Annotated in this window: 108 protein-coding genes and 4 pseudogenes; 74 read left to right on the top strand and 38 right to left on the bottom strand. The window is 69.9% G+C overall.

The window, feature by feature from the left end; genetic code table 11:
* Together hsdR and A5643_RS17920 are read left to right on the top strand one after the other, a co-directional pair.
* On the top strand, positions 1 to 2,258 hold a 2,258-nt coding region (gene hsdR, locus A5643_RS17445), incomplete at its 5' end, for an EcoAI/FtnUII family type I restriction enzme subunit R (protein WP_197497765.1).
* Positions 2,259 to 2,267: 9 nt separating this feature from the next.
* Positions 2,268 to 4,490 (top strand): N-6 DNA methylase, encoded by a 2,223-nt coding sequence (locus A5643_RS17920; protein WP_156628867.1) that lies wholly within the window; start codon positions 2,268 to 2,270, stop codon positions 4,488 to 4,490.
* Positions 4,491 to 4,993: 503 nt separating this feature from the next.
* Here A5643_RS17920 and A5643_RS18330 read toward each other — a convergent pair.
* Complete coding sequence (locus A5643_RS18330; protein ID WP_156628866.1) at positions 4,994 to 6,091, bottom strand: hypothetical protein; 1,098 nt, start codon at positions 6,089 to 6,091, stop codon at positions 4,994 to 4,996.
* A gap of 593 nt (positions 6,092 to 6,684) precedes the next feature.
* Here A5643_RS18330 and A5643_RS17435 point away from each other — a divergent pair.
* Complete coding sequence (locus A5643_RS17435; protein WP_231995670.1) at positions 6,685 to 8,235, top strand: flavin monoamine oxidase family protein; 1,551 nt, start codon at positions 6,685 to 6,687, stop codon at positions 8,233 to 8,235.
* A gap of 175 nt (positions 8,236 to 8,410) precedes the next feature.
* A complete protein-coding gene (locus A5643_RS17430) occupies positions 8,411 to 8,770 on the top strand; it encodes an MmcQ/YjbR family DNA-binding protein (protein ID WP_231995668.1) in 360 nt (119 codons plus the stop codon).
* Here the strand turns inward: A5643_RS17430 and A5643_RS17425 are convergent.
* Entirely contained in the window at positions 8,767 to 9,288 is a 522-nt protein-coding gene (locus A5643_RS17425) for a glyoxalase superfamily protein (protein ID WP_066858630.1), read from the bottom strand. The genes A5643_RS17430 and A5643_RS17425 overlap by 4 nt on opposite strands.
* A gap of 203 nt (positions 9,289 to 9,491) precedes the next feature.
* On the opposite strand from A5643_RS17425, the gene A5643_RS17420 reads away from it, so the two are divergent.
* From A5643_RS17420 to A5643_RS17410, 3 genes are all read left to right on the top strand, one after another.
* Positions 9,492 to 9,977 carry a VOC family protein gene (locus tag A5643_RS17420; protein ID WP_066858580.1) on the top strand — a complete coding sequence of 162 codons (486 nt, stop codon included), beginning with the start codon at positions 9,492 to 9,494 and terminating at the stop codon, positions 9,975 to 9,977.
* Between the two features lie 11 nt (positions 9,978 to 9,988).
* On the top strand, positions 9,989 to 10,567 hold the full coding sequence (locus tag A5643_RS17415; RefSeq protein ID WP_066858577.1) for a dihydrofolate reductase family protein: 579 nt from the start codon (positions 9,989 to 9,991) through the stop codon (positions 10,565 to 10,567).
* 78 nt (positions 10,568 to 10,645) lie between these two features.
* Positions 10,646 to 11,596: a carbon-nitrogen hydrolase family protein gene (locus A5643_RS17410; RefSeq protein WP_066858574.1), complete on the top strand. Its 951-nt coding sequence runs from the start codon at positions 10,646 to 10,648 to the stop codon at positions 11,594 to 11,596.
* Between the two features lie 40 nt (positions 11,597 to 11,636).
* Here the strand turns inward: A5643_RS17410 and A5643_RS17405 are convergent, their stop codons facing one another.
* The 3 genes from A5643_RS17405 to A5643_RS17395 form a co-directional block, all read right to left on the bottom strand.
* Complete coding sequence (locus A5643_RS17405; protein ID WP_066858571.1) at positions 11,637 to 12,386, bottom strand: DUF1906 domain-containing protein; 750 nt, start codon at positions 12,384 to 12,386, stop codon at positions 11,637 to 11,639.
* 152 nt (positions 12,387 to 12,538) lie between these two features.
* Positions 12,539 to 13,315, bottom strand: a complete 777-nt coding sequence (locus tag A5643_RS17400; protein ID WP_066858567.1) for an SDR family NAD(P)-dependent oxidoreductase — start codon at positions 13,313 to 13,315, stop codon at positions 12,539 to 12,541.
* Between the two features lie 48 nt (positions 13,316 to 13,363).
* Complete coding sequence (locus A5643_RS17395; protein WP_066858564.1) at positions 13,364 to 14,038, bottom strand: HAD family hydrolase; 675 nt, start codon at positions 14,036 to 14,038, stop codon at positions 13,364 to 13,366.
* 108 nt (positions 14,039 to 14,146) lie between these two features.
* Here A5643_RS17395 and A5643_RS17390 point away from each other — a divergent pair, with 108 nt between their 5' ends.
* Positions 14,147 to 15,640, top strand: coding sequence for an FAD-dependent oxidoreductase (locus A5643_RS17390; RefSeq protein ID WP_066858561.1), 1,494 nt, complete (start codon positions 14,147 to 14,149; stop codon positions 15,638 to 15,640).
* Positions 15,641 to 15,656: 16 nt separating this feature from the next.
* Here the strand turns inward: A5643_RS17390 and A5643_RS17385 are convergent, their stop codons facing one another.
* Genes A5643_RS17385 through A5643_RS17370 form a run of 4 tightly spaced genes read right to left on the bottom strand, consistent with a single transcriptional unit; the run spans position 15,657 to position 18,596 of the window.
* Positions 15,657 to 16,589 carry a M56 family metallopeptidase gene (locus A5643_RS17385; protein WP_066858559.1) on the bottom strand — a complete coding sequence of 311 codons (933 nt, stop codon included), beginning with the start codon at positions 16,587 to 16,589 and terminating at the stop codon, positions 15,657 to 15,659.
* Positions 16,586 to 16,960 (bottom strand): BlaI/MecI/CopY family transcriptional regulator, encoded by a 375-nt coding sequence (locus tag A5643_RS17380; protein WP_066858556.1) that lies wholly within the window; start codon positions 16,958 to 16,960, stop codon positions 16,586 to 16,588. Before A5643_RS17380 ends, A5643_RS17385 begins: the two co-directional genes overlap by 4 nt.
* 59 nt (positions 16,961 to 17,019) lie before the next feature.
* Entirely contained in the window at positions 17,020 to 17,901 is an 882-nt protein-coding gene (locus tag A5643_RS17375) for a cytochrome c biogenesis CcdA family protein (protein ID WP_066858553.1), read from the bottom strand.
* Positions 17,898 to 18,596, bottom strand: a complete 699-nt coding sequence (locus tag A5643_RS17370; protein WP_066858550.1) for a DsbA family protein — start codon at positions 18,594 to 18,596, stop codon at positions 17,898 to 17,900. Before A5643_RS17370 ends, A5643_RS17375 begins: the two co-directional genes overlap by 4 nt.
* A gap of 137 nt (positions 18,597 to 18,733) precedes the next feature.
* On the opposite strand from A5643_RS17370, the gene A5643_RS17365 reads away from it, so the two are divergent.
* Positions 18,734 to 19,792 carry a L,D-transpeptidase gene (locus tag A5643_RS17365; RefSeq protein WP_082949041.1) on the top strand — a complete coding sequence of 353 codons (1,059 nt, stop codon included), beginning with the start codon at positions 18,734 to 18,736 and terminating at the stop codon, positions 19,790 to 19,792.
* 14 nt (positions 19,793 to 19,806) lie between these two features.
* On the opposite strand, the gene ripB is transcribed toward A5643_RS17365, so the two are convergent.
* The gene (gene ripB, locus A5643_RS17360) at positions 19,807 to 20,502 is read right to left on the bottom strand and encodes an NlpC/P60 family peptidoglycan endopeptidase RipB (protein ID WP_066858547.1); all 696 of its coding nucleotides are present in this window, start codon (positions 20,500 to 20,502) and stop codon (positions 19,807 to 19,809) included.
* A 138-nt stretch (positions 20,503 to 20,640) separates the two neighbouring features.
* On the bottom strand, positions 20,641 to 21,666 hold the full coding sequence (locus A5643_RS17355; protein WP_066858544.1) for a fused (3R)-hydroxyacyl-ACP dehydratase subunits HadA/HadB: 1,026 nt from the start codon (positions 21,664 to 21,666) through the stop codon (positions 20,641 to 20,643).
* Positions 21,667 to 21,950: 284 nt separating this feature from the next.
* Here A5643_RS17355 and A5643_RS17350 point away from each other — a divergent pair, with 284 nt between their 5' ends.
* Together A5643_RS17350 and A5643_RS17345 are read left to right on the top strand one after the other, a co-directional pair.
* A complete protein-coding gene (locus tag A5643_RS17350) occupies positions 21,951 to 22,916 on the top strand; it encodes a DoxX family membrane protein (RefSeq protein ID WP_066858540.1) in 966 nt (321 codons plus the stop codon).
* A gap of 201 nt (positions 22,917 to 23,117) precedes the next feature.
* Positions 23,118 to 23,501 (top strand): hypothetical protein, encoded by a 384-nt coding sequence (locus tag A5643_RS17345; protein WP_066858537.1) that lies wholly within the window; start codon positions 23,118 to 23,120, stop codon positions 23,499 to 23,501.
* A 125-nt stretch (positions 23,502 to 23,626) separates the two neighbouring features.
* Here the strand turns inward: A5643_RS17345 and A5643_RS17340 are convergent, their stop codons facing one another.
* Complete coding sequence (locus A5643_RS17340) at positions 23,627 to 24,382, bottom strand: GNAT family N-acetyltransferase (protein ID WP_231995666.1); 756 nt, start codon at positions 24,380 to 24,382, stop codon at positions 23,627 to 23,629.
* Between the two features lie 144 nt (positions 24,383 to 24,526).
* Here A5643_RS17340 and A5643_RS17335 point away from each other — a divergent pair, with 144 nt between their 5' ends.
* From A5643_RS17335 to A5643_RS17280, 12 genes and pseudogenes are all read left to right on the top strand, one after another.
* Entirely contained in the window at positions 24,527 to 25,198 is a 672-nt protein-coding gene (locus A5643_RS17335; protein ID WP_066858532.1) for a GNAT family N-acetyltransferase, read from the top strand.
* Between the two features lie 126 nt (positions 25,199 to 25,324).
* Positions 25,325 to 25,627 carry a PE domain-containing protein gene (locus tag A5643_RS17330; protein ID WP_066858529.1) on the top strand — a complete coding sequence of 101 codons (303 nt, stop codon included), beginning with the start codon at positions 25,325 to 25,327 and terminating at the stop codon, positions 25,625 to 25,627.
* Positions 25,628 to 25,642: 15 nt separating this feature from the next.
* Positions 25,643 to 26,827, top strand: coding sequence for a PPE domain-containing protein (locus tag A5643_RS17325; protein ID WP_066858526.1), 1,185 nt, complete (start codon positions 25,643 to 25,645; stop codon positions 26,825 to 26,827).
* Between the two features lie 188 nt (positions 26,828 to 27,015).
* Positions 27,016 to 27,351 (top strand): hypothetical protein, encoded by a 336-nt coding sequence (locus tag A5643_RS17320; RefSeq protein ID WP_066858524.1) that lies wholly within the window; start codon positions 27,016 to 27,018, stop codon positions 27,349 to 27,351.
* 39 nt (positions 27,352 to 27,390) lie between these two features.
* On the top strand, positions 27,391 to 27,681 hold the full coding sequence (locus A5643_RS17315; protein ID WP_066858521.1) for a WXG100 family type VII secretion target: 291 nt from the start codon (positions 27,391 to 27,393) through the stop codon (positions 27,679 to 27,681).
* A gap of 50 nt (positions 27,682 to 27,731) precedes the next feature.
* Complete coding sequence (locus tag A5643_RS17310; RefSeq protein ID WP_066858518.1) at positions 27,732 to 28,562, top strand: ESX secretion-associated protein EspG; 831 nt, start codon at positions 27,732 to 27,734, stop codon at positions 28,560 to 28,562.
* A 30-nt stretch (positions 28,563 to 28,592) separates the two neighbouring features.
* Complete coding sequence (locus A5643_RS17305; protein ID WP_082949039.1) at positions 28,593 to 29,597, top strand: MinD/ParA family ATP-binding protein; 1,005 nt, start codon at positions 28,593 to 28,595, stop codon at positions 29,595 to 29,597.
* Entirely contained in the window at positions 29,597 to 31,087 is a 1,491-nt protein-coding gene (eccD, locus tag A5643_RS17300) for a type VII secretion integral membrane protein EccD (RefSeq protein WP_082949038.1), read from the top strand. The genes A5643_RS17305 and eccD overlap by 1 nt, the downstream gene beginning before the upstream one ends.
* Positions 31,084 to 32,688 (top strand): annotated as a pseudogene (locus tag A5643_RS18810) (S8 family serine peptidase). Before eccD ends, A5643_RS18810 begins: the two are co-directional and overlap by 4 nt.
* Positions 32,685 to 34,208: a type VII secretion protein EccE gene (gene eccE, locus A5643_RS17290; protein ID WP_066858512.1), complete on the top strand. Its 1,524-nt coding sequence runs from the start codon at positions 32,685 to 32,687 to the stop codon at positions 34,206 to 34,208. Before A5643_RS18810 ends, eccE begins: the two are co-directional and overlap by 4 nt.
* Positions 34,209 to 34,221: 13 nt before the next feature.
* A complete protein-coding gene (gene eccA, locus A5643_RS17285; RefSeq protein WP_197497764.1) occupies positions 34,222 to 36,111 on the top strand; it encodes a type VII secretion AAA-ATPase EccA in 1,890 nt (629 codons plus the stop codon).
* An 82-nt stretch (positions 36,112 to 36,193) separates the two neighbouring features.
* Positions 36,194 to 37,729, top strand: a complete 1,536-nt coding sequence (locus A5643_RS17280; RefSeq protein ID WP_066858624.1) for a PPE family protein — start codon at positions 36,194 to 36,196, stop codon at positions 37,727 to 37,729.
* Here A5643_RS17280 and A5643_RS17275 read toward each other — a convergent pair.
* Positions 37,726 to 38,523, bottom strand: coding sequence for a HugZ family pyridoxamine 5'-phosphate oxidase (locus tag A5643_RS17275; RefSeq protein ID WP_066858509.1), 798 nt, complete (start codon positions 38,521 to 38,523; stop codon positions 37,726 to 37,728). The genes A5643_RS17280 and A5643_RS17275 overlap by 4 nt on opposite strands.
* A 26-nt stretch (positions 38,524 to 38,549) precedes the next feature.
* Positions 38,550 to 38,957 (bottom strand): TIGR03668 family PPOX class F420-dependent oxidoreductase, encoded by a 408-nt coding sequence (locus A5643_RS17270; protein ID WP_066858506.1) that lies wholly within the window; start codon positions 38,955 to 38,957, stop codon positions 38,550 to 38,552.
* A 79-nt stretch (positions 38,958 to 39,036) separates the two neighbouring features.
* Between A5643_RS17270 and A5643_RS17265 the strand changes: the two genes are divergently transcribed.
* Genes A5643_RS17265 through A5643_RS17250 form a run of 4 tightly spaced genes read left to right on the top strand, consistent with a single transcriptional unit; the run spans position 39,037 to position 44,202 of the window.
* A complete protein-coding gene (locus tag A5643_RS17265; protein WP_066858503.1) occupies positions 39,037 to 40,086 on the top strand; it encodes a S1C family serine protease in 1,050 nt (349 codons plus the stop codon).
* 10 nt (positions 40,087 to 40,096) lie between these two features.
* Positions 40,097 to 41,860, top strand: coding sequence for a maltose alpha-D-glucosyltransferase (gene treS / locus A5643_RS17260; protein WP_066858500.1), 1,764 nt, complete (start codon positions 40,097 to 40,099; stop codon positions 41,858 to 41,860).
* Complete coding sequence (locus A5643_RS17255) at positions 41,860 to 43,188, top strand: maltokinase N-terminal cap-like domain-containing protein (RefSeq protein ID WP_066858497.1); 1,329 nt, start codon at positions 41,860 to 41,862, stop codon at positions 43,186 to 43,188. The genes treS and A5643_RS17255 overlap by 1 nt, the downstream gene beginning before the upstream one ends.
* Before the next feature lie 39 nt (positions 43,189 to 43,227).
* Positions 43,228 to 44,202: an NADPH:quinone oxidoreductase family protein gene (locus A5643_RS17250; RefSeq protein WP_066858494.1), complete on the top strand. Its 975-nt coding sequence runs from the start codon at positions 43,228 to 43,230 to the stop codon at positions 44,200 to 44,202.
* A gap of 59 nt (positions 44,203 to 44,261) precedes the next feature.
* Here the strand turns inward: A5643_RS17250 and A5643_RS17245 are convergent, their stop codons facing one another.
* Complete coding sequence (locus tag A5643_RS17245) at positions 44,262 to 45,251, bottom strand: esterase family protein (RefSeq protein ID WP_066858491.1); 990 nt, start codon at positions 45,249 to 45,251, stop codon at positions 44,262 to 44,264.
* Positions 45,252 to 45,439: 188 nt separating this feature from the next.
* Between A5643_RS17245 and A5643_RS17240 the strand changes: the two genes are divergently transcribed.
* From A5643_RS17240 to A5643_RS18805, 13 genes and pseudogenes are all read left to right on the top strand, one after another.
* Complete coding sequence (locus A5643_RS17240) at positions 45,440 to 46,657, top strand: CoA transferase (RefSeq protein ID WP_066858488.1); 1,218 nt, start codon at positions 45,440 to 45,442, stop codon at positions 46,655 to 46,657.
* On the top strand, positions 46,654 to 47,475 hold the full coding sequence (locus A5643_RS17235; protein WP_066858485.1) for an acyl-CoA thioesterase: 822 nt from the start codon (positions 46,654 to 46,656) through the stop codon (positions 47,473 to 47,475). The genes A5643_RS17240 and A5643_RS17235 overlap by 4 nt, the downstream gene beginning before the upstream one ends.
* Before the next feature lie 2 nt (positions 47,476 to 47,477).
* Positions 47,478 to 47,930 carry a MaoC family dehydratase gene (locus A5643_RS17230; protein ID WP_066858482.1) on the top strand — a complete coding sequence of 151 codons (453 nt, stop codon included), beginning with the start codon at positions 47,478 to 47,480 and terminating at the stop codon, positions 47,928 to 47,930.
* Positions 47,931 to 48,020: 90 nt separating this feature from the next.
* Positions 48,021 to 49,421, top strand: a complete 1,401-nt coding sequence (locus A5643_RS17225; protein ID WP_066858479.1) for an HNH endonuclease signature motif containing protein — start codon at positions 48,021 to 48,023, stop codon at positions 49,419 to 49,421.
* 25 nt (positions 49,422 to 49,446) lie between these two features.
* Positions 49,447 to 49,731 carry a DivIVA domain-containing protein gene (locus tag A5643_RS17220; RefSeq protein ID WP_231995663.1) on the top strand — a complete coding sequence of 95 codons (285 nt, stop codon included), beginning with the start codon at positions 49,447 to 49,449 and terminating at the stop codon, positions 49,729 to 49,731.
* A 94-nt stretch (positions 49,732 to 49,825) separates the two neighbouring features.
* Positions 49,826 to 50,986 (top strand): enolase C-terminal domain-like protein, encoded by a 1,161-nt coding sequence (locus A5643_RS17215; protein WP_066858473.1) that lies wholly within the window; start codon positions 49,826 to 49,828, stop codon positions 50,984 to 50,986.
* Positions 50,983 to 51,903: a ketopantoate reductase family protein gene (locus A5643_RS17210; protein ID WP_066858470.1), complete on the top strand. Its 921-nt coding sequence runs from the start codon at positions 50,983 to 50,985 to the stop codon at positions 51,901 to 51,903. The genes A5643_RS17215 and A5643_RS17210 overlap by 4 nt, the downstream gene beginning before the upstream one ends.
* Before the next feature lie 10 nt (positions 51,904 to 51,913).
* Entirely contained in the window at positions 51,914 to 52,519 is a 606-nt protein-coding gene (locus tag A5643_RS17205; protein ID WP_066858618.1) for a GNAT family N-acetyltransferase, read from the top strand.
* On the top strand, positions 52,516 to 53,310 hold the full coding sequence (locus A5643_RS17200) for an SDR family NAD(P)-dependent oxidoreductase (protein WP_066858621.1): 795 nt from the start codon (positions 52,516 to 52,518) through the stop codon (positions 53,308 to 53,310). The genes A5643_RS17205 and A5643_RS17200 overlap by 4 nt, the downstream gene beginning before the upstream one ends.
* On the top strand, positions 53,311 to 54,177 hold the full coding sequence (locus A5643_RS17195) for a TIGR03619 family F420-dependent LLM class oxidoreductase (protein WP_066858466.1): 867 nt from the start codon (positions 53,311 to 53,313) through the stop codon (positions 54,175 to 54,177).
* Complete coding sequence (locus A5643_RS17190; RefSeq protein ID WP_231995659.1) at positions 54,174 to 54,665, top strand: nuclear transport factor 2 family protein; 492 nt, start codon at positions 54,174 to 54,176, stop codon at positions 54,663 to 54,665. Before A5643_RS17195 ends, A5643_RS17190 begins: the two co-directional genes overlap by 4 nt.
* A 7-nt stretch (positions 54,666 to 54,672) precedes the next feature.
* On the top strand, positions 54,673 to 55,425 hold the full coding sequence (locus tag A5643_RS17185) for an SDR family NAD(P)-dependent oxidoreductase (RefSeq protein WP_066858463.1): 753 nt from the start codon (positions 54,673 to 54,675) through the stop codon (positions 55,423 to 55,425).
* Between the two features lie 171 nt (positions 55,426 to 55,596).
* Positions 55,597 to 55,965: pseudogene (locus tag A5643_RS18805) on the top strand (zinc-binding dehydrogenase); the annotation flags it as partial.
* 83 nt (positions 55,966 to 56,048) lie between these two features.
* Here A5643_RS18805 and A5643_RS18800 read toward each other — a convergent pair.
* Positions 56,049 to 56,897 (bottom strand): annotated as a pseudogene (locus A5643_RS18800) (alcohol dehydrogenase catalytic domain-containing protein); the annotation flags it as partial.
* A 49-nt stretch (positions 56,898 to 56,946) separates the two neighbouring features.
* Entirely contained in the window at positions 56,947 to 57,606 is a 660-nt protein-coding gene (locus A5643_RS17175) for a TetR family transcriptional regulator (protein WP_066858460.1), read from the bottom strand.
* A 70-nt stretch (positions 57,607 to 57,676) separates the two neighbouring features.
* Between A5643_RS17175 and A5643_RS17170 the strand changes: the two genes are divergently transcribed.
* The 4 genes from A5643_RS17170 to A5643_RS17155 are packed head-to-tail and all read left to right on the top strand — an operon-like array spanning position 57,677 to position 61,521.
* The gene (locus tag A5643_RS17170; protein WP_066858456.1) at positions 57,677 to 58,759 is read left to right on the top strand and encodes a ferredoxin reductase; all 1,083 of its coding nucleotides are present in this window, start codon (positions 57,677 to 57,679) and stop codon (positions 58,757 to 58,759) included.
* 31 nt (positions 58,760 to 58,790) lie between these two features.
* The gene (locus tag A5643_RS17165; protein WP_066858453.1) at positions 58,791 to 59,900 is read left to right on the top strand and encodes a fatty acid desaturase family protein; all 1,110 of its coding nucleotides are present in this window, start codon (positions 58,791 to 58,793) and stop codon (positions 59,898 to 59,900) included.
* Positions 59,901 to 59,944: 44 nt separating this feature from the next.
* Positions 59,945 to 60,460 (top strand): SRPBCC family protein, encoded by a 516-nt coding sequence (locus A5643_RS17160; protein ID WP_066858450.1) that lies wholly within the window; start codon positions 59,945 to 59,947, stop codon positions 60,458 to 60,460.
* The gene (locus A5643_RS17155; RefSeq protein ID WP_066858447.1) at positions 60,460 to 61,521 is read left to right on the top strand and encodes an LLM class flavin-dependent oxidoreductase; all 1,062 of its coding nucleotides are present in this window, start codon (positions 60,460 to 60,462) and stop codon (positions 61,519 to 61,521) included. The genes A5643_RS17160 and A5643_RS17155 overlap by 1 nt, the downstream gene beginning before the upstream one ends.
* Positions 61,522 to 61,551: 30 nt before the next feature.
* Here A5643_RS17155 and A5643_RS17150 read toward each other — a convergent pair whose 3' ends face one another.
* Positions 61,552 to 61,764, bottom strand: a complete 213-nt coding sequence (locus tag A5643_RS17150) for a TOBE domain-containing protein (protein WP_066858443.1) — start codon at positions 61,762 to 61,764, stop codon at positions 61,552 to 61,554.
* A gap of 75 nt (positions 61,765 to 61,839) precedes the next feature.
* Positions 61,840 to 62,454: a TetR/AcrR family transcriptional regulator gene (locus A5643_RS17145; RefSeq protein WP_066858441.1), complete on the bottom strand. Its 615-nt coding sequence runs from the start codon at positions 62,452 to 62,454 to the stop codon at positions 61,840 to 61,842.
* 103 nt (positions 62,455 to 62,557) lie between these two features.
* Here A5643_RS17145 and A5643_RS17140 point away from each other — a divergent pair, with 103 nt between their 5' ends.
* A complete protein-coding gene (locus A5643_RS17140) occupies positions 62,558 to 63,871 on the top strand; it encodes a cytochrome P450 (RefSeq protein WP_066858438.1) in 1,314 nt (437 codons plus the stop codon).
* A 10-nt stretch (positions 63,872 to 63,881) separates the two neighbouring features.
* Complete coding sequence (locus A5643_RS17135) at positions 63,882 to 64,337, top strand: PaaI family thioesterase (RefSeq protein ID WP_066858612.1); 456 nt, start codon at positions 63,882 to 63,884, stop codon at positions 64,335 to 64,337.
* Between the two features lies 1 nt (position 64,338).
* On the opposite strand, the gene msrA is transcribed toward A5643_RS17135, so the two are convergent.
* Positions 64,339 to 64,800: a peptide-methionine (S)-S-oxide reductase MsrA gene (gene msrA, locus A5643_RS17130; protein ID WP_502686253.1), complete on the bottom strand. Its 462-nt coding sequence runs from the start codon at positions 64,798 to 64,800 to the stop codon at positions 64,339 to 64,341.
* Between the two features lie 182 nt (positions 64,801 to 64,982).
* Here msrA and A5643_RS17125 point away from each other — a divergent pair, with 182 nt between their 5' ends.
* From A5643_RS17125 to A5643_RS17110, 4 genes are read left to right on the top strand one after another with little or no spacing between them, the layout of a single operon-like run.
* Positions 64,983 to 65,459 (top strand): SRPBCC family protein, encoded by a 477-nt coding sequence (locus tag A5643_RS17125; RefSeq protein ID WP_066858432.1) that lies wholly within the window; start codon positions 64,983 to 64,985, stop codon positions 65,457 to 65,459.
* A 16-nt stretch (positions 65,460 to 65,475) separates the two neighbouring features.
* On the top strand, positions 65,476 to 66,006 hold the full coding sequence (locus A5643_RS17120) for a nuclear transport factor 2 family protein (protein ID WP_156628865.1): 531 nt from the start codon (positions 65,476 to 65,478) through the stop codon (positions 66,004 to 66,006).
* Entirely contained in the window at positions 66,003 to 67,043 is a 1,041-nt protein-coding gene (locus A5643_RS17115; protein WP_066858426.1) for an NAD-dependent epimerase/dehydratase family protein, read from the top strand. The genes A5643_RS17120 and A5643_RS17115 overlap by 4 nt, the downstream gene beginning before the upstream one ends.
* A gap of 21 nt (positions 67,044 to 67,064) precedes the next feature.
* Positions 67,065 to 67,454: a DUF427 domain-containing protein gene (locus A5643_RS17110; RefSeq protein WP_066858423.1), complete on the top strand. Its 390-nt coding sequence runs from the start codon at positions 67,065 to 67,067 to the stop codon at positions 67,452 to 67,454.
* On the opposite strand, the gene A5643_RS17105 is transcribed toward A5643_RS17110, so the two are convergent.
* The gene (locus A5643_RS17105) at positions 67,451 to 67,855 is read right to left on the bottom strand and encodes a nuclear transport factor 2 family protein (RefSeq protein ID WP_066858609.1); all 405 of its coding nucleotides are present in this window, start codon (positions 67,853 to 67,855) and stop codon (positions 67,451 to 67,453) included. The two genes, A5643_RS17110 and A5643_RS17105, sit on opposite strands and share 4 nt — an antisense overlap.
* Positions 67,856 to 68,110: 255 nt before the next feature.
* Entirely contained in the window at positions 68,111 to 68,674 is a 564-nt protein-coding gene (locus A5643_RS17100) for a TetR/AcrR family transcriptional regulator (protein WP_066858420.1), read from the bottom strand.
* Positions 68,675 to 68,764: 90 nt separating this feature from the next.
* On the opposite strand from A5643_RS17100, the gene A5643_RS17095 reads away from it, so the two are divergent.
* The 3 genes from A5643_RS17095 to A5643_RS17085 all read left to right on the top strand — a co-directional run bounded on the left by A5643_RS17095 (position 68,765) and on the right by A5643_RS17085 (position 71,385).
* Entirely contained in the window at positions 68,765 to 69,400 is a 636-nt protein-coding gene (locus A5643_RS17095) for a TetR/AcrR family transcriptional regulator (RefSeq protein WP_066858417.1), read from the top strand.
* Positions 69,401 to 69,476: 76 nt separating this feature from the next.
* Entirely contained in the window at positions 69,477 to 70,418 is a 942-nt protein-coding gene (locus A5643_RS17090; RefSeq protein WP_066858414.1) for a class I SAM-dependent methyltransferase, read from the top strand.
* A 25-nt stretch (positions 70,419 to 70,443) separates the two neighbouring features.
* Complete coding sequence (locus A5643_RS17085; protein WP_066858411.1) at positions 70,444 to 71,385, top strand: SAM-dependent methyltransferase; 942 nt, start codon at positions 70,444 to 70,446, stop codon at positions 71,383 to 71,385.
* 54 nt (positions 71,386 to 71,439) lie between these two features.
* Here the strand turns inward: A5643_RS17085 and A5643_RS17080 are convergent, their stop codons facing one another.
* A complete protein-coding gene (locus A5643_RS17080; protein WP_066858408.1) occupies positions 71,440 to 71,841 on the bottom strand; it encodes a group I truncated hemoglobin in 402 nt (133 codons plus the stop codon).
* Between the two features lie 270 nt (positions 71,842 to 72,111).
* Here A5643_RS17080 and A5643_RS17075 point away from each other — a divergent pair, with 270 nt between their 5' ends.
* A complete protein-coding gene (locus A5643_RS17075; protein ID WP_066858405.1) occupies positions 72,112 to 72,972 on the top strand; it encodes an SDR family oxidoreductase in 861 nt (286 codons plus the stop codon).
* A gap of 247 nt (positions 72,973 to 73,219) precedes the next feature.
* On the opposite strand, the gene A5643_RS17070 is transcribed toward A5643_RS17075, so the two are convergent.
* The 4 genes from A5643_RS17070 to A5643_RS17055 all read right to left on the bottom strand — a co-directional run bounded on the left by A5643_RS17070 (position 73,220) and on the right by A5643_RS17055 (position 78,113).
* Entirely contained in the window at positions 73,220 to 74,758 is a 1,539-nt protein-coding gene (locus A5643_RS17070; RefSeq protein WP_066858402.1) for a PE-PPE domain-containing protein, read from the bottom strand.
* Positions 74,759 to 74,884: 126 nt separating this feature from the next.
* Positions 74,885 to 75,700, bottom strand: coding sequence for a tyrosine-protein phosphatase (locus A5643_RS17065; protein ID WP_066858398.1), 816 nt, complete (start codon positions 75,698 to 75,700; stop codon positions 74,885 to 74,887).
* A 1-nt stretch (position 75,701) separates the two neighbouring features.
* The gene (locus tag A5643_RS17060) at positions 75,702 to 76,931 is read right to left on the bottom strand and encodes an acyl-CoA dehydrogenase family protein (protein ID WP_066858606.1); all 1,230 of its coding nucleotides are present in this window, start codon (positions 76,929 to 76,931) and stop codon (positions 75,702 to 75,704) included.
* A 39-nt stretch (positions 76,932 to 76,970) separates the two neighbouring features.
* Positions 76,971 to 78,113: an acyl-CoA dehydrogenase family protein gene (locus A5643_RS17055; RefSeq protein WP_066858395.1), complete on the bottom strand. Its 1,143-nt coding sequence runs from the start codon at positions 78,111 to 78,113 to the stop codon at positions 76,971 to 76,973.
* A gap of 124 nt (positions 78,114 to 78,237) precedes the next feature.
* Here A5643_RS17055 and A5643_RS17050 point away from each other — a divergent pair, with 124 nt between their 5' ends.
* From A5643_RS17050 to A5643_RS17040, 3 genes are read left to right on the top strand one after another with little or no spacing between them, the layout of a single operon-like run.
* Positions 78,238 to 79,335, top strand: a complete 1,098-nt coding sequence (locus A5643_RS17050; protein WP_066858392.1) for a Re/Si-specific NAD(P)(+) transhydrogenase subunit alpha — start codon at positions 78,238 to 78,240, stop codon at positions 79,333 to 79,335.
* Positions 79,336 to 79,665, top strand: a complete 330-nt coding sequence (locus A5643_RS17045) for an NAD(P) transhydrogenase subunit alpha part 2 (RefSeq protein WP_066858389.1) — start codon at positions 79,336 to 79,338, stop codon at positions 79,663 to 79,665. It begins immediately after the preceding gene.
* Complete coding sequence (locus A5643_RS17040) at positions 79,662 to 81,074, top strand: NAD(P)(+) transhydrogenase (Re/Si-specific) subunit beta (protein ID WP_066858387.1); 1,413 nt, start codon at positions 79,662 to 79,664, stop codon at positions 81,072 to 81,074. The genes A5643_RS17045 and A5643_RS17040 overlap by 4 nt, the downstream gene beginning before the upstream one ends.
* Positions 81,075 to 81,125: 51 nt before the next feature.
* Here A5643_RS17040 and A5643_RS18795 read toward each other — a convergent pair whose 3' ends face one another.
* Positions 81,126 to 81,254 carry a hypothetical protein gene (locus A5643_RS18795; protein WP_109562092.1) on the bottom strand — a complete coding sequence of 43 codons (129 nt, stop codon included), beginning with the start codon at positions 81,252 to 81,254 and terminating at the stop codon, positions 81,126 to 81,128.
* A 141-nt stretch (positions 81,255 to 81,395) separates the two neighbouring features.
* Here A5643_RS18795 and A5643_RS17035 point away from each other — a divergent pair, with 141 nt between their 5' ends.
* Both A5643_RS17035 and A5643_RS17030 read left to right on the top strand, forming a co-directional pair.
* Positions 81,396 to 82,055 carry a TetR/AcrR family transcriptional regulator gene (locus tag A5643_RS17035; protein ID WP_066858384.1) on the top strand — a complete coding sequence of 220 codons (660 nt, stop codon included), beginning with the start codon at positions 81,396 to 81,398 and terminating at the stop codon, positions 82,053 to 82,055.
* Positions 82,052 to 82,825, top strand: a complete 774-nt coding sequence (locus A5643_RS17030) for an SDR family oxidoreductase (protein WP_066858381.1) — start codon at positions 82,052 to 82,054, stop codon at positions 82,823 to 82,825. The genes A5643_RS17035 and A5643_RS17030 overlap by 4 nt, the downstream gene beginning before the upstream one ends.
* Before the next feature lie 9 nt (positions 82,826 to 82,834).
* Here A5643_RS17030 and A5643_RS17025 read toward each other — a convergent pair whose 3' ends face one another.
* Together A5643_RS17025 and A5643_RS17020 are read right to left on the bottom strand one after the other, a co-directional pair.
* Complete coding sequence (locus tag A5643_RS17025; RefSeq protein WP_066858379.1) at positions 82,835 to 83,725, bottom strand: alpha/beta hydrolase; 891 nt, start codon at positions 83,723 to 83,725, stop codon at positions 82,835 to 82,837.
* Positions 83,726 to 83,814: 89 nt separating this feature from the next.
* Positions 83,815 to 84,924 carry an alcohol dehydrogenase catalytic domain-containing protein gene (locus A5643_RS17020; RefSeq protein ID WP_066858603.1) on the bottom strand — a complete coding sequence of 370 codons (1,110 nt, stop codon included), beginning with the start codon at positions 84,922 to 84,924 and terminating at the stop codon, positions 83,815 to 83,817.
* 14 nt (positions 84,925 to 84,938) lie between these two features.
* Between A5643_RS17020 and A5643_RS17015 the strand changes: the two genes are divergently transcribed.
* From A5643_RS17015 to A5643_RS16945, 15 genes are all read left to right on the top strand, one after another.
* The gene (locus tag A5643_RS17015) at positions 84,939 to 85,409 is read left to right on the top strand and encodes an acyl-CoA thioesterase (RefSeq protein ID WP_066858376.1); all 471 of its coding nucleotides are present in this window, start codon (positions 84,939 to 84,941) and stop codon (positions 85,407 to 85,409) included.
* 31 nt (positions 85,410 to 85,440) lie between these two features.
* Positions 85,441 to 85,881, top strand: coding sequence for an SRPBCC family protein (locus tag A5643_RS17010; protein WP_066858373.1), 441 nt, complete (start codon positions 85,441 to 85,443; stop codon positions 85,879 to 85,881).
* A 43-nt stretch (positions 85,882 to 85,924) separates the two neighbouring features.
* Positions 85,925 to 87,520 carry a fatty-acid--CoA ligase FadD5 gene (fadD5, locus tag A5643_RS17005; RefSeq protein WP_066858601.1) on the top strand — a complete coding sequence of 532 codons (1,596 nt, stop codon included), beginning with the start codon at positions 85,925 to 85,927 and terminating at the stop codon, positions 87,518 to 87,520.
* Between the two features lie 308 nt (positions 87,521 to 87,828).
* Positions 87,829 to 88,545, top strand: a complete 717-nt coding sequence (locus A5643_RS17000) for an MlaE family ABC transporter permease (RefSeq protein ID WP_082949044.1) — start codon at positions 87,829 to 87,831, stop codon at positions 88,543 to 88,545.
* Between the two features lies 1 nt (position 88,546).
* Positions 88,547 to 89,419 carry an ABC transporter permease gene (locus A5643_RS16995; protein WP_066858366.1) on the top strand — a complete coding sequence of 291 codons (873 nt, stop codon included), beginning with the start codon at positions 88,547 to 88,549 and terminating at the stop codon, positions 89,417 to 89,419.
* A gap of 4 nt (positions 89,420 to 89,423) precedes the next feature.
* Positions 89,424 to 90,653, top strand: a complete 1,230-nt coding sequence (locus A5643_RS16990; protein ID WP_066858363.1) for an MCE family protein — start codon at positions 89,424 to 89,426, stop codon at positions 90,651 to 90,653.
* Complete coding sequence (locus A5643_RS16985; RefSeq protein ID WP_066858360.1) at positions 90,650 to 91,690, top strand: virulence factor Mce family protein; 1,041 nt, start codon at positions 90,650 to 90,652, stop codon at positions 91,688 to 91,690. The genes A5643_RS16990 and A5643_RS16985 overlap by 4 nt, the downstream gene beginning before the upstream one ends.
* A complete protein-coding gene (locus tag A5643_RS16980; protein ID WP_066858357.1) occupies positions 91,687 to 93,231 on the top strand; it encodes a virulence factor Mce family protein in 1,545 nt (514 codons plus the stop codon). The genes A5643_RS16985 and A5643_RS16980 overlap by 4 nt, the downstream gene beginning before the upstream one ends.
* A complete protein-coding gene (locus A5643_RS16975; RefSeq protein WP_066858355.1) occupies positions 93,228 to 94,823 on the top strand; it encodes a virulence factor Mce family protein in 1,596 nt (531 codons plus the stop codon). The genes A5643_RS16980 and A5643_RS16975 overlap by 4 nt, the downstream gene beginning before the upstream one ends.
* Positions 94,820 to 95,980, top strand: a complete 1,161-nt coding sequence (locus A5643_RS16970; protein ID WP_066858352.1) for a virulence factor Mce family protein — start codon at positions 94,820 to 94,822, stop codon at positions 95,978 to 95,980. Before A5643_RS16975 ends, A5643_RS16970 begins: the two co-directional genes overlap by 4 nt.
* 6 nt (positions 95,981 to 95,986) lie before the next feature.
* Complete coding sequence (locus A5643_RS16965) at positions 95,987 to 97,552, top strand: MCE family protein (protein WP_066858598.1); 1,566 nt, start codon at positions 95,987 to 95,989, stop codon at positions 97,550 to 97,552.
* On the top strand, positions 97,522 to 98,184 hold the full coding sequence (locus tag A5643_RS16960; RefSeq protein WP_066858349.1) for an Rv1363c family protein: 663 nt from the start codon (positions 97,522 to 97,524) through the stop codon (positions 98,182 to 98,184). Before A5643_RS16965 ends, A5643_RS16960 begins: the two co-directional genes overlap by 31 nt.
* Positions 98,181 to 99,125 (top strand): RDD family protein, encoded by a 945-nt coding sequence (locus A5643_RS16955; protein ID WP_066858345.1) that lies wholly within the window; start codon positions 98,181 to 98,183, stop codon positions 99,123 to 99,125. The genes A5643_RS16960 and A5643_RS16955 overlap by 4 nt, the downstream gene beginning before the upstream one ends.
* Complete coding sequence (locus A5643_RS16950; protein WP_082949034.1) at positions 99,122 to 99,739, top strand: Rv1363c family protein; 618 nt, start codon at positions 99,122 to 99,124, stop codon at positions 99,737 to 99,739. Before A5643_RS16955 ends, A5643_RS16950 begins: the two co-directional genes overlap by 4 nt.
* Positions 99,706 to 100,452, top strand: coding sequence for a hypothetical protein (locus A5643_RS16945; RefSeq protein WP_066858342.1), 747 nt, complete (start codon positions 99,706 to 99,708; stop codon positions 100,450 to 100,452). Before A5643_RS16950 ends, A5643_RS16945 begins: the two co-directional genes overlap by 34 nt.
* Before the next feature lie 16 nt (positions 100,453 to 100,468).
* On the opposite strand, the gene A5643_RS16940 is transcribed toward A5643_RS16945, so the two are convergent.
* The 8 genes and pseudogenes from A5643_RS16940 to A5643_RS16905 all read right to left on the bottom strand — a co-directional run.
* Positions 100,469 to 101,254 carry a DUF3298 domain-containing protein gene (locus A5643_RS16940; RefSeq protein WP_066858339.1) on the bottom strand — a complete coding sequence of 262 codons (786 nt, stop codon included), beginning with the start codon at positions 101,252 to 101,254 and terminating at the stop codon, positions 100,469 to 100,471.
* 11 nt (positions 101,255 to 101,265) lie between these two features.
* On the bottom strand, positions 101,266 to 101,949 hold the full coding sequence (locus A5643_RS16935) for an Rv1363c family protein (RefSeq protein WP_231995658.1): 684 nt from the start codon (positions 101,947 to 101,949) through the stop codon (positions 101,266 to 101,268).
* Between the two features lie 21 nt (positions 101,950 to 101,970).
* The gene (locus tag A5643_RS16930) at positions 101,971 to 103,224 is read right to left on the bottom strand and encodes an MlaD family protein (protein WP_066858336.1); all 1,254 of its coding nucleotides are present in this window, start codon (positions 103,222 to 103,224) and stop codon (positions 101,971 to 101,973) included.
* A gap of 9 nt (positions 103,225 to 103,233) precedes the next feature.
* The gene (locus A5643_RS16925; protein WP_066858333.1) at positions 103,234 to 104,448 is read right to left on the bottom strand and encodes an MlaD family protein; all 1,215 of its coding nucleotides are present in this window, start codon (positions 104,446 to 104,448) and stop codon (positions 103,234 to 103,236) included.
* 23 nt (positions 104,449 to 104,471) lie between these two features.
* Positions 104,472 to 105,587: an MCE family protein gene (locus A5643_RS16920; RefSeq protein ID WP_066858330.1), complete on the bottom strand. Its 1,116-nt coding sequence runs from the start codon at positions 105,585 to 105,587 to the stop codon at positions 104,472 to 104,474.
* Positions 105,584 to 106,681 (bottom strand): MCE family protein, encoded by a 1,098-nt coding sequence (locus A5643_RS16915; RefSeq protein ID WP_082949033.1) that lies wholly within the window; start codon positions 106,679 to 106,681, stop codon positions 105,584 to 105,586. The genes A5643_RS16920 and A5643_RS16915 overlap by 4 nt, the downstream gene beginning before the upstream one ends.
* Positions 106,674 to 107,753 (bottom strand): MlaD family protein, encoded by a 1,080-nt coding sequence (locus A5643_RS16910; protein ID WP_066858327.1) that lies wholly within the window; start codon positions 107,751 to 107,753, stop codon positions 106,674 to 106,676. Before A5643_RS16910 ends, A5643_RS16915 begins: the two co-directional genes overlap by 8 nt.
* Positions 107,750 to 107,949: pseudogene (locus A5643_RS16905) on the bottom strand (mammalian cell entry protein); the annotation flags it as partial. The pseudogene A5643_RS16905 and the gene A5643_RS16910, both read right to left, overlap by 4 nt.

Raw genomic sequence — 107,949 nt, 5'->3', positions numbered from 1 at the left:
AGATCACCCATCCAATCTGGTCGGGTGGCCTACTTTTCGACCGGCGCGACTGGCCTAGTTTTCAACCGGCGTCAACAAAGTCGGCTGACTACGTCTTGTTCCTGAAGCCGGGCCTGCCCTTGGCGGTCGTAGAGGCGAAGGACAACAAGCACAGTCTGGGTGCCGGTATGCAGCAAGCACAGGGCTACGCCGAATGCTTGGACGTGCCATTCATATTCAGCTCTAACGGCGACGGATTTCTTTTCCATGACCGTACGGTGACCTCAGGTGCTATCGAGAAACAGCTGACTCTCGATGAGTTTCCATCGCCGGCGGAGTTGCATCGGAAGTGGCTTGCCTGGAAGGGCGTTGAACCAGACACGCGCGAGACCAAGATCATCGAGCAGGACTACTATTTCCAGGGCAAGGAGCTCCGTTATTACCAACTCCAGGCGGTGAACCGCACGGTTGAGACGGTCGCTCGTGGCGAGAATCGCGTCCTCCTCGTGATGGCAACAGGTACAGGCAAGACGTTCACCGCGTTCCAGATCATTTGGCGGCTTTGGCGCTCGAAGAGAGCCAAGCGCGTGCTATTCCTTGCCGACCGCAACATCCTCGTAGACCAGACCCGGGTCAATGATTTCAAGCCGTTCGGCAACGCGATGACGAAGATCACCAACCGCACAGCTGACCCGGCCTTCGAGATTTTTCTCGCCATCTATCAGGCCATCACGGGGACCGAAGACGCGCAGAACATCTACAAGCAGTTCACGCCCGACTTCTTTGACCTGATCGTAGTCGACGAGTGTCATCGAGGGAGTGCTCGCGAAGACGCTCAGTGGCGCGAAGTACTGGACTACTTCACCGGTGCGGTCCAGATCGGCCTGACGGCGACGCCGAAGGAAACGGCGGACACGTCGAACATCACTTACTTCGGCGAGCCGGTCTTCACCTACTCCCTTAAGCAGGGAATCGACGATGGCTACCTGGCGCCCTACAAGGTCGTGCGGATCGACATCGACAAGGATTTGGTTGGCTGGCGTCCTGAAGAGGGCAAAACCGACAAGCACGGGGAGGTTATCGAGGACCGGATCTACAACCAGTCCGACTTCGATCGTGGGCTCGTGTTGGAGCAGCGCACCAGACTTGTGGCTCGGAAGGTCACCCAGTACCTCAAGGAGTCGGGTGATCGGTACGCCAAGACGATCGTCTTCTGTGAAGACATTGATCATGCCGAGCGGATGCGCTCTGCCCTGGCAAACGAGAACGCCGAGCTAGTGGCCGAAAATCGCAAGTACGTCATGAAAATCACTGGCGACGACGCCGAGGGCAAGGCCGAGCTCGACAACTTCATCGACCCGGAGTCGAGATATCCGGTAATTGCTACGACGAGTGAGTTGATGTCCACTGGAGTGGACGCCCAGACCTGCAAGCTAATCGTTCTGGATCAGACGATCCGTTCCATGACGAAGTTCAAGCAGATCATCGGGCGCGGGACGCGCATCAACGAGGAGCACGGAAAGTTCTACTTCACGATCATGGACTTTCGCCGAGCGACCGAGCTGTTCGCTGATCCTGACTTTGATGGTGCGCCCGTAGTTGTCTATCAGCCCGGCCCGAATGACCCAGTTGATCCTCCGACCGACCCAGTTGATCCCACGAGACCTGGCGACCCTATCCCGGCCGATCCGCCGCCAGATCCACCTGGCCGGCGCGCCAAGTACGTTGTCGATGATGTTCCCGTGGAGCTGGTTGCAGAGCGCGTCCAATACCTAGGGCCTGACGGGAAACTCATCACGGAAAGCCTTACTGACTACACGCGCAAGCGTGTTCACGATCGGTATCCGACGCTTGAGGCCTTCCTGACTCGTTGGAACCAGGCCGATAGCAAGCACGCCATCGTCGAGGAGCTCAGAGAGCAAGGTGTCTTCTTCGAAGCGTTGGCTGAGGAGGTGGGCAAGGACTTCAGCCCTTTCGACCTTGTATGCCACGTGGCGTTCGGGCAGCCGCCATTGACGCGACGCCAGCGAGCCGACAACGTTCGTGCAACTGGCTATTGGGCCAAGTACACAAGCAAGGTTCAGGCGACCTTGGAAGCCTTGCTCGACAAGTATGCCGACGAGGGCGTCGAGCCCGACCACGACGCGAGAGTCCTCCAGATCAGACCTTTCATCGATATCGGTACTCCGATGGAGATCGTCAACGAGTTCGGCGGCAAGAGCGAATTCGACACCGCCATCGACGAACTGGAACAACACCTCTACGAGTCAGTACAGTAAGGGACTTTCTTGAGCAACATCAGCGCAACCGTTAAATCGATTCAGGACATCATGCGTCAGGACGCTGGCATCGACGGGGACGCGCAACGAATCGGACAGCTCACGTGGCTGTTATTCCTCAAGATATTCGATGACCGTGAGTTCGAGGCCGAGCTGTTAGATGCGGGGTACCGTTCGCCGATCCCAGATGAACTTCGTTGGCGTAGATGGGCTAAGCCTGAGGAAGGCATCACGGGCGACGAGTTGCTCGACTTTGTCAACAACCAACTCTTTCCGACCCTCAAAGTGTTCGCCGAGTCTGCGACGCCGGGTCGCGCAACTGTGATTGGGAATGTCTTCCAGGACGCTTTCAACTACATGAAGAATGGCACCCTAATCCGGCAGGTCCTCAACAAGATCAACAAGATCGACTTCAATCGCTCAGAAGACCGCCACCTGTTCGCCGACATCTATGAGCAAATCTTGAAGGATCTCCAGAGTGCAGGCAACAGTGGCGAGTACTACACCCCGCGTGCTGTGACACAGTTCATGGTTGACATGGTGAACCCGAAGCTGGGTGAGGCGGTACTCGATCCCGCTTGTGGCACAGGGGGGTTCCTTACGTGCGCCATCGAGCATATTCGCTCCAACGATGTGAAGACTCCGGCCGATGAGGCGACGTTGCAGTCATCTGTCCGTGGCGTCGAGAAGAAGCAACTGCCGCACCTGCTATGCACGACCAACATGTTGCTGCACGGTGTTGACGTGCCGACGAACATCGCCCACGACAACACGCTGGCGCGGCCACTGCGCGACTATGCCAGCAAGGATCGTGTCGATGTGATCATCACAAACCCACCGTTCGGCGGCACCGAGGAGCCGGGTATTGAGAACAACTTCCCGCAGGCCTACCGCACTAGGGAGACGGCCGACCTCTTCCTTGTGTTGATCGAGCACCTACTGGTGGACGGCGGCCGAGCAGCAGTAGTTCTGCCCGACGGCACACTGTTTGGCGACGGGGTGAAGGCCCGCATCAAGGAGAAGTTGCTCACCACCTGCAACCTGCACACTGTGGTGAGATTGCCGAAAGGCGTCTTCAATCCCTACACGGGTATTTCCACGAACGTGCTGTTCTTCACGAAAGGAGAGCCTACGACGGATATTTGGTACTACGAACACCAGTACCCGACGGGCTACAAGAACTACTCCAAGACAAAACCCATTCGGATTGAAGAGTTTGACGCCGAGAAAGCGTGGTGGACCAACAGGATCGAGTCTGAGTTCTCGTGGAAGACTTCCCTTGACGAAGTCCGAGCAAACGGTTGGAACCTCGACAGAGCCAACCCGAACAAGGTGGGCCCGGAGTACCGGGATCCTGCTGTTCTGCTTAAGGAATGCGAAACGCTCGACCACGACATCGACACGACGCGCACATGTCTTCGCGATACGCTTGTTGTCGCGATCGATGATGGACTCAAAGCGAATCGCGAAGCGTTCCGAAAGTCCTTCAGCCACGTAACCGAGGCGGCGGGCGGGATCGATACACTCCGTCGTCTCATTCGCGGCCTTGCTGTGCGGGGGAAGCTCGCCCTACAAGACTCGGCCGACGAGCCTGCTTCGGAATTGCTGAAGCGGATCGCTAACGAACGTGCCGACCTTGTGAAGGCCCGCGAAATTCGGAAGCCGAAGGCGCTGGCCCCTGTTCTTCAGTCGGACATCCCGTACTCGGTGCCCTCAGGGTGGCAGTGGACGAGGATCGGCACCATTTTTAGCATGCAGGCCGGAACAGGCGTTGCGGCCGGGACTATTCGCGAGTCGGGGATGTACCCATGCTACGGAGGCAACGGGATTCGTGGATATGTCGAATTCTTCAATCGGGATGGCGATTATCCTATAATCGGCAGGCAAGGCGCACTTTGCGGCAATATCAAGATCGCTCACGGAAAATTCTACGCCACTGAGCACGCGGTTGTCGTTCGTTGTATCGCAGATACGTCGGTTTCTTGGGCAGCTTTAGCGCTAGAAGCACTGAATCTGAACCAATACGCTACTGCCACTGCTCAGCCCGGGTTGTCAGTCGAGCGCATTTCTAGTGTGCTGATTCCGGTTCCCCCAGTCGAGGAGCAGCACCGCATTGTTGAGCGAGTCGATGATCTTCTGGGCTTGTGCGATCAACTCGAGGCTCAGCAAGCAGCGCAGGCGGCGGTCCGCGTCACGTTGATGTCTGCCACACTGCACCAGCTCTTGAATTGATTGGTTCATGCCAGGCAGGTCTGGGCGGACATGCGGCGGCCGCGTGTTGACAGTTGGCCGGCGAAACCGAAGTTGCCGGGACATCAAGGCCCTAGGTTGCGATCACGCATTGTTCTGGCTTCGTGACCGATCTTGGCGGTATCTTGACACTCGGAAACTGGCTGTAAGGAAAGCAGCGTTTGGGATCGACGACGCCGATGTGCGGCTCGTGGAACTGAATCGGAGCCGATCAGTGGATCGTTCCGGCGCAGCCGGACATGAGAACTTACACCACGCTGTGTGAGTTCTGAACTCTAACAGTGTTTCTCAGGCTTACATGCACCCATCGCAGGCCTTTTGCAGTGAATTTGAGACCCGCAGGCCGCATAGTCCTCGGCCGTCACGAGTGGTGCAGAACCAGGGGCAGTCGGTCCACTGACACTCCACGATCTATATTCGAAGTCCGGGCAGATTCGTTGCATTTCTGCTGTCGGGCAGTCGCTTCCCAGGGTTCCGTTGTCAGTCTAATCGCGGTTCGACCGGTGCCGTAGGTGGCGTCGAGGCGATGTTTCCGTTGTGTACGCATCCGCTAGTTGTGCGAGTGGACCCAGGTTTGAATCGCTTCGGCGCTGCAGTACGTGCTGCTTGGTTCGGTCAACTGCGAATTCCCAAAACTGTGGATCCACCCCGTCTGGTGGCGAAAACTGCTGCTCGGGGGGCTTTGGAGCTCCTATCTCTCGTGGTCTGATCATCGGCACAGGAAACTTGATGCTCCCCTGGTCGATGACGAGGCCGTGATCGGTGCTGAACAACCCTTTATCGGTGACTACCCAGCCCTCCGCTAACCATTCGTACGTCGCTCCGGTAAATCCCGATCCGGACGAATCTGTGCGGACACGTGCTGCCAAGGACAGTGCGCGGGCGAGGTTCACAAAAAGTGCGTCAGGCGAAAATGCCTGCGCCAGAGGGGCGTTCCCGGAGCAGTTCAGCCCGTTCACCAACTCTTCGAGGACCACGATTGGGGGTTTATCGTCAGGCCACTCAACGTCGACATGTGTCTGGTCAACCCCGTCAACGCTAAGGAACAGTAGCGACCCACTCTCGTCGCCGCTTCCGCGATAGCCGCTTTCGGCGAGGGGTGCCCAGCGCAGGAAGACGCGTGGTGCGTCTAGACCGGACCCTGCTGGGACAACAATCGAGCCGGTCGCGAGAGCCCCGACGTCGTTGGCAGCCTCTAGTGCTGAGGTAACAGTGTCGAACGAAACATCCTCGGCAACAGTCGCGAACCTGTCAGCACGGTCGGCATCCTTCTCGGCGAGCCGACCGTCGAGCGCTTCCTGGAGCTCTGCCACGCGTGTCGCTAGATCCTCAGTCTGACGTCGAAGTTCGCGTGTTCGGTCATCGACAATTTCGGTGGCCCTGTGCTCCGCCGCTTGTTCAACGTGCATTAGCCATTTGTCGACCACGATCAGGGCCGCAGCGAGCATGAGCGTTGTCCCGATATTGATCAGAACTGTTGCCAACAGCGAGTGAAAATTGTCGTATCCCGCACCGAATATGGCCGGGAAGAAACAGGCAGCGACCACGAGCAGTAGGCCCACCACGGTGATCGTGATGGCCACGCCAGGTCTTATCCGACGAGGTGGATCGTGTTGCACCGTGTGATTGGACCTCTCGCTCGAACTACTCGAAACTCAGATCAGATACGCCTTACCATAGGGCGTTTTGGCAGTCTGCTGCTTTACACAGTTACATGGCGATGCGCGTCGTGGGCCGTCATGTGCACGGCGTCGGTGTGGGCGTGCAGCGGTGGTGCGAGCCGCCCTGCTTCGAGCTTGCCTTGGGTTGATATCCGCCGGCGTACGACCGAAAAGATCTCGCTACTTGTCGGGCGCGACTTCTACCCTTGACGGTATGCGCCTCCGCAAAGACATCGACGCCCCGTCGGGGCGTCTCGTCGCTGCGCACGGGCTCATCCGCAAGCACGGCGGCGATCCGTCGACAAGCCGGACCGACGAGCCGCTCGACGAGAGAGGTACCGCCACCGATGGGTAAAGGGGCCCGAAACCGTAAGAGGCGCGAGCAAGAGCGCGAGCGGCTAGCCGCCCGTTCGGGGAGCGGCGGCGGCTTATTCGGCCTGCAGCCGCAGGGAGGGCCGTTTGGCGCCGCGCCGCCGTGGAAGCCGCCGCGCACACCCGAAGAGGCTATCGCCCAGTTGCGACAGTTCATGGAATCGATGCCGCGACTGATTGTTTGCGGGCGCCTAGGCCTGAAGCCGCTGACGGAGACGCAACGACGCGAGCTGCTCGCCGGTGCCGACCTGTACGACGCCGTCGGAACCGTCGCCCGCCTCCAGGGGCGCTGGGACGTCGCCTTCACCACCACGCAGCGCCCAGACATCATCGAGGCGGAGTTCCTCGCGGTCGGTAGCGGTGACGCATGCAAGCGGGCCCGTAAGCGAGTGACACAGCATCACGATCTGCTCGTTTCGCCCCGACGCCTACTCAATGCCGAGTTACCCGGCGGCGCACAGATAGAGGTCGGCGGCCAGTGGGTCGGTCCGACCCAACACCAAGTACTCGCGCTGATCGACGAACTGGGGCTCAAAACCTACCCGTCGCACGCGACGGGCCGGCACATCGCCGAGGTTTGCGGTAAGCGTTCGGACTACACCGGCCGCATCCCGCGCCTGAACCCGATAGCCCTTGCCGACATCGGGCAGACGCAGTGGCGGCTGGACCGGTTGGCGCGCCGGGTAGCACGCACCGAGCCGTGGCTGGCGGCGCAGGCGCGATCGTTGGACGGCCAAACCTTTGAGACCTGGTTGCGGCGCACCGCTCGCACCCGGCAGGGGCGTGTTGTCTTCCGACTGATCACCGAAGCGGTGTTCTCCGCCGGTCCGGAGGACTTGTCCGCACTGTGGGCAGGCTTCTACGTCGGGGCTGCCGGCGGGGTCGACGCACTGATCAACGTGATCGGCGGCGCCCAACAGGATCGGATTGTCGGTGGCGCCCAGGGCATCGCGCTGGCGATGGCACGTGAACTGGGCGACCGGGTCGTGTTGAACCGCCCGGTCACCGAGATCGGCTGGGGCGACGCGGGTGTGGTGGTTCAAGCCGGCGGGTCGACGGTGCGAGCCCGTCGTGCGGTGATCGCCGTACCGCCACCGTTGACTGCCCGGATCCGGTTCAGCCCGGGCTTGCCCGGCGACCGGGACCAATTGGTACAGCGCATGCCGATGGGGCGCGTCATCAAGATCAACGTGGCCTACGACGAACCGTTCTGGCGTGCCGACGGATGGAGCGGACAGGCCAACAGCGACGCGCGTCCGCTGGGCACCGTCTTCGACAACAACCCGCAGACGGGCGGACCCGGCGGCCTGGTGGGATTCCTCGAAGGCCGCCACGCGGATGCCGGCGCCCGTCTCGACCCCGCCGAACGGCGCGCCCGTGTCCTCGAGGATCTGGCCGGCTACTTCGGTGCGCGGGCTCGCAACCCGATCGACTACATCGAACGCGACTGGGCGGAAGAGGAATACAGTCGCGGCTGCTATGGCGCTTTCACCACGCCGGGCACGCTCACCCGTTTCGGGCCTGCGCTGCGACACCCGATCGGCCCGCCGCACTGGGCCGGCACCGAGACCGCCACCCGGTGGGCCGGCTACATCGACGGCGCCATCCAATCCGGCCACCGTGTCGCGGACGAGGTCAGCGCAGATTTGCACATCCTTCGGGCTCACCGCGGGTTGCCTGGAGCCCTGGCGTGACGGCCGAGCCGTACCTGGTGAGTTGTTCGCCGGGGGCCAGTCGACCAGGTTGCATCCCAGCGGCGACGGCTACCGCCCGCCGCGCGAACTCGGTGGAGTCAGCAGCATTCGGTCCGCCGGTGGACCAGCCCTACGGTGTGCGCGAGTATGGTGCCCGCGATCTGGAGGGGCACCTTTGGTTTTTCCACGGGCCGCTCCGCTGAGCATGGTCACCGAGACTGTCGCCCGGCAGCTGGCGCTGGCCCTGCCCGAGGTGATCGAACAGGACCACCACGGGTTCCCGTCGTTTCGGGTGGCCGGGCGAATTTTCGCCACGCTGCCCGGCGCCGGCCGCCTGCGCGTCATGCTCGACGACCACGGCATCCGCTCCGCGGCGGCGACCTGGCCGCAATCATGCCGCGAGTTCTACTGGGGCAAGCGTCTCTCATGTGTCGAGATCGACCTGGCCCACGCCGACGAGTCGCTCGTCCGCACCCTCCTCGCCGAGGCCTGGGACCACAAGAATCCCGGTCACCGGACGTCGGCGAGCCGCTAAGGGCAGGTCTGGCAGAACCGGATCGTGTTGGAGAAGGGGTCGATGACTTCCATCGTGGGTCCGCTTGGCGTGTCGGCCACGATGCCGGGGTCCATGCCCGGGTAGCCGGTGGCGGCGAGTTCTTGTTGTAGCGTCCTGACGTCGGCGACCGGCACCCACACGGTAGCGCCGGGGGTGCCGTCTCCGTGATGTTCGGACAGGTCGAGGACAAACCGGTCGCGGCGCAGGCGCATATACAGGGGTGCGTTGCGGTCGAAGCGGTGTTCCCACTCGACGCTGAAATGCAGGTAGTCGAGGTAGAACTCGCGTGTCAGGGTCTCGTCAAAGCTGCGGAGGACCGGCACGGGGGCGCTCATGCCGTCGCGGCGCGGCAGGCGGGCTGATGCCCCCTGCCAGTCGGGAAACCCCAACTGCCGAGCCACGATATCCAGTGCCTCGGAGTGGGAGAGGCCGGCGGCGGGTAGTTCCTCGCGAAGCGTGCGCGCCGCGTGTTCGGCGTCGTCGACGGTCAAGTCCACCGCCTCACCTTGCCGCACCGCTCGAACCCTTGACCACCCTGGAAACAAAGTATACGGTGTCCACATTCGAATGTGTACGCCGTCTACATCAAGGGAGTGCTCACTGTGCCTGACCTGCCTCCGAACATCCGACCGTCGCGGCGTCATGCTCCGCGCGGCATCGCCCGGACCTTCCTCAGCCGAACGTGGAACGAGGTCGCGTGATGGCAGCCATCGCCCCTTGCCTGTGGTTTGATGACAAGCTGGAAGAGGCCGCCGCGTTCTACACGTCGGTGTTCCCGAACTCCCGGGTGGAAGGTCTTCATCGCACCACCGAGGCCGGCCCGGGGGAGCCGGGCCGGCCGTTGTTCGCCACGTTCGAGCTCGGCGGGCACCGGTTCGTCGGCCTCAACGGCGGACCGGACTTCCGGTTCACCGAAGCCGTGTCGTTCATGATCCACTGCGCCGACCAAAACGAAGTGGACCACTACTGGTCCCGGTTGGCCGAGGGCGGCGAAGAGGGGCAGTGCGGGTGGCTCAAGGACCGGTTCGGCCTGAGCTGGCAGGTGACCCCATTACGGCTCTTCGAGCTGTTGGCTGATCCCGACCCGCGCCGCGCCGCGGCGGCGACCCGTGCGATGCATGGCATGAGCAAGATCGTCATCGCCGACTTGGACGCGGCGGCCGACGCCGTAGTGAGCCCGCGGTGACGGGAGGACTGGTGGTCGCTTCCTACACCGTCGACGTCTTCTCCAGCCTCGACGGCTTCGGCGGCGTCAGCGGCGGGGACTGGGGTGGCTACTGGGGCAAACAGGGTCCCGACCTGCTCGAGCACCGCCTCGCCCAGTATCAGCCGGAGCAGCGAATGATCTTCGGAGCCAACACCTACCGGCTCTTCGCCCAGATGCTGGCCGCGGGCACCGAAAAAGAGGTGTATGACCCGTGGGTCACCCGAATGCTCAGCCAGCCGACGACGGTGGTATCGACGAGCCTGGCGGGTCCCCTCGAAACCTCGACGGCAACCGTCGTGTCCGGAGATGCCGTCGAGGTCGTCGCCCGGCTCAAGCGGGAGTCGCCGGTACCGCTGCGCTCGCACGGCAGCCTGTCGATGAACCGGGCGCTGATGGCCGCCGGCCTTGTGGACCGCCTGCAGGTGACGCTCTTCCCGGTGATCACCGGAAAGACCGGCGACGCTCCGATCTTCGAGGGCGCGGCGGACTTTGATCTCGAGTTGATCGAGGGTCGGACGTTGGACGGCAACATCCAAGAACTCGGCTATCGCCCCACCGTGCACTGCTAGCTACCGCGCACGGCCGCTTGTTCACAGGTGGCCAGCGAGGTGCCGGCCAATCCCCACCGCCGGCATCCGGACCCCGATATGTTGATTGCCGTGACACGTGTTGCGGCAGTCCAGCTGGAGGTCGTACTCGGAGACGTCGCCGCGAACCTGGCGGCCTGCGAGCGGTTGGGCACCGCCGCCGCCGAAGCCGGCGCCGAGATCATCGTTCTGCCCGAATTTTTCACCACCGGGATCGGCTTCCTGCCCGAGCTCAGGGATTGTGCGCTCCCGCCCGACGGAGCCGCGACGGACTTGTTGACGACGCTTGCGCGACGGCACCAGGCGATCGTCGGCGGATCCTTCTTGTGCCGTGACGCCGATGGCCATACCCGGAACGCGTTTCTCCTGGCCACCCCGGCGGGCATCGTCGGGCGCCATGACAAAGACCTCCCCACAGCCTGGGAGAACTGCTTCTACATCGGCGGCGCCGATGACGGGGTTCTGGCCGCCGTCGGACCGGCGGGCTTCACCGCCGGAGCTGCCCTCTGTTGGGAACTCATGCGGACGCAGACCGTAAACCGCCTGCGCGGCCGGGTCGACGTGGTGCTCGGCGGTTCATGCTGGTCGGGTGTGCCGTCCTGGATGCCGCGGCGAGTCGACCGACACAATGCCGCCACGGCCGCCAAGATCGCACCGGCATTCGCGCGCCTGGTCGGCGCACCGGTCGTGCACGCTGCACACTGCGGCGACATCACCACTCGGATGCCTACGGTGCCGTTGCCCTACCGCAGTGTGTTTTTGGGCGGGGCGATGATCGTTGCGGCTGACGGCGAGACGCTGGCCAGTCGTACTCGCGACCAGGGTCCGGGTTTCGTCCTCGCCGACCTCGCGATCGGCCGGGTGGCGCCGCTCGACGAACCGCCGGAGCGGTACTGGCTGCACCGGCGCGGCCTTTTCTCGGCGTCGGCGTGGACCTACCTGAATTGGCATGGCCGCCGTTGGTACGACCGTAATCGGCGGAGCGCCCGCGACACGGCCAGGTCGGCCTGACCGACACGTTGCCGGAGCGCGGCCTCGACTAACCCCAGCCCTACGGGTGCAGATTCCACTGACCGCAGTCGGCGGCAAGCACGTCGTTGACGTCGACCTCGATGCCCCCGACGATCGGGCCGGGGTTCGACGCGGTCGCCACGATGCGCTGGTAGAGCACCGCGCCGGGATAGATCTGGCCGTTCGACCAGGACCGGGTCTGCCAGGCCCAGCGGCGTCCGGGCGTCTTGGAATTGCCGATCACGCCGGACTCGGCCGCCCACTGGCAGGCCTTGATGCCCCCGTAGATGCCGGTGCGCTGCACCCCGAGCACCGAGTTGATCCCCCGAAACCACTGCAGCGCCACCGTGTCCCAGGTGTGTCGATCGATGTCGTCGTCGACGCTGAAGAAGATCGGGGCGCTCTGCCCGCCGCCGGCGGCGGTGTGGATCTGCCAGCCGGTACGTGCATCGGAGACCCCGCCGGCGAATCCGCGGGTGAAATCCGACGGCGCCGTGCCGCCCGGCTTGCCGTACTGGTAGTTGCTGACGATCACCAATCCCGCGGCGGTCAGCGATTGGGCGTAGGGCCGGGTGATCGGCTTGGCGCCGAAGTTCGATCCCGGCCGCGACGTCGACACGTAGTTGATCACCCCGGCATGGCCCGCGGCCCGAATCGCCTGAGCGGGGATCTGGCGCATGGCGTAGTCGATCAGCGTGGGCGCGGCGGCCGCGGCCGGCGGCGCCGCCCGACCCGCACCGACCGCGCCCAGCCCGGCCAGCGCCGAGGCGGCGGAGGTGTACCGCAGCATGTCGCGGCGGGTAATCGAGCGAGATCGCCGAAGGCGGGGAGGCTCCGGGCAGTCAGGCACCGCCCGATGTTACCAATGAGACAGGTGTTAACGGTTGAGGCCCGCCGGGGCTGACCGGCGGGCCTCAACAGCGACTCGAGTGTGCGACGCGGCTACTTCGGGGGCATCCGGATGCCGCCGTCGACCCGGACGACCTCGGCGTTCATGTAGGAGTTGGTGACCAGCTCCAGCACCATCGAGGCAAGCTCGTCGGGCTGGCCGAGCCGGCGCGGGAACAGCACCGACTCGCCGAGCTTGGCCTTGAACGCCTCGGAGTCGGGTCCCTCGCCGTAGATCGGGGTGTCGATCAGGCCCGGCGCGACGGTGTTGACCCGGATGCCGACCGCCGACAGGTCCCGGGCGACCGGCAGGGTCAGCCCCACGACCCCGCCCTTGGACGAGGAGTAGGCGGCCTGGCCGATCTGGCCGTCGAAAGCCGCGACGCTGGTCATGTTGACGATGGCGCCGCGCTCGCCGGTCTCGGTCGGCTCGTTGCGGCTCATCGCGGTGGCCGCGATGCGGATGCAGTCGAAGGTGCCGACCAGGTTGATGTCGAGCACCTTCTTGTACAGGTCCAGGTTGTGCGCCGAGTCGAACTCGCCGTCCTTGCCGATGGTGCGCTGGGCCCAGCCGATCCCGGCCGAGTTCACCAGCACGCGCAGCGGCCCGAGCTCGGCGGCGGCATTGACCGCGGCGATGATCTGGTCGGTGTCGGTGACGTCGACGCTGGCGAAACTGCCGCCGATCTCCTTCGCCAGGGCCTCGCCCTTCTCCGCCTGCAGGTCGGCTACGACGACCTTGGCGCCCTTGGCGGCCAGCTGCCGGGCAGTGGCCGCACCGATTCCTGATGCGCCACCGGTGACGATCGCGCTTGCTCCGTTGATGTCCACGCCGACAGACTACGGTGTCGCCGATCACACGGCGCAGGCCCATCGGGACTATCGCCCGGCCAGTGCCGCGATCGGCGTCTCGGGCAGGTGCGCCAGTAGATCGTCGGGATTCTCGAACACCACGGCCGCCCCCGCCGCGCGAAGCTCCTGCCGCGACACCCCGCCGCTGAGCAACCCGATGCTTTCCAGCCCGGCGCGTCGGCAGGCCTCGGCGTCCCACACCGCATCGCCGACGAAGACCGCTCGGTCCGCGCCGACCCCGGCCCGCTCCAGCGCGACCGCCAGGATGTCCGGCTCCGGCTTGGCCATGTCGACATCGGACGCCGACGTCACCGCCGACACCACCGCATCCCGGTCCAGCACGCGGCGCAGCATGGCCAACTCGTCTTCGGGCGCCGACGTCGCCAACACCACCTGCAGCCCCAGGTCGGCCACCGCCTCGAGCAGGCGCTGCGCCCCGGGCAGCGGCCGCAAACGGTCGCAGGCGTCCCCGTAGTACCGCGAGTGCAGTTCTTTGAGCTTCTCCTGGGTCTGCTCGGGTGCGTCGTCGGACAGCGACCGCACCAGCGTCGAGCCGTCCATGCCGATCGACCGGTGGATCCGCCAGCTCTCCACCGCCACGTCGAGCTCGACGAACGCGCGCTGCCACGCCGCGACATGCAGATAGTTGGAGTCGACCAGGGTGCCGTCGACATCGAACAGGACAGCGGGGTGGGCGGACACGTTCCCTCCTCGGTCGGGGTTCTCCGCGCCGAATACCCGCTTGGGCCGGGCTTACCCGAACCGGGCGGGTCGCGGTTACCGTCCGCGCCGGCCGGGTATGCGAAGACGATGACCTCACTGTGGCTTGCCGACCGGAACCGACCGTCATCGAACACCGACCTGTCCACGGAGGCGGGTAGCTCAGCCGACGTGGTGGTCGTCGGCGCGGGGATCGTCGGGTTGATCACCGCCGTGCAACTGGCCCGGGCCGGCATCGACGTCCTGGTGTTGGAGGCGCGCCACATCGGTGCGGTCACCACCGGCAACACGACCGGCAAGATCAGCCTGCTGCAGGGGACCACGTTGTCGAAGATCGCCGGCCGCCACGGCTCGCAGATCCTTCGGGACTATGTGCGCGGCAACCGGGCCGGGCAGGACTGGCTGCTGGATTACTGTGCGGCCAACGATATTCCGGTCCAGCGCGAGGACGCCTACACCTACGCCCAATCCGCCGAGGAGGTCCCCGCGGCGCGTCGCGAACTCGAGGTCTGCCGACGGGCCGGGCTCCCGGTCGAATGGCGCCCGACCGCCGACGTGCCGTTCCCGTACCACGGCGGTGTCGCCCTGGACCAGCAAGCCCAGTTCGATCCGATGCCGCTGTTGGACCGCTTGGTCGCCGAGCTCACCGACCTCGGGGGACGGGTGGTCGAACGCGCACGCGTCCTGCGCGTCCGGCACCGGCACGCCCGACTCGAACTGACCGTCCGCAGCGGCGACGAGGAAACCGACGTCAAGGCGGGCCGGTGCGTGCTGGCCACCGGGATCCCGATCCTGGACCGGGGCGGCTTCTTCGCCCGGGTGAAACCCAACCGCTCCTACGGCCTGGCGTTCGCGGTCCCCGGCGAGATCACCCGCCCCATGCTGATCTCGGCCGGATCCCCGACCCGCTCCATCCGCTACGCCCCGACCGCCGACGGTGAGCGGCTCGTCGTCAGCGGAGCCGACCACACCGTCGGACGCCAGGACGCCGCCGAGGACGTCGACGAGCTGATCGCGTGGACGCAGTCCCATTTCCCGGGCGCGGTGCTCACCGACCGCTGGTCGGCGCAGGACTACACCCCGGTCGACTACACCCCCTACGTCGGGCCGATCCTGCCCGGCGACAACAACATCTTCATGGCCACCGGCTTCAACAAATGGGGCCTGGCCGCCGGGACCGCCGCCGCCATGCTCATCACCGGCAGCATCCTCGGACAGCACCTGCCGTGGGCGCACGCGTTCGCCTCCTGGAGTCCGCGGGAGGTCTCCGGGATCCCCACCGCGCTGCGCGCCAACGCCGAGGTGGCCGTCGAGCTGGCCCGGGGATGGGCGGCGCCGGTGGTGCGGCGACGCTCCCCGGGCGAGGACGACGGCGTCGTCGCCGGTCCGCCGTGGCACCTGCAGGCGCACTGCGTCGTCGACGGCGTCGAGCACCGCGTCTCGCCGGTCTGCCCGCACCTGGGCGGCATCGTCAACTGGAACAGCGTGGACAAGTCCTGGGACTGCCCCCTGCACGGCTCGCGGTTCGCACCCGACGGCACCCTGTTGGAAGGGCCGGCCACTCGCGGCCTGACCGCGGGTTGAGCCCAGGCCGGGCGGCTCAGAACGCGCACAGCGTCAGGGCGACACCGGGCCCGGCGAGGATCGCCGCGACCCCGAGTGCCGCCCACCCGGCCCGCGGGTGCCACCCGGATGGGTGCGCCGGCTCCATCAGCCGCAGCACCCGCTCGGCCACGGCGGTGCCCGCGGCGGCCAGTGCGCCGTCGGGCAGCGGGCGGCGGGTGCTGAGCGTGACCAGGCTGGCCAGCAAGGGGCCGCGGCCGTGCTGGCGGGCGGCGACATCATCGGCGCACATCTCCAGCAGCGGGGGGACGCGACGTGCGGCCTCGCGCATCAACGGCAGCCGCGGCAGCGCCGCGGTCAGGGCGGTCAGGATCGCGATGATGTGATGGTGGCGCCCGCGCAGGTGCGCCCGTTCGTGGGCGAGGACCGCCGCCAAACCGGCGGGCGCCAGCAACTTCAGGGCCGCGGTGGTGACGACGATCGCGCTGCGCCCACCGCCGGCGACACAGTAGGCGGTGGGACGCTCGGCGCCGAGGGCGACGACGCCGGAATGGCCGGTGGGACGACCCACGAGCCGCACCGCCTCGGCGTGGTCCCGGTTGCGGCAGCGAGTCCGGAGCAAGGTGCCGATGACTCGCCGTGCGGTGTGGGCCGCGACTGTGGTCGTGACGATCAGCAATGCGACGACCACGACCGTGCTGACCGCGGGGGGCAACGCCGCCGCGCCGGTGAGGCCCAGCGTCTTCACGCAGAACGTCAACGCGGTATGGGTGAGCAGGCTGCGGGCCGCACCCACGATCAGGATCACCAGCGCGGAGACCCACGCGGACAGTGCGGACAGCACCGCCGCCAGCCAGCCGGCCACCGACAGCCGGGGCGGAATCTCCGCCGCCGCGGCGCCGGTGAGCACGCTCGGGGCCAGCCAGCTCACCGCCACCGCGTAGAGCAGCAGGAAGGTGACCGCGTTCACGGCGCCCCCTCCTCGGTCAGCCGCCGTATCGCCTGCTGGAACTTCGCCGCGTCGTCGTCGGGGATCTGCTCGAGAAAGAAGTTGAGGATCAGCTCGCTGTCCCCGCCGGATTCGAACACCGTGCGCATCAGCTGAGCGGAGTGTTCCTCCCGACTCATGACCGGGCGGTAGTGGTATGCCAAGCCGACCTTCTCCCGTTGCAGCCAGCCCTTGCGGAAGAGGTTGTCCATGGTCGACATCACCGTGGTGTAGGCGATCTGGCGCCGGGTGACCAGTTCATCGTGCAGGCTGCGGACCGTCGACGGCCCGTCGCGCGACCACAGCAGGTCCATCACGACGGCTTCGAGTTCGCCGAATCCCCTGATCGCCATGCCCCTAACCGTTCGTCGCGGTACGTCGTGCGTCGAGCCCACGAAAGCTACCGGGAAACCTACGTAGCGCCATAGTAGCTGGGCTCGTGTTCCGCCGGATCGTCGGTCGTGTCGGCCATCGCCCGGGCGCGGCGACGCCACAGCCGGTAGGCCCGCCAGCCGATGAGCACCGCCACGACGACCAGCAGCACCACGGGGCCGTTGATGCTCGCCGACACTCGGCTCAGCCAGAGCTGCAGGTCGTATTCGGCGTCGACGGACAAGACGCCGCCGAGGTTGGCGGTGCCCTCGCTGAGGAGGAACAGCCCGCCGATGCCGATCATGACCAGGCCGGTGATCAACGATGTGGTGTGAGTCTGCAGCGGGCCGAGACGCACCGGACGCCCGCGCAACCACCGCCGGCCGGTGAGGTCGAAGCGCTCCCACAACCCGGCCAGCAGGAACAGCGGCGCCGCCATCCCGAGTGCGTAGAGTGCCATCAGCACCGCGCCGTAACCGGGGTCGGCGCCCATCGCCGACACCGTCAGCACCGCACCCAGCAGCGGGCCCGCGCAGAAGCCGGCCAGTCCGTAGACCGCGCCGAGCGCCAGCACCGACACCGTCGTCGAGATCCGGATCCGGCCGGTCAGGCGTTGTGCGCCGGGCAGACCGGCACCCCGGCCGAAGACCGTCAGGACACCGAACCCGATCAGCACCAGGCCCCCGATCAGGGTGACTTCGCTGCGGTAGCGGGTGACCGCCTCGCCCGCGGCCCCCACCCCGGCCCCGAGCGGCACCAACACCGCGCACAGGCCGATCCAGAACACCACGGTCCGCCGGATCAGCAACTCCACCCGGTCGAATGCGTAGGCGAAGAACGACGGGAGCAGCAGCGCCGAACAGGGGCTGAGCAGTGCCGCCAGCCCGGCGAGGAAGGCGCCGACCATGCCGATGCTGCTCATCGCGGATCCACCGCCGCGTCGACGGCACGGACGAACTCCTCGGTCGGCTGCGCCCCGAGCAACGGCACCCCGTCGATCAGGAACGCCGGGGTGCTGGGCACGCCGATGCTGTTGCCCTGCGCCAGGTCAGCGGCGATCGAGTCATCGAACGCGCTGCCCCGCATGCCCGCGGTGAAGGCGTCGATGTCGGGCACCCCGGCCTGCGTGGCGAAGTCGATGAGGCTCTGTTCGGTGAAGTCGGCCTTTTGCCGGTCCGGCGCCGCCGCGTACACCGCCCGGTTGAACTCCCAGAACCGGCCCTGCTCGCCGGCGGCCCGGCCGGCGCGCGCGGCCAGCATCGACTGGTCGCCGAAGATCGGGAAATCGCGCCATTCGATGCGCAACGCGCCGGTGTCGACGAACCGCTCGATGAGCACCGGTCCGGTCTCACGACTGAACTTGGCGCAGAACGGGCAGCGGTAATCGGAGAAGACCACCATCGCCACCGGCGCGTCCGGATCGCCCAGCGCCAACGGGTCGTCGGCGTCGCGGCGCTCCATCGGGGCGCCGCCGTCGCCGGCAGCGGTGTCGCCCGGGGTTTGCGCCGCGGCGGGGAGGTCCCCGCCGGTCGCGGGAGCGGGGTCCCGGCCCGCGTCGATGACCAGATAGGCGATCAGCGCTACGGCGATCACCACCAATACGCCGATGAACGCCATGTCCTTGCGGACGCTGTCGCGACCGAGATCGCTCACCCTCACCTCCGTGCTAGCGTCTAATACGTACTTACGGCGTAGCTACGTAGGTTTGTTTGTAGCACACCGCCGGTCGGTGGTGACCAGACGGGAGGCAGGACGTGTCGGTCGGTTCGGCCCAACGAAGACGCAGGGGCAGGCGGGCGGCAGCGACGACGCTGGCCGGGTTGGCGCTGGTCGCCGCCCTCGTCGTCACCGCCAGCCGCACACCCGCCCGAGTGTCGGCGGTGGACGCCGCGGCAATCCCCGCCACCCCGGCTGCCTCCGCCACCTCGGCGCCGCCGGCGGTCCCGGCGACCCAGGCCTCGGCCCTCGCGACCGCCAACCCCGGCCGGGCGAGCCGGGTCGGCTTCGCCACCACCTCCGGCGCCGATCTCGTCGACGGCGGCACCTACGGCGTCGGGACGGTGATCGTGGCCGCTTTCGACGAACCCGTGACCGACCGGCGCGCCGCGGAGAGCAGGCTCTCGGTCGCCACCGACCCGCCCGTTGCCGGGTCCTGGTACTGGATGGACGGTCAGCACGCGCACTGGCGTCCGCAGGAGTATTACCGGCCCGGCACCCGCATCGTGGCCAACGCCGACAGCTACGGCAACGACCTGGCAGGCGGCACCTACGGCGATCGCGACAGCAGCGTCGCCTTCCGCATCGGCGACTCCCACATCTCTATCGCCGACGACGCGACGAAACAGATCGAGGTCTACGACAACGGTGAGCTCGTTCGGACCATCCCCACCTCGATGGGAATGGGCGGAACCGAAACCTTCGGCGGCACCACGATTTCCTTCTGGACCCAACCGGGTGTCTACACCGTGATGGACAAGTCCGAGAGCGTCGTCATGGACTCGTCGACCTATGGGCTGCCAATCGATTCGCCGTCCGGTTACCAGGAAACGGTCAACAACGCGGTGCGGTTGACCAACAGCGGAATCTACGTCCACCAACTCGACAGCACGATCTGGGCGCAGGGGAACACCAACGTGTCGCACGGCTGCCTCAACGTCAACGGTGATCACGCGCGATGGTTCTACGAGTTCTCCCGGCCCGGAGACGTTTTCGAGGTACGCAATACCGGTGGCAACCCGTTGCCGGTGTGGCAGAACGGTGACTGGAGCGTGCCCTGGGACGAATGGCTCGCCGGAAGCGCGCTGGCCGGATAACCCCCGGTCGACGGTCAGGTCTCGATGATGCGGGTGGCGTAGGGCGTCATCCCCGAGAGGCGCACCGCGGAAACCTTCACCGGCACACCGGTCTGCTGCGCCTCGACCATCCGGCCACCGCCGAGGTAGAGGGCTTCGTGCTGGCCGCCGCCAGGGCCCCAGAACAGCAGATCGCCACGTTTGGCCTGTGAGCGCGGGACATGACGACCCGCGGTGTACTGGTCGCCGGACCAGCGGGGCAACAGCACGCCGACCCCGGCGAACGCGTAGCGGGTTAATCCGGAGCAGTCGAACCCGACGGTGCCCGCGCCGGAGTCGACGCCGGCGCTGGGTCCGGTCAGGCTGCCGCCGCCCCAGGAGTAGGGCACTCCGAGCTGGGTTCCGGCGCGGCGGATCACGTACTCGATGGCCTGCGGGCCGTCGGCCCGGCCGAATGCGGCGGGCGAGCCGGGTGAGGGTGCCGTGCCCGAAAGGCCGAAGCGGGAGAAGAATTCGCGGGCCAGCCGCAGCGTGGTGTCGGTGGCGTCGCGGGTGGCTTGCAACGACGCGTTGGCGATCGCCACCGGATCGCCGGGGGCTCCGGCGCTGACCCGGCGGGGCAGCGTGGGATCCCAGGCCTCGCCGTCGGCTCCGGCGGGGGCGGGCGGCAGGCCCAGCAGTGCCGGGGCGAGGGCGAGGGCACCGATCCGGAGTACTTCCCGGCGACGCATGGCAGACCTCCACGGCAGGACGCGAATCCTTGCTACGCAATTGGTACGTACGTAGCTAGACCGTAGGCAGTGGGTGTGCCCGACGCCAGGCTTACGGCGTCTCGATTCGGTAACCGTTGCGGCGGCCGCGTCCGCGACTCAGGCGAAACGGACGTTCAGCGTGGCCAACCCGAAGATCTTGCGGCCGCCGGACTTCGCGGTGACGATGACCACGCCGCTGCGGGTGTCCGGGTCCAGCGACTTGACCCGACCGCCGAACTCGATGTCGGCGCCTTCGGTGGCCGACACGACGGCGGGTTGGGACAGCCGCACCGCGTAGCGGGTCACCGCGCCGGGGTCACCGGTCCACGCCGAGGCGAACCCGACCCCGAGGCCCATAGTCAGCATGCCGTGGGCGATCACGTCGGGCAGCCCGGCCAGCTTGGCGATCTCCTCATCCCAGTGAATGGGGTTGGCGTCGCCGGCGACGCCGGCGTAGTTGACCAGGTCGCCGCGGGAGAGCCGGGTGTGGTGCACCGGCAGCTCGTCGCCGACCTTGATGTCCTCGAAGCGCGCCGTGCCGGGCGTGCGGGTGAGCGTCCCGTCGGCGACGTGGATGTCCCCGTCCGGGCGCACCGTCTTGCGGTAGCCGCCGGATTCGTCGTCGGCGAACAGGTTGACGTCGTGCATCATGGCGTTCTGCACCGCGGTTCGGATCGCCGGGTCGACGTCCTCGGCGGTGACCCCGACGACGGTGGTGTGCAGGGTGTGCACCCGCTCCCCGGCGGTGTCGGTGAAGGTGTTGGTCACCGTGATCAGGTCCCGACCGGCGATGCTGCGCGCCGAGGTCAGCTCGACGTCGGTACGCAGCTCCTCGCCGGCGACGATCGGGCGGTGCTGCTCGAAGACCTCCTCGGTCTGCAGGTAGGTGTCGTAGCCCACGACCACCGACTCGAACATGTACCGGTTGGTCGCCATCGCCGGGATGGAGGTGAAGGCCAGCGGCGCCACGAGGTCGGAGTAGCCCAGCTTGGCCGCGGCCTCGACGTCCCAGTGCGCGGGGTGATAGTCCTGGACCGCGCGGGCGTACTCGCGGATCTTCTCGCGCCCGACCTGGTACGGGTCGTCCATCTGGTAGTAGTGGCCGACCCGGGATTCGAGCGTCGACGCCTCTGCTGTGGTCATGGATTGCTCAACATTTCTCTCGGCTAGTTGGCTGTTGCCGACCCCAGCACACTAACGCCTGAGCCGGTGATCACGACATTCGCTCGTCGCGCCGGCGTCGATCGGGTGACCTGCGCAGAACCGCCGCCGGGTTTACCGCCCGCGGGTTCCGGGCATTCTCGGCGGAACCGACGACCGGTATCTAGCATGAGGACGTTCGGTTCACCCGAGGGTTTAAAAGCGCCGCCCGCGGCGCGGGGAGGATGTGGAACAGATGACGCGACTGCCAGAGAACGGGAGCGGCCATGTTGCTTCGTAGGATCGCCCGGCCCCTGCTCTCCGCTGCCTTCATCGGGCAGGGCGTGGAGGCCCTGCGCAACCCCGACGCGGCCGCGGAAGCCGCTCGCCCCGCCACGGAGTATCTGCGGGGGACTTCGGCGGCGACCGACGGCAGTGTTCTGGAGGACCCCAAGCGGTTCGCTCGGATCACCGCGGCCGTGCAGATCGGGGCCGGGCTGCTGCTTGCGACCGGCAAGTTGCCGCGGACCTCGTCGGCGGTGCTGGCGGCGACCGTGATTCCGGCCAACCTGGGCGCGCACATGTTCTGGACCGAAACCGACCCGGTCCGCAAGCTGGAGAAGCGCCGGGCCTTCCTCACCGACGTGAGCTTGCTCGGCGGGCTCATGATCGCGTCCGCGGACACCGCGGGACGCCCGTCGCTGGGTTGGCGCGGCCAGCGCGCGGCCAAGCGCTTCACCGAATCGGTGTCCTCGACGTTCGGCGACAACTCGTCGTCCTGGCTGGAGGACAGTGAACTGGGGGAGCGGTTGTCCCATGGCCTGCAGTCCGGCCTCGAGCATGGCCGCGAGCTGGCCAGCACGGCCGGGGAGAAGAGCGCACCGCTGTTGGAGGCGGCGCGCAAACGCGGCAGCGAGCTGGCCGAGACGGCCCTGGAGCGCGGCGCGCACTTCGCCGAGCGGGCCCGCGAGCGCGGCGCCGACTTCGCCGAGGTCGCCCGGGAGCGGGGTGCTGATCTGGCGGAGACGGCGCGCGAGCGGGGCGCGGACTTCGCCGAGGTCGCGCGGGAGCGGGGCGCGGACTTCGCCGACACGGCCCGGGACCGCGGAATCGACTGGGCCGAAACCGCCCGTGCGCGTGGTGTGGACCTGGCCGAGACAGCCCGCGAGCGCGGCGTCGAACTCGCCGAGAACGCCCGCAAGGAGCGGCGCAAGAAGAAGCGCCTGGCCGCCCTGGTGCCCGGCCGGCGCTAGCCCCGCTGAGCGGGCCGGCGGCGCCGCCCACGGTATGATGCGGCTGACCGGAGCGTTGCACGCTCCGCGGCAGAAGCGAACACGCGTTGACCTTGCAACGCGAGCCCAGTTCGCTGACGAGTTCACCGCTGACCTGCGCCGATGCGTGCTGCGTCAGCGCACGCCACAGTCATCCGTCCCGGATGAGAAGGAAGGTTTACGTTGACCAGGCTCACCCAGGCGATCGGTGCGATCCTCGTGGTTACCGGTGTGGTCGCCTACATCGCCACGTCGGCGGCCAGCGTGACGGCGCTCATTCCCGCGTTCGTCGGGGCCGCCCTACTGGCAGCGGGTCTCATCGCGCGCAAGCCCGCGGCACATCGCCACGCGATCCACGCCGCGCTCGTCGTGGCGCTGATCGGTGCGCTCGGCTCGTTGATGCAGGTCGCCAAGATCGGTGCCCTGTTCGACGGCACCGCGGAGCGCCCCGCCGCCATCATCGTCAGCACCGTGATGTTCGTGCTGCTGGTCGGCTACCTGGTGGCCGGCGTGCGCTCGTTCATCGCCGCCCGCCAGGCCCAGCCGGAGTCCGACCCGGCCGCGTAACGGTCCGGTGTCCCGCCGAGCGTGACGCTGGGTTCACGTTCGGCGTCGAATGTGCGCCTGGGTTCACGCTCGGCGGTGGGGGCGCGGCGTGCGGCGCGGCCGTTTCCCACCTTCGGGGCCGCCTGCTACCCGGGCCCGGCGGAGTCGGCGACCCGCCGGGTGAGCCGAGTCCGCACCGCGGGCCAATCCTCGGCGATCACCGAGAACAGCACCGAGTCGCGCACGGTGCCGTCCTCGCGACGAAACTGTCGGCGCAACGTTCCCTCGTAGTGGGCGCCGAGGCGGGCGATCGCCTGCTGCGACCGATGATTGCGGATGTCGGTCTTGAGCTGTACCCGACCCGCCCGCAGCGTGTCGAACGCGTAGCCGAGCAGCAGCAGCTTCGCCTCGGGGTTGACCGCCGAGCGCCACACCGTCGGGGCATAGAGGGTGAAGCCGATCTCCAACCACGCATCACGTGGGTGCGCATCGAGGTAGGACGACGTACCGACGATTGCTCCGGCCGGTACGCCGCCGACGGACCGTCGGAGACGCAGTACCCACGGCTGCCAGTCCGGCTGAGCGCACCGCTCTCGCAAAATCTGCTGGAAGTGCTCGACATCTCGTGGTCGGCCTGGGACGTGTTCCCACACTTCGTCGTGGTCGAGCGCCCGCAGCAAGCCGCCGGCGTCGGGTTCGGGGTCGAGCGGGGACAGCTGCACCGCCTCACCGGTAAGGACGGTGCCGCGCGGAACCGGCCAGCGCATCTCCGGCCAAACGGTATCGGCCGCCCGAGGGTCGGGGCGGGGCCTGAAGCGGTCGAGCTCACCGGTCGTCACCGCACGGACGATAACGACCTCGCGTGCGGCGCGGCCAACTATTTTCCGGCCGACCTCGCGCAAAACCGCTCGAGCGTGAACCAGTGCGCACGTTCGGCCTCGAACGCGCGCCTGGGTTCCCGCTCGGTGGCCGGGCCGCCGGCCCGCAGCTGCACAGATGCCGAAAGCCCCCGGCAGATCCCGCGCGGCTGTTCTACGCTCGATGGCATGACTGACCTCGACCAGACGGCCGCCCGCCGTGAGATTGCCGACGCCCTGCTCAGTGCGCTCAACCGTCGTCACGAAGTGCTCGACGTGATCGTCGAAGCCGAGGACCGCGCCGCCGCCGTCGAGGCGGTCGGGAAACTGCTCGGCACCTCGCGAGCGGGCAGCGAAGCGGTGATCGGGCTGTCCTTCGACCGGATCACCAAGGACGCCCGCAAGCGGATCGCCGCGGAGTTGGACGACCTGAACAGCCAGCTCAGCTTCACCCTCGCGGACCGGCCGGCCAGCTCGGGCGACACCCTGGAACTGCGGCCGTTCGCCGGCAAGTCCGACCGGGACATCTTCGAGGAGCGCACCGCCGACGTCGGCGCCGCCGGTGACGGTTCGGGTGGCCCGCCCACCGAGATCGACGAAGAGATCCGCGCGGCCATGGCCCGCGGCAACGACGAGGAATCCGCCTGGTTTGTCGCCGTGGAAGGGGACCAGAAGGTCGGGATGGTGTTCGGCGAGCTCACCGGCGGTGAGGTCAACGTCCGCATCTGGATCCGACCCGAGATGCGCAAACGCGGCTACGGAACCGCCGCCCTGCGCAAGTCACGGTCGGAGATGGCGGCCTACTTCCCGGCGGTGCCGATGGTGGTGCGCGCCCCGGGCGCCGACCCCAACGCCGAGTGACGCTCGGCGACACCGGATAACGTCCCGAATAACTTCCCGCGCGGTATCGACAGCGCCGCCCGGGCGGTCCTAAACTCAGAGGGTTCCGCGGGTCCGCACGACGGACGCGATCTGGGGAGGCGGACCATGTCGCTACTGGATGTGAACACCGCCGCTGTCGGCGGATCGGCCCTCGTCGAAGCGGTCATCAGCGGCGAGATGGCCGCCACCACCGCAGGCGGCGCCGCGGCGCTGGTGGCGGTGGCCCCGTTGGCCGCCGACGCGGATTCCGCCGCCTTCGCCGCCGCGCTCAGCGCCGCCGGCGGCGCCTACCTGGGGGTAGCCGCCGAACACGTCGGCCAGCGGTACGCCTTCTCGGGCGCCCAGAACCTGGCCGCCGCCACCTATCTGGTGGGCGAACTCGCCAGCGCCGCCCGCCTCACCCTCTAACGCCGGACGCCCGCCGTGCTCGACCCGCGGTGGCTGGGACCGCCCGAGATCATCGCGGCCACCTTCGAGGTGGGGCCCGGACCGGCGGCGACCTTGGCCAACCAGGTCGTGTGGCTCACCGAAGCCGTCAACCACGAGCTGATGACGGGGGTATCCGCGGCCAACACCGCGGCCACGTCGACCCAGTGGATCGGGCTGGGCGGAACGGCGTCGGCGACCGCGGTCACCGGGCTCAACGCCGGACTGCAGACCCTGATCGGGTGGATCACCCACAAGATCGCGGTGACCCAGGCCGCCGTCGAGGCCTACACCGTCGCGGCGTCGACGGTGGTGCCGTCGGTGGTCTGCCAAGCCAACCGCGACGAGTGGTCGGTGCTGACCGCCACGAACCTGCTGGGCTTCAACACCCCGGCGATCGTCGCCCTGGACACCGAATACTTCGGCGAGCACTACCCGCACAACTCCGGGATCGCCACTGCCTACGCCGGCGTGCTCGGCGCGCTCACCGCCGCGCTGGCGCTGCCGCCCCCGCCCGCGCTGCCGGCCGCGTCGCCGGGCGCACCCGCCGCCGCCGGTGAGACGCTGGCCGAAACGGCTGCCACCACGGTGGCCGACGACTTCGGTCCCGCTGCCGGGCTTGCCGCGCCGGGCGCCCAGGTGGGCGACGGTGCCGGCGGGATCGGTTCGGCGGTCGGGCAGTTGCCCCAGCTCGCCGTCGGCATGGTCCAACCCCTCCAAGGCGTCGCCGAGGTGCCGGCGCAATTCGCGCAGGCCGCGGCGAGCCCGGCGCAGTCGTTGACGGGTGTCTTCGGCACCCTCAGCGGTGGGATGTTCCCGACCGCCACCGCGTCGCCGGCGGCCGCCGTTCCGGCCGCGGCGGGGACATCGCCGGAACCGGGCGGTCTGGCCGAAGGCACTCGCGGCGCGCCGCTGCCGGGCGCGGTCGGTGGCTACCCGCTGGGCGCCACCCGCTACACCCAACCGACGAGCAGTTTCACCGCGGAGAACGCCGGTCGGCCCATCGGCCTGAAGGCCGAGCCGGTCACCACCGCCACCGCGCCGACCGAATCCGGCCGCGGGGTCGTCGGCGCCCCGGTGGTCGGCGGTGCGCCGCTGGCCCGACCGACGGCGCGGGAGCAGTCGGCGGGCGCCGACGGGGCCGTCGCGCAGGCCCGCATTGTCATCGACCGCGACCGGTGAACGCGCCGGAGCCCCGAAGGCCCCGGAGAGCCGCCTATCCCGGTTGCGAATGATGGTGCTGTGCACCGTGTTACACGTGAAACCAAAGTTTTTGAACAAGGCGCAGGCGGTGAAGTGACATACGTCACAGCAGGCCTACACTTCTTTGCACGGACCCCGCCGGGGTGCGCCGAGCAAGGGAGGTTCAGATGTCAGACGTACCGTCCGGGGGCGGCGTCATCGTCACACCGGAGATGATGCTCGAAGCGCAACGGGCCATCGAGACCGCTCTGGTCGACGCGCAGACGGCGGCCAACCGCTACCTGGCCGAGCATGAGGACGCCGCCCCCGGCTACTCCGGGGACGGATTCAACGCCTCGTACTCGACCGCGATCCGGATCCAGCATGACATGACCAAACTGCTCACCGCCGGGACCGGTCTGGCGCACGGCCTCGGCAAGGTCGCCGCCCTGATGCAACATCACGAACTGGAAGCCGCTCACAACTTCGCGGCCTTCGTCCCCGACGCTCCGGCGAGCGTCTGACCGGCACCGGCCACGGTGTGGACCCGAAGGTGAAAGACCATGACCAACCAGATCACCTACAACTACGGTGTTGTCTTCGGACTGGCCTCCTCGGTCGGACAGCAGGCCGGCGTGCTCGACCAGGACCTGCAGAGCGTCGTCAGCCAGACCAACCGGATCGCCGAGTTCTTCCTCGGCAATGCGCACACCGCCTTCGCTGAGCGGCAATCCGCGGTGATCAGCTCGCTCGCCGACCTCATCGAGACGATGGCCACCCACGGCCAGCTGATCAACCACACCGGGCACAGCGCCCACGAAACCGACCAGCTCGGAACGACCTTCTTCACCTGACGCCCACCCGGATCGGACCCCGCACCGGTCCGGTCCCGGGAGGCGGCGACGTGTTGACCACCACCGTCGACGGACTCTGGGCGCTGCAGGCGCTGACGGGCATCGAGGTTCTCAGCCCCGAGCTCGGCCTGCGGCCGCTGCTGCCGCGCCTGGAGACCGCCGCAACCGCGCTGCGCCATCCGGTCATCGCCGAGTTGCGGTCGGCCGGCGTCGTCGATGCGACCGGCGCCGTCACCGCCCCGGTCACCGAGTGGCTGACGGTGCTGGCCCGGCGTGACATCGCGCTGTTCGCCGCCGTCCGCACCGGCGCCGAATCGGTACCGCTGAAGGTGTTGCTGGCCCGCTACGCGCGGTGGTGGGCGGTGCTCGAGCGCCGCGGCGACCTCGTCGCACTCAGCGGGGTGGGCCAGACCGTCGAGCGCACCGGCGCCGAGGCGATCGTCGCCGCCCAGGTCGAGCGGATCTGCGGCACTGCACCGCCGGCGCCGCTGCGCCCGATCACCGTGCCCCTCGAGGCGCTGCGCTCCGCAGGCAGCCTGCCCGCGTTGCGGGCCGCGCTGGCCGGGCACCGGCTGGATGGCGACCAGATCCGGTTGGTGATCGCCGCCGCCGACCCGCAGCGCTCCACGCAGGCGTCGCTGGTCGCGTTGCAGTCCGGCATCGACGGCACGGGGCCCGCCCGCACCCACGTCGACCCGGCGGCGGTCACGATCATCGACACCGACGAAGGCCGCCTCTGCGTCGAACAGGCGGTGCTCGACGGCCGGCGCTGGGCCGTCATCGCGCCGGGAACACCGAGCGCCGTCTCCGCCGCCCTCGGCCGGATGCTGCGGCGGCTACCCGCCCCGAACGGATGGCACTGCCACCGAAAAGCCGTGTGACACACGGCCACGACAGATAGGCGAGATCTCATGACAACCCCGCGCAAAGTGGCATTGACATCGGTAGAGCCGAGCGACCAGCACGCCGCGACGCTGGAATCCGTATCGAACACGGTGCGGATCTCCGATCTGGTGGCGCCCCGGCGGATCCCGCCGCACGCCGGCTGGCGCAAGACGGTCCACATCCTCAGCGCCCACACCCTCAACCCCGGCGAATCCCGAACCGAACGCCACTACCGTGAGCTGCGGGACCGGATCCGCCGACATATCCGCCGGCAGTACGTGATCGGCGTCGTCGCGGGCAAGGGCGGGGTCGGCAAGACCACGGTCACCGCGTGCCTGGGCGGCGTGTTCCGGGAATGCCGACCGGAGAACGTCGTCGCCATCGACGCGGCCCCCGGTTTCAACACCCTGGCCGGCCGGATCGACGAGAACCCGCCCGGCGACTATGCCGCCGTCCTCAACGACGGTGACGTCCACGGCTACGCCGACATTCGAGAACACCTGGGCCAGAACGATATCGGCCTGGACGTGCTGGCAGGCAACCAGTCCTCGGACCAACCCCGGCCGCTGGAGCCGGCGATGTTCGAGGGGGTGTTGTCCCGGCTGCGCCGCACCCACACCGTCATCCTGGTCGACACCGCCGACGACCTCGAGCACCCCGTCATGGCCGCGGTGCTGGCCGGTTGCGACACCCTGGTGTTCGTCTCCGGCCTCACCGCCGACACCGCGCTGCCGGTGACCCGCGCCATCGATCTGCTGCGCGCGCTGGGACACCACGAGCTGGTGGCCCAGAGCACCGTCGTGCTCAACGACAACCGCAACCGCTACGACCGGGACACCCGGCGCTATCTCAGTGAACGGTTCGCCCAATCCGGGGCGACGGTGGAGTTCCTGCCCTACGACCCGCACCTGGCCAAGGGCGGCATCATCGACACCCGCCACGAACTCAACAAGGCCACCCGCCTGCGCCTCTACGAGATCACCGCCGCGGTCGCCGACAAGTACGTTCCCGACGCCGACAGGCGACCCTGATGACCGCCGCGCCCACCCCGACCCGCTGCGCGGTCGCGGTGGTGTGCGGCCCGCACCTCGTCTCGCAGGTGCTGCCCGCGGCGGTGCCGGTGGAGATGTTCATCGACGACGTGGTCGAACTCGTCGACGACGAACTCAAACGCCGCGGCCACACCGGGCTGGACGCCGATGTCGGCTACCGGCTGCACAAGGCCGACGGCACCCGGCTGGACTGCGCGCGAGCCCTGGACGAACTCGGCATCGAGGACGGCACCACGCTGGTCCTGGCGGTGGCCGAACCCGGCGAGTCCTTCGAACCGCACTACGAGTCGCTCTCCACCGGGCTGGCGCGGATCGGCCAACGGCTTTTCGCGCCGGTCAGCGCGCAGACCGCCGTGCACACCGCGCTGGCGATGCTGGCCGCCGCCGTCGCGGTGACGATCGGGCTGGCGCTGCGGGCGCGCAGCGCCGGGGCGGTGCCGATCCCGGCGCTGGCCGCCGGAGTCCCGGGACTGCTGGCGGCGGGCGCGGCGCTCGGCACCCGGCGGCAGCGGCCGGAACAGCACGACCTGGTCGCCGGGCTCGGCTGGGCGGCGGTGCCACTGCTGGCGTGCGGAGCAGCCGTCGCCGCACCCGGCGATCTGGGCGCACCCCACGTCTTCATCGGGGCGCTCGCGATCGTGGTGGGAGCGTGGCTGGCCCCGGCCGCGGCCCGCTGGCAGCGCACCGCGGCGACGGCGGTGATCACCGGCGCCGCGCTCGTCGGCGCGGTGGCCGCCGTACGGATGTGGCAGCCCGTCCCGGGGCCCTGGCTGGGGATGGGCGCGCTGGTCGGGCTGCTGCTGTTGCTCACGTTCGCCCCGACGATCACGCTGTGGACGGCCCGCATCCGGCCGCCGCAGTTCGGCTCGATCACCGGCCGCGACCTGTTCCACCACCGCGCGGGGCTGCCGAGCGACGCGGTCAGCCCCGTCGACCTCGACCACCCGGCCGACCACCCGGCCGCCGACGACGATCCCGCCGCCACGCCCCGCGGCGCCCACATCGCCGAACTGGCGATCCGGGCCCACAGCGCGCTCACCGGCATCTGCATCGGCGCGGCGCTGGCGCTGCCGGTCGCGGTCTGGGCCACCCTCACCCCGGGCCGGTCGACCGCACCGACCGTGCTGGCCGCCCTGTTCGTCGTCATCTTCCTCAGCCGGGCCCGGGCGTTCGCCGCCCGCCCGCAGGCCGTCGCCCTGGTGTGCGGGGCGGCGGGCGCCGTCTGCGCCGCGATTGCCAAGTACGTCCTCGCCCAGCCGCCGACCGCGGGTCCGGCGCTGCTGGCCGGCGTGGTCGCGCTGTTCGGCTTCGCCGCCGCCGGCCTGCTCGCGGCGATGCTGGTGCCGGCCACCACGTTCACCCCGCTGGTGCGGATGGCCGTCGAATGGGCCGAACTGGTGGCCATCGTCATCGCCCTGCCGCTGGCCGCCTGGATCTCCGGGCTGTTCACCTGGGTGCGGATGCGATGAGCCGGGGACACGGCGTCGGTGCCGCAGCGCTGGCCGTCCTGGTGATCGGCGCGTCGGCCACCGCACCGCAGGCCGCGGCGATCCCGCCGCCGCGCGTCGACCCCGCCCGCGTCCCCGCCGACGGAACTCCCGGCCCCGAGCAGCCGATGCGGCAAAGCAACATCTGCGCCCGGGCCATCACCGTCGCCGACCCCGACATCACCCGCACCGCGCCCGGATTCACGATGCTGGGGCTCGCCGCGGCCTGGCGCTACTCGACCGGCAACGGCGTCCCGGTCGCGGTGATCGACACCGGCGTCAACCCCAGCCCGCGGGTGCCGGTGATCGGCGGCGGGAAGGCGGGTGTGGCCGGCATCGGGGCCGGCATCGCGATCCCCTGGGGTGCGGCGGCGATGAGGGCGGCGACCACGGTGCCGTGGGCGTCGCAGTCGCTGAGGCCGTCGCCGCCCATGATGTAGTCGCCGCCGCCGATCACCGGCACCCGCGGGCTGGGGTTGACGCCGGTGTCGATCACCGCGACCGTGCCGGCCCCGCCGCCGGGCGAGCCTCCACCGCCCGAGCCACCGCCGCCCGCCCAGCCCGCGAGCGGGCCGGGCCAGGCCGGCCTCGACGACCCCGACGACCCCGAGGTGCCGCCGCCACCACCCGGGGCGCCCGACGGCGTGGCCGGGGTGGCCCCGCACGCCGTGATCATCGCGATCCGGCAGTCATCGCGGGCCTACGAGCCCGAACATCCCCAGCCCGGCGACCTGGAGGCCCGCCGGAAAGCCGGCACGGTCGCGACGCTGGCCAGCGCCGTCGTGCACGCCGCCAACCTGGGCGCCAAGGTGATCAACATCAGCGTCACCTCCTGCACCGCGGCGGCCGACCCGCTCGACCAGGGCGCGCTGGGCGCGGCGCTCTGGTACGCGGCGACCGTCCGCGACGCCGTCATCGTCACCGCGGCGGGCAACGACGGCGAAGACGACTGCGCGCAGAACCCGTACTTCGATCCGCTCGACCCCGCCGACCCGCGTGACTGGCATCAGGTCAAGACGATCTCGTCGCCGTCGTGGTTCGCCGACTACGTGCTGTCGGTGGGCGCGGTGGACAACACCGGGGCACCGATCACCCGAAGCCTCACCGGGCCGTGGGTGGCGGTCGCGGCGCCCGGCGTCGGGATCATGGGGCTCTCCCCGGAGACCGCCGGACCGGTCAACGCCTACCCGCCGGTGCGGCCCGGCGAGAAGACCATGCCGTTCTGGGGCACGAGCTTCTCGGCCGCGTACGTCAGCGGGGTCGCGGCGCTGGTGCGCGCCCGCTACCCCGACCTCTCGGCGCACCAGGTGATCAACCGGATCCGGCAGACCGCGCACAACCCGCCGCGCGGGGTGGACAACCGGGTCGGCTACGGGGTGGTGGACCCGGTGGCGGCGTTGACCTTCGCCGTTCCCGACGGGCCGCGGCTGGCCCCCGACGCGCAAACCCGGCTGGTGCTGCCGGAGCCGCCGCCACCGCCACCGGACCGGCGCGCCCGCACCGTCGCGCTGTTGTTCGCCGCCGCCGTGGCCGCCGGCACCGCGGGCGCGGGGCTGCTCACCCGACTCAGGCGGACCCGATGACCCCGCCGACGGCGATCGCGGTCACCGCGGCCACCCTCGCCACGACCGGCGCGGGCTGGGCGGCCGCCGGAACGGTGGGCGGTGCCGCCGGGCTGGCGGTCGGTTTGGTGGTCGGCGTGCTCCCGTGCTGGGGGCGCCCGCCGTGGTCCTGGGGGCTGCTCTGGTGGCGACGCAACCGGCCGTTCGACCGGCCGGCGCCGGTCACCGCCACCAACGACCGCTCCGGTGCGGGCGTCCGCTACCAGGACGGGGTCGCGGCCGTCGCCGTCCAGGTGCTGGGGCGCGCCCACCGGCCCACCCGGTTCACCGGGTCGGCGGCCGCCGCCACCGACAACACCCTCGACGTCGCGGCGCTGCCGCCGCTGTTGCGCCAGAGCCTCGGGCTGCGGCTCGCTTCGCTCAGCCTGGTCAGCACCGGCGCCCGCCGGGGAACCAGCGGCAACTACCCGGCGCTGTACGACACCCTGCTCGGCACGCCGCCGTACGCGGGCCGGCGGGAGACCTGGCTGATCGCGCGGCTGCCGGCGCTGCCCAACGCCGAGGCGCTGCGCTGGCGGGAATCGGTGGGCGCGGCGGCGGTGGCAGCCGGGCAGCGGATCGCCGCGGCCCTCCGCGAACGCGGCATCCGGGCCCGCACCGCCACCGCCACCGACATCGCCGAACTGGAACTGCGCCTGGGGTGTTCGGCCCTCGCGGTGGGCAACCGCGGCTGGCGGGCGCTGCGCGGCGAGCCGGGCTGGCTGAGCAGCTACGACTACACCGGCCCGCTGACCGCCGACGGACTCGGGCGGCCATGGTCGCTGCGCGTCGACGGCGTCTCCACGAACCTCACCGTCTTCGCCGACCGCACCGTCGCGGTCACCGTCACGGTGCGCACCGCGCAGCCGCCGTCGGCGCCGCCGAGCACCCTGCTGCGCGCGCTGCCGGGCCTGCAGGCGCAGACCCTGGCGGCCGCGCTGTGCGGGCCCGCCACCCCGCCGGAGCCGGTCGCGCGCCGGCGCCTGCCCGCGACGCTCGCCGTCCCGGTCGGCCCCTCCGGGGTGCTGCTGGGCAAAACCGACAACGGATGTCGGCTGCTGCTGCCCTTCGACGACCCGGTGCACACCAGCCGGGTGACCGTCGCCGCCGACGATGCGGTGACCAAACGCCTGATCGTGCGGCTCGCCGGGGCGGGGGAGCGCATCACCGTGCACACCACCGACGCGGGACGCTGGTCGAGCCTGCGGATGCCGGCGGTGACGGTCACCGACCGGATCCGCCCCGCCGCGGGCAGCACGATCAGCGTCGTCGACGGCACCGTCGCCCCCGCCCCACGGCCCGCCACCACGCTGGTGGTGGGCGCGGACACCGCCCGCACGGCCGCCGACGTCGCGATCAGCCAAACCGGGCCGGACACCCTCGAGGTCCGCGCCGACGGACAGACCCACCGGGTGCAGATGGAGCTGTTCCGCGCCGAGGACCGCTACGCCGAACCGGGGGACGCCGCGGCGCGACGCCCGGTGCTGCACCTCGTCGAGTAGGCCGGAGGCACCGATGTCCGCACCCACCGCCGCCGCCCGGAGACGCTTCGACCAGGCGATGGCGGTGTTCGCCCGGGACCCGGCCGCGGCGCGGGACCGGTTCCGTGAGGCGACCGAGGCGGACCCGTCGATGGCCGACGCCTGGTTGGGCCGGATCGCCGCCGGCGAAGAGACCCTGAGCGCGCTCGAACAGCTCTACCACTACGGCCCGCGCATCCACCGCGAGACCACCCGGCTGGGCACCAACCTCGCCGCGGCGATCAAAGCCGGCCCCTACCTGGCGATCTCGGTGACCGAGGCCTCGCACGCCGGGCTGGCGCTGGCCGGCGCCCTCATCGACGGCGGCCAGTACGCCCGGGCCGACGCGCTGCTGTTGGATCCGGCGCTGCTGGACAGCTGGGAGAACCACCAGTGGCACCAGCACATCCGGGCCTACCTGATGTTCGCCTCCCGCCGGTGGCCCGACGTACTCACGATCGCGGCCACCGTGCTGCCGCCACAGGCCATCGTGATGGCCGCGGTCTCCGCGGCGACCGCCGCCCTGGCCGCCCACGCCGCCGCCCACCTCGGCCAGCCGCGGGTCGCGTTGGACTGGGTGGACCGGGTGGAGCTGAGCACCGCCCCGGCGCGTCCGGGCCCGGCCGCCGGAAGCGAGCCGCTGTCGGCCATCGACCCGACGGAGTTCCCGCTCATCGCCGCCGACCTGGCCTACCTGCGCGGCATGGCGCACCGGGAACTCGGCGAGGAGGACCGCGCCGCCATCTGGTTGTCGAAAGCGACCGTCAACGGGGTGCTCACCGACGCGGCCAACCGGGCGCTGGCCGACCCGACCGTGCACCTGGCGGTCACCGACGAGGCGACGATCAACAGCCGCACCGACATCTGGGATCCCGCCACCGAACGCAGCGCGCACGACCGGGCCGAGGAGCAGCACCGGCAGCGGCGAGCCGAGCTGCTCGCCGAGGGCAGAGCGCTGCTGGCCAACCAGGTGGGCCTGGCCGAGGTCAAACAGGCGGTGGCCGAACTCGAGGACCAGATCGAGGTGCGCGCCCTGCGGCTGGCCGCGGACCTGCCGGTGGTCAACCAGACCAACCACATGCTGCTGGTCGGCCCGCCCGGCACCGGCAAGACCACCACCGCCGAAGCGCTGGGCAAGATCTACGCCGGGCTGGGGATCGTGCGCCACCCGGAGATCATCGAGGTCAAGCGCGCCGATTTCTGCGGTGAGCACATCGGGGCCTCAGGGCCGCGAACCAACGAACTGATCCAGCGTTCGCTGGGCCGGATCCTGTTCATGGACGAGTTCTACTCCCTGGTGGAACGCCACCAGGACGGCCGGCCGGACATGATCGGCATGGAGGCGGTCAACCAGCTGCTGACCGCGTTGGAGGTGCACCGCTTCGACTTCTGCTTCATCGGCGCCGGGTATGAGGAGCAGGTCGATGAATTCCTCACCGTCAACCCCGGCCTGGCCGGCCGGTTCAACCGCAAGCTGCGCTTCAGCTCCTACCGACCGGAGGAGTTGGTGGAGATCGCCGCCCGGTACGGCGAGCCGCGGGCCACCGTCCTCGACGCCGACGCCCGGGCCGCGCTGCTGCGCTACTGCGCGACGCTCTGGTCCTATCGGGCGCCGGACGGGACATCCGGCGTCGACGTGATGCACAACGGGCGGTTCGCCCGCAACGTGGTTGAGCGGGCCGAACGGCTGCGCGACTCCCGGGCGGCGGCGCGCCACCGCGCCGCCGCCGGTTCGGTGTCGGTGGCGGACCTGACCACCGTGCGGGCCGCGGACATCGCGGCCGCCGCGCGGGAGGCCTGCGCGGAGAAGCACCTCGATCTCGGGGACCTCAGGGAAGACAGCGACGTGCCGGCCCTCGAGAACCTCGGCAACCCCGGGGACTGACCCCCCGCGGAAGACCGGCCGGCGGCCGCTCTATGCTGACATCTTGTCCAATTAGGTTAGGCATACCTATGAAAGGTGCATGGTGACCGCTCCCATCTGGATGGCGTTGCCGCCGGAAGTGCACTCGTTGCAGCTCAGCACCGGTCCCGGACCCGGTCCGCTGCTGGCCGCCGCCGGCGCCTGGCGTTCGCTGAGCGCGGGCTACTCCTCGGCCGCCGCCGAGCTCACCGCGCAACTGGGCGCCGCGCGCGGGGTCTGGTCGGGGCCCACCGCGGAGACCTATCAGGCCGCGCACCTGCCGTATCTGACCTGGCTGGCCCAGGCCACCACGGTCACGGCCGGGCAAGCCGTCCAGGTGGAGACCGCGGCCGGGGCCTACACCGCGGCGCTGGCGGCCATGCCCACCCTCGGCGAACTGGCCGCCAACCGCACCACCCTCGGGACGCTGGTCGCCACCAACTTCTTCGGCATCAACACGGTCCCGATCGCGCTCACCGAAGCCGACTACCTGCGGATGTGGATCCAGGCCGCGGTGACGATGAGCACTTACCACGCCGTCGCCGGGACGGCGCTGGCCGCAGCGCCGCCGACCACCCCGGCGCCGATGGTGCTGATCGCGCCCGATGCCGGTGTCTCCGCCACCGCCCTCGACGGCGCCGCCGCCGGCCGGGCCGCCGAGTCCGGTGGGGCGCTGACGTTCAACGACCCGATCGAGGAGTGGCTGTCGGGCTCCGAGCACTTCCTGGAGATGTACCAGATGATCAAACGGGTGGTGACCGACCCGGTCGGCACGATCGCGCAGATCATCACCGACTTCGCGGCCAACCCGTCCGAAGCGCTGACCACCTGGATGCCGTTGCTGTACCTGTTCGCCTACGGCGCGGTCTTCGCCGTGCTGGGCACCCCGCTGTACGCCGCGGTGCTCGGTCCGGCGGCCTCCGCGGCGATCCCGATCGCGTTGGGGCTGGCGGGGTTGTCCTATGTGACCCCCACCCCGGCCGACGTCGCCGTCGAGGAACCGGTCGAGGTGCCGGCCGCGCCGGCGGTCGACCAGCCGCTGGCGGTCGCCTCCAGCCCGGCCCCCGCCCCGGCCGCGGCGGCGCCGGCCTCCGCGCCGGCCGCCCCCGCGTCGGCCGCGGCGTCCGCTCCGAGTGCGGCGTCCCCGCCGCCGGCCGGACCCGAGATCGCCGCCTACGTCGTGCGCGGCGCCGGGCCGGGGTTCGGGGCCGGCCCCTCGATCCGGCACGGGGAGACCACCGAGCAGCAGGAGCCGAGCGCGGCCGCCGCCGTCGCCGCCGCCGCGGCCGCCCGGCGCCGCAACGCCGCAGCGCGTCGTCGCCGCCGCTCGGTCGGCCGGAACCGCGGCTACCGCTACGAATACGCCACCCTCGACCACAGCATCCCCGCCGAGGTCGCGGCGACGGCCGGCGTCGAGAGGCACCCCGAGACCTCGGACACCGGCGCCGGCCCGCTCGGCTTCGCCGGCACCGCGGTGCGTACCGCGGCGACACCGGTCGGGTTGACCGCCCTGGCCGAGGAGGAGGCGACCGACCGGCTCGACGCGCCGATGCTGCCGGGATCCTGGCGGCCGGAGACCCCGCACCCGGAGCGGAACTAGCCTTCCGCCCGGCGCGCCAACGCCGTCGCCGCCGCGCGTAACTCGTCGATGCCATCGAGCGGCTCGGCATAGCCGACCCGGGTGTAGGCCACCCCGCGCGGCGTGCTGACCTTCAGGTCCAGCCCGTACCGGTCGGCGCCGGTGCACAGCGCTGCGGTGCTGTCCGGGAAGCCGCCGAGCCGGCGCGCCATCGCCAGCAGCGAATCGGCGTGGTCGTCGTTGAGGTGGGCGATCGCACGCGCCGCGTGCGGGGAGACCGGGTCGGGCGACGCGGCGGCGTAGTCCGCGCCGCTCGCCGAGTCCATCCGGCCGTAGCCGCCCACCCAGCGCACCCGCTGCACCCGCAGCACCCACAGCGAGAAGTCGCTGTAGTCAATGTAGTACTTCGCGGCGGGCACCGCCGCCAGATGCGCCGCCCGGGCCGCGTCCGCCACCTCACCGGCGGGCTGCTCCACGACCCCGGCCAGGGTGACCCGGCTCGACGCCAGCGGATCACCGCCCGCCGACGGCGCCACCGCCGCGATGCTCGCCCGCTGATCGTGCCGCAGGTTGCGGCCGTGCTCGGCCATCGTGGACACGCACAGCACCGGGTCCCCGCCGAGCAAACCGTAGGTGACCATCGACGCCCACGGGTCGCCGTCGCCGGTGAGGGTCGCCAGCGTGCCGGTGTTGGTGGCGGCGGCGACGGTGCGGGCCTCCTCGGCGGCCGACGGCCGGGCCGGGTTGTCCAGATCGGTCAGCGGCGGCGGCACCGACGGGGCGTCGCCCGGGTCGCCATGGTCACGGGACGGCATGTCCGCACCCTAACGGCCCGACGCGCTCAGGCGTGCCAACTCGACCAGCGGTGCACGGCCACCGCGATCACCGGGCCGGCCAGCCCCACCGACGCGTACTGGGGGTACTTCGCCCGCAGCAGCCGGTGCCCGCGCCGCAGCACCGCACCCTCGTGGTGGACGACCGCGGCCCCGTCGGCCCGCACCCACCACAGCTGCGACCAGTCGTCGCAGTACCGGTCGACCAGCAGGCTCACCGCGGGTTCCGCGGCGATGTTGGTCAGCCGTTGCAGCCGCCCGGATGTCTTCGGTTTGGCGTCCACGGCGGTGTAGACGGTGTCGCCGTCGACGGCGAAAACCACCGCCACCAGATGCGGGCGCCGGTCGGGGCGCACGGTCGCCAGCCGGGCGACCGGCGCTGCGGCGAAGCGGGCCCGCGGCTCGAAACCGGGCACGCGCTACAACATAGGCCGATTTCGGCACTATCGTGGCAGGGAGTGCGCGAAACGCGCCCCGAATGGGAGGTAACGGGAGATGAGCGGGTACCACCGCCGGCCGCGCCGGTTCGCCTGGTTACTCGGTGCGCTGGCCACCTTGGGACTCGTGATCACCGCCGGGCCGGTGCACGCCGACCCGCCGCTGCCCGCGCCGCCGCTCGACCCGACCACCGCGGTCGCCCAGGTCGGGCCCGCGGTGGTCAACATCGACACCCAGATGGGCTACGCCCGGGCGGTCAGCGCCGGCACCGGCATCGTCATCGACCCCAGCGGCCTGGTGCTGACCAACAACCACGTCGTCGCCGGCGCCACCCAGATCAACGCCACCTCGGTGGGCACCCAGCAGTCCTATGACGTCGACGTGCTCGGCTACGACCGCACCCACGACGTGGCGCTGCTGCGGCTGCGCGGCGCCAGCGGGCTGCCGGTGGCCGACCTCGGCGACTCCAACACCGTCAGCGTCGGCGACCCGGTGATCGCGATGGGCAACGCCGGCGGCCAGGGCGGCACTCCGAGTGCGGTGCGTGGCTCGATCGTCTCGCTCAACGAGACGGTGTCGGCCTCCGACGACCTGACCGGCGCCTCGGAGACCCTCACCGGGATGCTGCGGGCCAGCACCCCGCTGCGCCCCGGCGACTCCGGCGGACCGATGGTCGACGCGACCGGCCGGGTCATCGGCGTCAACACCGCGGCCTCGGAGAACTACCGGATGGCCCAACCCGGCGGTGAGGGCTTCGCCATCCCGATCAACCAGGCGCTGGCCATCGCCAACCAGATCCGGTCCGGCAACGCCTCGGACACCGTGCACATCGGCGCCACCCCGTTCCTGGGGATCGGGGTCGTCGACTACAACGGGGCCGGGGCGCGCATCGTGCAGGTGCTCGACAACACCCCCGCCCAGCAAGCCGGCCTGCAACGCGGTGACGTCCTGCTCGGGCTCGGCGGCGAGCCCATCGACTCGGCCACCGCGCTGACCCGGGCGATCGACCTGCACCACCCCGGCGACACCGTCGAACTGCGCTGGCGCACCGCGACCGGCGCCGACCGCAACGCGAACATCACCCTCGCGGTGGGGCCGGTGGGCTAGTGATGCGGGCGTGAGCAGCGGAGCCACCGTCGACCCGACCGACGGCAGTCGCCTGGAAGGCGGTGTGGTCGAGCACCCCACCGCCGAGGACTTCGACACCGCGACCGCGCTGCCCGCCGACCCGACCTGGTTCAAACGGGCCGTCTTCTACGAGGTCCTGGTCCGGGCGTTCTACGACTCCGACGCCAACGGCGTCGGCGACCTGCGCGGCCTGACCGAACGGCTGGACTACCTCGAATGGCTCGGCGTCGACTGCCTGTGGCTGCCCCCGTTCTACGACTCCCCGCTGCGCGACGGCGGCTACGACATCCGCGACTTCTACAAGGTGCTGCCCGAATTCGGCACCGTCGACGACTTCGTCACCCTGCTCGACGAGGCGCACCGGCGCGGCATCCGGATCATCACCGACCTGGTGATGAACCACACCTCCGAATCGCACCAGTGGTTCCAGGAATCCCGCCGCGACCCCGACGGCCCCTACGGCGACTTCTACGTCTGGAGCGACACCAGCGACCGCTACGCCGACGCCCGGATCATCTTCGTCGACACCGAGGACTCCAACTGGACCTTCGACCCGCTGCGCCGCCAGTTCTACTGGCACCGGTTCTTCTCCCACCAGCCCGACCTCAACTACGACAACCCGGACGTGCAGGAGGCGATGCTCGACGTCCTGCGGTTCTGGCTCGCGCTAGGCATCGACGGATTCCGGCTGGACGCGGTGCCCTACCTGTTCGAGCGGGACGGCACCAACTGCGAGAACCTGCCGGAAACCCACGCCTTCCTCAAACGCTGCCGGCGCGTGGTCGACGAGGAGTTCCCCGGCCGGGTCCTGCTCGCCGAAGCCAACCAGTGGCCCGCCGACGTCGTGGAGTACTTCGGCGACCCGGCGACCGGCGGCGACGAATGCCACATGGCGTTCCACTTCCCGCTGATGCCGCGCATCTTCATGGCGGTGCGCCGCGAATCGCGGTTCCCGATCTCGGAGATCCTCGCCCAGACCCCGCCCATCCCCGAGCTGGCCCAGTGGGGCATTTTCCTGCGCAACCACGACGAGCTCACCCTCGAGATGGTCAGCGACGAGGAACGCGACTACATGTACGCCGAGTACGCCAAGGACCCGCGGATGAAGGCCAACGTCGGCATCCGGCGCCGGCTCGCCCCGCTGCTGGACAACGACCGCAGCCAGATCGAACTGTTCACCGCGATGCTGCTGTCGCTGCCGGGGTCACCGATCCTGTACTACGGCGACGAGATCGGCATGGGCGACATCATCTGGCTCGGCGACCGCGACGGCGTGCGCACCCCGATGCAGTGGACGCCGGACCGCAACGCCGGGTTCTCCACCGCCAACCCCGGCCGGCTGTACCTGCCGCCCTGCCAGGACCCGATCTACGGCTTCCAGTCGGTCAACGTCGAGGCGCAGCGCGACACCTCCACCTCGCTGCTGAACTGGACCCGCACCATGCTCGCCGTGCGCCGCCGCTACGACGCGTTCGCCGTCGGCGACTTCCGTGAACTCGGCGGCTCCAACCCGTCGATCCTGGCCTACGTCCGCGAGACCGACGACGCCGGCGGCACCGTGCTGTGCGTGAACAACCTCTCCCGCTTCCCGCAACCGATCGAGCTGAACCTGCAGCACTGGGCCGGTTACACGCCGGTGGAGTTGACCGGGCACGTCAACTTTCCCCGGATCGGGCAGCTGCCCTACCTGCTCACCCTGCCCGGCCACGGCTTCTACTGGTTTCGGCTCACCGAGTCCGAAGGGGACGCCTGATGGTCACCGTCAACCTCCCATTCACCGAATGGCTTCCGCAGCAACGCTGGTACGCCGGGCGCAGCCGCACCCTGGTCTCCGCCGAACCGGCCGTGGTGGCCGCCCTGCGCGACGACCTGGACCTGGTGCTCGTCGACGCCGGCTACGCCGACGGCTCCAGCGACCGGTACCAGGTCCTGGTCAGCTGGGACAACGCCCCGCCGCCGGAGTACCGCAACGCCGCCCGGATCGGCGCCGACGGCGACCGGGTCGGCTACGACGGCCTCTATGACCCGGCGGTCACCCGGTACCTGCTCGCCCTCATCGAGGCCTCCGACGAGCGGTCGGCGGTGATCTTCACCGCCGAACCCGGCGCCGCCCTACCCCCGCAGACCACCTCCTGGGTGCACGACGCCGAACAGTCCAACACCAGCGTCATCTTCGAGCAGGACGCCATCCTCAAGGTGTTCCGCCGGGTGCGGCCCGGGATCAACCCCGACATCGAGCTGAACGCGGTGCTGGCCCGCGCCGCCAGCCCCCATGTGGCCCGGCTGCTCGGGTCCTACCGGCTGGGCACCGAAGCCAAACCCACCCCGCTGGGCATGGTGTCGCAGTACGCGGCGAACTCCGCGGAGGGCTGGGCGATGGCCACCGCCAGCGTGCGCGACCTGTTCGCCGAGGGCGACCTGTACGCCCACGAGGTGGGCGGGGACTTCGCCGGCGAGTCCTACCGGCTGGGGGAGGCGGTCGCCGCGGTGCACACCACCCTCGCCGAGGCGCTGGGCACCGCACCCGCCCCGTTCCCGGTCGACGCGCTGATCGGCCGGCTCACCGAAACCGCCGCGACCGTGCCCGCGCTGCAGCCGCACATCGGCGCGGTCACCGCCCACTTCCGGCAACTGGCCGGCGAAACCATCACGGTGCAACGGGTGCACGGCGATCTGCACCTCGGGCAGGTGCTGCGCACCCCGGAGCACTGGCTGGTCATCGACTTCGAAGGCGAGCCGGGCCAGCCCACCGAGATCCGCCGCGCCCCCGATTCGCCGCTGCGCGACGTCGCCGGGATCCTGCGGTCCTTCGAGTACGCCGCCCACGAGCCGCTGCTGGAGCAGGGTGCGGAGAAAGCGGACAAGCAGCTCGCGATCCGGGCCCGGGAATGGATCGAGCGCAATCAGGCCGCGTTCTGCGACGGCTACGCCGCCGAATCCGGCAGCGACCCCCAGGATTTCGCGGCGCTGCTGACCGCCTATCAGCTCGACAAGGCCGTCTACGAAGCCGGCTACGAGTCCCGGCACCGGCCGAGCTGGCTGCCCATCCCGCTGCGTTTCATCACCGACCTGCTGGGCTGACCGGCACCGCGCCGAACCGGGTTGTCTTAGGGTTGGGGCATGCGCGCGGCAGTGGTATCCCGGCTGGACGGTCCCGACGGCATCGAGATCAGCGAGGTCGACGAGCCCGGCGGTGAGGACACCGTCATCGTCGACGTGCACGCCGCCGGGGTGGCGTTTCCCGACGCGCTGCTGACCCGCGGGCTCTACCAGTACCGGCCCGACCCGCCGTTCGTGCTCGGCGCGGAGGTCGCCGGCGTGGTGCGCCGCGCACCCGACGGCGCCGGCGTGCGCCCCGGTGACCGGGTCGCGGGCTTGATGATGCTCTCCGGTGGCATGGCCGAAGTGGCCGCGGTCCCGGCCGACCAGGTGTTCGCGCTGCCGGACCGGGTCGGTTTCGAAGCCGGCGCCGGGCTGCTGTTCAACGACCTCACCGTGCATTTCGCGCTGACCGAACGCGGGCGGCTGCGCGCCGGGGAGACCGTGCTGGTGCACGGTGCGGCCGGCGGGATCGGCACCTCGGCGCTGCGGCTGGCGCCGGTGCTCGGCGCCGAACGGGTCATCGCGGTGGTGAGCAGCGCGGAGAAGGCCGCCGCCGCCACCGCAGCCGGAGCCACCGACGTCGTCTACGCCGACGGCTTCAAGGACGCGGTCAAGGAACTCACCGGCGGGCGCGGCGTGGACATCGTCGTCGACCCGGTCGGCGGGGACCGGTTCACCGACTCGCTGCGCAGCCTCGCCCCGGCCGGGCGGCTGCTGGTCATCGGGTTCACCGGCGGGGAGATCCCCACGGTGAAGGTGAACCGGTTGCTGCTGAACAACATCGACGTCGTCGGGGTCGGCTGGGGCGCGTGGGCGGCCACCCACCCGGGCTCGCTGACCGAACAGTGGGCCCAGTTGGAGCCGCTGCTGGCTTCCGGCCGGCTCCCGGCGCCCGAGCCGGTGGTCTACCCGTTCGAGGAGGCGGCCGCGGCGGTCGCAGCGTTGGAGAACCGCACCGCCGCAGGCAAGGTCGTGTTGCGGATCCGCGACTAGAGCACAAAAACATCGGGGACAGCGCTGGATTGCGCTGCCCCCGATGCGTGGGATGGGCTTTAGGTGGTCGGGGTGACGCCCAACACCCGCTGCATGTCCGGCTTCATCGCCTGCAGCTGCTGGAACCAGTACGGCCAGGCGTGCGTCCCGTCGGCCGGGAAGTTGAACACGCCGTTGGTCCCGCCGGCGGCCAGGTAGTTCTGCTGGAACGTCTGGTTGGTCCGCAGCGTGAAGCTCTCCAGGAACTTCGCCGGCAGGTCACCGCCGCCCAGCTCGTTCGGCGTGCCGTTGCCGCAGTACACCCAGACGCGGGTGTTGTTGGCCACCAGCCGCGGAATCTGCACCATCGGGTCGTTGCGCTTCCACGCCGGGTCGCTGGACGGTCCCCACATGTCGTTGGCGTTGTAGCCGCCGGCGTCGTTCATCGCCAGCCCGATCAGGGTCGGCCACCAGCCCTCGGAGGGGTTCAGGAAGCCCGACAGCGACGCCGCGTAGGGGAACTGCTCCGGGTGGTAGGCGGCCAGGGTCAACGCGGAGCCACCGGCCATCGACAGGCCGACCGCCGCGTTGCCCTTCGAGGACACACCCTTGTTCGACTCCAGCCAGGTGGGCAGCTCCTGGGTCAGGAACGTCTCCCACTTGTAGGTACTGCAGCCGTCGTTGCCGCACGCCGGCTGGTACCAGTCGCTGTAGAAGCTCGACTGTCCGCCGACCGGCATGATCACCGACAGCCCGGACTGGTAGAACTCCTCGAACGCCGGGGTGTTGATGTCCCAGCCGTTGTAGTCGTCCTGGGCGCGCAGCCCGTCGAGCAGGTAGACCGCGTGCGGGCCACCGCCCTGGAACTGAATCTTGATGTCGTGACCCATCGATGCCGACGGCACCATCAGGTACTCGACCGGCAGGCCGGGCCGGGAGAACGCCGACGCGGTCGCCGAGCCGCCCACGGCACTGATCATGCCGGGCAGCAATGCCGCGCTCACGGCGGCGATCGTCAGTCGGCGCGGCCATCTGGCGGCGGCGCCTCGTAACCTTTCAACGAATTTCATGATCCCTATCCATCCCAACTTTCATCTGCCGCGTCACCGCGGTCGATTGGCTGTGCGTCGGCAGTCAAGCACGACCCGCCAGTCGCGCCCGAGCGTCAACGCCGTTGGGACACATCGCGGTTAGCTAACGATTGAGACTCACGCGTGGACCCTCGCGTGACCGGCTCGTTATCTGTCATGATTCCGGCATGACAGACAACGCCGTCGCCGAGGCGCCGCTGAGCGGGGTGCGGGTGGTCGAGATCGCCAGCTTCGTCGCGGTGCCGCTGGCCGGCATGACACTGGCCCAGCTGGGCGCCGAGGTGATCCGGGTCGACCCGGTCGGCGGCGGCGCCGACTACCGGCGCTGGCCGCTCACGGCCGGGGGGACCAGCATCTACTGGACCGGCCTGAACAAGGGGGTCCGGTCGGTCGCGGTCGACCTGCGCGCCGCCGACGGCCAGGACCTGGTCCGCCGACTCATCCTCGGCGCGGGCGTGTTGATCACCAACGTCGTTGGGCGGCAATGGCATAGCTTTGAAACCCTCGTTGACGAGCGGCCGGATCTGGTTCACCTCGAGGTCAGCGGGCGAGCCGACGGCAGCACCGGCGTCGACTACACGGTCAACGCGGCGGCGGGCTTCCCGATGGTGACCGGCCCGCCCGACCACCAAGCCCCGATCAACCACGCCCTGCCGGCGTGGGACGTCGCCTGCGGGCTGTACGCGGCGCTCGGTGTGGTCGCCGCGCTGCGCCGCCGCGACGCCACCGGCCGCGGCAGCCAGCTGACCCTGGCCCTGGAGAACGTCGCACTGGCCACCGGCGGTGCGCTCGGCTTTCTCACCGAACCGATGGTCAACGGAACCGAACGCGAACGGCTGGGCAACTCCGTCTACGGCCAATACGGCCAAACCTTCCGCAGCTCCGACGGTGCGACGTTCATGATCGTCGCGCTGACCGCACGCCACTTCCGTGATCTCGCGGTGCTGACCGGAACATTGGAAGCCGTTGCCGCACTGGAGAAGGCGCTCGGCGTCGACTTCTTCGACGAGGGGGACCGGTTCCGCTACCGCGATGCGCTCACCGGGCTGTTCAACGTCTGGTTCGGCGGCCACACGGCCGAACAGATCAGCGCCGCGCTGTCGGAGACCGCCATCCTCTGGGAGCGCTACCGCAGCTTCGGCGAGGTGGCCGAAAGCGCGCGGGTCACCGAGAACCCGATGTTCCGCCCGCTGACCCAGCCGGGCCTCGGCGAATACCGGGCGGCCGGGCTGCCGTTGTCGTTCGACGGCGAGCACCCCGCGGCTCGGCCGGCGCCCGCGCTCGGCGACGACACCCGCGGTGTGCTCGCCGACCTGCTGGCGCTGCCCGCCGAGGAGATCGACCGGCTGATCGCGGCAGGCACGGTGGCCGGGGGCGCCGGATGAGCCGGCTGCTGCGACTGCTGGACGTGCAGCCCGGCGGCGCGCAGGTCTGGGTCGGCCCGCCGAGCGGACCGGACGGCAAACGCACCTACGGCGGCCACCTCGCCGGCCAGGCGCTGGCCGCCGCGCTGCGCACCGTCACCGCGCAGCTGTCGCCGACCTCGATGCATGTGCAGTTCCTGCGGGCCGGCGCCGCCGACGCGCCGATCGACTACCGGGTCGAGCCGGTCCACGATGGCCGCACCACAGCGGCGCGTCGGGTGCTGGCGACCCAGGGTGACCGGCTGCTGTCCACCACCGCGGTGTCGTTCGCCACGGCGTTGCCCGGGCCCGAACACGGCCGCGCCGGCGAGCCGCCGGCGGACCCCGAGGCGCTGGCGCGGACCGGGCCGATCGCGCCGGCGCCGTCGATGCCGCTGGAGGAGATCGACATCCGGATCGATGATGCCGGAACCGGCGAGCAGTTCACCCGGCAGTTCTGGTGGCGGGCGACCGAGCCGCTCCCGGCCGACCCCGGGGTGCACGCGTGCGTCGCGGTGTACGTCACCGACGTCTACATGCTCGATCCCGCGCTGCAGGTGCACGGCATCGGCCTGCGTGATCGCACCCACCGCACCAGCACCACCGGCACCTCGGTCTGGTTCCACCGGCCCATTCGCGCTGACCGGTGGACCCTGCTGGAGTCGACGTCGCCCGCCGCGGCGCGCGGCCGCGGGATCGTCACCGCCGGGCTGCTGGATCGCGACGGTGTGCAGATGGCCACCGTCGTGCAGGAGGGTTTGGTGACACCGCGAGACACCTCGACCAACGAAAGGACATGACAATGCGCGTTCTGGACGTCGCCGACCTCACCGGATTACGGGGCGAATCGCTCGGTACCACCGACTGGGTGCCGATCACCCAGCACGAGGTCAACCTGTTCGCCGACGCCACCGGCGATCACCAGTGGATCCACGTCGACCCGGAGCGCGCGGCCGACGGCCCGTTCGGCACCACGATCGCCCACGGTTACCTGACGCTGGCCCTGCTGCCCCGATTCCACCACGCCCTGTTCCGGGTTGACGGGGTCAAGCTGGCGGTCAACTACGGCCTCAACAAGGTCCGGTTCCCGGCGCCCGTCCCGGTCGGGGCGCGGATCCGGGCCGCGGTCGCCATCGCCGACGTGACCGACCTCGGTGGGGGCGCTCATCAGGTGACGCTGTCGACCACGGTCGAGATCGAGAACGGCGCCAAACCGGCCTGTGTGGCCGAGAGCATCGTGCGTTACCAGGTCTGACCGCTTGGGGGTTGTCCACAGTCGGGGGTTTGTCCCCCGGGCGGCGGTGCTCGCGGGCGGCGTGTCAGACCCCGGCGATAGCATTCGAACATGCGTTCGGTCAACTCGTCGGAGGGCGTCGCCACCGCCCTGGAGGCGTTCGATGCCGCCTTCGAGCGGTTGTTGGAGCTGGACTGCGACGCGTTGCTGACCTGCGAGCAGCTGTGGGTGCTGGAACGGTTGGAGACCATGCGCCGGCGCCTGCCGGCCGCGGAGCATCGGGTGGTGCGCGCGATGTCGGTTCGCGACGATGTGGTCGAGCTCGGCGGCACCCTGCGGTACGTGTTGGCTGAGCGGCTGCATATCACCCGCGCGGAGGCGCGTCGGCGCATCGACCTGGCCGACGAACTCGGCCCGCGTCGCACCCTGACCGGCCAGCCGGCCGAGCCGCTGCACCCGGCGATGGCCACCGCCCAGCGGGACGGCCGGATCAGTGAGGCCCATATCCGGGTGATCCGGTCGTTTCTGGGGCAGTTGCCGATGTTCGTCGATGCGCCGACCCGCGCCAAGGCCGAAGCCGACCTGGTCGGCTACGCCGCCAGCTTCCGGCCCGATCAACTGGCGAAGCTGGCCGACCGGATGGCCGACTGTCTCAACCCCGACGGGAACTTCAACGACGAGGACCGGTGTCGGCGGCGCACCCTGACCATCGGGCGTCAGGGCCGGGACGGCATGAGCGAGATCCGCGGTTTCCTGACCCCGGAGTTCCGGGCGACCCTGGATGCGGTGCTGGCCAAGCTCGCCGCACCCGGGATGGCCAACCCGGCCGATGAGCACCCCTGCGTCTCGGGCACACCGGCACAGCAGGCCATCGACGGCGACACCCGCACACCGGGGCAGCGCCACCACGACGGGCTGCACGCCGCGCTGCGGGCGCTGCTGGCCTCCGGCGACCTGGGCCAACACAACGGCCTGCCCGCCTCGATCATCATCTCGACCACCCTGGCCGAACTGGAGGCCGGCACCGGTAAGGCGCACACCGGCGGCGGGACCTGGCTGCCGATGCGCGACGTGCTCCGGATCGCCTCGCACGCCCATCACTACCTGCGGATCTATCAGGGCGCTAAAGAGCTCGCGCTGTTTCACACCAAGCGGCTGGCCTCCCCGGGCCAGCGGATCGTGTTGTATGCCCGCGACCGGGGCTGCACCAGGCCCGGCTGCGACGTCTGCGGCTACTTCACCGAGGTGCACCACGTCACCGGCTACGCCAGCACCGGACGCACCGACATCGATGACTTGGCGCTGGCCTGCGGGGTCGATCACCGGCTGATCCGCCCCGGCGGCTGGAGCACCCGCACCAACGCCCGCGGGGAAACCGAGTGGATCCCGCCACCGGGCCAAGACACCGGTCAGCCGCGCACCAACACCTACCACCATCCGGAGAAACTGCTCCACCACGACGACGACTCCGCCGCCGGCGACGACGATCCGGAAAATGCGTCCGGGAGCTAACCCGGGCGGGGCATACGATCGGTTCGTGTTCGAATCCGAGGGGTTGCTCAGCTCGCTCGACGTGCGGGAGGCGACCTTCGGGAAGCCGCCGATCGGCAAGCGCGGCTACAACAAGGAGCAGGTCGACGAGCTGCTGGAGCAGATCGCCGATTGCCTCGAGTCCCGAAACGCGTTGTCGGCCGACGATGTTCGGCACGCCCGGTTCGGGTTGCCGCCGATCCTGCGGCGCGGCTACAACGAGGACCAGGTGGACGTGTTCTTTGATCGCGCGGGGGCCTCGATCGAGGCGCTGCAGCAGCGGGGCCGCTAGGCGACACCGTTATCATCGACCGCATGGCCGAGGGGCAGCGCGTTTTCAGCGCCGACGAAGCGCGCTCGATCAGTTCTCGTAAACCACCGTTCTGATGCGCATCACCGCCGTCGTCGAACAGTCCGTACCGCTGCGCGGCGACATCGCCAACGCCCTGGTCGACTTCTCCACGCACACCGTCTCGCTGGTCGCAGTGGTCTCCGACGTGATCCGGGGCGGGGCGCCGGTGGTCGGGGTGGCGTTCAACTCGATCGGCCGGTTCGCCCAGAGCGGCATCCTGCGCGATCGGATGATCCCGCGCCTGCTGTCCGCGCCGCCGGAGAGCCTGCAGGACGATTCCGGCGGGCTGGACCCGGCGCGCGTGCTGGCCTGCGCGATCCGCGACGAGAAACCCGGCGGGCACGGCGACCGCGCGGCCGCCGCAGCGGCCCTGGAACTGGCCTGCTGGGACCTGAACGCGAAACTCGCCGACGAACCCGCCTACGTCACGATCGCCCGCCGCGCCGGCAGGCAACCGGCCGACGGCGTCCCGGTCTACGCCGCCGGCGGCTACTACTACCCCGACGGCGGGCTCCCCGCGCTGCGCGACGAGATGCGCGGCTACCTCGACAGCGGGTACGGCGCGGTGAAGATGAAGATCGGTGGCGCCGCACGACGGGAGGACCTGGCCCGGCTGGAAGCGGTGATCGACGTCGTCGGTGAGGGCGCCCGGGTGGCCGTCGACGCCAACGGCCGCTTCGCCACCGACGCCGCCCTCGCCTGGGCGAAGGTGCTCGCCCCCTACCGGCTGCGCTGGTTCGAAGAGCCCGGCGATCCCCTGGATTTCGAGCTCAACCGCCGCCTGATCGAGCACTACGACGGCCCGGTCGCCACCGGGGAGAACCTGTTCTCCGCACCCGACGTGACCAACCTGCTGCGCTACGCCGGGATGCGCGCGAACCGCGACGTATTCCAGATGGACGCCGGGCTCAGCTACGGGCTGACCGAGTACGCCCGCATGCTGAACCTGTTGGAAGAGCACGGCTTCGACCGGGCGCAGGTCTTCCCGCACGGCGGGCACCTGATCAACCTGCACATCGTCGCCGGACTCGGCCTCGGCGGCTGCGAGGCCTACCCCGGCGTCTTCCAGCCGTTCGGCGGTTACTCGCCGGACTGTGTCCTCTCCGGCGGGCGGATCACCCCGGCGGATGCGCCGGGATTCGGTTTGGAGCGGAAACCCGGCCTGGCTGAGCTGATCGGGAAGGTGGCGTCATGAAGATCGGCGTAATCGGCTGCGGCGCCATGGGTTCCATCTACGCGGCCAAGCTCGGCGCGGCCGGTAACGACGTGCTGGTGATCGATCGCGGCCGGGACGGCGTCGACCGGATCAACGCCGCCGGGCTGCGGGTCAGCGGACCCGACTCCGACCAGACGGTGCCGCTGCGGGCCGCCACCGCCGCCCCGGCCGAGCAGATGGATCTGGTGGTGCTGTCGGTGAAGGCCGCCGACGTCGCCGTCGCGGCACGACAGGCGCTGCCGCTGCTCGGCCCCGACACCCCGGTGCTGACCATCCAGAACGGCCTGGGGTCCGCCGAGGCCTTCGCCGAGATCGTCGGCGCGGACCGGGTCGCGGTGGGCATCGCCAGCGGCTTCGGCGCCGCCCGGGTCGCTCCCGGCCATGTGCGCCACAACGCGATGCGGGCGGTCCGGCTCGGGGCCTACCGCGGGCTGCCGGCGGAGGCCGTCGAGGCGATCGCGCAGACCTGGTCCGCGGCCGGGTTCGACGCCGCCGCGGTAGCCGATATCGCCGCCATGCAGTGGGAGAAACTGATCTGCAACGCCGCCTACAGCGCGCCGTGCGCCCTGACCGGCCTGCTCGTCGGGCAGGTGCGCGACGACCCGGACCTGGGTCCGGTCAGCCGGGCGGCGGCGACCGAGGCCTGGCAGGTCGCCCGGGCCAGCGGCATCGCGATCCAGGTCGACGACCCGGTGGCGCACGCGCGCGCCTTCGGCGCGGCCGTGCCCGACGCCAAACCGTCCGCACTGCTGGACCACGAGGCGCGCCGGATCAGCGAGATCGACGTCATCAACGGCGCGGTCTGCCGCTACGGGGAACGCGCCGGAGTGCCCACACCGGTCAACACCACGCTGACCGGGCTGGTCAAGGCCGTCGAGCGATCCTGGGGCCGGTAGCGTGGCTGGCGTGCCGACCGTGGTGCGCAGTGCGCAGAGAGCCGACATCACCCCGCTCGCGCGGGTGCTGGGCCGCGCCTTCCACGACGACCCGGTCTCGATATGGCTGCTGCCCGACGCGCGGGCCCGCGAGGTCCGGCTACCCCGGATGTTCGCCGCGCTGACCCGCTACCACCACCTGCGCGGTGGGGGCGCGGAGGTGGCCACGGTGGACGGCACCGTCGGCGGGGTGGCGCTGTGGGATCCGCCGGGGCGGTGGCGGCCGTCCCGCCGCGCCGAGTTGCTGGCGATGCCGGCGATGATCGTGGCGTTCGGCACCCGGCTGGCCGCCGGACGCGACCTCACCGAGTTGATGCAACGCGACCATCCCGAGGAGCCGCACTGGTACCTGGCCACCATCGGCAGCGACCCGACGATGCGCGGCCGCGGCCTGGGCCGCGACCTGATGCGATCGCGACTCGACCGCTGCGACGCCGAGCACAGCCCGGCGTACCTGGAGTCCAGCAAGGCCGAGAACGTCCCCTACTACGAGCGGTTCGGTTTCCAAGTGACCGGTGAGATCACCATCCCCTCCGGCGGGCCGACCCTGTGGCGCATGTGGCGGAGACCGCGATGAGCCTCAACGACCGCTACGGACCGTGGGCGCTGATCGCCGGCGGATCCGAGGGCGTGGGCGCCGAATTCGCCGACCTGCTGGCCGGCGCCGGGCTCAACCTGCTGCTGGTGGCGCGTTCGCCGGAACCGCTGGAGAACACCGCCGAACGCTGCCGCGCGCACGGCACCCAGGTGCGCACCCTCGCGCTGGATTTGACCGATCCGGCCGCGGGGGAGCGGATCGCCGAGCTGGCCGGCGATGTCGAGGTGGGCCTGCTGATCTACAACGCGGGGGCCAACACCTGCAGCGCGGAATTCCTCGACGGCGACCTCGCCGACTTCCGCAAGGTCCTCGACCTCAACATCGACACCCAGCTGGACCTGGTGCAGCGCTTCGGCCGGCCGATGCGCCGCCGCCGGCGCGGCGGCATCCTGCTGGTCGGCTCGATGGCCGGCTACCTGGGCTCGACGCGGCACAGCGTCTACGGCGGGGTCAAGGCGTTCGGCCGGATCTTCGCCGAAAGCCTCTGGCTGGAACTGCGCGACCACGATGTCGACGTGCTGCACCTGGTGTTAGGGGTGACCCGCACCCCGGCGATGCAGCGGGTCGGGCTCAACTTCGACGCGCCCGGCATCCGGGTCGCCGAACCCCGCGAGGTCGCGGCGCAGGGTCTCGACCAGCTACCGCACGGACCGGTCTTCATCGCCGGCGGCAACGCCGAGGATGTGGCCCGCCGCAACAACCCGGATCGGGCGAAGGTCGTGCTGGGCACCCACCGCGCCATGCAGCGGCTGCTCGGGATCGAGGACTGAATGCGGCTCGGGCTGGTCACCCCGGTGGTGCTGCAGGTCCCCGGCGTGGCCTCGGACTGGGAGCGCACCGCCGGGCCGGAGGAGATCGCGACGATCGCGGCCGCCGCCGACCGGCTCGGCTTCGACCACCTGACCTGCGCCGAGCACGTCGCGGTACCCGCCGGCGACACCGAGCGTGGCACCACGTACTGGGACCCGTTGGCCACGTTGAGCTTTCTCGCGGCACGCACCTCCGGTATCCGGTTGACCACCTCGGTGCTGGTGCTCGGCTACCACCACCCGCTGGAGATCGCGAAACGCTACGGGACACTGGATCGGCTCAGCGGCGGGCGGCTCGTGCTCGGCGTCGGGGTCGGGTCGCTGCGCGCGGAGTTCGACCTGCTCGGCGCGCCGTTCGAGGACCGCGGCGCCCGCGCCGACGATGCGCTGGCCGCCCTGCGCGCCTCGTTCGGGCAGGAGCGGGTGTCCTACCGCGGCAGCCACTTTCACTATGACGCGATGATCGTCGAACCCTGCGCGGTCCAGCAGCGGGTGCCGATCTGGGTGGGCGGGCACACCCGCCGATCACTGCGTCGCGCAGTCGAGTTCGGCGACGGCTGGATGCCGTTCGGCCTGCGCTACGCCGCGATCAGCGAGCTGCTGGCCGCGCTGCCGCCACCGCCGGGCTTCGAGATCGTCTTGTCCACCGGCCGCGCCGTCGACCCCGGCGGTGATCCGGCCGACACCACCAATCGGCTGCGGCGGCTGCGCGACGCCGGCGCGACCATGGTGTCCTGTGTGGTGGCCGCCCGCTCCGCCGAGCACTACTGCGACCAGCTGGCCGAGCTGCGTGAGTTGGCCGATCGGCTCAGCGAGGAGCAAACGTGACCGATGACGCACTGCGGCAGCGGCTCGACGAACTCGAGCAGCGGCTGCGGGCGGTGGAGGACGAGCGTGCCATTGCCCGCCTCATCGCCTCCTACGGTCCGCTGGTCGACGCCGGGGAGGCCGAGGCGACCGCCGGCCTGTGGACCGTCGACGGCAGCTACACGGTCGAAGACCGGCAGATGAGCGGCCGCGATGCTGTGCGCGCCATGGTCGACTCCGATGACCACCAGCGGTTGATCGCGCGCGGCAGCGCGCATTTCCTGGGTCCGGCGGTGATCCGCGTGACCGGCGACACCGCGGAGGCGGTCTGCCAGTCGCTGCTTTGCCTGCGCCGCGCCGAGGGCGACGGCTACCTGCTGCTGCGGGCCACCGTCAACCACTTCCATCTGGTGCGCGGTGTGACCGGTTGGCGGATCCGGTCGCGGACCGCGCAGGTCCTCGACGGCAGCGACCGGGCACGATCGCTGCTGGCGCGCGTGACGGGATAATCACGGGGTGCGCTTCCACGGCAAGACCGCGTTCGTCACCGGCGGAGCCGCCGGACTCGGCCGGGAGTTCGCCCGGGCGCTCACCGACGCGGGCGCCGCGGTCGCCATCGCCGACATCGACGCCGCGGCCGCGCGGCGCACCGCGGAGGAGTTGAACGACGACGGCGGCCGGGTCTGGGCGGTGCCCTGCGATGTCGCCGACGAACAGCAGGTCGACGCCGCGATCGTCGGGACGGTCGAGCGGTTCGGCGGAGTGGACATCCTGGTCAACAACGCCGGGCTGCACCTGCTGCGCTACAACCAGCCGTTCGGCGTGCTGTCCCGCGCCGATGTCCGCGCGCTGTTCGACGTGAACGTGATCGGTGTCGTCAACTGCACCCTGGCCTGTCGCGAGCCGATGCGCGCCCGGGGCGGCGGGGTCGTCGTCAACCTGGCATCGGTGGCCGGCTACCTCAACGTCACCCCCTACGGGGTATCGAAGCTGGCGGTGCGGGGGCTGACCGTGGCCTTCGCCACCGAACTGGCCGCCGATCGCATCCGGGTCAACGCGATCGCGCCGGGGCTGACCGACACCGCCAACACCCTGGACGACCTGCCGAGCTCGCTGGTGCAGCACATCGTGGCCGAGCGTCAGCTGGTGCACCGGTTGGGCACCGCGGGCGACGTGGTCGCGGCGTTGCTGTTCCTCTGCTCCGAGGAGGCGTCGTTCATCACCGGGGAGACGCTGCGGGTCAGCGGCGGCTACCCGCTCGGCCTCTGAGCGCCACCGCCACCCCGTCGCGCCCGCGAGGACGAAGCCACCGCCACCCCGTCGCGCCCGCGAGAACGAAGCCACCGCCACCCCCGTCGCGTCCGCGAGACAGAGCCACCGCCACCCCCGTCGCGCCCGCGAGACAGAAGCAGTGCAGGTGCCCACTCGCACTTTCGCTGCATGGTTTCGCTCTCGCGGAATGGGCGGCCGGAATGGGTGGCCGGAATGGCCGGGCGGCGCGACCGCGCGGCGCTCAGCGGTGCCACCCCGGTGCCGGGACCCGCGGTGCCCGCGGTGCTCGAGGCCACCGACGGGCGCGGGGCGGCCGCCGTGATCGACGCGGTGGGCAACGACGCCACCCTCACCGAGGCGCTGACCTGCGTCCGGCCGGGCGGCACGGTGTCGGTGGTCGGGGTGCACGACCTGCAGCCGTTCCCGTTCCCGGCGCTGATGGCGTTGGTGCGCAGCACCACCTTGCGGATGACCACCGCGCCGATCCAGCGCACCTGGTCGGAGCTGGTGCCGCTGATCCGGGCCGGTCGGCTCGACACCGGCGGCATCTTCACCCACGCGATGGCGCTCGAGGATGCCGCGGAGGCCTACACGATGTTCGCCGCCCGCAGCCCGGAGTGCCTCAAGGTGGTGCTGCGCACCAACGCCATCAGCGCCGGGAACGGGAACGGCTGCAGGTCGTGCACCCCGACCACCGACACCGTGCCGCCCGGCCGGACGCAGGTCAGCGCCTCGGTGAGGGTGGCGTCGTTGCCCACCGCGTCGATCACGGCGGCCGCCCCGCGCCCGTCGGTGGCCTCGAGCACCGCGGGCACCGCGGGTCCCGGCACCGGGGTGGCACCGCTGAGCGCCGCGCGGTCGCGCCGCCCGGCCACCGGGTCGATGGCGAGCACCGTGCCCGCGCCCTGCGCGATCGCGCTGCGCACCGCGCACAACCCGACCGCGCCGAGCCCGAACACCGCCACCGTGCCGCCGGGCGGGATGTCGGCGCGTTGAGCGGCCGCCCAGCCGGTGGCGAGGTTGTCGGTGAGCAGCAGGGCGTCCTCGTCGGTGAAGCCCTCGGGCACCGGCAGCAGCTGAAAGTCCGCGGCCGGCACGGCGAGCAGCTCGGACTGCCCGCCGCCCAGCGCGCCAGATCCGAACACCTGCGGGCCGCCGGCACAGATCACCGGGTCGCCGGTGGCGCAGCCGGCGCAGTGGCCGCACCCGGCCACCGACGACACCAGCACCGCATCGCCGACGGCCACCGTCCTGACCTGGGCGCCGACCTCGACGACGGTGCCGACCACCTCGTGGCCGAGCGGAACCGGCTCGGGCAGCGGGTAGTCCCCCTCGTAGAAGTGCAGGTCCGAACCGCAGATCGCGGCGGCGCGCACCGCGACGATCGCGCCGTCGGGGCCGGGCAGCACCGGGTCGGGGCGGTCGGTGACGCGCACGGTGCCGGGAATGTCGATGACGACCGATCGCATGGGGCTCCTCGGGTCGGGGTTGTCCCGAGCCTAAGCGAGCCCGCGGTGCTCAGCGGGTGCTGCGCCACCCGCCGATGCCGTGGGTGACCATCCGGATCTGCTTGACCGCGGTGCGGCGGATCTCTTCGAGCGCCTCCGGATTCTGCACGTCCTCGATCGACTCCGCGATGAAGATCATCGAGTTGACGAACAAAGTGGCCAGCACGTTGAGGTCTTCGGTGCTCCACTCGTTCAAGCCGGTGAACCGGGCCAGGTCGGTGGCCAACTCCGAGGTGATCAACCGGATCTCGCTGCGGATCGCGTAGCGCAGCACGGTCACCCCGCTGTTGCGCTCCCGGCTGATGAACCGCCAGTGCTCCCGTTGGGCGGTGACGTTCTCGACCAGCGCGTCCACCGAGGACTCGATCACCCGGTTGGGGTCGACCTTGTCGGTCCGGGCCTCGCGGAGCATGTCGCGCAAGGCACGGAAGGATTCGTCGATCAACGCCAGCCCGAGCGCCTCCATCGACTGGAAATGCCGGTAGAACGCGGCCGGCACGATCCCGACCTCGCGGGTCACCTCGCGCAGGCTCAGCGCGCTGAAACTGCGGTCCTCGAGGAGCTTCAACGCGGCCGCCACGATCGCCTTCCGGGTGGCTTCCTTGCGCTCCTCGCGGGAGCGGGAATCGCGTGGCCGCGCAGAACGTGATCCAGGAGCACGACTGTTCACTGTGTGAACTCTAGCACAAACACGGGTGATTCCCTTGACGACCTGGCGGTATGCAAATCACAGTGTACACATGTTCACTCAAACTTTGACGTCCTCGCTCGGGGAGCGGCTGCGTGGAACGCGCCTGCTCAGCGTCCTCACCGGACCGCACGGCGTGGACCGCTACACCGAGCTTCTCGACCCCACCCTGGTGCTCGGCGACGCCCGGGCGAAAGTGGTCGCGGTGCGCCGCACCACCCCGCGCAGTGTCACGCTGAAGCTGGCCCCCAACGCCGCGTTCACCGAACGCCACCCGCTGCGGGCCGGCCAGCACGTCAACCTCACCGTCGAGATCGACGGGCGCCGCCACACCCGCTGCTACTCCCCGGCCAACGTCGAGGGCGCAGGCGAGCTGGAACTGACCATCGGCCACCACGACGGCGGCCTGGTCTCCAGCCACCTCTACGACCACGCCGAGGTCGGCATGGTGGTCGGGCTCGACGGCGTGGCCGGCGAGTTCGTGTTGCCCCCCGAGCGACCGAGGCACCTGCTGTTCGTCGCCGGCGGCAGCGGCATCACCCCGGTGATGGCCATGCTGCGCACCCTGCACGCCGAGGGCTACGACGGCACCGCGACCCTGCTGCACTACGTGCGCAGCGCCGCCGACGCCTGCTACCGCGACGAGCTGGCCGCGATGCCGGGCGTCAGGGTGCTCTACGGCTACACCCGCGACGGGGTCGGCGACGTCACCGGACACTTCGGTCCCGAGCACCTCGCCGCGGCGGTGGGGGAGCGGAGCGTCGAGCCGACGGTGTACGTCTGCGGCCCGGCGGCGCTGGCCGACGCGGTGCGCGCGCACTGCACCACGGTGTACTCCGAGAGTTTCACCCCGCCCGAGTTCGTGCTGCCCACCGAGCCGTCCGGCGGGCAGGTGTCCTTCACCGCCAGCGAGGTCGGCGTCGTCGACGACGGACGCAACCTGCTGGAGCAGGCGGAGGCCGCGGGGCTGAGCCCCCGGCACGGCTGCCGGATGGGCATCTGCCACACCTGCACCTGCCGCAAGACCAGCGGCGTGGTGATGAACCTGACCACCGGCGCGGTCTCCAGCGCCGACCCCGAGAACATCCAGATCTGCGTGAGCGTCCCCGTCGGCGACGTCCAGATCGACCTGTGACCCGCTTTCTATCCCACCGAGGAGAACCACGATGAGCACCAAGACGATCACCCTGACCCCCGAGCAGGCCGACGCGTTCGGCAAGGAGCTCGACGCGATCCGCGAGAGCGTGCTTGCCGACCTGGGCAAGCGCGATGCCGACTACATCCGCCGGGTCGTCAAAACCCAACGCGCGCTGGAGGTCGGCGGCCGGGCGCTGCTGTTCGCCGGCATCCTGCCCCCGGCCTGGCTGGCCGGCACCACCATGCTCGGGCTGGCCAAGATCATCGACAACATGGAGATCGGCCACAACGTCATGCACGGCCAGTACGACTGGATGCGCGACCCGGCGCTGGCGGGCCGAGACTTCGAGTGGGACACCGCCTGCCCGGCCGATCAGTGGCGGCACAGCCACAACTACATGCACCACACCTACACCAACATCGTCGGCATGGACCGCGACATCGGCTACGGCATCCTGCGGATGAGCCCCGATCAGCGTTGGGAGCCCTACTATCTGGGCAACCCGCTGTACGCGTTCCTGCTGATGGTGCTGTTCCAGTACGGCGTGGCGGTCCACGAGCTGGAGTTCGAGCGCATCCGGGCCGGCGAGATCGGCTTCACCGACAAGCGCGAGATGCTGCGTGAGACGTGGCGCAAGGTCCGGCGGCAAACCCTCAAGGACTACGTCGCGTTCCCGCTGCTGGCCGGCCCGTTCGCGCCGTGGGTGTTCGCCGGCAACCTCACCGCCAACCTGATGCGCAACGTCTGGGCCTACACGATCATCTTCTGCGGGCACTTCCCCGACGGCACCCAGGAGTTCAGCGTCGAGGAGACCCGCAATGAGTCCCGCGGCATGTGGTACTTCCGGCAGATTCTCGGCTCGGCGAACCTGACCGGCGGCAAACTGTTCCACCTGCTGAGCGGCAACCTGTCCTTCCAGGTCGAACACCACCTGTTCCCCGACCTGCCCGCGCACCGCTACGCCGAGATCGCCCCGAAGGTCCGGGAGATCTGCGGCCGCTACGGCATCCCCTACAACACCGGGCCGCTGCACAAGCAGTTCGGCTCCGTGGTGCGCAAGATCGTGAAGCTGGCCCTTCCGCCGATCGGTTCCGCCCGCACCGACGCGCCCGCCGAGCAGGCGACGGCCGCGGCCTGAGGTAGCCGACGACACCGGTGCGCTCCGTGGGCCACAATGAGCCCATGGAGTGGACCGGTGCCCGTTATGCCGACAGCCCCACCGTCACGGTGGCCACTGGGATCGACGCGCCGCCGGAGGCGGTGTGGCGAATCGTCACCGACATCGCGGTGATGCCCACCTTCAGCTCCGAACTGCAGTCGGTGGAATGGCCCGGCGACAGCACCGGCCCGGCGCTGGGCGCCACCTTCGTCGGGCACAACCACAACCCGGCGATCGGGCAGTGGAGCGCACCCGCACAGGTCATCGCCTGCGCCGAACCGCGTGAGTTCGCCTGGGCGGTCGGCGATCCCGGCGACCCGGCCGCCGTCTGGCGGTTCACTCTCGAACCGGACGGTGAGGCGACCGCGTTGTCCTACACCGCCCAGCTGGGCCCGGGACCGTCCGGGTTGTCGATGGCGATCGAGGCCATGCCGGAGAAGGAACAGAAGATCGTCTTCGTCCGGCTGCGCGAATTCGAGACCGCGATGACCGCCACGCTCGCGGGCATCAAAGAGCTCGCCGAAGGCGCCGGCGACTGATGCGCGCCGCCACCACGGTCGAGGCATCGGGCTTCGGCGACGACCCGCGGCAGGTGATCGAATTCGTCGTCGAAGCCGAAAAACTGGGCCTGGACCTGTGTTTCGTGGCCGAAGCGTGGGGCTCGGACGCGCCGTCGGCGCTGGGATACCTGGCCGCCCGTACCGAGCGGCTGTTGTTGGGATCCGGGGTGATCCAGATCGGCACCCGGTCTCCGGTGGCGATCGCCCAAGCCGCGATCACTCTGGCCAATCTGTCCGGTGGACGGTTCATGCTGGGGCTGGGCGCTTCCGGGCCACGGGTGATCGAGGGCCTGCACGGCGAGGCGTTCGCCCGTCCGCTCACCCGAATCAAGGAGAGCATCGACATTATCGGCCAGGCGTTCGCCGGGGAGAAGATCACCTACGCCGGCGCCCGCTACACCCTGCCCCGTCCCGACGGGGAAGGCGCCGCGATGCGGCTGTCGACGCGTCCGCAACACCCGATCCCGCTGTACCTGGCGGCCATGTCGCCGGCGATGCTGCGACTCACCGGGGAGGTCGCCGACGGCTGGCTGGGCACCAGTTTCGTGCCCGAAGGGGCGGTGCACGCCTACTTCGCCCACCTCGACGAGGGGTTGGAGCGCTCCGGGCGCACCCGCGCGGACCTCGACATCTGCCAGGGCGCGGAGGTCGCCTTCGCCGCCGACGAGGCCACCCTGAAACACTTGGTCGACGCGCGCAAGGGCGAGCTGGCCTTCAGTCTCGGCGGGATGGGCAGCGTCAACACCAACTTCTACAACCGCGCCTACAGCAGGCAGGGCTGGACCACGGTGGCCGCCGAGATCAAGCAGCGCTGGCAGGCCGGTGACCGCGCCGGGGCCGCCGACCTGGTCACCGACGAGATGGTGTTGGCCACCACGCTGATCGGGACCGAAGAGATGGTGCGCGACCGGCTTGCGGTCTGGAGCGACGCCGGGGTGAACACGGTGCGCCTGTATCCGGCCGGGGACACCCTCGAGGCCAAACTCGACACGTTGGGCCGGGCCATCGAGTTGGTCCGTGCGGTACAGCCGCGCCGGTGAGGGGTTTCGCGTGCCGCCGGCGCTGCCCGGCTACGCGACGCCGATCGTCACCTCGGTGGATTTGATGAACACGGTGGCGTCCTGGCCGGCCTCCAGGCCAAGGCTTTCCGCCGCCTCCTTGGTGATCGAGGAGGTGATGACTTGGTCACCGCCGGCCAGGCGGACCTTCACGGTGGCCATCACCGCGCCGATGTCTACTTCAGCGATGGTGCCGGCTAATTGATTTCGGGTGGAGAGTCGCATCGTGCCCCTTCCGGTCCGTCACAGTCCGCCCAGCGTAAGCGCGAACCAAGCGGTCGAGCGGCCGATCCGGCAAGATCAGCGGGGCGACCGCGAGCCCAGCAACGCGGTCGCGGCGGCCACGGCCGGACCGATGATCTCGCTGGCATCGCGGCCGTCTTCGACGGTGAGCGCGGTCAACTCCCGGATCCCGCCGAGCAGGATCACCGCCAACGGCGGCGTCAGCGGCGGCAGACCGGCACGGCGAAAGCTCGCGTTGCCGCTCAACTCGACCAACAGCTCGGTCAACAGTTGCAGGCCGCGGCGCTGCACCGGGCGGGCGGCCGCGCCCAGGGACGGCAGCTCGCGGATCCAGCTCAAGGTGACCGCCAGTCGCTCGCCGATATGGGCCACGTAGGCGGCCACGGCCGATTCGACCTGATCGCGCCAGGCGATGGAGGGGTCGACGGCGGATCGGATCCGCGCACGCAGCCGCTCTTCGTCGGCGAACAGGAGCTCCAGGAAGCACTCGTCCTTGCCGGCGAACCGGTCGTAGAAGGTGCGTTTCGACGTGCGGGCCGAGCGGACGATGTCGGCCACCGTCGTCGCCCGGTAGCCGCGTTCGGCGAGGGAGGTGGCCAGGCCGTCGAGCAACCGCTGCCGGAACGGGTCGGCGCCGTCGGTGGCTCCCGAGGTCTCGGCCACCGCGGTCATCGCCACGCCACTCCCGTCGCCCTTGTCACTCTTGGTACTTCAGCGTACCGTGCGAGGTGCGCCGTCGTGGTACATCGCGGTACCGGCGGGTAGGAGGAGTTGCATGACGGAAGTCGTCTCAGCCCCGGCGCTCCGGCTGCCACCCGGGCCGCGGATCCCTCGGCTGATCCAGGGTCTCGGCTTCTCGTTCGGCCGTCGCCAGCTGATCCAGCGGGTCGCCCGGCGGTACGGTTCGGCGTTCACCGCTCGGGTGCCCGTCTTCGGATCGATCGTCATGGTGACCGACCCGCAACTGGCCAAACGCGTGTTCACCAGCAGTCCCGAGGTGCTGGGCAACATCCAGCCCAACCTGAGCCGGGTGCTGGGCCCCGGCTCGGTGTTCGCCCTCGACGGCGACGCCCACCGGGCGCGGCGGCGGCTGCTCTCCCCGCCGTTCCACGGCCAGAACATCAAGAACTACGAGCGGATCATCGAAGAGGAGACCCTCGCCGAAACCGCCACCTGGCCGGTCGGCACGCCGGTGGAGACGTTGCGGCCGATGAACCGCATCACCCTCAACGTGATCCTGCGCGCAGTGTTCGGTGCCGAGGGCGCCGATCTGGACGAACTCCGCGAGATCATCCCGCCCTGGGTGACTTTGGGCTCCCGGCTGGTCGCCTTTCCCACCCCGAAACGCACCTACGGGCGCTACTCGCCGTGGGGGCGGCTGGCCGCCTGGCGCGCCCAGTACGAGACCGTCATCGATCGCCTGATTGCGACCGTGCGGGCCGACCCCGACTTGGAGCAGCGCACCGACATGCTGTCGCTGTTGCTGCGCAGCAGCTACGAGGACGGCTCGAGCATGTCGCGCGGGGACATCGGCGACGAACTGCTGACGTTCCTGGCCGCCGGGCACGAGACCACCGCCTCCACGCTGGGCTGGGTGTTCGAACGGATCAGCCGCCAACCGAAGTTGCTGACCCGGCTGACCGAGGAGGTCGACGCCCGCGGCAGCGACCTGCGGCAGGCGACGATCTACGAGCTGCAGCGCAACCGCACCGTCATCGACTTCGCCGGGCGCCGGGTGCTGGCCCCGTACTTCGAGCTGGGCGAGTGGGTGTTGCCGCGGGGCTGTCTGATCGGGGTCAGCATCTCCCAGATTCACGAGAACCCGGCGGCGTTCGACGACCCGGACCGGTTCGACCCGAACCGCTTCATCGACACCCGCCCCGCCACCTTCGCCTGGATCCCGTTCGGCGGCGGCACCCGTCGGTGCCCGGGTGCGACCTTCGCGAACGCGGAAATGGACGTGGTGGTGCGGACGGTGTTGCAGCACTTCACGATCGAGCCGTCGCGAGTAGCGGGAGAGAAATGGCACTCCCGCGGCGTGGCGTTCGTCCCGAAGGACGGCGGCCGCATCGTGGTGCGCCGCCGCTAGCATGACGGCCATGACCGATACCGCCCTTGTCGACATGATGAACGCCGGGATGGCGCAGACCATCCCGGCCGCGCACAACATGGGGGTGAAGATCGTCGAGGCGCGGCGCGGCCACGCCGCGGCCACCGTTCCCGCCGAGGGCAACGGCAATCACTTCGGCGTGGTCTATGCCGGCGTGGAGTTCACCGTTGCCGAGATCCTCGGTGGGGTCATCGCACTGTCCACGTTCGACTCGGCGAAGTACTTCCCGCTGGTGAAGAACCTCGACATCGCCTTCGTCGGGATGGCGCGCTCGGAGCTGCGCGCCGAAGCGAGCCTCGACGACGACACCATCGCCCGGGTGGAGGCCGAAGCGGCCGAGCGGGGCAAGGCCGACTTCGTGCTCGAGGCGACGGTCACCGACGCCGACGGGCAGACCGTGGCCACCACCCGCGGGCTCTACCAGTTGCGCGCCCACGGGCGCTGAGTCAGCGCTCCGCGCCGGCCGGCAGCCGCCACTCGGGCCGGACGAAGTGGCAGGTGTAGCCGCCCGGGTTGCGCTCCAGGTAGTCCTGGTGCTCCGGCTCGGCCTCCCAGAAATCACCGGCCGGACTGACCTCGGTCACCACCGGCGCCGGCCACCGCCCGGACGCGTCGACCTCGGCGATGGTGTCCAGCGCGATCTGCCGCTGGGCGTCGTCGAGGTAGAAGATCGCCGAGCGGTAGCTGGTGCCGATGTCGTTGCCCTGCCGGTTGCGGGTGGTCGGGTCGTGGATCGCGAAGAAGAACTCCAGCAGGCTGCGGTAGTCGGTGCGCCGCGGGTCGTAGGTGATCTCGATCGCCTCGGCATGACCGGCGTGGTTGCGATAGGTGGCGTTGGGCACGTCGCCGCCGGTGTAGCCCACCCGGGTGGCGAGGACGCCGGGCTGTTTGCGGATCAGGTCCTGCATGCCCCAGAAGCAGCCGCCGGCCAGAATCGCCGTCTCGTGTTCGGTCACCGGGTGGCCTCCGTTTCTCTCGCTGCCGCTGGCACCCAACCTACCGACGGCGCCCGCCTCCGGTCGAGTGCGCGAATTCCCGGCCGGGCCGGCCGCCGCGCGACCCTATGATGCCGGTGACGGGAAGGAGTGCGATGCCGGTCGTCGAATCATCGGTGCGGGTCCCGGTCGACCCGGCCACCGCGTTCGCGGTCTCCCAGACCACCGGCGAGATCCGGTTGCGCTGGGACCCGTTCATCGCCAAACAGTGGTTCGTCGACGGGGCGACGGCGCCCGGCAAGGGCGTGCGCACCCACACCCGGCACTGGTCGGGGCTGACCATGATCAGCGAGTACGTCTCGTTCAACCCGCCCACCAACGTCGGCATCAAGATCATCAAGGGGCCCTGGTTCTTCTCGACGTTCGGCAGCGGCTGGCGGTTCGCCCCCACCGGCGACGGCGACACGCTCGCGACCTGGCGGTACAACTTCACCTGCCGGCCGGCCTGGCTGGCGCCGCTGGCCGAGCGTATCGGGCGCTGGTGGCTGGGCCGCGACATCGACAAACGGATCGCCGGATTCGCCCGCGGCTGCGCCGATCCGGTGGTGCTGGCCGCGGTGGAGCAGCGCTGACCGCTCGACAACCCGAATGAAACGTGTTCTAGTTCAGGACGTGACGACTCCGCAGTTCAGCCGCGAGGAATTGGCGGCGGCCTTCGCCACTTTCGAGGACACGGTGGCCCGCGCCGCCTCCGCCAAGGACTGGGACATCTGGGTGGGCCACTACACCGACGACGTCGAGTACATCGAGCACGCCGCCGGCACCATGCACGGCCGCGAACCCGTCCGCGCCTGGATCCGCAAGACCATGTCGACGTTCCCGGGCAGCCACATGGCCGAATTCCCGTCGCTGTGGTCGGTGATCGACGAACCGACCGGGCGGATCATCTGCGAACTGGACAACCCGATGATCGACCCGGGCGACGGCACGGTCATCAACGCCACGAACATCACCATCCTCACCTACGGCGGCGACGGCCTGTGGCGGCGCCAGGAAGACGTCTACAACCCGCTGCGGTTCGCGTCCGCGGCGATGAAATGGTGCCGGAAGGCCAAGGAACTGGGCACCCTCGACGACGAGGCGGCCCGCTGGATGCAGCAGTACGGAGGCGGCGCATGAACACCCCGGCCAAACTCGTCATCGGGGCCAACGGATTCCTCGGCTCGCACGTCACCCGGCGGCTGGTGCAAGACAGCCCGGCGGGCACCGAGATCCGCGCCATGGTGCGCCCCAACGCCAACACCCGCAGCATCGACGACCTGGACGTGACCCGCTTCCACGGCGACATCTTCGACACCGCCACTCTGCGGGAGGCGATGACCGGCGTCGACGTGGTGTACTACTGCGTCGTCGACACCCGTGCGTGGCTGCGCGACCCGGCCCCGCTGTTCCGGACCAACGTCGAGGGCCTGCGCAACGTGCTCGAGGTCGCCAAGACCATGGACCTGAACCGGTTCGTGTTCACCAGCAGCTACGCCACCGTCGACCGCCGGCGCGGCAAGGTCGCGACCGAGGACGACGTTCTCGACCCGCGCGGGCTCACCCCCTATGTGGCCTCGCGGTTGCAGGCCGAGCAGATGGTGCTGCGCTACGCCACGGAAGAGGGGCTGCCCGCGGTGGCGATGTGCGTGTCCACCACCTACGGCGACGGTGACTGGGGCCGCACGCCGCACGGCGCGTTCATCGCCGGCGCCGTGTACGGCAAGCTTCCGTTCCTGATGAAGGACATCGCCCTGGAGGTGGTCGGCGTCGATGACGCGGCGCGGGCGTTGCTGCTGGCCGCCGAGCACGGCCGGGTCGGGGAGCGCTACCTGATCTCGGAGAAGATGATGGCGCTGACCGACGTCATCCGCGTCGCCGTGGAGGAGGCGGGGGTGGCGATGCCGCCGCGCACCATCCCGGTGCCGGGGCTCTATGCGCTCGGCGCGCTGGGCAGCCTCAAGGCGCGGCTCAGCGGTAAGGACGCCGAGCTGTCGGTGACCTCGGTGCGGATGATGCGCGCCGAAGCGCCGGTGGACCACGCCAAGGCGGTGCGCGAGCTGGGGTGGCAGCCGCGCCCGGTCGAGGAATCCATCCGGGAGGCCGCCCGGTTCTGGATGCGGCTGAAGAAACCCGAGAGTAAAACCGAAGGTGTGCGGGAGGTCTGGGACCTCTAGCGGCGACGGCGGAAGGAACCCATGACCGAGGCGAACGACCGGCCGGTCCTGGTGCCCACCGCCGACCATCCGATCACGGTCACCCCGACCGGGCATCGGGTGACCGTCCGGTGCGGTGGACAGCTGATCGCCGACACCGAAAACGCCCTGACCGTGCGGGAAGCGGGCTATCCGGCGGTGCAGTACATCCCGTTGGCCGATGCCGATCCGGCGGCGCTGAGCGGCACCGACAGCCACAGCTACTGTCCGTTCAAGGGGGAGGCCAGCTACTACCGGATCCGCACCGCCGACGGGAACGTCGTCGACGACGCGGCCTGGACCTACCGGCGCCCCCATCCGGCTGTCGCGGCGATCGGTGGGCATGTCGCGTTCTACCCGCGGGCCGCCCAGATCAGCATCGCGCCGGATTAGCCGGCGTTGTCGGTGGCGGGAAGCACCTGCTCGGCGAGGCGAGCGTCGCTGTACTCCCGCAACTCGACGATCAGCCCGTCACGGGTTTCGACGACGAACGCCACCGGGCTGTCGTAGCGATCGCCCGCGGTGGTGACCCCGGTCGCGCGCGCTTCGACGACCACGGTCTCGCCTTCGTTGATGCAGCCGAGCAGGTCGAGGGTGACCTCGACGGTCTGCTTGCGGTGCTCGACCAGCCGACGCAGCGCCGCCTGGTCGATGTGGCGATCGAGGGCGATGCTCCAGTAGCGGAAGTCCTCGGCGAGCAGGGCGAAGCCTTCGTCGAGGTCGCCGTCTTCGCAGAGGCACTGCAGAAACAACCACGCCAGCCCGGCTTGCGGGTCGTCGAACGGCGTGGTCACCAAGCCATCCTGACGCTGAAGCCAGGGGCGGTCAATCGAAAGCCGGTCGGTTTAGGTGGGCGAGATCTGCGCGGCGATCACGATCACGACGGTGGCGATGATCAGCACGGCCAGCATCCCCAGCGTGAAGATGCGGATACCGCGCGCGTAGTTCACTGGTCCATCTGACACTACGGGCCTCCTCGTGTTCAGCGCCCAGTATAGGCACGGCCCGACCGCGGACCCGCGGTGGTCATGGCCGAGGAGCCGGGGCGGTCAGTGGCCCGGGACCTCGGCGAACTTCCCGGCGTCGAGTGCGTCGAGCAATTGCTCGATGATCCAGGCCAGGGCGCCGTCGTCGCGGGGCAGCGTGGCCTGCTCGTAACCGATCACGGTGTAGAGCACGCACTGAGCGAAGACTTGCGCCTGCCGCTCGTTGCCCATGAGCTCCACGGCGGCGTCGTAGACGGCGTCGAACCGGAGCCGGTCGACTTTCCATTGCACCTCGCGGATGGTGGGATCCAACGCACTCCACACCCGGATGGCGGCCTCGGCGCCGTGCACCAGCCGACGGCCGGCGTGCAGCATCGCCTCGATGCGCTGCCGCGGATCGGGGTTGTCCTCAATTTTTTGGCTGATCCGGCGGCAACGTTCCTCCAGCCAGTGATCGATCAGGCCGTGGGTGAAGGCCGACCAGTTGGTGAAGTAGTGGTAGAAGGATCCGCTCGTCACGCCCAGCCGGGAGCAGACCTCGGCGAGTTTGAGCCCGCTGTAGCCGCGGTCGGCCAGGATGGCCAGACCGGTTTCGAAATACGCGTCCCGCGAGACCGGCGGTGTCATGGCTAGAGTTTATATTGTCGAGGCCGACAAATTTAGAGTGCAATTGCTCCCGCCGCGCCGGTCCTCCGGAGTTGTGGCAAACTTTTCACTGTGCCTCCCGTCGCGGGCCGAGGTCCGGGTCGCCCCCCAGCTACAAGTGGCGTCGAGACCCGCAAGAACATCGTTCGGGCCGCGCGCGAGGTGTTCGGCGAACTCGGGTACAGCGCGGCCACCTTCCAGGAGATCGCCAACCGGGCCGGCCTGACCCGGCCGGCGATCAACCACTACTTCTCCGACAAGGGCACGTTGTTCCGCGCGGTGCTCGCCGAAACCAACGTCCTGGCCGTCGGCGTGGGGATCGAACGCGCCGCCGCCGAGACCACGCTGCGGGGACGGCTGTCGGCGTTCACCTCCTCGGCGGTGGCGGCCGCTGCGGCGGATCGGTCGGTGGCGGCGTTCATGGTCGTCGCCATGCTGGAAGCGCGCCGCGACCCCAGCCTGATGCCGCCGGATACCGACCCGTTGGCCCGGTCGCGGAAGTTCCTGACCGGGGTGGTCGACGACGCCATCCGAAACGGTGACTACGACAGCGACGTCGATGTGGCGGGCCTGGTCGAGGTGCTGGTCTCGACGCTGTGGGGGCTGGGCTTCTACGCCGGGTTCATCGGCGAGCCGGTCGAAGTGCGCGAGACGGGGGAGCGGGTCGAGAGGCTCCTCACCAACCGGTTGTGGCGGTTGCGGGACTGAACGACGCGGCCGGGGCGCCAAAACCGCACATCGGCCCATAGCTTGGCTAACTATTCGGGTAGGATGGCGCGGGACTATGAGCGAGCAGGTGCAGTCGGTCCGAACCGACGATGACAGCTGGGACATCACCGAAAGCGTCGGCGCCACCGCATTGGGCGTGGCCGCCTCCCGCGCGGCCGAGACCGCCGGGCCGGACCCGCTGATCCGTGACGAGTTCGCCCGGCCACTGGTCACCGCCGCCGGCTCGGCGTGGGCCCGGCTCACCGACCCGGATTCGGGGTGGCTCGACCCCGACGACCGGTACGGGCACCGCATCCACGCCATGGCCCGCAACTACCAGGCGGTGCGCACCCACTTCTTCGACACCTTCGTCACCGGCGCGGCCGCCGCCGGAATCGGGCAGGTGGTGATCCTGGCCGCCGGCCTCGACGCCCGGGCCTACCGCCTGGACTGGCCGGTGGGCACCACGGTGTTCGAAATCGACCAGCCCAGGGTGCTGCAGTACAAGGCTGAGACCCTCGCGGGGCACGGCGCGGAACCGGCGGCGACCCGCCGGCCGGTCGCCGTCGACCTGCGGGCGGACTGGCCCGCCGCGCTGTGCGACGCCGGCTTCGACGCGGACCGCCCCACCGCCTGGCTGGCCGAAGGGCTGCTGCCCTACCTGCCCGCCGACGCCCAGGACCGGCTGTTCGCCGAGGTGACCGCGTTGAGCGCACCGGGGAGCAGGATCGCCGTCGAGGCGTTCCGCCTGACCCGTCCCGGCGAGGAGGACGAGCGGCACCGCGCCTTCCGCGAGCGCGCGGCCCGGATCCGGGAGCGGCTGGGGATCGGAGTGGACATCGCCACCTTGACCTACCGCGAACCCGACCGTGCCGCCGCCGCCGACCTGCTCAACGGCCACGACTGGCTGGTCACCGTCGTGGAGGGCCACGACGAGATGGCCCGGCTGGGCCGCCCGGTCCCCGACGACCTGCTCGAGCAGACCACCAGCACCGTCCTGCTCACCGCGCAGCGGTGACCCTGCCACCAGAAACGAGGATCCGATGGGCGCACTGCGCAGCCACGACGACACCTGGGACATCGCGACCAGCGTGGGCACCACCGCGGTGATGGTCGCCGCGGCCCGCGCGGTGGAGACCGAGAGCCCGGAGGCGTTGATCGCCGACCCGTACGCCAAGCTGCTGGTCGCCAGCGCCGGCACCGGGGTCTGGGAGATGATGCTGGACGAGTCGATGGAACAGAAGCTGGAATCGGTCGACCCGGAAACCGCGGCCATCTTCCACCGGATGCGCGGCTACCAGGCGGTGCGCACCCGCTTCTTCGACGCCTATTTCGCCGACGCCGCCGCCGCGGGCATCCGGCAGGTGGTGATCCTGGCCTCCGGGCTGGACTCGCGGGCCTACCGGCTGGACTGGCCGGCCGGCACCACCGTCTTCGAGATCGACCAGCCCAAGGTGCTCGAGTACAAGGCGGCCACCCTCGAGCAACACGGGGTGCAGCCGTCGGCGCGACGCGAAGCCGTGGCGTGCGACCTGCGCCAGGACTGGCCGGCCGCGCTGCGTGCCGCGGGCTTCGACCCCGAGCAGCCGACCGCGTGGCTGGCCGAGGGGCTGCTGATGTATCTGCCCGCCGACGCCCAGGACCGGCTCTTCGAGCAGATCACCGCCCTCAGCGCGCCGGGCAGCCACCTCGCCGCCGAGACCGCCGCGCACCAACCCGAGGAGCGGCGCGAGCAGATGCGGCTGCGCTTCCGCAGCGCCGCGGAGAAGATGGGCATCCCGCAACCGGTCGACTTCGCCGACCTGACCTACAACGACCCCGACCGCGCCGAGCTGGCCGACTGGCTGGACGCGCACGGCTGGTCGGCGACGGCCCGCTCCTCCAAGGAGGAGATGCAGGCGGTGGGCCGCTGGGTGGACTCGGTGCTGGACGACCCGAACGCCGACGCGTTCTCCCGGTTCGTGCGGGCGCAGCGGCAGGGATAGCGCAACGGCGCCGGCCCGGGCAGCCGTTGTTGAACCCGCCGCGCCGAGTGTTCGCTACCGCGCCGGGGCGGACGCCAGCGGGCCCGTCACCGGTTTCGGTGCGTCCGAGGCGATGTCGGCGGCCAGCGGCGCGAGCAGGGCAACGATGTCGTCGATCTCCGTCGCGGACACGCCCGCATCCCGAAACGCCGCAATCAGGTGTTCGGCGACCAGCGTGAAATGGCGGAGCCGGATGCCGCGGCCTCGGTGCGCCTGTTTGAGCGACGGCCCGGTGTAGGGCAGCGGGCCACCCATCGCCGCCGCCAGGAAATCGATCTGTTTGCCGATCTGGCGCTGCATATTGACACCGGCGAAAAACCCGCTGAGGGCGTCGTCGGCGAGTACCCGGTCGTAGAAACGCGGGACCACGGTTTCGAGCGTTTCGTGGCCGCCGATGCGGTCATACAGTGTGCTCATTTCGCCATTGCACACCGGGGACGATTCCGTCGGATTAGGGCGAAGTTACGTCGCGGTTTCGGTCGATCACCGCCGGTTAACGGGGCGTGCCAGCCCCGCCACCGTGGACCGCGTGACGCGCCCGGTCGATCTGTTCGCCCCCCGACGTGGCGGCTGCCGCATAAACTGCCACCCCGACGGCGCCGAGTGGATCGGCCCACCGTATACAAGGAAGCAGCCATCTCGGCGGACCGGCACGAGGCCGGTGTGACCATGCGGGAAAGGAAGCTCATGCCCGGAGTTCAGGATCGTGTCATCGTTGTCACCGGTGCCGGTGGTGGGTTGGGCCGCGACTACGCCCTGACCCTGGCCCGCGAGGGCGCCAGCGTGGTGGTCAACGACCTCGGCGGTGCCCGTGACGGCACCGGTGCGGGCCACAACATGGCCGACGAGGTGGTGGCCGAGATCAAGGCGGCCGGCGGCCGGGCGGTGGCCAACTACGACAGCGTCGCCGACGCCGACGGGGCGGCCAACATCATCAAGACCGCCGTCGACGAGTTCGGCAAGGTCGACGGGGTGGTGTCCAACGCCGGCATCCTGCGCGACGGCACCTTCCACAAGATGACCTTCGAGAACTGGGACGCCGTACTCAAGGTGCACCTCTACGGCGGCTACAACGTGATCCGGGCGGCCTGGCCGCACTTCCGCGAGCAGGGCTTCGGCCGGGTCGTCGTCGCCACCTCCACCTCGGGGCTGTTCGGCAACTTCGGGCAGGCCAACTACGGCGCCGCCAAGCTGGGCCTGGTCGGCATGATCAACACGCTGGCCCAGGAGGGCGCCAAGTACAACATCAAGACCAACGCGATCGCCCCGATCGCGGCGACCCGGATGACCCAGGACATCCTGCCGCCGGAGGTGTTCGAGAAGCTCACCCCGGAGTTCGTGGCGCCGGTGGTGGCCTACCTGTGCACCGAGGAGGTGCCCGACACCGCGGCGGTGTTCATCGTGGGCGGGGGCAAGGTCCAGCGCGTCGCGCTGTTCCAGAACGAGGGCACCACGTTCACCGAGCCGCCTTCGGTGGACGACGTGGCCGCGGCCTGGGAGACGATCACCGATCTGTCCGAGCCGCAGCGGGCCGCGTTCTCGCTGTAGGGCGACTTGCGATAGGGCTTGGGGAGCGGCGCCGGGGTGTCCGGCGCCGCTCTTTCGTTGGGGGGTTGGCGTTCGCGGGTTGGTGTGCCCGAGTTGGCGTTCGCGGGTTGTGTGCCCGGGCTGGCGTTCGGGGGTGGGCGTCCCCTTCGCGCAACCTTCGCGGGGGCTCGCGGCTCCCTTGGCGTCGAGACAGAAGCTATGCAGGCCGGCACCGGCGTGTCGCCTGCATGATTTCTGCCTCGCGGGATCAGAAGGGGATCAGGGTGCTCAGGTCGCCGAGGATGGCCTGCGCGGCGTCCGCGATCACCAGGAACTCGAAGCCGCCGGCCATGGTGGCCAGGCCGGCCGCACCGGCGAGGGGCAAGCCCACAGCATTGAGCAGGTCACCGTCGAGCAGGTGATCGAGGGAGAGCTGGAACAGATAGGCGGGCATCGAACTCACCACCGCGTTGGCGATGTCCGCGGTCGGCAGCAGGGCGGCGTAGGCCGACGATGCGGCACCGGAGAGACCGTTGACCACATTCGGGATGAAGTTGGTGAGGCTGTCCAGCGGCGAGGCGGCGGCCGCACCGGCGGTTCCACCGCTGAGCAGGGACAACGGGTTCAGGTCGGCGAGCGACAGGTTGCCCAGGCTGCCGACGAAGTTCTCCAGCCCCTCCTTGGTGCCGTCGAACAGTTGGCCGGGCAGCTGCTCGAAGGCGCTCCACTGCGGGAAGAGCCCGAACGGGGTGGCGACGTTCGCAAAGGTGGTTGGATCGAAGGGGTTGTCGTAGCCGAGGTCGATGAGAACCTTCAGGTCGGGTTGCAGCAGTTCGGCGATGGGGTTGCCCACCAGCGGGATCGAGCGGATCGGGGACAGTAGCGGCAGGTCTTCGGTGGGCAACATGAAGTAATGGGTGACGCCCCCGTCGGCGTAATAGCCCGGGGACACTGGCAATTCGATGAACTCCGCCCCAACCGCCTCCGGGTAACCGCCGTGCACGTAGTAGATGCCGGCGAAGGCGTTGAGGTCGGCCAGCACGTTCAGCGGGTACTTGGGGAAGTCGGCGAAACCGTCGTACTGGATCGTGTAGATGTCGGTGGGGTAGATGGTGTCCGCGGGGGTGGCGCCGTAGAAGTTCAGGCCCATGCTCGGGATTTTCAGCCCGGCGAAGCGGCTCAGCAGCCCGCCGTTGGGGTTCATCGGGTTGCCGAGCAGCACGAAGTTGAGCTGATCGGCGGTCGGCGCGTCGCTCGACATGGCGGCCAGCTTCTCCATCTCCAGCGAGGCGATCACCGAACTCTGCGAATAGCCCAGCACCCCGAGCGCGCCGTCGGGGCCGACGGGGCCGCCGGGTCCGAGGTCGGTGATGATCTGGTTGTTCAGGATCGTGACGCCGCGATCCACCGAGGTGTCCAGCGGCAGGTCCTTGATGCCGGTCATCGGGTACAGCCCCTCCGGGGTGACCAGAGGATTGACGGTGCATGTGCCGGTGCACGCGGGAGTCGGTGAGAGTTCCAAGCTGGGAAACTTGGCGTGGAGGTAATTATCGAAGACCAGCTGCATGTACTGGCCGTCTTTGCCCAGCCACGGGATCGGGGTCCCGCTGCCGGCCATCACCTCCGCGTAGCTGACGTCGGGGTTCGGGATGGCGACGCCGTCCGCCGCCAACAACACCTCGGCGCTGACCACCCGCAGCGCGGCCACCACCGGCGCCGGCGTCACCGTCGACGCCACGACCACGGCCAACGCCCCCAGCAAGGCCAGCAGCAGCGCTCCCAGCGAACGGATCCGGTTGACCAACATCGCGACCTCCCGACGGCGGGTGGATGGCTAGCTGGGAGCAGGCGACCACTCCTGCCCGGAAATGTACGCCCGAGATGAGGAAATGCCCAGAATTTCTGAGATAAAACTCGAAAATTCTCAGGGAGGCTAGTCGAGCAACGCGGCCCGCAGCCGGTCCACGTCGGCCGCCTCGACCCGCGCGGCCCGCAGGAACCCGCCGATCGACCCGAACTCGGCGTCGATGGTCTGATACGCCGCACCCAGGTACTCGTCGCGCACACCGAGCACCTCGTCGGTGAGTCGCGCCTCGGTGAACGTCTGCACCTCCGGTGTCACCTCGCCGGCTTCCTCGGCGCGCGCCCGGACCGCGGCGAGGATCTCGGTACGCAGCGCGGGCACGGCGGCATTGCTCTGCAGGTAGTCCCCGACGATGGCGTCGCGCTCCACACCGATCGCCGCCAGCGTCACCGCCACGGTGAACCCGGTGCGGTCCTTGCCGGCGAAGCAGTGCGCCAATACCGTCTGCCCGGCCCCCAGCAGCGTGATCACGGTGCGCACCGCCCGCTGCGCCCCGCCCAGCAGCGGGAAGCGCCGGTACTCCTCGATCATGTAGCGGCGGGCAGCCGCTTCGACCGGCTCGTCGTCGGGCTTGCGGGCCATCATCTCCTGCCACGCCTGCTCGTGCGGCGCCTCACCCTCGGTGGCCCCGAGATCCGGGAACGGCAGCAGGTGGATGTCGATGCCGGCCGGGACGCGGCCGGGGCCGCGGCGCTCCACCTCCCGCGGGGAGCGCAGGTCGGCGACGTCGGTGACCGCCAGCCGGCGCAGTTCCGCCTGCCCGGTCTCGGCCAGCTGGCTCAGCTCCCCGGACCGCAGCAGCCGCCCCGGCCGCAGCCCGGGCACGGTGTCGGCGACGTCGCGGAAGTTCCACGTGCCGTCCACCCGGCGCAGGCCGTCGGGCATGTCAGGCCCGCACCGCCGCCGCGGCCAGCGGACTCGGCTCCCGGCCGATCTCGGCACGCGCGATCGACCGCATGTGGACCTCGTCCGGCCCGTCGAAGATCCGCATCGCCCGGTGCCAGCCGTACAGCCGGGCGAGCGGGAAGTCGTCGCTGACCCCGGCGGCGCCGTGGATCTGGATCGCGCGGTCGAGCACATTGCATGCCATCTGCGGCGCCACGGCCTTGATCTGGGCTACCAGATGCCGCGCTTCCTTGTTGCCGTGCTGGTCGATCGTCCAGGCCGCCTTCTCACACAGCAGCCGCGCCTGGTCGATCTCGTTGCGGGACAGGGCGATCTGCTGCTGGACCACACCCTGCTCGGCCAGCGGCTTGCCGAACGCCACCCGGCTGCGCGCCCGCTCGGTCATCAGCGCCAGCGCCCGCTCGGCGGCGCCGATCGCGCGCATGCAGTGGTGGATGCGGCCCGGGCCCAGCCGGGCCTGCGCGATCGCGAACCCCGCACCCTGCTCACCCAGTAGGTTGGCGACGGGCACCCGGACGTCGGTGTACTCGATCTCGCAGTGGCCGTGCTGGTCTTGCCAGCCGAACACCGGGGTGGAGCGCACGATGTTGACGCCGGGGGTGTCCACCGGCACCAGGATCATCGACTGCTGCTTGTGCGGGGCGGCGTCGGGGTCGGTGCGGCCCATCACGATCAGGATCGTGCAGCGCGGGTCGGCCGCCCCGGTGGTCCACCACTTGCGTCCGTTGATCACGTAGTGGTCCCCGTCGCGCAGCATCGTGGTCTCGATGTTGCGGGCGTCGCTGGAGGCCACCGCGGGCTCGGTCATCGAGAACGCGCTGCGGATCTCCCCGTCCAGCAGCGGCTGCAGCCACCGCGCGCGCTGCTCCTCGGTGGCGAACAGGTGCAGGGTCTCCATGTTGCCGGTGTCGGGGGCCGCGCAGTTGAGGGCCTCCGGCGCCAGGTCCAGACTCCAGCCGGACAACTCGGCCAGTGGCGCGTACTCCAGGTTGGTCAACCCCGACAGCGGGGGCAGGAACAGGTTCCACAGCCCGGCGGCCTTGGCCTTCTCCTTCAACTCCTCGATGACGGGCGGCACGGTGTGATCGCCGGGGCCGGCCTGGGCGCGGTATTCGATGTACGCCGCCTCGGCGGGGAAGACGTGCTCGACCATGAAGTCGGAGAGCCGCTGGTGATATTCGGCACCTCGGGCCGACATCGTGAAGTCCATGACCGAAACGATAGGCCACCGCGCGGCGGCGCCGTCCACCTACCGGTTGGTCAGTCCACGGGCGATGACCAGGCGCTGAATCTGGTTGGTGCCTTCGAAGATCTGGGTGACCTTGGCCTCCCGCATGAACCGTTCCGCCCGGTAATCGCGGGTGTAGCCCACCCCGCCGAGCACCTGCACCGCGTCGGTGGTCACCCGCATCGCCGCGTCGGTGGCGGTCAGCTTGGCCACGCTGGCGTGCTGCGAGTACGGCCGGCCAGCATCGCGGCGCCGCGCGGCGTCGAGGTAGGTGGCGCGCGCCCCGGCCACCGCGGCGGCCATGTCGGCCAACAGGAAGCCCAGGCCCTGGTGGTCGATGATCTGGCGGCCGAACGCGGTGCGGGTGTGGGCGTAGTCCACCGCGACGTCCAGCGCGGCCTGGGCGATCCCGACCGCCACCGCCGCGATCCCCAGCCGCCCGGAGTCCAGCGCGGAGAACGCGATCGACAACCCCTGGCCCTCCGCGCCGATCAGCCGGTCGGCGTCGAGGCGGGCGTCGTCGTAGAACGCCGCGGTGGTCGGCACCCCGGCCAGCCCCATCTTGTCCTCCGGTGCGCCGAAGCTGAGCCCGGGCAGATCGCCGGGCACCAGGAAACAGGAGATCCCGCGCGAGCCCTCGCCGGTGCGGGCGAACAGCGTGTAGTAGTCGGCGACGCCGCCGTGGGTGATCCAAGCCTTCTCGCCATTGAGCAGGTAGCCGTCGTCGGTGCGGGTCGCGCGGCAGCGCAGCGCGGCGGCGTCGGAGCCGGCCCCGGCCTCCGAAAGGCTGTAGGCGCCGATCCGCTCGCCGGAGACCATCGCCGGCAGCCACCGCCGGCGCTGATCGTCGGAGCCGAACTCGATCAACGGGTGACACGACAGGCTCTGCACGCTCACCGCGACGGCCACCGCCGCCCACCGCGCCGCCAACTCCTCGAGCACCTGCAGGTAGACCTCGTAGGGCTGGCCGCCGCCGCCCCACTCCTCGGGCAACGGCACGCTGAGCAGCCCGGCGGCCGCCAACTGGGCGAAGACGCCCGCCGGGTAGGTCTCGGCCTTCTCGTGGTCGTCCACGATCGGATCGAGCAGCTTGTCGGCCATTTCGCGGGTCAGCGCGAGCAGGTCTTCGGCCTCCGGGGTGGGCAGCAGACGATCGACCGTCATGGCTTCCGACTGTAGTCGCGCCGGCAGTACGGATTCCCAGCATCGTCCCAGCACCAGTTAGGGTGTTCGGGCACGCGGTCGTCCCGTGGCGGCCTGGAAGCAACGGAAAGTAGACACACGCGCCATGACAGATACGCAGACTGCGACCCTCACGGTCGGGGTGGTCGCCGAGTCCGGGGCCGACGAACGTCGCGTCGCGCTGGTACCCAAGGCGGTGTCGTCGCTGGTGAAGTCCGGGCTGGGCGTCGTGGTCGAGTCCGGGGCCGGCGAGCGGGCGCTGCTGCCCGACGAGCTGTACACCGAGGCCGGCGCCACCATCGGCGACGCCTGGGCGGCCGACGTGGTGGTCAAGGTGGCCCCGCCCACCGCCGACGAGGTCGGCAAGCTGCACAAGGGCCAGACCCTGATCGGCTTCCTGGCGCCGCGCAGCGAGGACAACCAGATCGCGACGCTGAAATCCGCCGGGGTGCAGGCGTTCGCGCTGGAGGCGATCCCGCGTATCTCCCGCGCCCAGGTGATGGACGCGCTGTCCAGCCAGGGCAACGTCTCCGGCTACAAGGCCGTGCTGGTCGCCGCGATGGAATCGACCCGGTTCTTCCCGATGCTGACCACCGCGGCCGGCACCGTGAAACCGGCCACCGTGCTGGTGCTCGGCGTCGGCGTCGCCGGGCTGCAGGCCCTGGCCACCGCCAAACGCCTCGGCGGGCGCACCACCGGCTACGACGTGCGTCCCGAGGTGGCCGACCAGGTCCGCTCGGTCGGTGCGCAGTGGCTGGACCTGGGCATCGACGCGGCCGGGGAGGGCGGCTACGCCCGCGAGCTCACCGAGGAGGAGCGCGCCGCCCAGCAGCAGAAGCTCGAGGAGGCGATCACCGGGTTCGACGTGGTGATCACCACCGCGCTGGTGCCCGGCCGGCCCGCGCCCAAGCTGGTCACCGCCGCCGCGGTGGAAGGCATGCGCCCGGGCAGCGTGGTCGTCGACCTGGCCGGGGAGACCGGCGGCAACTGCGAGCTCACCGAGCCGGGCCAGACCGTCGTCAAGCACGACGTCACCATCGTCTCCCCGCTGAACCTGCCGGCCACCATGCCCGAGCACGCCAGCGAGCTCTACAGCAAGAACATCACCGCGCTGCTGGACCTGATGGTCACCGACGGCGCACTGGCCCCCGACTTCGACGACCAGGTGCTCGCGGACTCCTGCGTCACCCGAGAGGACTCCTAGATGTACGACGAACTCCTCGCGAACATCGCGATCCTGGTGCTCTCCGGGTTCGTCGGGTTCGCGGTCATCTCCAAGGTGCCCAACACCTTGCACACCCCGCTGATGTCGGGCACCAACGCCATCCACGGCATCGTGGTGCTCGGCGCGCTGGTGGTGCTCGGCCGGGTGGAGAACCCCAACCTGGCCCAGCAGATCATCCTGTTCGTCGCCGTGGTGTTCGGCACGCTGAACGTCATCGGCGGGTTCATCGTCACCGACCGGATGCTGGGGATGTTCAAATCCAAGAAACCGGCCGGTACCGACGCTGAGAACGCGGGGGTCGCCCGATGAGCTATCTGGTCACGATCCTCTACATCATCTCGTTCTCGCTGTTCATCTACGGTCTGATGGGCCTGACCGGGCCCAAGACCGCGGTGCGCGGCAACCAGATCGCCGCGGTCGGTATGGCGCTGGCGGTCGGCACGACGCTGCTGCTGGTCCAGCACAACTGGCTGCTGATCATCGCCGGGCTCATCGTCGGTGTCGCGCTGGGCGTGCCGCCCGCGCGGTTCACCAAGATGACCGCGATGCCGCAGCTGGTGGCGTTCTTCAACGGGGTCGGTGGTGGCACCGTCGCGCTGATCGCACTCAGCGAGTTCATCGAGACCGAGGGCTTCACCGTGTTCGGCCACGACAGCGGGCCGACCGTGCACATCATGGTCGCGTCGCTGCTGGCCGCGATCATCGGGTCGATCTCGTTCTGGGGTTCGGTGATCGCCTTCGCCAAGCTGCAGGAGCTCATCGACGGCAAGCCGATCGGGGTCGGTAAGGCCCAGCAGCCGCTGAACGTGCTGCTGCTGCTCGGCTCGATCGCGATCGCCGCCTACATCGGCATCGGCTCCGCCGACGGTGGACTCAACGTGTGGTGGATGGTCGGGCTGCTGGCCGTCTCCGCGGTGCTGGGCCTGATGGTGGTGCTGCCGATCGGCGGCGCCGACATGCCGGTGGTCATCGCGCTGCTCAACGCGCTGACCGGGCTGTCGGCCGCGGCGGCCGGGCTGGCGCTGAACAACACCGCGATGATCGCGGCCGGCATGATCGTCGGCGCGTCGGGCTCGATCCTGACCAACCTGATGGCCAAGGCGATGAACCGCTCCATCCCGGCGATCGTGGCGGGCGGCTTCGGCGGTGGCGGTGCCGCCGCCGGTGGCGGCGACGACGGCGACAAGCACGTCACCTCCACCTCGGCCGCCGACGCGGCGATCCAGATGGCCTACGCCAACCAGGTGATCGTGGTGCCCGGCTACGGGCTGGCGGTCGCCCAGGCCCAGCACGCGGTCAAGGACATGGCCAGCCTGCTGGAGGCCAAGGGCGTCGCGGTCAAGTTCGCCATCCACCCGGTGGCCGGCCGGATGCCCGGGCACATGAACGTGCTGCTGGCCGAGGCCGAGGTCGACTACGACGCGATGAAGGACATGGACGACATCAACGACGAGTTCGCTCGCACCGATGTGGCCATCGTCATCGGCGCCAACGACGTCACCAACCCGGCGGCCCGCGACGACGCCTCCAGCCCGATCTACGGGATGCCGGTGCTTAACGTGGACCAGGCCAAGAGCGTGATCGTGCTGAAGCGGTCGATGAACTCCGGGTTCGCCGGAATCGACAACCCACTGTTCTACGGCGAGGGCACCAGCCTGCTGTTCGGGGACGCGAAGAAGTCGGTGTCGGAAGTGATCGAGGAACTCAAGGAGCTCTGAGCGGCGGGCTCTGAGGACGGAAGAGTCCCGCCGGTGCTGCGCCGGCGGGGCTTACACCGGCGGGTAGGCCGGCGGCGGGTAGCCGCCGCCCGGGCCGCTGATGCCGCGCAGGCCCCAGGCGAACCAGCCCATGAAGTACTCGACTTCGTCGGATGCGTCGTAGTCGGGATCGGGGTCCATGGGTCCCACCTCCTGTGCGGCTGGTCCGCCTCAGTCTAACGGGGCCGTCCAGACCGCGGCGGCAAACCCCGGCGTGACCTAAACTGTCCAACCAGTTGATTGACTCCCGGGCCGCCGGCCCGGCCGCCGATAGCGAGGACCATGCCCTCCGATCCCCCCACCAGCAACGGGCCGACCCGCCGCGACGAACTCCTCGCGGTGGCCACCAAGCTGTTCGCGGCCCGCGGGTATCACGGCACCCGGATGGACGATGTCGCCGACGCCATCGGGCTGAACAAGGCCACCGTCTACCACTACTACGCCAGCAAATCGCTGATTCTCTACGACATCTATCAGCAGGCCGCCGTACGCACCTTGGCCGCCGTGCACGACGACCCGAGCTGGACCGCCCGCGAGGCGCTCTACCAGTACACCGTGCGGCTGCTCACCCAGATCGCCGCCAACCCGGAGGGCGCGGCGGTGTACTTCCAGGAGCAGCCCTACATCACTGAGTGGTTCACCGAGGAGCAGGTCGCCGAGGTCCGGGAACAGGAGGTTCGGGTCTACGAACACGTCCACGGCCTGCTCGACCGCGGCATCGCCAGCGGCGAGTTCTATCCGTTCGACTCCCACGTGCTGGCGCTGGGCTACATCGGGATGACCCTGGGCGCCTACCGCTGGATGCGGCCCAGCGGCCGACGCAGCGCCCAGGAGATCGCCGCGGAATTCAGCACCGCCCTGCTGCGCGGCCTGATCCGCGATGCGACGGTGCGCGAGGAGTCGCCGTTGGGTGTGGCCACCGAGACCGGGATCGCGCCGTGACCGGCCTGTTCCGGCTGGACGGCAAGGTCGCGCTGGTCACCGGCGGCGGCCGCGGGATCGGTCTGATGATCGCGCGCGGCATGCTGCAGGCCGGGGCGCGGGTGTACCTGTCCAGCCGCAAGCAGGCCGACCTCGACGCGGCCGTCGCGGAGTTGTCGGAGCACGGTCCGGTGCAGGCGATCGCCGCCGACCTGGGCACCGCCGCCGGGGTCGCGGCCCTCTCCGAGGAGTTGGGCCGCCGCGAGACCGCGCTGCACGTGCTGGTCAACAATGCCGGCGCCACCTGGGGGGCGCCGCTGGGCGAATTCCCCGAGGCCGGCATCGACAAGGTGCTCGACGTCAACGTCAAGGGGGTGCTGCTGCTCACCCAGGCGCTGCTGCCGTTGCTGCGCGCCGAGGCCACCGCCGCCGACCCGGCCCGGGTGATCAACACCGGCAGCATCAACGGGCTGCGCGCCCCGGCCAAGGGCATGAACAACTTCTCCTACAGCGCCAGCAAGGCCGCCGTGCACATGCTGACCCGGCATCTGGCCGCCGAGCTGGCCCCGGCGATCCTGGTCAACGCGATCGCGCCCGGGTTCTTCCCGTCGAAGATGACCAAGCACCTGCTGACCGACGGGCCGGATCGGGTGGCCGCGGGCGTGCCGCTGGGCCGCATCGGCAGCCCCGACGACATGGCCGGGGTGGCGGTGTTCCTGGCCAGCCGCGCCAGCAGCTACATCACCGGCGCGGTGATCCCGGTCGACGGCGGCGTGAGCACCGCCGACTGACCCGTCCCGCTAGCGGCGGCGCAGATGCTTGTCCAAGAACGCGATCTGGTCGGCGACGGCCCGCTCGAAGGCCGCCCCGACGTAGATGTCGAAGTGGCCCTCCCGGTACAGCTTGACCTCCCCGCGCGGCGCCCGCGCCGCGTAACGGCAGGTCGGGCCGGCCGGTGCCACCGAATCGGTGGTGCACACGCAGAACAGGATGGGGCAGGGCACCTTCGCGGCCAGCCGACCCGGCCGGTACAGCGGTAGCTGCAGCGCGAACCGCGCGGCCACCCCGTTGGGGATCGCCGGGCCGTCGGGCATCAACGCCGAATAGCCGGGGTAGGCGTCCGGGGTGGTCATCAATGCGACCTCACCGGGGCGGCCGGCGGCCGGCACCAGCACCGGCGGGCGGCCCCGGGCGGCGGCCAGCAGGTCGCGGGTGGCCAGCGCGGAGATGCGGGCCAGGTTGCGCGGGGTGATCACGCGGGAGGAGGCGATGCCGTCGGTGAACGGGCACTGGGCGATCACTGCGGCGATCCCGGCGGTCCGGGCCGCGGTGGCGATGACGTGCCCGCCGCCGAACGAGGTGCCCCACAGCGCGATCCGGTCGTGGTCGATGCCGGGCAGGGTGCGGGCATAGCCGATCGCGGCGTTCCAGTCCGCCAGCTGCATCCCGATGTCGAGCAGCTGGCGGGGCTCGCCCTCGCTGTCGCCGAAGTTGCGGTAGTCGAAGACCAGGCAGGCGTAGCCGGCCGCGTCGAACCGTTCGGCGTAGGCGTCCAGCCGCATCGTGCGCACCGCCCCGAGGCCGTGGGCCATGATCACCAGCGGCGCGTCCCCGGCCGCGTCCGGCCGGTACAACCAGGCGCTGATCAGCTCCGCGCCGGACGGGAACCGCACGTCGTCGCGTTCGGGCATGGTGACCCTCCTCGAATGACCGGGTGGCGCCCGAGTCTACGGCGCGGCCGCGCCGCCGGCCGACCGCTCGGCGTAGCCGCCCAAACGGATCACCCCGGGAAGGCGATCAGTTGGCGCAGCGCGGTGCCGTCGGCGAGGCGGTCCATCGCCGTGTTGATGTCGGCCAGCGCGATCGTGTCGGAGACCAGCTGCTCCACCGGCAGCCGGCCCGACCGCCACATCTCTACGAACCGGGGGATGTCGCGCGCGGGCACCGCCGAGCCCAGGTAACTGCCGATCAGCGACCGACCCTCGGCCACGAAACCCAACGGCGCCACGCTGATCCGGGCATCCGGGGCGGGCAGGCCGACGGTGATGGTGCGACCACCGGCCGCGGTGAGCGCGATCGCCGTCTCCAGCGCGGACGGATGCCCGGCGGCCTCGATCACGATCGGCGCCTTGAGGCCGGCGTCGGCGGCCTCGTCGGGGGAGTAGGCCGCGGCGGCGCCCAGCCGGGTGGCGAGCTCCCGCTTGGCGGCGATCGGGTCCACCGCGATCACCGACACCGCGTCGTGGGCCAGGGCGGTGAGCGCGGCGGCCAGTCCGACCCCGCCGAGGCCCACCACCGCCACGGTGTCGCCGGGGCGGGGCCGGCCCACGTTGAGCACCGCGCCGCCGCCGGTGAGCACCGCGCAGCCCAGCAGCGCCGCGACCGGCGCAGGGACGTCGGCGTCGACGGGCACCACGCTGGCGGCGGCGACGACGGCGTGGTCGGCGAAACCGGAGACCCCCAGGTGGTGATGGACGGGGCCGCGCTCGTCGGCGAGGCGGATCGCTCCGGACAGCAGGGTGCCCGCCGAGTTGGCGGCGCTGCCCGGCTCGCAGGGCATCACCCCGTCGGAGGCGCAGCCCGGGCAGTGCCCGCAGCGCGGCAGGAACGTCATCACCACCCGCTGGCCGGCCGGCAACTCCACCCCGGGGCCGACCGCCTCGACGATGCCGGCCGCCTCGTGGCCCAGCAGCATCGGCACCGGACGCACCCGGTTGCCGTCGACCACCGACAGATCCGAATGGCACACGCCGGCCACCTCGATGCGCACCAGCAGCTCACCCGGGCCGGGCGGCGCCAACGCCAGCTCGCGCACCCGCAGCGGGCGGGACGCGGCGTAGGGGCGGGGCAGACCGATCCCTTCGAGCACCGCGCCGCGGATGGCAACCATGATGGAATACAACCATGACCGACCGTGGCGCCCCGCCGTCCGTGCCGGCCGCCCCGGATGGCCTGTCCAGCGCCGACTTTCCCGTGCACTGGCCGGTCGGCACCCGCTGGGCCGACAACGACATGTTCGGCCACCTCAACAACGCGGCGTACTACCAGCTGTTCGACACCGCGATCAACGCCTGGATCAACACCACCGCGGGCGTCGATTCGCTGGCGATCCCGGAGCTGGGGGTGGTCGCCGAGTCGGGGTGCCGCTACTTCGCCGAGCTCGCGTTCCCGGATCCGTTGGTGGTCGGGCTGGCGGTGACCCGGCTGGGCCGCTCCAGCGTCACCTACCGGCTCGGCGTGTTCCGCGCCGGACCCGACAGTGTTCCGGTGGCCGCGCTGGGTCACTGGGTGCACGTCTATGTGGACCGGCAGACCCGGCGGGCGGTGCCGATTCCCGAGTCGATCCGGGCGCTGTTGGCGACGGCTGTCGTGTGAGCCGCGATCACCGCGTCGATATGCTCTGCCCATGTCGCTCGTGAGCAAGACCGTCGAGGTCGCCGCCGACGCCGCGCTGATCATGGGCATCGTCGCCGACTTCGAGGCCTACCCGCAATGGAACGAGGAGGTCAACGGGGTCTGGGTGCTGGCCCGCTACGCCGACGGCCGGCCCAGCCAGCTGCGGCTGGACACCTCGGTCTCCGGCTTCGACGGCACCTTCATCCAGGCGGTGTACTACCCCGGCCCCAACCAGATCCAGACCGTCATGCAGCAGGGCGAGCTGTTCAGCAAGCAGGAGCAGTTGTTCTCGGTGGTGGAGATGGGCCCGACCAGCCTGCTGACCGTGGACCTGGACGTCGAGACCGAGATGACCGTGCCGCAGATGATGGTCAAGAAGCTGGTCAACAACGCGTTGGACCATCTGGCCGACAGCCTCAAACAGCGCGCCGAGCAGCTGGCGCAACCGTGAGAAGGGATCCGTCGCGTTGACCGCATCTCGCACCGAACAGCACATCGCGGGCGCGCCGCGCACCGACTTCGGGGAACAGCCCTACCTCGCGCGACGCCAGCACTGGATCACCCAGCTGGAGCGGCACGCCCTGATGCAGCCGGCCGCCCCGGCGCTGCGGTTCCAGGGCGAGACCACCACCTGGGCGCAGCTGCACACCCGGGTCAGCGCGCTGGCCGACGCCCTGCACCGGCGCGGCGTGCGGTACGGCGACCGGGTGATGGTGCTGATGCTCAACCGCACCGAGTTCGTCGAGGCGCTGCTGGCCGCCAACATGCTCGGCGCGATCGCGGTGCCGGTGAACTTCCGGCTCGCGCCGCCGGAACTGGCCTTCCTCCTGGAGGACTGCACGGCCCGGGTGCTGCTGACCGAGCCGGCGCTGGCCCCGGTCGCGGTCGCCGCGCGCGACCTGGCCCCGGTGCTGGACACCGTCGTGGTCGCCGGGGCGCCGAGCTCGCCCGGCCTGACCGGCTACGAGGAACTGATCAACGAGACCGGGGAACCGCACCCGCGGGTGGACGTGCCCAGCGACGCCCCCGCGCTGATCATGTACACCTCGGGCACCACCGGGCGGCCCAAGGGCGCGGTGCTGACCCACATCAACCTCTACGGGCAGGCGATGACCGGCATCTACACCAACGGCGCCGGGGTCAACGACGTCGGCTTCATCGGGGTGCCGTTCTTTCACATCGCCGGGGTCGGCAACCTGCTGCCCGGCATGGTGCTGGGCACCCCGACGGTCATCCACCCGCTGGGTGCGTTCCACCCGGGTGAGCTGCTCGACGTGCTGGCCGCCGAGGGCGTCACCGGCATCTTCCTGGTGCCCGCGCAATGGCAGGCGGTCTGCGCCGAGCAGCAGGCCAACCCACGCCCGCTGCGGCTGCGCGCCCTATCCTGGGGGGCGTCCCCGGCGTCGGACACCCTGCTGCGGCAGATGGCCGAGACCTTCCCCGACGCCCAGATCCTCGCCGCGTTCGGCCAGACCGAGATGTCGCCGGTGACCTGCATGCTGCTCGGCGAGGACGCGCTGCGGAAGCTGGGCTCGGTGGGCAAGGTCATCCCGACCGTCGCCGCCCGGGTCGTCGACGAGAACATGAACGATGTGCCGGTCGGCGAGGTCGGCGAGATCGTCTACCGGGCGCCGACCCTGATGAGCGGCTACTGGAACAACCCGGAAGCCACCGCCGAGGCGTTCGCCGGCGGCTGGTTCCACTCCGGGGACCTGGTCCGGCTCGACGACGAGGGCTACGTGTGGGTGGTGGACCGCAAAAAGGACATGATCATCTCCGGCGGGGAGAACATCTACTGCGCCGAGGTGGAGAACGCGCTGGCCGCCCACCCCGCGATCGCCGAGGTCGCCGTCATCGGCCGGACCCACCACAAGTGGGGCGAGATCCCGGTGGCGGTGGCCGCGCTCACCGGCGGTGAGCTGGGCCTGGCGGAGCTCGAGGAGTTCCTCGCCGACCGGCTGGCCCGGTACAAGCATCCCAAGGCGCTGGAGATCGTCGACGCGTTGCCGCGCAACCCGTCGGGCAAGGTGCTCAAGACCGATCTGCGGGACCGGTTCGGGCAGGCCTCGACGCGGCCCGCGGCCACGTGAGGTTGCGTGTCGCCACGGCGCGAAACCGGCCGCGGTTGTCGCGCTGAGCCAAACAATGTTGTCTCCCGGATCCAATATCCGCGGGGGTGCGGATCGGGTACAGTCCTGTGAGCCTGGTTACCGCTGGTGACCATGGGGTTAGCGGTCACAACACGACGGAAGGAGTGCGCGGTGTCCCCCACGTTCCTTCTCGCCGGTCCGCCGGGGCCGCGCTCGTGACCGCCACGACGGGGCGGCCGGCCGGCGCGCTGGCCGCGGTCCGCGATCGGCTGGACGGCCCGCTCACCCTCGTCGGCGGGTTTTTCCGGATGTGCGTGCTCACCGCGAAGGCCCTGTTCGTCCCGCCGTTCCAGTGGCGCGAATTCATCCTGATGTGCTGGTTCGTGATGCGGGTGGCGATCCTGCCGACCATCGCGGTGTCGATCCCGCTGACCGTGCTGCTGATCTTCACCCTCAACATCCTGTTGGGCCAGGTCGGCGCCTCCGACATCTCCGGGGCCGGCGCGGCGATCGGCGCGGTCACCCAGCTCGGCCCGCTGACCACCGTGCTGGTGGTCGCCGGCGCGGCCTCCACCGCGATCTGCGCCGACCTCGGCGCCCGCACCATCCGCGAGGAGATCGACGCGATGGAGGTGCTGGGCATCGACCCGATCCACCGGCTGGTCGTGCCCCGCGTGCTGGCCGCCACCCTGGTCGCCACCCTGCTCAACGCGCTGGTGATCGTCGTCGGCCTGGTCGGCGGCTACATCTTCGGTGTCTACATGCAAAACGTGTCCGGCGGCGGCTACCTGGCGTCGCTCACGCTGATCACCGGGCTGCCCGAGGTCGTGATCGCGACCATCAAGGCGGCGGTGTTCGGCCTGATCGCCGGGCTCGTCGGCTGCTACCGCGGGCTGACGGTCAGCGGCGGGTCGAAGGGGCTGGGCACCGCGGTCAACGAGACCGTGGTGCTGTGCGTGGTGGCGCTGTACGCGGTCAACGTCGTGCTGACCACCATCGGTGTGCGGTTCGGGACGGGGACCTGAGATGGCCAGCAACGTCGCCGTGCTGCGCACGCGCTTCCCGCGGGCGGCGGAGAACATCCGCCGCTACCCGGGGGCGATCGGGCGGGCCGTGGACCGCATCGGCGCGCTGGCCTGGTTCATGGTCATCAGCTTCGGCGGCATCGGCTGGGCGCTGCGCCGCTACCGGCGGGAGACGCTGCGGCTGGTCGCCGAGATCGGCATGGGCGCCGGTGCGATGGCCGTCGTCGGCGGCACCGTCGCGATCGTGGCGTTCGTGACCCTGGCCGGCAGCTCGCTGGTGGCCATCCAGGGGTTCGCCTCGCTGGGCTACATCGGCATCGACGTGTTCACCGGGTTCTTCGCCGCCCTGATCAACGTGCGCCTGGCCGCGCCGGTGGTCACCGGGATCGCCCTGGCCGCCACCGTCGGCGCCGGCGCCACCGCCGAACTCGGCGCCATGCGGATCTCCGAGGAGATCGACGCCCTGGAGGTGATGGGCATCAAGTCCATCGCCTACCTGACCTCCACCCGGGTGCTCGCCGGTCTGGTGGTGATCGTGCCGCTGTACACGATGGCGATGCTGATGTCGTTCGTCTCCCCGCAGCTGGTCACCACGGTGCTCTACGGGCAGGCCTCGGGCACCTACGAGCACTACTTCCGGACGTTCCTGCGGCCCGACGACGTGTTCTGGTCGTTCGCCCAGATCATCATCGTGGCCGCCGTCGTCATGGTCACCCACTGCTACTACGGCTACACCGCCAGCGGCGGCCCGGTCGGGGTGGGCGAGGCGGTCGGCCGGTCCATGCGGTTCTCGCTGGTCTCGGTGCAGGTCGTGGTCCTGTTGTTCGCGTTGGCGCTCTACGGCACCAACCCCAACTTCAACCTGACGATGTGACGCCATGACGACCCGAGCCCCGCTGAACAAACCCCGCGTCCCGCCCTACAAATGGGCGGCCGTGGTCTTCGTGGCCGTCCTGGCGCTGATCATCGGACTGGTCTACCTGCAGTTCCGGGGTGCCTTCACCCCGAAAACCCAGCTGACCATGCTGGCCGCGCGGGCCGGGCTGGTGATGGACCCGGGCGCCCCGGTCACCTACAACGGGGTGCAGATCGGCAAGGTCGCGACCATCTCCGAGACCCAGCAGGCCGACGGCAAGCCCGCCGCGAAGTTCCTGCTCGAAGTGCATCCCAAATACATCAAGCTGATCCCGGAGAACGTCCGCGCGGACATCATGGCCACCACGGTGTTCGGCAACAAGTACGTGTCGCTGACCGCGCCGAAGGACGAGCAGCCCAGCACCCGGCAGATCACCCCCGACCATGTGATCGACGCGGTCTCGGTGACCACCGAGATCAACACCGTGTTCGAGACGATCATGGACATCTCCGAGCAGATCGACCCGGTGAAGCTGAACCTGACGCTGAGCGCGGCCGCCGAGGCGCTCGCCGGCCTCGGCGACAAGTTCGGGGCGTCGCTGGTCAACGCCAACGCGATCCTCGACGACCTGAACCCGCGGATGCCGCAGTTCCGCCACGACATACAGGCGTTTGCCGCCACCGCCGACGTCTACGCCGACGCCTCCCCGGACCTGTGGGATGCGCTGGACAACGCGCTGACCACGGTGGGCACCCTGCGCGAGCACGAGAGCGACGTCGACGAGGCGCTGCTCTCCGCGGTCGGATTCGGCAACACCGGCGAGGACATCTTCAACCGTGGCGGGCCGTACCTCGTCCGCGGCCTGGAGGACCTGGTGGTCACCGCGAAGCTGCTGGACACCTACAGCCCGGAGTTCTTCTGCACGCTGCGCAACTTCCACGACGTGGCGCCGAAGGTCAACGCCACCTTCGGCGGGCACAACGGGTACTCGCTGCGCACCTCGACCACGATCGTCGGGGCGCCCAACCCGTACGTCTACCCGGACAACCTGCCGCGGCTCAACGCGCGCGGCGGGCCGGGCGGGGCGCCGGGCTGCTGGCAGCCGATCACCCGTGACCTGTGGCCGGCCCCGACCCTGGTGGTCGACTCCGGCGCCAGCATCGCCCCCTACAACCACTTCGAGCTCGGCCAGCCGATGTTCACCGAGTACGTGTGGGGCCGCCAGTACGGGGAGAACACGATCAACCCATGAAAATCACCGGTACCGCTGTTCGCCTCGCCGCCGTGGGCATCGTTCTCCTGGTGTTCACGGCGATGATCATCGTGGTCTTCGGCCAGGTGCGGTTCGACCGCACCCAGCGCTACTCCGCGGAGTTCAGCAACGTCAGCGGGCTGCGCAACGGCCAGTTCGTCCGCGCCAACGGCGTGGAGATCGGCAAGGTCAAAAAGATCCACCTCATCGACGGCGGCAACCGGGTGGTCGTCGATTTCGACATCGAGCGCTCGGTGCCGCTGTACGAGTCGTCGACGGCGATGATCCGCTACGACGACCTGATCGGTAACCGCTACCTGGAGCTTAGCCGCGGCGACGGGGAGGGCGCGGAACGCAAGCTGCCGCCGGGCGGGGTGATCCCGGCCTCGCGCACCAAACCCGCCCTGGACCTCGACGCGCTGATCGGCGGGTTCAAGCCGCTGCTGAAAGCGCTGGACGAGGAGAAGGTCAACACCATCGCGACCTCGATCGTCACCGTGTTCCAGGGCCAGGGCGGCACCATCAACCAGATCCTGGACCAGACCGCCCAGCTCACCGAGCACCTCGCGGAGCGGGACCAGGCGATCGGCGAGGTGATCAAGAACCTCAACACCGTGCTGGACACCACCGTGCGCCACCAGAAGGAATTCGACCAGACCATCAACGACTTCGAGGTGTTGATCACCGGGCTGGAGAGCCAGGCCGACCCGCTGGCCGAGGGCACCGCGCACATCAGCAACGCGGCGGGCACCCTGGCCGGCCTGCTCGCCGACAACCGGCCCGCGCTGCAGACCGACCTGGGCTACCTGGACACCGTCGTGAGCCCGCTGGTGGATCAGCGGGACCGGTTCGACAAGCAGATCCGCGACTTCCCGGAGAACCTGAACCTGATCGGCCGGTCCGGCGGCATCTACGGGGACTTCTTCAACTTCTACCTCTGCGACATCTCGTTGAAGCTCAACGGCCTGCAGCCCGGCGGACCGGTGCGCACCGTCCGGCTCACCCAGCAACCGTCGGGTAGGTGCACGCCGAAATGAGAACCCTCGAACCCCCGAACCGGTCCCGGCTTGGCCTGATCGGCATCATCGTGACGATCCTGGTCGTCGGCGTGGGCCAGTGCATCACCACGGTGCCGATGCTGCTGGCGCAGCCCACCTACTACGGGCAGTTCAGCGACACCGGCGGACTCAACTCCGGTGACAAGGTGCGCATCGCCGGGTTCGACGTCGGCAAGGTGCAGAACATCGACATCGACGGCGACCACGTGGTGATGAAGTTCTCGGTGGGGCGCAACACGATCGGCACCGACAGCCGGCTGCGGATCCGCACGGACACCATCCTGGGCAGGAAGGTGCTGGAGGTCGAGCCGCGCGGCGCCACCAAACTGCGGCCCAACCAGTCGCTGCCGCTGGCGCAGAGCACCACCCCGTACCAGATCTACAACGCCTTCGAGGACCTCACCAAGGACGCCGCCGGCTGGAACATCGACACGGTGAAGGACTCGTTGCGGGTGCTGGCCGACACCGTCGACGAGACCTACCCGCACCTGAGCGCCGCGCTGGACGGGGTGGCGGACTTCTCCGACACGATCGGCAAGCGCGACGAGCAGATCACCCACCTGCTCGCCCAGGCCAACAAGGTCGCCGCCGTGCTGGGGGACCGCAGTGAGCAGGTCAACGACCTGCTGGTGCACGCGCAGACGCTGCTGGCCGCGTTCAATCAGCGCGGCCGGGCCATCGACAACCTGCTGACCAACGTCACGGCGGTCTCCGCCCAGGTGCAGGGCTTCATCGATGACAACCCGAACCTCAACCACCTGCTGGAGCAGCTGCGGGTGCTGACCGATCTGCTCAACGAGCGGCGCGACGACATCGCCCAGTCGTTCGTCAACGCGGCGAAGTTCATCGGGGCGCTCAACGAGGCCATCGCCTCCGGCCCCTACTTCAAGGTGATGATCGTCAACCTGCTGCCGTACCAGATCCTGCAGCCGTTCGTCGACGCGGCGTTCAAGAAGCGCGGCATCGACCCGGAGAACTTCTGGCGCGGCGCGGGTCTGCCGGAGTTCCGCTGGCCCGACCCCAACGGCACCCGCTTCCCCAACGGCGCGCCGCCGCCGGCGCCGGAGGTGCTCGAGGGCACCCCCGACCACCCGGGACCGGCCGTGCCGCCGGGCTCGCCGTGCTCCTACACCCCGACCGCCGACGCGCTGCCCCGGCCGGGCAACCCGCTGCCGTGCGCGGGTCTGTCCCAGGGGCCCTACGGGCCGGTGCCGGGCGGCTTCGGGCCGCCGGACGTGCTGAGCCTGCCCGCCAACCCGGAGGGCCCGCCGCCGGGACCGGGCATGCCGATCGCCGGGGTGCCCGGCCAGCCGCCGCCGAACGTGCCCGGCACGCCGGTGCCGCTGCCCGACGCCCCGCCCGGGGCGCGCACCGAACCGGTCGGTCCGGTCGCCGGGCCGTACCCGCCGCCGGCGGTCCCGCCGGCGCCGGTGCAGGCGCCGCCGGCCCCGCCGGGGCCCGGGCCGCAGCTGCCCGCGCCGTTCATCACACCGGACGGGACGGGAGGTAGCAGCCAGTGAGCCACAACGTGATCCCGCAGCGGCGGTGGCCGCTGGTGCTGGCCGTCACCATCACGGTGCTGGCGCTGATCGCCGGCTTCGTCGGCCTGCAGCTCTACCGCAAGCTGACCTCGAACACCGTCGTCGCCTACTTCACCGCCACCAACGCGCTGTACGCCGGCGACACGGTCCAGATCATGGGTGTGCCGGTGGGTTCGATCGACAAGATCGAACCGGCCGGGGACCAGATGAAGGTCACCTTCCACTACGCCAACAAGTACAAGGTTCCGGAGGACGCGTCCGCGGTCATCCTCAACCCGACGCTGGTGGCCTCCCGGGTCATCCAGCTCGCCCCGGCCTACACCGGCGGGCCGACCCTGGCCGACGGCGCGGTGATCCCGGTGGAGCGCACCCAGGTTCCCGTCGAGTGGGACGACCTGCGTAAAGAGGTCACCAACCTGGTCGAGGAGTTGGGGCCGCAGGAAGGCAAACCCGGCGACCTGGGCCCGGTCGGCGACGTCATCGACTCGCTGGCCGACGGCCTGGCCGGCAAGGGCGAGCAGATCAACAAGACGCTGACCAACCTGTCGACGGCGTTGACCGCCCTCAACGAGGGCCGCGGCGACTTCTTCGCGGTGGTGCGCAGCCTGGCGCTGTTCGTCAACGCACTGCACCAGAGCGACCAGCAGTTCGTCGCGCTGAACAACAACCTGGCGCAGTTCACCACCAACCTGAGCAACTCCGACCGGGAACTGGCCGACGCCATCGAACAGGTCGACCAGCTGCTGCCGACGCTGCGCAGCTTCCTCGACGAGAACACCGAGGTGCTCACCCACGACGTGCAGAACCTCTACAACGTGACGACCACGCTGGTGCAGCCGGAGCCGTTGGACGGGTTCGAAACCAGCCTGCACGTCTACCCGTCGCTGCAGGGCAACCTCAACGGCATCTACCACCCGGTCAACGGGGCGATCGTGCAGGTGCCGGTCATCACCAACTTCGCCAACCCGATGGCGTTCATCTGCAGCGCCATCCAGGCCGGCAGCCGGCTGGGCTACCAGGAGTCGGCCGAGCTGTGCGCCCAGTACCTGGGCCCGATCCTGGACGCGATGAAGTTCAACTTCCCGCCGTTCGGGATGAACCTGTTCTCCTCGGCGGCGACCCTGCCGAAGATGGTCGCCTACTCCGAGGAGCGGCTGCGGCCCCCACCCGGCTACAAGGACACCACCGTGCCGGGCATCTTCTCCCCGGACACCATCTGGTCGCACCGCAACAGCGAGCCGGGCTGGATCGTCGCGCCCGGCATGCAGGGCACCGAGGTGCAGCCGGCCACCGCGAACCTGCTGACCCCGGAGTCGCTGGCCGAGATCATGGGCGGGCCCAACATCGTGCCGCCCACCGACGGGCAGACCATGACCGGCCCCCCGAACGCCTACGACCAGCACAACCCGCTGCCGCCGCCGTGGTACCCGCAGCCGGCCCCGCTGCCGGCGCCCGGGCCGGAGGTCAGCCCGGGCATGCCGCCAGCGCAGGTGCAGGTGCCGTCGCCGATGCACGGGACCGCGCCCGGTGACGGCGTGCAGCGCGGCCCGCTACCGGGAGAGACACCATGACGAGGCGGGTGACGAAGATGCTGCGGCACCGGGCGTGGCAGGCGGTGGCGCTGCTGGCGACCATGCTGATGCTGAGTTCCTGCGGCTGGCGCGGCATCGCCAACGTGCAGTTGCCCGGCGGGCCGGGAACCGGCGCGGACGCCTACACGATCTACGTGCAGGTGCCCGACACCCTGGCGCTCAACGGCAACAGCCATGTGCTGGTCGCCGACGTCCACGTCGGCACCGTGCGCAAGATCGAGCTGAAGGACTGGGTCGCCACGCTGACGCTCGGGGTCAACAAGGACGTCGTCCTGCCGAAGAACGCGACCGCCAAGATCGGGCAGACCAGCCTGCTGGGCTCCCAGCACGTGGAGTTGGCCGCGCCCGCCGAGCCGTCCGCGGAGCGGCTGCAAGACGGCGATGTGATCAAGCTGGCGAACTCCTCGGCGTATCCGAACATGGAGCGCACGTTGGCGAGCCTGGCGATGATCCTGCGCGGCGGCGGCGTGCCGAACCTGGAGGTGCTCTCCGACGAGCTGACCTACCTGCTCGACGGGCGCGCCGACGCGATCCACGATTTCCTGGGCAAACTGGCGACCTTCACCGGTGAGCTCAACGAGCAGCGCGAGGACATCACCCACGCCATCGACGCCACCGACCGGCTGCTGAGCTATGTGGCCAGCCGGGACAACACCTTGGACCGGCTGCTGGTCGAGGTGCCGCCGCTGATCAAGCACTACGCCGAGAAGCGGGAACTGTTCACCGACGCCATCGACGCGGTGGGCCGGTTCGCCGGGGTCGCCGACGAGACGCTGAGCGCCGCCCGCGGCCCGCTCGGCGAGGACCTGGAGGCGCTCAAGCGCCCGCTCAAGCAGCTCGGCCGGGGAGCGCCCTACCTGAGCGGGGCGCTCGACCTGATGGTGACCCTGCCCTTCGAGATCAACGGGGTCCCGATCGCGATCCGCGGTGACTACATCAACGTGTCGCTGATGGTCGACCTGACGCTGAGCACGGTGGACAACGCCATCCTGTCCGGCACCGGCCTGTCGGGCATGCTGCGGGCGTTGGAGCAGTCCTGGGGCCGGGACCCCGCGACGATGCGCCCGGACGTGCGGTTCACCCCCAACCCGCTCAGCGCCGAGAACGGGCCGCTCATCGAACGGGCGGAGGACTAGCCGATGCTGCTGAGTAGGTTCGCCAAACGCCAACTGGTGTTGTTCACCGCGGTGACGCTGATCGCGGTCATCGGACTCGGCTGGTACTACCTGCGGTTGCCGGCGCTGATGGGCATCGGCCAGTACACGCTGAGCGCGGAACTGCCGTCGTCGGGCGGGTTGTACGCCACCGCCAACGTCACCTACCGGGGCACCACGATCGGGCGGGTCACCGACGTGCAGCCGACCGCGACCGGTGCGATCGCCACCCTGCGCATCGACTCGAAGTACAAGATCCCGGCCGACGCGTCGGCGAACGTGCACTCGGTCTCGGCGGTCGGCGAGCAGTACCTGGACCTGGTGTCGCACGGCACCACCGACCAGGTGCTGCCGAAGAACGCGGTCATCACCGACTCGTCGGTGCCGGCCCCGGTGGGGCCGACCCTCGACGCCGTCAACCGGACCCTGGCGGCGCTGCCGCACCAGAAGATCAGCCAACTGCTCGACGAGACCGCGATGGCGGTCGGCGGGCTGGGGCCGGCGCTGCAGCGGCTGGTGGACGCCACCCAGGCCATCGCCGGGGACTTCCGCACCAACATCGGCGATATCAACGACATCATCGCCAACTCCGGGCCGATCCTGGACAGCCAGGTGGACTCCGGTGACGCCATCGAGCGCTGGGCGGCGAACCTGAACACCCTGGCCGCGCAGAGCGCCGGGGAGGACGCGGCCCTGCGCCGGATCCTGCCGCAGGCGGCCAGCTCGGCCGACCAGCTCAGCAACGTGATGGCCGGGCTGCAGGACACCCTGCCGCAGACGTTCGCCAACCTGGCGATCGTGCTGGACATCCTCAAGCGCTACCGCCCCTACGTCGAGGCGATGCTGGTGGCGTTCCCGCAGGAGGCCGCATCCGGTCAGGCGGTGACCGCGCCGTACGAGAACGAGGCGCGCGCGCTGCTGGACCTGGGGCTGACCATCAACCAGCCGCCGCCGTGTATGACCGGGTTCCTGCCGGCCTCCGAGTGGCGCTCGCCCGCCGACACCAGTTCGGTTCCGGCGCCGTCGGGGCTGTACTGCAAGATCCCCAAGGACACCCCGGCGAACGTGGTCCGCGGGGCGCGCAACATCCCGTGTGCCGACGTGCCCGGCAAGCGGGGCGCGACCCCGAAGGAGTGCCGCGACGAGGAACCGTACGAGCCGCTGGGCACCAACCCCTGGTACGGCGACCCCGAGCAGTTCCGCAACTGCCCGGCGCCGGGCGCGCGCTGCGACCAGCCGGTGGACCCGGGCCGGGTGATTCCGGCGCCGTCGGTCAACAACGGCATGAACCCCGCACCCGCGGACCAGCTGCCGCCGCCGATGCGACAGCAGGGCCCGATCAGCGATCCGTTGACCCGACCCGGGTCGGGTACCGTGCAGTGCAACGGCCAGCAGCCCAACCCGTGCGTTTACATTCCGAGCGCGGCGCCGGCGGCCGTCTACCACCCGTCCAGCGGCGAGTTGGTCGGCCCGGACGGCGTCAAATACGTGATCGACAACGAGACCCCCACAGGAGACGACGGATGGAAGGAGATGCTGGCTCCGGTCAGTTGAACCCCACCGAGTCCGACGTCTCCGCGTCGGACGACACCGAGCAGGCCGACACCCCGGTGCCCGCGGAGGCACCGGAACCCGCCGAAGCGGCCGAGGACTCCGCTGACAGCTCTGACGAGCCGGCGCCGGTGGCGCGCGGCCGGTCCCGGTTGGGCCGCGGCTGGTTGGTCGGGAGCGCCGTCGCCATGATCGTGCTAGCCGGGGCGCTCGCGGCCGGCGGCTACCTGGCGGTGCGGTCCCACCGGGCCAGCACCGCAGCGCAGGACGCCGACGCCGCGGCCCTGGCCGCCGCCCGGGACTGCCTGCTGGCGCTGCACGCGCCGGACCCGGCGGCGATGGACGCCAACCAGCGCAAGATCCTGGAGTGCTCCACCGGTGATTTCGTCGCCCAGGCGCCGCTGATGCTCAGCGTCATCGCCGATGCCTACGCGCAGGCGGACGTGCACGTCGAGATGCTCGATATGCGCACCGCGGTGGAACGCCACAACCCCGACGACTCGATCATCGTGCTGGCCGCGTTCCGGGTCTTCGTCTCCAGCACCAACCAGCAGGTCGCCTACCGGCTGCGGGTGACGATGGCGCCCGACGACGGCGTCTACAAAATCGCCGACATCGACCAGGTTGCGCGGTGACCGATCTCCTCGACCGGCAGGAGGGTCCTGCCCCGGCCCTGGCGGGTTGGCCGGTGCGCGCGCTGGGCGCGGCCATCGATGTGCTGCCCGGCTTCGCGGTGGCGGCCGCCGCGGGGATCGCGGCGTTCACGGCGCCACCGTCGAGCCCCTGGTGGTGGGCGTGGAGCCTGCTGTGCGGCGCGGCGATCCTGCTGACCGCCGCCAACCGGGTGTTGCTGCCCGCGGTCACCGGCTGGAGCCTGGGCCGCGCGGTCGTCGGGGTCCGGGTCGCCCGGGCGGACGGCCGGCCGATCGGTCCCGGCCGGTTGCTGGCCCGCGAGGCCGCCCACCTGCTCGACACGGCGCCGCTGCTGGCCGGCTGGTTGCTGCCGCTGTGGGAGCGGCGGGGCCGCACCGGCGCGGACCTGCTGGCCGGCACCGAGGCGCACCGGGTCCCGCCGCCCTCGGCGCCGGTCACCGGCAGGCTCGCCGCCCTGCTCACCGCCGCGGCTCTGCTGTGCGCGGGGGTCACGGCGGCCAGCTATCTGCTGGTCTACCAACCCGACCGCACCGCGGACAACGCCCGGGCGGACATCGCGCGGGTCGGCCCGAAGCTGGTGGTCGAGATGCTCAGCTACGCCCCGGACACGATCGACGCCGACTTCGAGCGGGCCGCGACCGTCACCACCGAGCGCTACCGCCCGGAGCTGGAGGTCGGCCAGCGCGCGGCGCGGGAAGCCCCGCTGCGGCACAACTATTTCGTCCCGCACAGCGCCGTGCTGGAATCCGGGGCGGATCACGCCCGGGTGCTGGTGCTGCTGCGCGGTGAACTCGGGGATCCGCCGGAGGTCTGGAACAGCACCGTCACCGCGGTGGTCGGGTTCGTCAAGCAGGACCGGCGCTGGCTGATCGACGAGATGACGATCCTGCCGCGCTCCCAACACGAGGAGGGCGGACCGTGAGCCCCCGCCGCCGGACCGCCGCCGACGCGACACCGCCGAGCGCGGCGATCGAGCTGACCGGCGCGTCGGCCGAGACGCCGGCACCCGCGGCGCCCGGGCAGGCGGTGCGGGTGCCGCGCCCGCCGCTGCGGCTGGTGTGGGCGGCCATCGGCGCCGCCGTGGTCATCGCCGCCACGCTGGCGGTGGCCATGGTGATGCTGGTCGAGTACGAGACGCGACAGTTCATGGAACGACGCGAGTTCGCCGTGATCGAGACGGCGCGCTCCTTCACCACCCAGCTGATGTCGCCGGATCCGACCGGCGACTACGGCGCCAACCGCTACGTGGACCGGATGACCGCCCAGGTGACCGGGGAGCTGGAGACGTACTGGCGGGAGTCGCGCGACCGGATTCTGATCGAGGTGGCCAAGGGCGCCAAGTCGGAGGCGACCGTGCTCTACGCCGGACTCGAGCGCTGGAACGACGACGGCAGCGCCGACGTGTTGGTGATCGCCAGGCAACGCATCCAGGACGACGACGGCAAGACGATGGCCGAACCCATCGCGCAGGTGTTGGAGACGGTACGACAGGAGGGGGGCCAATGGAAGATCAGCAACATGGGCCCGGTGATCTGAGCGACGACGACGCCGAAACCGCTTCCGACGCAACGGCGGCCGAGACGCCGGAGTCGGAGACCGAACCCGCGGAGTCGGAGACCGGCGCCGGCGAGGCGGCGGACGGCCAGCCGGAATCGACATCGGACGCGGAGGAGCCGGCGACGGAGAGCGCCGACGGGTCCGCCGCACCGGCGGGCCCGAGCCGGTCAGCGCGGCTGCGGGCGGCGCTGCCCGCGGTCGGGCTCGGCGCGGCCGCAACGGTGTTCGTCGCCGCGGCCGCGGCGGCCGGGGCCGCCGTGCAGCCCTATCTGGCCGACCGGGCGCTGGTCGACACCAAACTCGCGATCGCCCGCTCGGCCTCCGACGCGATCCGGACGCTGTGGACCTACACGCCCGAGACGATCAGCAGCCTGCCCGACCGGGCCGCCGAATACCTCACCGGGGACCTGGCCGCCAACTACCGCAAGTACATCGAGGCCATCGAGCCGCGCTACATCCAGGCGCAGGTCAGTTTGGACAGCGAGGTGGTGGGGGTCGCCGTCTCCGCGGTCGAGGACACCGACGCCAGTGCGCTGGTCTACACCAACACGAGTTGGTCGAGCCCGAAGACCAAGGACATTCCGGGGCTGCAGTACAACGCCTACCAGGTCGCCCTGGTGCGCGACGGCGCGCGCTGGCGGGTCACCGCTCTCGAGCCGATCACCAACTTCACCCTGACACCGCAGTTCTAAAAACCGCGCGACCGGCTCAGTTGCCGCCGTACTCCGGGCGCAGGATCGGGGCCAGCGCCGCCAGCGGGATGTGCGCCTTGACGTTGCCGCCGTCCATCGACCACTGCTGTAACTGGTTGTACTGCACCGGCGAATCGTGTCCGACCGGGTAGTCGGGCATGTAGAGGATCAACTCGTCGGGGGTCAGCGCCCAGGACCGGTAGCCGCCGGAGAACGGCTTGTCCGGGGTCCAGCGGTCCGGGGTGAACGGGTAGCTGCCGGGGGAGTGCTCCCAGAACGCCCGATCGAGTGCCTCCACGATGTACTGGTTGCCCAGCTTGGGGATCTCCGCGTACGGGTCCACGCCGTCCTTGGCGATATCGGCCAGCTGCAGTTGCCGGCCCTGGGCCATGTCGAAGGTGAAGGTGCGGTAGGCGTTGTTGATCCACGGGCCGTCGGCGTGGTAATCCTCGTGGAACACCACGCTGAGCGCGTCACCGTGCTGGAAGATCTCGTAGTTCTCGTTGCCCCAGCTGTCCTGAGCCATCGACTGGCCCTTCTGCCGCCAGTTGTTGAACAGCTTGGACAGGTAATCCTGGATCGGCGGGCCGGCGACGGGGTGGTCGACCAGATCGCCGGGGACCGCCATCTTGATGTAGCGGTTGGCGTTGCGCGGCGAGGGAATCGTGGCGTTGCAGAAGTGGCCGTCCCAAGCGCCGCCGAGCCCTTCGCAGAACGACGGAGCCGAGGCCCCCGCGGTGTGAGCGGCCAGCAGCGCCCCCGCAGCCATCGCGACGCTGGTCGCCAGCCGGATCATCCACATCTCCGCAGCTCCTAGGGCAGTTCCACTTTGCTCGCCAGCCACCGGCCGTCGACCTTCTCCATCGTCATCTTCATCCGCAGGCTGTCGACCCGGGGGTCGGGCAGTTCGGTGTTCTCGACCTTCTGGTCCACCATCAGCAGCACGACGACCTTGTCGGTGGACTTCGACTGGACGGCGGAGTCCACCACCTTGCCGTGCGCGTCGGACTTGTTGTCGATCAGCAGCTGGCGCAGCCGCATGCTCGACTCGGTGTACATGTCCTTGAAGTCGCCGGTCGCGCCGTTGAGCACGGCCGCGAAGTTCTCGTCGACCTGATCGGAGCTGATGCTGGTCAGCACCTGGGCGTAGTCGACCGCGGTGTCCTGGGCGATGGTGCCTGCCCGGTCGACGCGGTGATCCGACCACAGTTTCCAGCCCAACCCGCCGGCGACCGCCGCGAGCAGGAGGTAGATCGCCGCCACCCCGGCGACCCGGGCCACCTGCGGCCACAGCGGGTTCCCGGCGGGACGTGCGGAGACCGGGGCGACCGACACCGTCGGGGCCGCCTCGGTCGCTCCGGCGTCCTCGGCGTCCTCGGCCGCCGTCTCGGCACCGGCCGTCTCTTCGGCGGCCGCGTCGTCGGCCGGGGCCGGCTCGGTCGGTTCCGGGGACGCCCCGGCGGCGGAGGTGTCCGGGTCGGTGGTGTCGTCGGCCACGGTCAGAAGTCTCCTCAAGCGTTAGCGGGGCGGCTCGATCGGCAGCGTCGGCCCACCGTACGGGGTGGGGATGCTGTAGCGGCCCTGCGGGGTCGGATCGGAGGTGGCGCCGAGGTCGGCCCCCGGCGGGGCGCCTGCGGTGTCGTCGCCGGCGGGGCGGGGCGCGTTCTTCGCGCCGCGGATCAGCACTTCGGGGTCGGTGTCGGGGCAGTAGCCGGCATACAGGAACGGCTCGGGGTAGTCGGCCGCCGACCCGGCCCGCCGCGGCGTGCCGTACTCACAGGCGTACTTCGGGTACAGGTCGACGGTCGCCCAGATGCCCTGATCGTGCATGATGCTGCCGACGGCTTCCAGGGTGGAGCCGCGGTAGTCGGGGAACAGGGCGTTGAGGGCTGGCACCCGCAGGTAGAGGATCTGGGCGGTGGTGGCCAGGTTCTCCAGCAACCCGACCATGGTGTCGGAGTTGTCGTCGAAGATGTTGTCGACCCTTGACAGCAGGTCGGGGCCCCGGTCGACGAAGGTGCGGTAGCCGCCGTCCATCTTGTTGACCCCGGTCAGTACGTTGTGCAGGTTCTCGGTGGCTACCTGCAGGCCGGCGTTCTTGTCCGCCAGCAACTCCAGGGTGACCCGGCTGGACTTCAGCACGCTGACCGTCTCCGGGAGCACCCCGTTGAGGGTGGCCAGCAGGAACGTGCCGCCGTCGATGATGTCGGTGAGTTTCTGCGGGCCCTCCTTGCTCAGGCTCAGTTCCCGCTTGATGGTCTCGAGCTTGTCGATGTCGACCTGGGCGAGCGCACCGTCGGTGTGGGCGAGCATGTCCGACAGCGGGACCGGCGTCTGGGTGTCCTCGCGGGAGACGACGTCGCCGTTGGCCAGGTACGGGCCGTCGGTGTGCTGCGGCTCGAAGTCGATGTATTGCTCACCGGCGGGGGAGAGCCCGGAGACCCGCACCGGGGTGCCGACCGGGATCTTGACCTTCGACTTGACCTCGACCAGGGCATCGACACCCTCGGGGGTCAGCACCAGATCCTGGATCGTGCCGACCGGCACCCCGCGCACCGCCACATCCTGGTTGGCCAGCAGCCCGCCGGAGTCGGCCAACTGCACCCGCAGCTTGTAGTGCGACACGAACGGGTTGACCCGCAGCGCCCCGATCAGCAGGTAGCCCACCGCGACGACCAGCGTCAGGCCCAGCGCCAACCCGGAGATCCAGGTCCTCTGGCGGTGCCCGGCCCGGACGGCGGCGACGATCTTGCGACTGATGGTGTCCAGCATGTCGGCCTCCTATCCTGCCGGTTCCGGCGGTCCGGGCGGGGGGCCCTGCGGGGCCTCCTGCTCCAGCGGGCTCGGCGGGATGGGGGCGCCCACCGGCGCCCACGGCTGCTGGCCCATCGAGGTGTCCGGGCCTTTGCCCACGACGCGCTCCTGCAGGCGCCACAGCGCGTACTTGATGGAGCCGACCAGTTTGGCCCAGTCGTAGCGCTTGGGCCCGTGCAGCGCCAGGTCGCCCTTGAAACCGGCGTCGGGCATCGAGCCGATCACCAGCCGGTCGATGCTGACCCGCACCGAGATCGACGAGCCCGGGGTGCTCTTGACGATCGGCGGCATCAGCCGGTTCAGCGCGTACAGGCTGGTGTCGGGGTCGAGGGACACGTCGTTCCAGGCGGCGGCGACGGCGTTGGCGTCCTTGATGACGCTGCGGCCCGACTCGTCGGTCCCGGCGATCGACGGGAATTTCTGCAGCTGGCGGGTGGTGGCGCCGATCGTCTCGATCACATCGGAGAGCTGGGCGGTGTTGTCGGCCAGCACATCGGTGGCCGGGCCGGCGGCCTCCAGGATCTCGGTGAGGGCCTGGTTCTTCTCGTCGAGCCGGTCGGCGAGCCGGGCGGTCGCGGTCAGCGCGGAGTTGATCTCACCGGAGCGGGCGTTGAGCTTGCCCAGCAGCAGATTGGTTTTGCCGATCAGATCACCCAACGCCTCGCCCTGGTCGCCGGTGGCCGCCCCGGCGCCGTTGACCAGGTTGGTGAAGTTGCGCACCGTGCCGCCGTTGACCAGCAGCGCCGCCGACGCCAGCACCGCTTCGACGGTCGCGGCGGCGGCGGTGTCGGTGATGGTGTCGCCGTCTTTGAGCAGCGGCGCGTTCGGGTCCAGCGGCGTGGGCTGCTTGATCGCGACGAACACGTCGCCCAGCGGGGTCGCCGAGCGCAGCTCGGCGATGCTGCCCACCGGGATGCGGGTGCCGTCCATGATCCGCAGCGTGGTCTCAGCCTTGTAGTTGCGCGCCACCATCGACTCCAGCTGGCCGACATCGGCGCCGCCGAGCTTCACCTTGGCATGGGCGGGCAGGTTCAGCGCGTTATCGAACACCGCCTTGAGCGTGTAGCCGCCGGCGCCCATGCCCGGGGCGGGCAGGGGAAGATCGCCCAGCCCCACCCCGCAGCCCGACGTCAACAGCGCGGCCGCCGCGACGGCAACCGCGGTGCGCTTGCCGCGCCGCATCTGTGTCGTCCTCGCCACCATGATCACTGCCCCATCGCCGAGAGTCCGTCGAGAATGTAGGTCAGGCCGAAGTCCGGTCCGTAGTCCTGCAGGGTGCCGGTGCTGCAGCCCAACTGGCGCAGGTGCATCAGGTTGCACAGTTCCTTGGTCGACTGGGAGTCGGTGAGGATCTTGTCGACCAGCGCGTGGATGCGGACCGCGCCGTTGTCCTGGTCGATCATGTTGTACATGTTGTCCAGCAGCAGGGGCAGCACATCGACGAGTTCTTTGACCTCACGCTGGTGGTCGACCAGCGAGCGCACCGCGGTGTCGCCGTTGAGCACCGCCTGCTTGATGTTGTCCCGGTTGTCGTCGATGAGGATCGTGGCCTGATCGATGATCTGGTTGATCTTGCGTCCGGTGGCGCCGGTGCCCAACGCCTCGTCGTTGAGGATCTGGGTCAGCTGGTTGACCGTCGAGCCGAACTCGCGCAGCTTGCCGTCGTTGCGGGAGGTCGCCTCCAGCAACGAGCTCAGGTCAGTGATGATCGTGGTCAGCTGATCGCGGGTCTGCACCCCGCCCTCGGAGCTGAGCCGTAACGCGTCGGACAGCTCGCCGAGTGCGGCTTTGATGCTCTCGCCGTTGCCGTCCACGCTGGCGGAGGCGGCGTTGATGAGGTCGGCCAGCGGGCCGCCGCCCTTGCCGTCGCCCTCCAGCGAGGTGGAGATCTTGTCCAGCATGTCGAGCACCCGGTCGAAGGAGACCGGCGTCTTGGTGCGGAACTGCGGGATGCTGTCGTGGTTGGCCATCGTGGGTCCGCCGGTGTAGGGCGGGGTCAACTCGATCTGGCGGTCGGTGAGGATCGAGGTGGTGATGGTGACCGCGTGCACGTCGGCGGGGATCTTGACGTCCTTGTCGACGGTGAAGTCGACCGCCACGCTGTCGCCCAGCGGCGTGATCTTGGTGACCTTGCCGACTTGCATGCCGGCCACCGCGACGATGTTGTCCTCGTAAAGCCCGGCGGCGCTGTCGAAGTAGGCGGTCAGCTTGATCGTGTGCAACTGATTCCGGATGTAGACGCCGACGGCGCCGAGGACGAGCACGCCGATGAGCGCAACCCCGAGCAACAGGGCCACGGTGCGGCGCTTACCGGTGTTCATTTGCAGTCCTTGTAGTACTCGATCATGCCGAATTGCTTGGCGCGCCCGCTGATTGCGCACATCCAGGAGTCGATCAGCAGACCGTTGGGCACGAAGAAGTCCAGGAACGGCCCGTCGCCGGTCGCGTTGGTCAGACCCCGTACCGGGACCGGGGCGATCTGCAGGATGTTGCGGAACAGGTCGTCGTGCTCGGCCAGCATGCCGGAGAGCTCGCGCAGGTTGGCGACCGTCTCGCCGAGCATCGGCCGGTTGTTGACCACCAGGTCGTCGAGGGTGGCCACCAGGTTGGTCAGCGCGTTCATCATCGAGTGGAAGGTGGCCTGCCGGGACACGAACTGGCCCAACAGGTCCTGGCCCTGGTCGAGCAGGTTGCCCATCGCGTTCTGCTGGGCGCGCAGCGTGTTGGCCACCCGCTGGGTGCTCTTGAGCAGGGTGCCGAGCTGGTCGCGGCGGTCCGCGGCGATCCCGGACAGGGTGTGCAGGTTCTCCATCGCCTGGGGCAGGATCTCCGGCAGCCCGTCCAGCTGGTGGCCCAGGGCGGCCAGCGACTCCGCGAACTGGTCGGAGTCGACCTGCTCGAAGGTGGTGGTGGCGTCTTCCAGCAGCGACTGCAGGTCGTAGGGGACCTCGGTGTGGTCGAGGTCGAAGGTCTTGTCCGGCAGCTCGCCCTCGCCGTTGGGCACCAACTCCAGGTAGCGCGAGCCCAGGATCGTCATCACCTTGATGATCGCCTTGGAGTCGCGGCCCAGCGGGACGTTGTTGCGCACGGTCAGCCCGGCTTCGACGTGGTCGCCGACCAGCTTCATGCTGGAGACGTGGCCGACCTCGATGCCGGCCACCGTGATCGGGTTGCCCGGTTTGAGTGAGGCGGCCTGGGCGAACTCGGCGGTGTAGTGGGTGTAGCCGAACCCGAGCAGCTTGACGAACAGCAGCGCGGCCACCAGCACCGCCACCACGCCCAGGGCGATGGCGCCCAGGATCGTGGCGTTGTACTCCTCCAGCGGTTTCTTGCGCTGCTGGCGCGGCTCCGGCGCGGTCTTCGCGTCAGGCAGCTCGGGCACTGTGGGGTCGGTGGGGTCAGCGGGGTCAGCCATTGGCCATGTTCCTGCATCTCGGGGTGTGCCAACCCAGGTTCTCCCGGGTCAGGGGGGTGGCGTTGCCCGGCGTTGCGGCGTTGACGATATAGGTGGTCATGTCGTTGAGGCCGGGGAAGAACCCGGTGATGTTGAGGTCGCAGCCGTAGGCGTTGCCGTAGGCGCCCTCCCCGACGATGCGGGCCAGGCCCTTGAGCAGCAGCGGCAGGTTGGCGCCGGTGAAGGCCAGCTGCGGCTCGATGCCCACCATGTGCTTGGTGAACCCGGGTTCGCGGACGACGATCTCCTTCAGCGACGGGTACACCTCGTCCATGATCGCCGACAGCCGGGTGGTGACCTGGGCGATCGACCCGACCGAGGACTGCAGCTCGGGACGGCGGGCGTCGAAGTCACCGATCACCGTCTGCGCCTGGGTCAGGGTGTGGTCGAGGTTGTCGTTCTGGTCGGCGATATTGTCGGTGACCCGGCTCAGGCTGGTGATCAGGTCACCGAGCGCCTCGTCCCGGCCGGCCAGCGACTCGGTGATCTGCGAGGTCTCGTTGACGAACTGGCTGATCGACGCACGGTCGCCCTGCAGGGATTGAATGACACCCTTGGTCAGGTCGTCGGCCTTCTTGGGGTCCAGCAGCGACATCATCGGCTCGAAGCCGTTGAGCAGCCGACCCACGTCGAATGACGGATCGGTGCGTTCCACCGGGATCACGCTGTGCGGCTCCAGCCGCTCGGTGTCGCCGACACTGCCCAGCGACAGCCCGAGGTAGCGCTGGCCCATGATGTTCTGGTAGGTGACCGAGGCGATCGTGTTGCCGTAGAGCGGCTGGTCGCTCTGGACGATGAAGGACACCTTGGCCTGTTTGCCGTCCAGTTCGATCTTCTCGACCCGGCCGACCCGCACCCCGGCCATCCGGACGTCGTCGCCGTCGCGCAGCCCGTAGACGTCGGTGAACACCGCCGCGTACGGGGTGGTGGCACCGGAGACGTCGCGGCGCAGGGTGGCGTAGACCAGCCACGTCAGCCCCATCGAGACGATCATGAACAAGGTGAGCCCGATCATCGGGCCACGGAACCTCATCGGGGCGCCTCCTCGGGTCCGGCCGACTCGCCCGAGTAGTCCGCGGTCACCACGGTGCCGCGGGCGACCGGGCCCAGCAGCAGCTGGGTGGCCACGGTGGCGGGCTCGGACCCGCCGGTGATGACGCCGAGCTGGTCGCGTTCGTGCTGGCTACCGACCGGGCCGACGTTGCCGCCCCAGGCGGCGGCGCGGGGGG

The organism is Mycobacterium sp. 1274756.6, from assembly GCF_001668625.1.
Lineage (GTDB): Bacteria > Actinomycetota > Actinomycetes > Mycobacteriales > Mycobacteriaceae > Mycobacterium.
This window is presented reverse-complemented; position numbering and strand designations above follow the sequence as displayed.

Bases quoted from the DNA above. Each gene is read 5' to 3' on its own strand.
- A5643_RS17350 (WP_066858540.1), top strand. From the start codon at position 21,951: ATGTTGCTTCGTAGGATCGCCCGGCCCCTGCTCTCCGCTGCCTTCATC.
- A5643_RS16995 (WP_066858366.1), top strand. From the start codon at position 88,547: ATGGCCAGCAACGTCGCCGTGCTGCGCACGCGCTTCCCGCGGGCGGCG.
- A5643_RS17165 (WP_066858453.1), top strand. From the start codon at position 58,791: ATGAGCACCAAGACGATCACCCTGACCCCCGAGCAGGCCGACGCGTTC.
- A5643_RS16920 (WP_066858330.1), bottom strand. From the start codon at position 105,587: ATGAACACCGGTAAGCGCCGCACCGTGGCCCTGTTGCTCGGGGTTGCG.
- A5643_RS16910 (WP_066858327.1), bottom strand. From the start codon at position 107,753: ATGAGGTTCCGTGGCCCGATGATCGGGCTCACCTTGTTCATGATCGTC.
- A5643_RS17145 (WP_066858441.1), bottom strand. From the start codon at position 62,454: ATGACCGCGGTGGCCGAGACCTCGGGAGCCACCGACGGCGCCGACCCG.
- A5643_RS17255 (WP_066858497.1), top strand. From the start codon at position 41,860: ATGGTCACCGTCAACCTCCCATTCACCGAATGGCTTCCGCAGCAACGC.
- A5643_RS17315 (WP_066858521.1), top strand. From the start codon at position 27,391: ATGACCAACCAGATCACCTACAACTACGGTGTTGTCTTCGGACTGGCC.
- ripB (WP_066858547.1), bottom strand. From the start codon at position 20,502: ATGCGTCGCCGGGAAGTACTCCGGATCGGTGCCCTCGCCCTCGCCCCG.
- A5643_RS17370 (WP_066858550.1), bottom strand. From the start codon at position 18,596: ATGGCGTTCATCGGCGTATTGGTGGTGATCGCCGTAGCGCTGATCGCC.
- A5643_RS16985 (WP_066858360.1), top strand. From the start codon at position 90,650: ATGAAAATCACCGGTACCGCTGTTCGCCTCGCCGCCGTGGGCATCGTT.
- A5643_RS16970 (WP_066858352.1), top strand. From the start codon at position 94,820: ATGACGAGGCGGGTGACGAAGATGCTGCGGCACCGGGCGTGGCAGGCG.
- A5643_RS17355 (WP_066858544.1), bottom strand. From the start codon at position 21,666: ATGACCACAGCAGAGGCGTCGACGCTCGAATCCCGGGTCGGCCACTAC.
- A5643_RS17210 (WP_066858470.1), top strand. From the start codon at position 50,983: ATGAAGATCGGCGTAATCGGCTGCGGCGCCATGGGTTCCATCTACGCG.
- A5643_RS17045 (WP_066858389.1), top strand. From the start codon at position 79,336: ATGTACGACGAACTCCTCGCGAACATCGCGATCCTGGTGCTCTCCGGG.
- A5643_RS16945 (WP_066858342.1), top strand. From the start codon at position 99,706: ATGGAAGATCAGCAACATGGGCCCGGTGATCTGAGCGACGACGACGCC.
- A5643_RS17170 (WP_066858456.1), top strand. From the start codon at position 57,677: ATGTTCACTCAAACTTTGACGTCCTCGCTCGGGGAGCGGCTGCGTGGA.
- A5643_RS17320 (WP_066858524.1), top strand. From the start codon at position 27,016: ATGTCAGACGTACCGTCCGGGGGCGGCGTCATCGTCACACCGGAGATG.
- A5643_RS17090 (WP_066858414.1), top strand. From the start codon at position 69,477: ATGAGCGAGCAGGTGCAGTCGGTCCGAACCGACGATGACAGCTGGGAC.
- A5643_RS17335 (WP_066858532.1), top strand. From the start codon at position 24,527: ATGACTGACCTCGACCAGACGGCCGCCCGCCGTGAGATTGCCGACGCC.
- A5643_RS16925 (WP_066858333.1), bottom strand. From the start codon at position 104,448: ATGCGGCGCGGCAAGCGCACCGCGGTTGCCGTCGCGGCGGCCGCGCTG.
- A5643_RS17420 (WP_066858580.1), top strand. From the start codon at position 9,492: ATGGCAGCCATCGCCCCTTGCCTGTGGTTTGATGACAAGCTGGAAGAG.
- A5643_RS17250 (WP_066858494.1), top strand. From the start codon at position 43,228: ATGCGCGCGGCAGTGGTATCCCGGCTGGACGGTCCCGACGGCATCGAG.
- A5643_RS17245 (WP_066858491.1), bottom strand. From the start codon at position 45,251: ATGAAATTCGTTGAAAGGTTACGAGGCGCCGCCGCCAGATGGCCGCGC.
- A5643_RS17375 (WP_066858553.1), bottom strand. From the start codon at position 17,901: ATGAGCAGCATCGGCATGGTCGGCGCCTTCCTCGCCGGGCTGGCGGCA.
- A5643_RS17035 (WP_066858384.1), top strand. From the start codon at position 81,396: ATGCCCTCCGATCCCCCCACCAGCAACGGGCCGACCCGCCGCGACGAA.
- A5643_RS16915 (WP_082949033.1), bottom strand. From the start codon at position 106,681: ATGGCTGACCCCGCTGACCCCACCGACCCCACAGTGCCCGAGCTGCCT.
- A5643_RS17135 (WP_066858612.1), top strand. From the start codon at position 63,882: ATGACCGATACCGCCCTTGTCGACATGATGAACGCCGGGATGGCGCAG.
- A5643_RS17085 (WP_066858411.1), top strand. From the start codon at position 70,444: ATGGGCGCACTGCGCAGCCACGACGACACCTGGGACATCGCGACCAGC.
- A5643_RS17020 (WP_066858603.1), bottom strand. From the start codon at position 84,924: ATGGTTGCCATCCGCGGCGCGGTGCTCGAAGGGATCGGTCTGCCCCGC.
- A5643_RS17330 (WP_066858529.1), top strand. From the start codon at position 25,325: ATGTCGCTACTGGATGTGAACACCGCCGCTGTCGGCGGATCGGCCCTC.
- A5643_RS16930 (WP_066858336.1), bottom strand. From the start codon at position 103,224: ATGCTGGACACCATCAGTCGCAAGATCGTCGCCGCCGTCCGGGCCGGG.
- A5643_RS17055 (WP_066858395.1), bottom strand. From the start codon at position 78,113: ATGACGGTCGATCGTCTGCTGCCCACCCCGGAGGCCGAAGACCTGCTC.
- A5643_RS17305 (WP_082949039.1), top strand. From the start codon at position 28,593: ATGACAACCCCGCGCAAAGTGGCATTGACATCGGTAGAGCCGAGCGAC.
- A5643_RS17150 (WP_066858443.1), bottom strand. From the start codon at position 61,764: ATGCGACTCTCCACCCGAAATCAATTAGCCGGCACCATCGCTGAAGTA.
- A5643_RS17075 (WP_066858405.1), top strand. From the start codon at position 72,112: ATGCCCGGAGTTCAGGATCGTGTCATCGTTGTCACCGGTGCCGGTGGT.
- A5643_RS16960 (WP_066858349.1), top strand. From the start codon at position 97,522: ATGGAAGGAGATGCTGGCTCCGGTCAGTTGAACCCCACCGAGTCCGAC.
- A5643_RS17040 (WP_066858387.1), top strand. From the start codon at position 79,662: ATGAGCTATCTGGTCACGATCCTCTACATCATCTCGTTCTCGCTGTTC.
- A5643_RS17065 (WP_066858398.1), bottom strand. From the start codon at position 75,700: ATGCCCGACGGCCTGCGCCGGGTGGACGGCACGTGGAACTTCCGCGAC.
- A5643_RS17070 (WP_066858402.1), bottom strand. From the start codon at position 74,758: ATGTTGGTCAACCGGATCCGTTCGCTGGGAGCGCTGCTGCTGGCCTTG.
- A5643_RS17195 (WP_066858466.1), top strand. From the start codon at position 53,311: ATGCGGCTCGGGCTGGTCACCCCGGTGGTGCTGCAGGTCCCCGGCGTG.
- A5643_RS17240 (WP_066858488.1), top strand. From the start codon at position 45,440: ATGACAGACAACGCCGTCGCCGAGGCGCCGCTGAGCGGGGTGCGGGTG.
- A5643_RS17230 (WP_066858482.1), top strand. From the start codon at position 47,478: ATGCGCGTTCTGGACGTCGCCGACCTCACCGGATTACGGGGCGAATCG.
- A5643_RS17050 (WP_066858392.1), top strand. From the start codon at position 78,238: ATGACAGATACGCAGACTGCGACCCTCACGGTCGGGGTGGTCGCCGAG.
- eccD (WP_082949038.1), top strand. From the start codon at position 29,597: ATGACCGCCGCGCCCACCCCGACCCGCTGCGCGGTCGCGGTGGTGTGC.
- A5643_RS17215 (WP_066858473.1), top strand. From the start codon at position 49,826: ATGCGCATCACCGCCGTCGTCGAACAGTCCGTACCGCTGCGCGGCGAC.
- A5643_RS16940 (WP_066858339.1), bottom strand. From the start codon at position 101,254: ATGTGGATGATCCGGCTGGCGACCAGCGTCGCGATGGCTGCGGGGGCG.
- eccE (WP_066858512.1), top strand. From the start codon at position 32,685: ATGACCCCGCCGACGGCGATCGCGGTCACCGCGGCCACCCTCGCCACG.
- A5643_RS17410 (WP_066858574.1), top strand. From the start codon at position 10,646: ATGTTGATTGCCGTGACACGTGTTGCGGCAGTCCAGCTGGAGGTCGTA.
- A5643_RS17015 (WP_066858376.1), top strand. From the start codon at position 84,939: ATGACCGACCGTGGCGCCCCGCCGTCCGTGCCGGCCGCCCCGGATGGC.
- A5643_RS17120 (WP_156628865.1), top strand. From the start codon at position 65,476: ATGAAACGTGTTCTAGTTCAGGACGTGACGACTCCGCAGTTCAGCCGC.
- A5643_RS17100 (WP_066858420.1), bottom strand. From the start codon at position 68,674: ATGACACCGCCGGTCTCGCGGGACGCGTATTTCGAAACCGGTCTGGCC.
- A5643_RS17155 (WP_066858447.1), top strand. From the start codon at position 60,460: ATGCGCGCCGCCACCACGGTCGAGGCATCGGGCTTCGGCGACGACCCG.
- A5643_RS16980 (WP_066858357.1), top strand. From the start codon at position 91,687: ATGAGAACCCTCGAACCCCCGAACCGGTCCCGGCTTGGCCTGATCGGC.
- A5643_RS17160 (WP_066858450.1), top strand. From the start codon at position 59,945: ATGGAGTGGACCGGTGCCCGTTATGCCGACAGCCCCACCGTCACGGTG.
- A5643_RS17200 (WP_066858621.1), top strand. From the start codon at position 52,516: ATGAGCCTCAACGACCGCTACGGACCGTGGGCGCTGATCGCCGGCGGA.
- A5643_RS17000 (WP_082949044.1), top strand. From the start codon at position 87,829: ATGTGCGTGCTCACCGCGAAGGCCCTGTTCGTCCCGCCGTTCCAGTGG.
- A5643_RS17380 (WP_066858556.1), bottom strand. From the start codon at position 16,960: ATGGCGATCAGGGGATTCGGCGAACTCGAAGCCGTCGTGATGGACCTG.
- A5643_RS16990 (WP_066858363.1), top strand. From the start codon at position 89,424: ATGACGACCCGAGCCCCGCTGAACAAACCCCGCGTCCCGCCCTACAAA.
- A5643_RS18795 (WP_109562092.1), bottom strand. From the start codon at position 81,254: ATGGACCCCGATCCCGACTACGACGCATCCGACGAAGTCGAGTACTTC.
- A5643_RS17125 (WP_066858432.1), top strand. From the start codon at position 64,983: ATGCCGGTCGTCGAATCATCGGTGCGGGTCCCGGTCGACCCGGCCACC.
- A5643_RS17110 (WP_066858423.1), top strand. From the start codon at position 67,065: ATGACCGAGGCGAACGACCGGCCGGTCCTGGTGCCCACCGCCGACCAT.
- A5643_RS17275 (WP_066858509.1), bottom strand. From the start codon at position 38,523: ATGCCGTCCCGTGACCATGGCGACCCGGGCGACGCCCCGTCGGTGCCG.
- A5643_RS17010 (WP_066858373.1), top strand. From the start codon at position 85,441: ATGTCGCTCGTGAGCAAGACCGTCGAGGTCGCCGCCGACGCCGCGCTG.
- A5643_RS17080 (WP_066858408.1), bottom strand. From the start codon at position 71,841: ATGAGCACACTGTATGACCGCATCGGCGGCCACGAAACGCTCGAAACC.
- A5643_RS17405 (WP_066858571.1), bottom strand. From the start codon at position 12,386: ATGCTGCGGTACACCTCCGCCGCCTCGGCGCTGGCCGGGCTGGGCGCG.
- A5643_RS17265 (WP_066858503.1), top strand. From the start codon at position 39,037: ATGAGCGGGTACCACCGCCGGCCGCGCCGGTTCGCCTGGTTACTCGGT.
- eccA (WP_197497764.1), top strand. From the start codon at position 34,222: ATGTCCGCACCCACCGCCGCCGCCCGGAGACGCTTCGACCAGGCGATG.
- A5643_RS17225 (WP_066858479.1), top strand. From the start codon at position 48,021: ATGCGTTCGGTCAACTCGTCGGAGGGCGTCGCCACCGCCCTGGAGGCG.
- A5643_RS17235 (WP_066858485.1), top strand. From the start codon at position 46,654: ATGAGCCGGCTGCTGCGACTGCTGGACGTGCAGCCCGGCGGCGCGCAG.
- A5643_RS17115 (WP_066858426.1), top strand. From the start codon at position 66,003: ATGAACACCCCGGCCAAACTCGTCATCGGGGCCAACGGATTCCTCGGC.
- msrA (WP_502686253.1), bottom strand. From the start codon at position 64,800: ATGCAGGACCTGATCCGCAAACAGCCCGGCGTCCTCGCCACCCGGGTG.
- A5643_RS17390 (WP_066858561.1), top strand. From the start codon at position 14,147: ATGACCTCACTGTGGCTTGCCGACCGGAACCGACCGTCATCGAACACC.
- A5643_RS17060 (WP_066858606.1), bottom strand. From the start codon at position 76,931: ATGGACTTCACGATGTCGGCCCGAGGTGCCGAATATCACCAGCGGCTC.
- A5643_RS17025 (WP_066858379.1), bottom strand. From the start codon at position 83,725: ATGCCCGAACGCGACGACGTGCGGTTCCCGTCCGGCGCGGAGCTGATC.
- A5643_RS17140 (WP_066858438.1), top strand. From the start codon at position 62,558: ATGACGGAAGTCGTCTCAGCCCCGGCGCTCCGGCTGCCACCCGGGCCG.